Here is a 115,343-nt window from a genome sequence, read left to right on the forward strand (position 1 = left end):
GTATGGGTCCTTTTGAATTGCAGGATATGATCGGCGTGGATATTAATTTTGCCACAACGGAATCTTTACACCAGGGATTTTTCGGCGATGCCCGATTTCGCCCGCATTATTACCAGCAAAGAATGGTACAGTCGGGACAGCTGGGCAGAAAGTCGGGGGGAGGGTACTACGAGTATGACAGATAGGCAATACGTCGCTGTTGTAGGCACCAATTCACTTGCCGATGCGCTGAGAAAGCAGCTTAGTCCCGTGAACGGAGTGGAGGTCCTTGATCTTCAGGAGGCGAAGACGCGCTCCATTCCGCTCCATATCGTGATAGAAACATCGAACCTGGAGCTTGCGGAGAAAAAAGCCGGGCTTCAGAGCTTGGAAAAATACATTGCCGGCGATACGCTGATTTTGTCCTCGGTACTGGGGGCTACAGCGACTCAAGCGGCATCATGGCTGTCTCATCCTTCCCGGCTTGTAGGGTTTGCGGCGTTTGCCAACCTGGAACAAACGGAATTGATCGAGCTGTGCGCGGCGCTTCAGACGGATGCCGGGTACGCCAAACAAGCGGAAGCCTTCTTTACCGCCATCGGTAAAGAAACCGAGTGGGTGGAAGACGAAGTCGGATTAGTGTTCCCCCGCATATTGTCGATGATTGTGAACGAAGCCGCGTTTGCGTTGATGGAGAAAATCTCCTCGGCGGAAGAGATTGATACGGCGATGCGTAAAGGTACGAATTATCCGATGGGGCCGCTGGCTTGGGCGGATGAACTGGGATTGGATGACATTTATGCCGTGTTGTCCGGACTCCACCGCGATATGGGCGAAGACCGGTACCGGCCTGCTCCCCTGCTGCGTAAGCTCGTTCACGCCGGGTGGCTGGGGAAAAAGACAGGCAGAGGATTTTATGTCTATGCCAATCAAGATGCAAAGGAGTCGATCGTATGAGGGAGGCCGTCATTGTTGACGCTTTGCGTACCCCGATCGGTAAATATAACGGCTCGCTGCAACATGTGCGTCCGGATGACCTGGCCGCCATTGTGATTCGTGAATTGCTCAAGAGAAATCCGCTCGACCCCTCTTTGGTGGAGGATGTATTCTTCGGCTGTGCGAATCAGGCGGGGGAGGATAACCGCAACGTAGCCCGTATGGCCGTCCTGCTCTCGGGGATGCCGGAATCCGTGCCGGGCGTTACCGTCAACCGGTTGTGTGCTTCAGGATTGGAAGCGATTAACCAGGCGGCGGCTGCGATCCATTCGAACATCGGCGATATCTTTATCGCGGGAGGTACGGAAAGCATGTCCCGTGCGCCTTACGTCATGCTGAAGCCGAATTTGAGCGGCGAACGGGGCAACCAGACGATGTATGACACCACGCTGGGCTGGCGCATGGTGAATTCTAAACTGGCGGAACAATATCCTCCGGTCAGCCTGGGGGAGACAGCGGAAAATGTGGCCGAGCGTTATGGCATTTCCCGGGAAGAACAGGACGAATTCGCATTATCCAGCCAGCTTAAGGCGCAGGCGGCCATCCAAAGCGGCCGGTTTAAGAGCGAGATCGTTCCGGTCGAGGTGAAGCAGGGCAAACAAACCGTCATGTTCGATACGGATGAACATCCCAGAGGGGACACGACCCTGGAGAAGCTGGCTCAACTCAAACCTGCTTTTAAAGTAAATGGAAGCGTAACCGCGGGTAATTCTTCAGGCATCAACGACGGGGCAAGCGCTCTGCTGATCATGGAAAGGCAAACCGCGGAAGGCTTGGGCCTGACCCCAATCGCCAAAATTGTGACCTGGGCGGCATCCGGAGTCGATCCGGCCTACATGGGCATCGGCCCGATACCCGCCGTAACCAAAGCGCTGAAAAAAGCGAATTTGACGGTGAGCCAGCTGGATCTGATCGAAATCAATGAAGCGTTCGCATCCCAATCGGTCGCTTGTGTCAAAGAGCTTGGCCTCGACATGAGCAAAGTCAATGTGAACGGGGGAGCGATCGCTCTAGGGCATCCGCTCGGATGCAGCGGCGCCCGGATCGTGACTACCATGGTGCATGAAATGACCCGCACCGATTGCCGCTATGGCTTGGCTACCATGTGTATAGGGGTAGGACAAGGACTCGCCACGGTGATCGAAAAACTCTGAGGAGGATTACGATGTTGAAAGAATACTATCCGCTCTTTATTAACGGCAAGTGGGAAGACAGCAGCAATGGCGAGGTATTTGAAACGCATAATCCCGCGACGGGAGAAGTGCTGGCGAAAGTGGCGAAAGCGACCAAAGCCGATGTGGACAAAGCGGTGGCGGCGGCCCGGGAGGCATTCGAGAACGGCAAGTGGTCCAAATTTTCTGCGGCCAGACGCGCACGAGTGCTGAATAAGATCGCCGACCTTCTGCGCGGCAGATTTAATGAATTGGTTCAGCTTGAGGTGCTCAACAGCGGCAAGACGGTAGACGCCGCCAAAGGGCAGATTAACCAGGCGATCGAAGACTTTGAATTTTATGCCGCCGCCGCCATTACGCAGAGCGGTCAAGTGAACCAGGTACCTAACGGATTTTTTAACTATACGGTAAAAGAACCGGTCGGGGTATGCGGACAAATCATCCCGTGGAACTATCCGTTCATGATGGCGGCCTGGAAAGTGGCGCCTGCTCTGGCTGCAGGTTGTACGGTGGTGCTCAAGCCGGCCAGCTTCACTCCGATAACCGCGTACGTGCTGGCAGAGGTTTGCCATGAAGCGGGAGTTCCCGAGGGTGTCGTGAATGTCCTGACCGGCAGCGGCTCGGAAATCGGGCCTTACATGACCGAGCATCCAGGGATCGACAAGATCGCATTCACAGGTGAGACGGAGACCGGTAAAGATATTATGGCCCGCGCGTCCGTCACGTTGAAACGTGTGACGCTGGAATTGGGCGGCAAATCTCCGAACATCGTATTCGAAGATTGCGATATGGACGGCGCTGTGGACGGCTCGCTGTATGGGATTTTTTACAATACAGGTCAATCCTGTGAAGCCCGTTCCCGGTTGTTCGTTCATGAATCCATTTATGACAAGTTCATGGAGAAGTTCATTGAAAAGGCAAAGAAAATCCGCGTCGGTGACCCGTTTGCCGAAGGCGTGCATATGGGTGCGGTTATCTCCGCAAGCCATGAGAAGGTCATTGACGGCTATGTGAAGCTGGCTGTGGAAGAGGGAGCCGAAGTGCTTTATGGCGGTAAGCGCCCTGAAGGCCCCGAGTTTGACAAGGGACATTGGTATATGCCGACGATTATAGGCAATGTTCGAAATGACATGAGAGTCGCCCAGGAAGAAATCTTCGGTCCGGTCGTCGTCGTGATGAAGTTCAGTGATGAAAAAGATGTGATCAAGCAGGCGAATGATTCCATCTTCGGACTGGGGTCCGCGGTTTGGACCAAGGATCATGGAAGAGCCCATCGGGTTGCCGCCGCTATGCGTGCAGGCATTGTCATGGTCAACTCTCCGATCTCCGCATTCCCGGGCACTCCGTTCGGCGGGTACAAACAATCCGGCTTCGGCCGGGAGCTGTCGCTCGAAACGATGAATTTGTATACGGAAACCAAAAGCGTTGTCTCTTACGTAGGAAGCCGTCCGCTGAATCTATTCGGAATTCAATAATCCCAACCAACCTTTAGGAGGAATTCAAATGTCCAATTTGACGCTTAAAAAAGAAAACGGAATTGCAGAAATTCACCTTCATATCAATAAAACGAACTCTTACGGCCTGGAGTTCTACAAAGAGCTGAACGCCGCGATTGACGAAATCCGTTTCGATTCATCCATTAAAGTTGCGATTCTCATGAGCGATGTACCGAAGTTTTTCTCTGCGGGAGCGGATATTAACTTCTTGAAGGCGGCTGAACCCCGTTACAAAACCCAGTTCTGCTTATTCTGCAACGAGACACTGGATAAAATGGCGCGTTCTCCACAAATTTTCATTGCTTGCCTTGAAGGGCATACCGTTGGCGGCGGTCTGGAGATGGCGCTCGGCTGCGACCTTCGCTTTATGGGGGATCAAGCAGGTAAAATCGGTCTGCCGGAAATCTCGCTCGGGGTGCTCGCCGGAACCGGCGGAACGCAGCGCTTGGCGCGTCTGATCGGCTTCTCCCGCGCGCTGGACATGAATATCACAGGCAAAACGATCTCGCCGCAGGAGGCGCTTGACATCGGGCTGGTCAATGACGTATTCCCGCAGGAGCAAACGCGCGAAAAAGTGCTTGAGTATGCCGGAAAAATCGTCAACAGCGCATCCTACGCTGCAGCCAACATCAAGCTTTCCATCATGAATGGGAAGGAAATGCCGCTGAATGTGGCGATTCGTTACGAAGGCGAGCTGCAAAATCTGCTCTTCCGTTCCGACGATGCCAAAGAAGGCTTGAGCGCTTTTCTGGAAAAACGGGAAGCCAACTGGATTGGTGCATAGAACGAATTCAACTTGTATTGCGATATCGGCTGCCGTATGGCCGATATCGCCATTTTTTTAAAGGCAGGTGTTCCACTTTGATTCTGGCATTTAACGGGAAACAACCGAAGATCGCGGGCACTGCGTTTATTGCTCCTAATGCAACGATTATCGGCGATGTTACGATTGAAGACGGAGCGAGCATCTGGTTTGGCGCCGTGCTCCGGGGGGATTGCGGGCCGATCGTGGTAGGGGCGGGAACCAGTGTGCAGGATAATTGCGTCATCCATATGACCAATAGCGGTACCTTCATCGGGGAGGATGTTACCGTCGGACACGGCGCTATACTGCACAACTGCCGTATTGGCCGTAAATCCGTTATCGGGATGAATTCGGTCGTCCTGGATGATGCGGAGATCGGGGAAGAATCCGTTGTCGCGGCGGGCAGCATTGTGACCCCTAGAACCGTATTTCCGCCGCGTATTTTGATTACCGGCAATCCCGCCCGGAAGAAAAAAGACATTGAAGGCTCTTCTCTCTGGTGGGTCCAGGAAGCGTCGAAGGTGTACAAGGACTTGACGAAGCAATATCACAGCCAAGGAATCGGCATATGGAAAGAGGAGGATCAAGGATGAACCCAAAGCCAATCGTATGGGAGCAGCATGGACATATCGGCTGCATCAAGCTGAACAGGCCCGATGAATTAAACACATTTCATTATGAAGCGCTCGTCAGTCTGGGGGAGATCATTGAAGAAATCGAGCAAAATCCCCGGGATATACGTGCGGTTATCGTTTCGGGAGAGGGCCGCGCTTTCTGTGCCGGAGCCGATTTGAAGGAGCGCCGAACCTTAAATGAGCAGCAGGTTCGGCGAAATGTAAGAAAAATCCGCGACGTTTTTTCGGCGTTGGGGCGATTGCCGCAGCCGACCATTGCCGCCATCAACGGTTTTGCTTTCGGCGGCGGGTTTGAACTGGCGCTGGCCTGCGATTTTCGATTCGCTGTCAAAGGCGTGCTCATGGGACTGACCGAAGTGAGCCTGGGGATCATTCCCGGAGCGGGAGGAACGCAGCGTTTGCCCAGGCTGATCGGACCGTCCAAAGCGAAAGAACTCATCCTTACCGCCCGCAAAATCAGTTCCGAAGAGGCGCTGGATTTAGGTATTTTAAACGGTCTCGCCGAGGATCGGGAGCAGCTTCTGGAGATGTGCGAGCGGCTTGCAAACGAAATGCTGGCCAATGCTCCTCTTGCCGTTTATCAAGCTAAATATGCAATCGACCGGGGCTTGGGCGTTGACCTGCAGACCGGTCTGGATCTGGAATCCAAAGCGTACGAGGTCATCATCCCGACCAAAGACCGGATCGAGGCGCTGGAAGCGTTCCGCGAGAAGAGAAAGCCCAGGTTTACCGGTGAATAATTCAATATACAAGAAGCATTGAGGTGTGTCCATCATGTCCAGAGCCAGGGTTAGCGGAGTGGGATCTTATGTCCCGGAAAACATACTGACGAATAGTGAGCTGGAGAAGATCGTAGATACTTCAGACGATTGGATAGTGGAGCGTACCGGCATCTCCGAAAGAAGGATTGCATCGCCTGATCAGGCTACTTCGGATCTGGCCTTTTTTGCGGCGGCGGAGGCGATCGGGGATGCCGGGCTGCAGGCCTCCGACATCGACCTGATCATTGTGGCTACGGAAACTCCCGATCATCCTTTCCCGCCGGTCGCTTGTCAGCTTCAGCATCGGTTAGGGTGCCGCAGCATTGCAGCGTTCGATGTTCATCTCGCCTGTACCGGATTTATTGCCGCTTTGCATGTTGCGGAGAAGTTCATCAAATCCGGGTCATGCAGGCATGCTCTGGTGGTCGGCGCCGATACGTTATCCAGAATTACAGATTACACGGACCGCTCCACTTGTATTTTGTTCTCCGACGGCGCCGGAGCTTTTGTGCTGTCTGCCGGTGATGAAGCCTCCCCGGATGGCATTATTCATTCCGCGATTCATTCGAACGGAGAATATTTTGATGCGGCGATCGTACCGGGAGGGGGCAGCAGGCATCCTCAGCCGCACAGTGAGGAAACCAAATACAAGATTTTGATGAACGGCAACAGGATCTTCCGGCTTGCCGTAACACTCATGAGCCAAAGCATTAAAGAGACGCTGGAGCACAGCGGCTTGACTTTGGATCAGGTGGACTGGGTGATTCCTCATCAAGCCAATCAGAGGATTATTGACGCCGTCGGAAGAACCCTGGACGTTCCGCACGAGAAGATGATCAGCACGATCCGATATTACGGAAATAACTCGGCGGCTACGGTCCCGCTGGCTATGGATCATTCCGTCAAAACGGGCAAAATCAAACGCGGCGATATGGTGGCGATGGCCGCTTTCGGCGGAGGATTGGGCTGGGGATCCGCGTTATTGAAATACTAGAGGTGCGGCGGGCATTCGAACGTTATCATTCTTCATCACATGCCGGTGAAGAGATATACTGATTTAAGGATGTTCTATTTTTTGCAGGATACACGCGATAAGTTCGTCCATATCTTTGGCAACGCACAACGCATCATTTACTGCAAGAAGATGCCGGTGTTCGCATATCATGCACAGCTTCATGCAATTCGTTGCTTGCAAACTATAGTCGTGCTTATCTGCTTCCAGTAAAGCCTTGATTTGATCTGTATGCCGTCTCACTTCATTGCGGTAACAATAATATAATCGATTGCACAAGCGGATCACATCCTTGTTCAGGAAACAAAAGCCGCCTTCGGTGCGCTGAAAATCAGCGTAACAGAGATCTGACGGCGATGGCCTTGGCAAGGGTTCCCAACCCTTGTCATGTAGTCGTTTTTTTCATGGAACATAAGAGCCGTCCCTCGGTCATCCAGTTACTCCATCAGGTTGACTTATGGGACAGCCCCTTCTTCCTTTCTTTTTATGCGCCTTGAACTTGTCTGATTGGAAGCTTGTTCACTATATAGGCTCCGTCCTTCATGACCACATGGAGTTTGTCATGATCCTGGAGTATGGAGATATTATCGAGCGGGTTACCGTCTACGACCAGAATATCGGCAAGCTTACCCGCCTCAATCGTTCCGATTTTATCCTCCATCAGCATAACCTGGCCGCCGTATTTCGTGGCGGAGACAATGGCATCCATGGGCGTCATCCCGACCAGTTTGACAAAGTGTTCGAGATCCCGGGCATAGCCGCCGTGAGGGCACCATTTAAATCCATAGTCGCCGCCCGGCAATATTCGAACTCCGGCTTTGTAAAGGCGATTCATATTCGACAAGGCAATTTCCAATCCTTCCTTGTATCCGGTTGCATCTATAGCTTCCTGGCCGAAATATTGGGCCCCATGCTCTAATGTGGAGACAAGCCAGTTCAATGCGGGGACTACGAATAAACGGTTCTTATGTTCAACAAGCATTTCAAACGCTTCATCATCGATGAAATCGGCATGTCCGATAATGTCTACCCCGGCTTCTACACAAATCTTCACGGAATCGGATGAACGCGCATGAGTATATACCCGTTTTCCTCTGGCGTGCGCTTCTTCGACCGCTGCCCGTACTTCCTTCAACGTATAGAGCGTCATTTCACTCCGGGCGTGCGGAGTCAGACTCTCGCCGCTTACATTCAGCTTAACCAGATCGGCTCCTTCCTTGAGCAAGCTTCTTACGGTTCGCCGAACCGCATCCTCGCCATCGGCAAAAATAGAGAGACCGGAAACATGGACATGATTCGGATGCAGATCGACAAAGCTTCCGGTTGCGGAAATCTCGGCTCCATTGGCCAGCATCCGGGGCCCGACAATCAGCCCCTGATTAATGGCATCCCGAAGGGCAATGTCTACCCGTCCTCTCGCGGCAGCGCTTACACAAGAAGTAAAACCGCTTTTAATCATCGTTTGAGCGTTTAAATAACAACCAAGCATGGTTTCCTCAAGAGGTTTGAAATCGATATCTTGAATATAAAGGGAGTTTTGCCATGTGAAGTGGGTGTGGGCTTCTGTCATACCGGGCATGATGGTTTTGCCGTCCAGTTCAATCACGTCGACATCGGCCGGATCGTAATGGACGGGAAGAGAAAGATGAGTGCCTATCGAGGTGATTTGATGGCCTTCAATCAGGACATCCATTCCCGCCTGCGCATCTTTTCCCGTACCATCGATTAATAAACCGTTGCGGAGCAATACAGCTTTCATATTTGTAACCCCTTTCATGAAATGGAATAGCATGCGAATGAGATTTTATTCTTACAATCAGGGAAACCGGCATTAAAGTGTGGACAGGAAATTGAGAAGGCTTTTGTTGACGGCATCAGGCATTTCGATCGTAGCCCAATGTCCGCAATTCGGTATAATTTCCAGCTGCGCTCTGGGGAAACGCCGGCTCATGAGCTTTGACATCGAAAGAGGACTCACCTTATCCTCATCACCGACAATAAGCAGAACGGGGGCCTCGACTTTGGAGTGGTCGATCGCCTGCGCTTGGGCGAGCGCTCTGCAGGAAGCCGCATACGCTTCCGGATGATTGCGCAGCAGCAGATCCTTGGCCAATCCGATTAAAGCGCTGTTCGTATGCTTGGAATAGGAAGAGAAACCGCCTTCGATAATGGCATCGGCAACAGCGTCCATTCCATTGGTACGGACCACATCGGAGCGATCGTAAATTCCTTTCCTGGCCGCCTCCGAGGGCTCGGTAAAACCTCCTACGAGCGTCAGACTTTTGACCATGTGCGGATAGGAGACCGCAAAATGCTGAACAACAAGGGTTCCCAGCGAATGGCCTGCCAAATGTGCCGCCTCAATGTTTTCGCGCAGCAGCAATTCCTTTAGATCAGAAACCCACAGCTCGATCGAATACTCGCACTGTGAAAGACCGGTTCGCCCGGACCCGCGCAAATCGTAGGAAAGCGTTCTATAATACCTGGAGCAAACCGTTGTCTGGCTGTTCCAGATATGGAGACTGCCTCCCAGGCCGTGGACGAAGACAATGACGTCACCGTCGCCTTTACTTTCATAGTTCACTTTCAAATCATTGACCTGGCCTAACATCTCATACCTCCCCGAAATCGTATTTATCAAAATTGGTTATTCCAAAATAACAAATTGGTTTAACCAATATCTACCCCTATAGTAAACGACGCCTATCCTTCCGTCAATAAAAAAAAAAAACAAGCTCCATGACAGAGGCATGGCAGCTTGTTTAAGTGAAAAGCTATTGTTCCAGCATATTGCTTCTTACCGTTTTTAAATGCTCCAAAGCGACAATTTCCGCTCTGCGGGCATCACGTTCGCTTATCGCTTGATAAATTTCAAAATGCTGTGCACTGTATGTTTTCATTCGCTCCGGATTTAAGCTCTTTTCTTTCAATGTTCCCCATAGCTTTTCCGAACGAACGTTATTCACGATGTTCATAATGTAAAGGAGAAATGAATTTTTGGAGGAGACGGCGATCATATGATGAAATTGGCCGTCCAATTGTTCAAATTGGCGAATATCGGCATCTTCTATCGCTTGATTCAACTGATCCATATTTTGTTTTAATTGCTGTAGATCTTCTTGCGTGGCGCGAAGTGCAGCCAAATGTGCGAGATAGGGTTCGAAGGCCATTCGGACTTCAAACACCTCGGAAGGACTCGTCTGCTTCGAGATCTCGGCGAATAAGCCATCCATGCTTGAAAAATTGGCGTTTTTAACGAAGGTTCCTTGTCCGACATGGCTTTCAATGACACCGATGATTTCAAGTGCGCGCAGGGCTTCCCTGACTGTTGCCCGGCTGGTTTGGAATTTCTCTGCCAGCTCCCGTTCGGAAGGCAAGCGGTTTCCCACTTTTAGCGCGCCTTTTTCTATGTGATCTCTGATTTGATTTGCAATTTCAAGAAAAGCTTTATTTTCACCTACAGGAAAAAAGGCAAGTTCAAATTCCGCCATTACATGGTCTCCCCTCATGGTCTTACCAATGATGCTTTCAAATGAGTCCGGTTATTGAAATAATTATTAATTATATCTATAGTATGATCCTATCGTCAATTCGCTATAAGCAGCAAACGATTTGAATTTATATAAAAGACGCTTGACTAAAAGCGGGGGAATGCTCTAAGATATGAATACATTATTGGTTAGGCCAATTGTACGATTGGCCGCTCGACTATGATTAAAGACCAGGGAGGATTTAGCATGTACTTAACATCATTTACTCACGCCGGGCAATTAAAGTATGGCTTTCTAACGCAAAACGGACAATCCGTCGTGGATGCGCAAGAAGCGGAAAAGCGGCTTTTTGAGGAAACTTTATTGCCCGGAAGTTTAATTGAAGTGATTGAAACCGGGGAGGCCTATTCCCGTCTGAAAGAAATCAACCGTCTGCTCCAAGACGGCGGGGACCATGCCTTACCGCTCTCTGACATTGTGCTTGAAGCTCCTATTCCTGTCCCCAGACGAGATATCATTTGCCTTGGTCTAAATTATAGGGAGCATGCGCTTGAGTATACGGACGCTATGGATGAAGCGAAACATATTCCTCAGCATCCGATTGTTTTCAGTAAAGCGACGACAACCGTCATTGGACCGAACAAGCCAATCAAAAGCCATTCGGATGTGACGAAACAAATCGACTATGAAGCCGAGCTTGCGATTGTGATCGGAAAGGAGGGCACGAATATTTCGGAAGCCGACGCCTATGATTATATTTTCGGCTATACGATCATTAACGATGTTACGGCGCGTGACCTGCAAAAAAAACACAGTCAATGGTTTTTGGGAAAAAGTCTCGATACCTTCGGACCTATGGGACCTTATTTGGTGACCGCCGACGAAATTCCGGCTCCCGTCAAATTGGATATTCAATGCAGAGTCAACGGAGAAATAAGACAACATTCTAATACCGAATATCTCATTTTTGACATTCCTGCCATGATTAAAACGCTCTCCAGCGGAATAACGTTAAAACCGGGCGATATTATTGCCACGGGAACCCCGAAAGGCGTGGGCCTGGGCTTTCAGCCGCCAAAATTTTTGAATCCGGGCGATCGGGTAGAAGTGGAAATTGAAAAAATCGGGGTATTAAGCAATGTCATATCTTAAAGAAAGGTGAATGTCATGTTGGATACGATTCTGCTTGCCGAAATGACCAGCGGTTACTCGGATGAGGAACTGCAAGCCATCGCAAAGGGCTTTTGCCCGAAGTGCTCGCCGTATGATATCAGGTACCGTATTCTTGAGACCTGTTATAGCGAAAAGCAAGGCATGGATGTACATTGGGTGAAATGCAGTAACATTGTTCAATGTGATTGGGATGAAAGCATACCCGCAGCGCGAGTTGATAATGGATTGGAAGGCTTCTTTGAATTATAGCCCGGAAGCATTTGCCAATGCATCGTACAATGAATCCGTTGGAAAGCCCCTCTTACGGCATAGGCCAAGAAGAGGGGCTTTTTGCCGCCCCTATGTCCCCGCCGCGGGGCAAAAATGGTATAATGGTTTTTGGCATCAGCGTTTCCGGTTTGAGGCAGTGAAAAGGGGGGAATATATGACCGTATTGCGCCGTTTGATGAGCCGTTTTTTCCATAGGAGGAGTATGCAGTATCAGCTTTTCATCACTTATTTAGGCATCAATCTGCTTCCTCTTCTTATCGTGGGAGCGCTTTCTTATCAAATTGCTTCTTTGGCGATCGTTCAGGAAGCGAGACGGAATAACGATCTTTTATTAGAAGCGATAAACAGAAACATCAACTTCTATATAAGAGAAATAGAGGATAAATCCACGATATTTTCCTCTGTTTTATTACAAAATCATACATTAATGGATAAATATGATAATTCCCGTGATATTTTCAGTCCGGAGAATCTGCTCAAGATCAGAAGGTATGTTACCTCCACCGTGGCATCAGGCGATGAGTATGTCAGTATAAGAGTTTATTCGGACAATGGCCGGCTTATTGACAAGGCGCTCCATAAAAATACATACACACATGCCTATAGTTCACCGGCAGAGCTGGCATGGCAGCAAAGAATGAAGGAAAACACAAGCGATGAGCTTATTTTCGATTTGCATCAGCTGGATATTAACGGGATCTACAGCTTCACCGCGTCCAGGGCGATTATGGATCCTAATACGAACCGGAGGATCGGCTATATTAGCTATGATAAAACGTTATCCTCCTTCTCATCCATGTTCAAACAAATCGAATACCGAAGCGGAGGCGTAACGCAGGTCATCAAGAAGGATGGGACCCTTCTGTATCATTCGAACAATGCTTTAATCGGCAAAAAGGCGGACAGAAGCCTGTTGGAACGCTTTAATCGAATCAGCGCCGATACCTTTATTGAACAAATAAAGGGCCAGGATGTCGTCGTCACCTTTAACAGAGCGGCGGGCGGCAGCTTGTACGTGGTAGGTTCGGTCCCGCTTTCTGCGCTGACCGAGGCGATCAAGGATTTACGCAATATGACGATCATCGTCAGCTGTCTGTCCATGCTTCTGGTGCTGATCCTGTCTTATTTCCTTTCCATTTACATGATCAAACCGATCAAGAAGCTGAACAGTTTAATGTCCAGGGTGGAGCGGGGAAACTTTAATGTCCGTAGGGAAAACATGGTGAACGTCAGTAAAGAAATCAATCAATTAAACAACAGCTTTCATACCATGGTAGACACCATCAACCATTTGATTAAAATTCAATACGAAACGGAGCTTCATAAGAAGGACGCGGAGCTTAAGGCTTTACTGATGCAGATCAATCCCCATTTTCTCTACAATACGTTGGAGGTGATCAATGGGATTGCCGATTATGAAGGGGTAACGCAAATCTCTGAGATTACCCAATCGTTAAGTAAAATGCTGCGCTATAACATCGATTTGAATCGGGAGCATGTTCAACTTTCCGCCGAGTTGGAACATTGCCGGCATTTCTTTCTGATTTTGAAAAGCCGGTTTGAAGACCAATTGATCGTGGACTGGGATGTAGATCCGGAGGTAGGCTCCTACATGATCGTCAAAATGGTCCTGCAGCCGTTATTGGAAAACTCGATTAAGCACGGGGTGGAGAAGAAGCTGGGAAAAGGGTTTATCAAACTGTCCGCTAAAAAATACGAGAAACGGATCGAAATCGAAATAACGGATAATGGCGTCGGTTTTGATGCCGATAAATTGAAAGATTTTGAACAATATAAACGCCAGTCGTCCAACACTTATGCTGACTTTACTTCGGCAAGACATTTGGGACTCAAGAACGTATACACGAGACTGCGCATTGTTTTTGGGGATGAGGTTACCTTTCATATTAACAGCATACAAGGAGAAGGAACAACGATCACGATCAACATTCCGGCGGTGAAGCGCATCGATGACGGGGGGGAACTTGATGACGGGACAAAATAATCAGCATATCAACGTATTTATTGTAGAGGACGAAATTGCGGTCAGACGGAGTTTAATCGGTAAAATTCCATGGGGTTATTTGGGAATGAATCTGATGGGGCAGGCACAAAATGCTGAAGAAGCCTATGAGGCCATCCGGCTGGAGAGACCCGATATTATCCTGCTTGATATGCGGATGCCCGGTATGGGCGGTATGGCGTTTCTGGAAATATTGAAAAGACAGTTTCCGGCGATCGAAGTGATCGTATTAAGCGGATATTCCGATTTCGAGTATGTGAAGCAGGCATTAAGGTGCGGAGCAACCGATTATTTGTTAAAACCGATCATAAAAGAAGAGCTGGAGAAAGCGCTGATCCAGGCCATGGACAACATCAAGGCTGACAGGCAAAAAAAACAGGAGAGGATGCAGCAAAATCTGCTGCTCAATCAAAGCATCCCCTATTTCAAACGCAATTTGTTAAACACACTGGTACGGGGCGTTTATATGGATTGTTCGGAATTGCTTAAAAAACTGGCTTTATTGCATGTCAAGCTGCCATATCCTCATTACGTGCTTGCGATGATTAATATCATCGATTTCGAACAAATCAAGCGGTATTATCGAAGTGACGTTTCGCTTGTTTTTTTCGCTCTGGAGAACGTGATGACGGAAAGTACGGGATATGCTCAACGCTTTATCGGCTTTAAGAGCGAGCTGAGAGAAAACGAATATATTTGCCTGCTCGGATTCGAAGAAAAGGAAAACATTCGCCATCAAGTACAGGAAATATTCCGGAAGACCATCTTGAATATTGAAAAGTACAATAAATGGCATATTCATATTTCGGTCAGCCAAGCGTTCAGCGAAATCACGGAGGTTCATCAAATATATAACCAACTCTCGTACGTATGGCATGAACAACAGGACGGTAAGGCATCGCGCCTTCTCTTTTATGAGGATCTTCAACCGGAGGCAGCCGATGCGGAGTCAAGCCTATGGAGCTCTGAAGCGGCTTTGGAATGGGACGAACTCATGGCGAAAAGGGATTGGAAAGGATTGACCCGTGCGATTCATCATCTTTTTTTGCAATTGAAGTCCCGGTATAATGACGATCTTCGGATGTATAAGAAAGCGGCCGCACGGATTTACCGGATGATGGAGGAAAAAGTGCAGCGGATGCCGCTTCGTTCGCATGGCCAAGCTGCTCCGGATCATCCGGCCTTTAACGAATGGGTGTCTAAGTATACGAATATTGACGATCTGAAGTACGGTTTGATCGCCTTGCTGAATGATGCGGATAGTCCGAAAAATAAAAACGGTCAAACCAAAAAGCTGATTGAACAGGCAAAGGAATATATTGATCACTACTTTTATGAAGATTTGTCGCTCGATTTTATGGCCCAGAAATTTTATATGAACCGCACCTACTTTAGCGAACTGTTCAAACAGGAGACGGGTTGTTCGTTCAAAAAATATTTGATTCAAGTCAGGATCGACAAGGCTAAGGAGCTTCTGGCGGGACAGAAAATGAAAGCGGTGAATGTGGCTTTATTGGTCGGGTTTAAGGATCCCGTTTATTTTTCGACCGTATTCAAGAAGTCGACGGGACTTTCCTTTAAGGAATATGCAGACCAAATATAACAACCGAAAAAATTCAATGTTTTTTCCGAAGTTTCTACATGTCCATATCGCGGAATTGAACATATAATCAAAATATCCTTAAACAAGGAGCGAAGAGCGATGGATGAACATCAATACGTTCTGCAAATGAAAAATATTTGCAAGACATTCCCGGGGATCGTAGCGCTGGACCAAGTCTCTTTACATATAAAAAAAGGCGAAGTGCATGCTCTGATGGGGGAGAACGGGGCGGGCAAATCCACCTTGATGAAAATCCTGGCCGGCGTGGAGCAGCCCGATAGCGGAGATATTATCCTGAACGGCCGAAAAGTGTTTTTTAACCGGCCGTTGGATGCGATGAATCACGGAATCAGCATGATTCATCAGGAATTGAATTCCATTTTGGATATGACTATAGCGGAAAATATTTTTATCGGGAGAGAACCGTGCTATAAGCTGGGCATTGTCAATACCCAAGAGCTGAAGGCCAGAACGCGCGAGCTGTTCCAGTCCGTGGGTATGGATATCAATCCGGATAAGAAGCTGGTCGAGCTGAGTGTAGCGGAAATGCAAATGGTCGAAATTGTGAAAGCGATATCATATAATGCAAACATTATCATTATGGATGAGCCGACATCGGCGATTACAGACCGCGAGGTCGATAAGCTGTATGAGATCATCAGGAAGCTGACCGGCCAAGGCAAATCGATCATTTATATCTCCCATAAAATGAACGAGATTTATAAGGTTTGCGATGCGATTACCGTGTTAAGGGATGGCCGGTATATCGCGACCCGCCCGACGGAGGAATTAAACCAGCAGCAGTTGATCTCCCTGATGGTCGGCAGAGATTTGAAGGACATGTATGTCAAGCAGTCTTCGCGTATCGGCGAAACGTACCTGGAAGTGAAGGGCTTGACCCGCAAAGGGAAGTTTAGCAATATCCATCTTCATGTACGCCAGGGAGAAATCTTGGGCATCGCCGGATTAATGGGAGCGGGAAGAACGGAACTGGTGGAAACCATCTTTGGAGCTTATAAAGCCGACGCAGGCGAAATTTATGTCAAACAAAAGAAAGTCGATATGTCTAACCCCGGCAGTGCCATCTCCAACGGTATCTCGCTGGTAACGGAGGACCGGAAGCTTTTCGGGCTTAATCTCAAGTTTTCCGTCAAGGATAACACGACCTTGGCGAATCTGAAAAAGTTTACAAGGTTCAGGCAAATTATAAATTTCAAGGAAGAAAAGCAAACGGTTGATCACCAGATGAAATATTTAAATATTAAAGCCTCAAACCGCAATACCATGGTCAACACGTTAAGCGGAGGCAATCAACAGAAAGTAGTGCTGGCGAAATGGCTTTTGTGCAATCCGGACCTTCTGATTCTGGACGAACCGACAAGGGGAATTGATGTAGGATCGAAGGCGGAGATTTACAAAATCATCAGCCAACTGGCCAATGAGCAAAAAGCCATTATCATGATTTCGTCGGAAATGCCGGAATTGCTCGGGATGAGCGACCGCATTATCGTTCTTCACGAAGGAAAAATAACAGGAGAATTTCTGCGGGAGGAATTCGATCAGGAAAAGATCATGGCCTGTGCCGCAGGCTTTGAAAAAGAGCGAAGCATCGTTTGATTATCGTTAGGGGGAAGTCCGGTATGGTATTGAACAGGGAGTATATAGGCAGATTTCTGGCCAAATACGGTATTTATGCAGCCTTTTTATTGTTGGTTATCATCTTATCCATCACTTCATCGTCTTTTTTGACCGTGCAAAATATTTTCAATATTTTGAGGCAGGCATCCATTAGCGGAATTATAGCGGTGGGTATGACCTTCGTCATTATTCGAGGCGGGATCGATCTATCTGTAGGTTCGATTCTTGCCTTTTCGGCCGTGGTCGCCAGCAGCTTTGCACAAGGCGATGCCTATCCTCTCATTGTGCCTGTTGCCTTAGGTTTATTGGCCGGGCTGCTGCTTGGAGGGATTAACGGAATCATCATTTCACGTTGGAATGTCGCTCCTTTTATCGTTACCCTGGGGATGATGACGGCTGCAAGGGGACTGACCATGGTGTATACCGACGGCCGACCGATCATCAATCTTAATGACAGCTATAACCGGATGGGGGGAGGATATGTGGCCGGGATTCCGATTCCGGTACTCATCTTTATTCTTGTGATTCTGCTGGGCATTTTTATCCTGCATATTACCAAGTTCGGGCGCCATGTGTATGCGGCCGGGGGCAACGAGCATGCAGCCAGATTGTCCGGCGTCAATGTGAATTATGTTCAAGTTGCGGTATATGCGATCTCGGGTTTGGCTGCAGGGCTGGCCGGCATTCTTCTCTCCTCGAGGGTCATGACGGGTTCGCCTGTATTGGGAATAGGCTATGAATTGGATGCCATCGCCGCCGTCGTTATTGGAGGCACCAGTCTCGCCGGCGGAAGAGGAACAATCGTAGGGACAGTTATCGGTGTGCTGATTATCGGAATTATGAACAATGGGTTGGATCTGCTCAATGTGTCTTCCTATTACCAGCAGATTGTAAAGGGCGTTATTATTGTGCTGGCCGTACTTTTGGATAAGAAAAGCCATTAAGTGTATACGCGTCGCATGACGGTATAAATAAAACTTTACTGAATAATGGGGGTATATCGATGAACAAGATGAAAGCATTATTCCTTCCGATGGTTCTGCTGGCCGGTGTATTGTCTGCATGCGGAGGGGGCGGCGGATCCGCATCAGGCGGAGCGGGCTCCGATGGAAACAGCGGAGAAAAGAAATTGACGATAGGCGTTTCCTATCAAAACCTGCAAAACGAATTTGCCATCAACATTCAAAACGCAGTGAGGGATAAAGCCAATGAGAAGGGAGTAGAGCTTCTGGAAGCGGATGGTCAGGGGAAATCCGAGAATCAGATTGCCCAAATTGAAAATTTTATCAACAGACAAGTCGACGCCATCATTCTTAACCCTTATGACAAGAATGGCGCCGCCCCTGCCGTAGATCTTGCGGTAGCCGCCAAAATTCCGGTGATTGTCGTCAACTCCCAAGTATCCAATCTGGATAAAGCGACAGCCTTTTCGGGATCGGACGATGTGGTCGCAGGTAAGCTTCAAATGCAGTTTATCGCCGATCAATTAGGCGGTAAGGGAAATGTGGTGATTATTCATGGACCGAATGGCAACTCTGCAGAGATCAGCCGGACGGAAGGCAATAAAGAAGTGCTGACCCAATATCCGGATATTAAGGTTCTTGCGGAGCAGACAGCGAATTGGGACCGCGCACAAGCGTTAAATCTGATGGAAAACTGGCTGCAAACGCATAAAGACATCGATGCGGTTGTCGCACAAAATGACGAAATGGCTCTGGGCGCATACAAAGCGATCGAGGCGGCCAAGAAAGCAGACGATATTCTGGTGGTAGGGATCGATGCCATTCCGGATGCGCTCAAATCTGTCGAAGCGGGGCAACTGGCCGCTACGGTATTCCAGGATTCGCACGGTCAAGGCAGTAAGGCGGTAGAACTGGCGATCCAGGCGGCTAAAGGCGAATCCGTCGAACACATGAACTACATTCCTTTCCAATTGGTGACAAAAGAGAATTTAAGCGAATTCAAAAAATAAGGGGATAACCAGTGAGGGTGGAGCAGAATGCAGGGGAAAATGAAAGCGGCTGTATTGGTAAAGCCCGGAAAGATTGAAATCCAGGAATGGGATATCCCCATTCCGTCCAAAGACGAGGCGCTGGTTCGGATTAAAGCGGTTGGCCTGTGCGGGTCGGATGTCCATTACTATGAGCATGGAAAAATCGGTCCCTATGTGGTGGGAAAGCCAATGATCCTCGGACATGAAGCGGCCGGTGAAATCGTTTCGTTAGGCAGCGACGTCCGTCATCTAACGGTAGGCCAGAGGGTAACGATAGAGCCGGGGGTCACCTGCGGACGCTGTCATCATTGCAAATCGGGCCATTATAATTTATGTCCCAAGGTCGAATTTTTAGCTACACCTCCTTACGACGGCGCTTTTTGTGAATATATCGCGATCCGTGCCGACTTTCTGTATCCGGTACCCGATCACATGAGTTATGAAAGGGCCGCCCTCATCGAGCCTTTCTCCGTAGGCCTGCATGCTGTACGAAGAGGCCGTTTAAAGCCCGGAGAAACCGTTGTGATCATGGGTATGGGACCGATCGGCATTCTTGCTTTGGCAGCAGCCAAAGCCGCCGGCGCCAAACGGATTATAGGCGTGGACCTGGAGCCGTTTCGTTTGGAACGGGCGCTGCAGATGGGGGCGACGGATGTGGTTCATCTTCGGAAAGAGGATGCGACCGAGGCGATCAACCGGATCACGCATGAACAAAAAGCGGATCTGGCGATTGAAACGGCGGGGAACGGAAAAGCGGCACAAGCTGCGCTGCGCTCCGTCCGCCGTGGCGGCCGGGTCGTTCTGGTGGGTCTTCCGCAGGAAAGCGAAACGCCTCTGAGCATCCCTTATATTGTTGATAATGAAATCGATATTTACGGCGTTTTCCGTTACTGCAATACGTATCCGACCGGCGTAGCCTTACTGGCCGATGATGATATTGATCTGGGGCCGGTCATCACCGATTATATGACTCTGGAGCAAACGGCGGCGGCTTTTGAAAAAGCGATCAAAGAGAAAAACAGCACGTTAAAGATCATCATTTGCCCATAATTGTTTTATATCGAAAGGGGATGCCCGATGAAAGCCGTTTATTATAATAAAGCTATGGATTTTTCCGTTCGTGAAACAGCCGATCCTGTGGTGAAGGATCATCAGGTGCTGCTTAAAGTTCATTCCTGCGGTGTTTGCCGCACAGATATTCACCTCCATCATGGGGAATTTATGGCAGGCTTTCCCCTGATTCCCGGTCATGAGTTTGTGGGTGAAATTGCAGCGGTGGGCAAGGATGTGACCGGTTTTAAGCCCGGGGACAGGGTTTGTGCGGACAATACGGAGCTGTGCGGGCATTGTTATTACTGCAGGCGCAACCAGCCGCTTTACTGCGAGAACTTTTACTCGTTAGGCGTAAACGGCCCCGGAGGGTTTGCCGAGTATGTGGCGGTCAACCATGATAAAGTATTTCACTTAGGCGATTTGTCTTATGACCAGGGCGTTCTGGTCGAGCCGACGGCATGCGCCGTACACGGTTTGGATATGATGGATGTCAAACCGGGGGATGATATCCTCCTGTTCGGAACGGGACCGACGGGCATCATTTTGGCGCAGCTATTAAAGCATGCGGGAGCGGCAAATCTCGTTGTGGTGGCATCGGATGAACGAAAATTGGCCGTAGTCAAGGAACTGGGCGCTGATGAGACGGTTGTGATGAACCGCAGCGACTATGCGGCGCATGAAAGCAAGCTTTTTGAGAAATTTCCCAAGGGCTTTGATATGGTGATCGACGCTACAGGGGCAAAGGAAGTGATTCAGCAAATGCCCAAGTTCGCCAAAATGGGAGCCAAGATTGTCATTTACGGCGTAGCTTCTGTCAGCGATGAGATCACGATTAGTCCTTACGAGGTATTCAGGAAAGAACTGAAAATCATCGGATCCTTTGCGCAAACGCATTGCTTTGACCGTGCGATCGCCTTTATCCGTAACGGGATCGTGAAGACTGACGGATTGATTACTCACCGGTTCAAGCTTGAAGATTTCGGCAAGGCGATTGAGCAGGTCGAAACGGGAAGAGGCCATATCAAGGTTGTAGTCGATGTCCAATGATGGGATAGACGTTCATCGCATGTTGTTTTCCCGGTAAATCTGGAGAGCCACTGATCGGTAACTTTCAGTTGGCTCTCTTGTTGTTATCCGGCGATTCGAAGGCTACCTGCCGATTACCATTTTCTGCTGCCCAGCAATTTTTCGCCTAATGGTGTAAGTACAGCCCGGTCATATTTGATCCGCTCCCAATGGCGGGGATCTCCCGGGAAGGCATATCCTTCAGGCGTCAGTCTTTCGCTCCAGGAAGCGATTCTCGATTGAATCAACGCTTCATTATGCTCCTGTGCAGGGAACATGGAAATGTATTGGGCCAGACGCGGTTTGGTGGAGTGGTTTGGACGGATGCCATGCGGCTGCATGCTGTTGAATATCAGCAGATCACCGGCTTTGGTCACCACTTTGGTCGGGGTGTATCCGGTTGTATCCGGTTTATACGGATCCCGGTCCGCAGGCTGTGTTTTTACCCATTCATGAAAATCCCTGTACAGCTCGGGAATGCACTGGAAACCACCCATTTCAGCGTCCGTGTCGACAAGGGATAGAACCCCCTGCACATTTACGGGAATCGGGTTCAACGAAGTGTTGACGTCCCAGTGAATGAAGCTTTTGTAATCATGCCCCGGTTTTATCGGGAGATTGAGGTTGCAGCGGTCAATGCTTACCCATAATTTTTCCGTACCCCATATATCGACAAAGGCGTGGTATACTTTTTCATACATGCGGTTGTCCCACAAATACTGATGATTATAGAGCTCCACCATACCGGTATTCATCAGTTCTTTCATTTGCATTTCCCGCCGGGGAGCGGTGTACCAGGTAGAAGGATTCTTAGGGTCCTTTTCTTCAAACTCCCAAATCAGATCGACTAAACGATCGATATGCTCCTTCGGGACGGCTTCTGAAACAATCACGTAACCGTTTTCTTTCCAGAACTTCCAATCCTCTTCACTGAGCACTTTGAGAGGCTCGTTATTCACGCGTTGATTCAATGGAATGGTAATTTCAAGGATATTGTTCAGCACTTCTTCTTTTTTCATAGCGTTATCCTCCTTCATTTGGGCTGCATTGTGAAATGCTCTTGCAGTGTCAGGTTAATGTATGAAACGCATTTCATGTCAAGGGGAAAATTTTAAAAATGTTAAAATGAATCTGGGGGGAGGGAAGTGGCTGATGCCGAATATTAAACAAATTGCTAAAATCGCCGGGGTTTCCGTATCTACGGTTTCCCGTGTAATCAATCATCATGCGTATGTAAGCGAAGACAAACGCAGGGCTGTCATGGAAGCGATCGTGCAGTTAAACTATTCGCGCAATCTGAATGCCGTTCATCTCAGCAAAGGAAAAACGAATATTATAGGCGTCATGGTGCCGAGTATAAATCACGCGTATTTTTCCAGATTGATGGAGGGCATCTCGAGCGAAGCCCTCATGAAAGATTACCAGCTCATGGTTTGCCAAACCAATTATAACCCCGTCAGCGAAGGCAAAGTTCTGGACATGCTGAAAATGAAACAGATGGACGGCATTATCATAGGCTCGAAAACACTTGCGTGGGAACAAATCGAACCCTTTACCGAATACGGTCCCATTGTAGCGTGTGAGGATGCGGGCACGTCAGCGATCTCTTCTGTTTATCTGGATCATTACGATTGTTTCCGACAGGGAATGCGTTATTTAATAGAAAGAGGACACCGACAGATCGGATTCTGCTTGGGCAGGGCCGATAGCGCTAACAGCCTGAAGCGCCGGAGAGCATATGAGGATGCGTTGGCAGCGATTCACGAGGCCGTTCGGGAAGAATGGATGTTTTATCAATGCTTACGCATTGAAGACGGTTTGGCCGTAGTGCACCAATGGCTTCGGATGAGAGAACGGCCGACGGCACTTTTGGTGACAAGCGACCAAGTGGCGGCAGGGATTATTACGGAGGCCCGAAAGAATGGGATCAGAATACCGGAGGATCTTGCTGTCATAGGATTTGACAATCAGCCGATCGCCCAAGTGTTTGATCTGACGACGATAGATAATCAGCTGTTTGAAATGGGGAGTGCAGCATTTCAGATGGCTTATGATCACATCACGAAGAAAAGAACAAAGCCCGAAAACCGGGAGCTCGGGTATCTATTGATTGAGCGTTCTACCGTTTGAACTTGTCATCGCCACAACGAAATACGAACACACATTTGTATCCAATAAATACAAACGTGTGTTCGTAAATAAGCCATCGTGTAAAGAACGCCAACCAGATTGTCACCCATGAGGCAATAAAATGTCGATTCGGGTGCCTTTATTCAATTCACTATGAATATTTAATTTTCCGTTATGAGATTCGATGATTTTATAGCTGAGCATTAAACCCAGTCCTGTGCCTTGCTCCTTGGTAGTATAAAATGGCTCCCCGATTTTTTTCAACCGGTCTTCAGAAATGCCGATTCCCTGGTCGATGAATTTGATGTACACTTCGTTCTGCTCCTGAGTGATGCTGCATTCTATGGTGATGTCCCCGCCGCGGGGCATGGATTCAACGGCATTTTTCAAGATGTTGATAAATACCTGTTTGATTTGGTTTTCGTCGCAATTGATGGCTACCTGCTCATTCTCATAGAGCACGCGGATATTAACGTTATTGAGAATGGCTTGCGTATTCATTAAGGAAATGACGTGCTCGAGAATGGTGCTCAATTTTACTTTTTTGAATTCAATCGGATTCGGTTTGGCTAAATACATGAATTCGTTGACAATCTCATTGATGCGGTCCAGCTCGGAGATCATAATTTCATAATAATCTTTGTATGAATCGTTCTTTTCTTTTAACAGCTGGGAGAATCCTTTAATCGAGGTCAGCGGATTACGGATTTCATGGGCTACACCTGCCGCCATTTGACCTACGAGGGACAGCTTTTCGGATCTTCGCATGAATTCTTCCGTTTTCTTTCTCTCCGTGACATCCCGAAATACACTTTGAATCATGGATTCCCCCATGTATTTGTAAATATGGATGGCCGACGACTCTACTTCTACAATATTTCCGTCTAACCGGACTAACTTGAATTCGAAAAATCCGGTACTGTGATCGTTGTTCAGGACGGTATCCAGTCTTCTGCGCACTTGTTCCTGGTCATGCGGATGGAACAGTTCAATAAACGAATGTCCGATTAAATCCAACGGGTCCTTTGTGGCGAACAATTTGAGTCCCGCATCATTCACATAAATAATGGTATCATCCTTGTGAAGCATGATCGGCTCCGGAGAAAGCTTAAGCAGCCGCTGATACTGCCGCTCCGTTACCTTTCTGTCCGTAATATCCAGAATCGTCCCGATTAGTGCGGGCTTGCCCCGAAAAAGCGTTAACGTTGAATTTCCCTCCAACTCCACAATCGAGCCAGCCTTGCTTATCCCCCGAACTTTATAATCCCGATTCATGACATCCTTGGCGTCAGGCTCTTGACCATACGTTAATTTATTGATCATATAGTCCCGCTCTTCACGGACGAATAAGTCAACCAAATCCAGTGTCGCCATTTCACTCTGCGTATATCCGAAAATATTGGAGAACACCGGGTTGGCATATACGATTTTCCCGTCCTGGTACAAATACACACCGACTAAGGCGTTTTCCACCAGGCACCGGTAAAGCGCCTCGGCCTCCAGCAGTACGTTAGGCCGTTTTCCTCGCCTTCATATATGACATTTTCTTCACCCTGCCAGGCTCGTTCGTAAAATTGTTCTTTGAAAACTGCCGTCTCCGGCGGCAAAAATTCTTTCAGTTCCCTTCCGACGATTTTCTCGGGAGAAAGTCCCAACCGGTAAATGAGATCGCCGTCGCATAGCGTATGAATAAACCGACCATCGATTTTTTTGAATTTAAAGCTCATCCCTTGCTGATACCGTATTGTTTGTTTATGCTCTTGCTCAATCAAATCCAGCTTTTCCAAATAATCATGCGGGATGACTTCTCTCATGAAAAGAACCGCCGGATGATGATGTTCAGGAGGTAAAGCCTTCAACCGAACGATGACAGGGCTCCCGTCTTTCCGCTGTATCGATAAGTGATCAATCTCGACAATGTTGGCAGGAGGTACCTTCAAAACATCCAAATGGTTTTGAAAGGGCAGTGGACGTCCTATCAATTCATCTTCGTTCCATCCGAATAGCCTTGTGAAGGAAGGATTGGTTTTAAGTACGAATCCCTTATTATCCAATATACATAGAGCATCGAAAGAATGGATAAAAAGTGAATCCATAGGAAAAGAAGAATCTATCTTACGTATCGATTCCACAAAACACTACCTCCATATTTTCGATAATCAGCTTATTTACTGTAATTAGCAATATTTCGACATGTCCTATTTTTTTCCTCCCCGATATCGTGCATGGGGGCAAAAAATTATGTAAAGGCAATCCGCCGGTATGCACGGAAAGAGCGTCATATTGAAACGCAAATGCGAATAAACATGTGTAAAGCATGATCCTTGTCCGACCTTTACGCGATTTGGATACTAAAGCGAAAGGAAGAACCAGACCATGGAAGACATATCTCCAATTGTTTCCATCTTGGGGATCGGTACGGCCGTCCCCGCTTTCCGGATGGATCAGGCCGATGTATCACAAAGGTTGGCCGAAGCTTTAAGGGAGCAACCCCATTCCGCCCGCTGGGCCAAAAGAATATTCAGGCAGTGCGGAGTGGAAACGCGTTACACATGCGAGCCGAACCTGCTCGAACCCGCACCCGGGTGCCGTTATTTCTCCAGCGCTTCCATAGAAGGCGTCCCTACCACTGCCGAGCGTATGGCAACGTATAAGAAAGAGTCTGTTCCATTGGGCCTGGAGGCGGCAAGAAAAGCACTATCGGACAGCGGTATGACGGCGTCCGGCATCACCCATTTGATCACGGTCAGCTGTACCGGTCAATTTCTGCCGGGCATGGATGCCGTTTTGGTTCAACAGCTGGGGCTGGCGTCTACGGTTAACCGGCTTCCGCTGCAATTTCTGGGCTGTGCCGCCGGATTGAAGGCCATTAATCTATCGAGGCAGATCGTCTCGGGTACGCCGTCCGCCAAAGTGCTCATCGTCTGCGTAGAGCTGTGCACGCTTCATTTTCAGCCCTCCGGCGACAAGGAGGCTCTATTCGCCGCTTCTTTCTTCGGTGACGGAGCTTCCGCCTGCATTGTAGGCTGCGCCGGAGCCGGCCATAAAGGCATTTTTCAGCTGGGCGGCGATTATTCCGTACTCATGCCCGAATCCGCTGATGAGATGGTGTGGGAGGTGGGGAATTATGGCTTCCACCTTTACCTGTCCCCGAACATTCCCCGGCTGATCGGCAGATGGCTTCCCGCTGTGTCGGGACATCTGACCGCCGGGGAAAACAGGCCCGAGCTGTGGGCGATTCATCCTGGAGGGCGCGGGATTATCGATGCGGTCCAGGACGTGTACGGGCTTACGGATGAGCAGGTCGATTCCAGCCGTGCCGTACTTCGCCGTTATGGCAATTTGTCCTCCGCCACGATGCTTTTCGTGCTTGACGACATGAGGCGGCGGCTGCGGGATCGCCGCTCCGGGCCGGCAAGCGGGATGGCTGTCGCGTTCGGTCCCGGCCTTACGGCCGAAATGGCCCGAATCACTTATTTGCCGTCAGTTGTCGGGCAGGAACAGCTCATAGGTGATGCCCGTTGATGAAAAGGTTGAAACAGCGGGCCACCGAGCCGGAATTGATGGATGACTTTTCTCAAGGGGGACCTGAGCTTTGCGAAGCTTTGCGCCATTTGCGCAGGCTGAATCGAATCCTCGGCGCTTCGGCACCCACACTCTATGGAATCCGGAGGTTGTGGACGGAAGCGGACAAGCCGGAACGCTTGTCTATCCTGGATATCGGCTCGGGCTCGGGCGATATCAATCGGAAGGTTCTGCGATGGGCGGACACGAACCGGATCCAGCTGAAGATCACGTTAGTGGACATCACGGAAGAAGCTTGCGAAGAAGCAAGGATGTATTATCGCGGCGAACCCCGGGTTCAAGTGCTGCACGGCGATGTGTTCAAGCTCCCGGAAGCGTGCGCGGATCTGGTTACGGGAACGCAGTTTGTTCATCATTTTGCTTCGGACGAGCTGCCCGAGGTTGTCCGAAGCATGCTGAAGGCCTCCCGTATCGGAGTCGTCATCAACGATATTCACCGGCATTGGCTCCCTTGGGCGGCGGTGTGGATTACGGCCCGTCTTGTTTCGCGCAACCGGTATATTGTCAACGATGGTCCCTTGTCCGTGGCCAAAGGGTTCCGTCCGGCGGATTGGGACCATCTCGGCAAAGCGTTGGGCGCATCTGAATTATTTTATGCCTGGAGACCGCTGTTTCGGTATGCGGCTGTCATCCGTAAAGACAGGGTCCAGTTCAACTGACGGAGCTGAGGATGATGAAAACAATCCGCGATGTGGCGGTGCTTGGGGCCGGAATCGCCGGCAGCAGTCTGGCCAAGGCTATGGCTGACAGGGGCTGGGATACGGTACTGATCGACCGTCATTCCTTCCCGCGTCATAAAGTATGCGGAGAATTTCTTTCCCCGGAATCGCAAAGCACGTTGAAGGCTCTTGGTTTGGGCGAGCTGGTCGAATCGCTTCATCCAAGCATGATGACCCGGGTTCGCCTGATCCTGAGCCATGGGGCGGTCCTGGACATTCCGCTGCCTGACCGGGCGTTAGGGATAAGCCGGTATGCATTGGATCAGGCGCTTCATAGCGCCGCCATCCGTTCAGGCGTGGATGTGCAGACTGCAGCCGCAGTCACATCCGTGTCCCAAAGCGGCGGAGGGTATACGATTGAAATCAGCAGGGAAGGGGAAAAAACGGTCTGTGAAGCGCGTGCCGTGATTGCGGCGTGGGGAGCCAACCCCCGATCAGGACTTCCGGGTCATCCTTCGAACCGATCCGCAAAAAATACGTTTATGGGTGTGAAATCGCACTATCGGGGGATAGCCATGGACGCGGCGGTAGAGCTTTATTTTTTTCCCGGAGGATACTTGGGACTTGCCCCCGTCGAAGGAGGAATCGTTAATGCTGCGGCGCTCCTGAAGCGGGAAGCCTTTCGGGTCACGGGCAAATCGATACCGGAGATCATAGAGGCCGCTGGCCGGAAAAATCCGAAGCTTGATGCCAAGCTGGCGCAAGCCGTTCCGGTTCCCGGCACTCAGGCCGCCGTTGCCCCGGTCAAGCTCAACCGCCGGCCGGTCGCTTGGGATGTGATTCCCCGTGTGGGGGACGCTTCATTAATGGTGCCGCCGCTTTGCGGCGACGGCATGTCGATGGGCCTACGGTCGGCCCGATTGTGCGCCCCCCTTGCCGACGGATATCTCCGCGGGGAGATGTCCCTTTCCGAATGGGAACGCGAGTATACACTATCGGTCCGGCAGGAATTTACGGGTCCCCTCAGGTGGGGACGTCTGCTCCAATCGCTGCTCGGGTTCCCCGCAGTACCCCGCCTCCTGCTGGGGTTAGCGCATCTTGCGCCGGAATTGGCGTATGAGATGGTTCGGGCGACCCGGTTAAAAGAAACGGATGTATAGAAAGAAAGCATCCGATCCATACGCAGAGGAGCTTCGTTATGGGGTACCGTATGCTTGCCGTCCTGTCTCATCGTTATCCCAAAACGGTTATTCTGTTTTGGTTCTTGTTCGCGGTCTTTTTCGGAATGTACGCTGCCAAGCTGCCTTCTGTATTGAAGGATCACGGCTTGCTTCCGGACGGAGCCTATGTCAAGGTTCAACGTATGCTATCCGCTGATTTCCACATCCCTGAGGATCCCGTCATGCTTGTGTTTGAGAAACAGGATTCCTTATCCCCTGCGCGATTCCGCCAGTTCATTCAGCATACCCTGGACCGGCTGCAGGGAATCCGCGGGTTGACCGGCGTGATTTCCCCGCTGATGAACGAGGGGATGCTCAAGAATAATGCTGCCTACGCACTGCTTGTTTTTGAACAACAATCCTATGAAATGAAGCCGGTGCTTGAGGAAATTCATGCACGCCTGCCGGACCACAGCGGAGTCACGGTGAAAATGACGGGGAAACCGGTGGTCCAGGCGGACGTCAACGCGGCCAGTCAACATGATTTGAAAAAGGCGGAGCTGATCGGAATTCCTGCGGCGTTCCTGATTTTATGGTTTGCTTTTGGCGGAATCGTTTCCGCCATGATTCCCATTATCATAGGAATGTTTGCAGTTACCGGCACCATGGGGATCATGTATTGGCTGGGGACCCGTATCGAGCTCTCCAACTTTGTGCTGAACGTCATCCCTATGGCGGGTCTGGCGCTGAGCATCGATTTCGCGCTGATGCTGGTCAGCCGATACCGGGAGGAGCTGGAAAGAGCTTCTGCCGGGCAGGCGCTGGCCACAACCATGCAAACCGCCGGCAGAGCCGTTTTATTTTCGGCAGCCTGCGTTTTTCTGGGCTTGATGGGGATATGCTTTATCCGTCTCCCGATGTTTACTACCGTAGCTTTAGGAGCGATGGTGGTAGTGGCGGTTTCAGTCCTGTTAACCATCACTCTGCTTCCGGCGCTTCTAACTATACTGGGGCCTGTCATCCGATCGGAAAAAAAGGCAAAATCCATTTCCGTGGAAATAAAGTTTTGGAATTCTTTATCGCTTTTTGTCATGAAGAGGCCATTTCGGATGGCGTTTTTGGCTTCGCTTGTGTTAATCGGCTGTCTTCTGCCTTTAACCCAAATGAAATTAGCCATTCCCGATGCCTCCTCGCTGCCTCAAAGCTATGATTCGCGCACGGCCGCCGAGACTTATCAAACCCACTTCGCACTTCCGTCAGCCTCGCATGTTTACATTGCAGCCCAAGGGAGTACGCATACTCTGACCAAAAAAGACTGGTACAATACCTATGCGCTGATTCAAAGTTTGGAAAGCGATCCGGGCGTGCTGCGGGTGGATTCCGTGTTTTCCAGCCTGCGCATGCCGCCCGAACAGGCATACTCCCTGTTTCAAAGACCGATGATCAGAGAAAAATATGAGCCAGTGCTGAAGCGGTATGTGAAACAGCATCGAATGCTTATTCATGTGACCCTGCAGGGCGGTCCGTCGTCGAAGGAAGCGATGGATTGGGTCCGGCGTTGGGAGCAGAAAGGAATGTCAGGGGAAATCCGGTTCCTGTTGGGAGGAGAGGCAAAGTACCAGCAGGAGGTTTTTGATGAAATCTTTGACAATATCAAACACGTACTGCTGTTTATTTTCATTACTCAATTTGGTGTGCTGCTCTTCGCGTTCCGTTCGGTTCTCATTCCGCTCAAAACGATTCTGATGAATCTCCTAAGTCTGGGAGCATCGTTCGGCATCCTGGTATGGATATTTGAAGAAGGACGCCTGGGGATGGAGCCGTACAGCATTGCCATCATGATTCCCGTATTTATTTTCGGACTGGCTTTTGGCATCAGCATGGATTACGGGGTGTTTCTTCTGTCGCGCATATCGGAGGTGTACCGGCAAACGCAGGACAACGACCGCGCCATTCTGGCGGGACTAACCTCAACCGGCAGAATCATCACCTCGGCCGCCGCGATCATGATTGCGGTTACCGCACCCTTTGCATTCGGGGAGGTGGTCGGGGTCCAACAGCTGGGGATTGGCATTGCCGCCGCAATCTGGATTGATGCGACACTGATCAGGTTCATCCTGGTCCCCTCTTTTATGAAATGGCTTGGCAGGTGGAATTGGTGGGCGCCCCGGTGGCTGCAATAAGGCCGATAACATGCAAAAGACCGGATTTTAACGTTGCCATTTGACTGATGGAGCGCTGGAGAGCTCCGACAGACAAATGGCTTCTTTCTGTTTACTTGAACGAAGGCAGCGGGCCGATTGCTTCTATAGGGTATCCTATATCAGCCGTTGCGTTCCCAATCCACCATGAATAGAGTGTTATATTTGACGAAATTGTGTAAAAACATATAAAGATTGTGTAATAGATAAATTTATATTGTAAAAACATATAAAGATTGTGTAATAGATAAATTTATATTGTGTACTATACATTAATTGATGTACACTATATTAAAGCGAACCAAAGGAGGCAGTTACAGTATGGTCTTGGACTTTAAGGCTGTTCAACAGCAGCATGCTAACAACGCACATCACAACTTGTCCGTATCAAAATTAATTGAAACGGCATTGCAGAGAAAGGAAGGAGTACTGGCTTCCTCCGGAGCATTACGGGCATTGACGGGAAAGTATACCGGCCGCTCTCCTAAGGATAAATTTGTGGTGCAGGAACCGTCCGTAATGGACCATATTGCTTGGGGCGCCGTAAATCAGCCTATATCACAGCTTCAGTTTGAGAGGCTGTATCAAAAAGCGCAAAAATATATGGCGGAGCGGGAGCTGTTCATATTCGACGGATTTGCAGGAGCCGATTCAAAGTACAGGCTTCCCATTCGTGTCATCAATGAGTACGCTTGGCATAATTTATTTGTTCGTCAGCTGTTTGTCCGTCCGACGAAAGAAGAACTGCAGGCCCATCAGCCGGAGTTTACCGTGATCGCCCTTCCGGGATTGAAGGCCGACCCCGCCGTTGACGGTACCCGTTCCGAAACTTTCATCTGCGTTTCTTTTGAAAAGAAAGTCGTCCTGATCGGCGGCACCGAGTATGCCGGCGAGATGAAAAAATCCATTTTTACCGTACTGAATTATCTTCTTCCTTTCCAAGGCGTTCTTCCGATGCACTGCTCGGCTAACGTCGGAGAGAATGGGGACACCGCTCTATTCTTCGGGCTGTCGGGCACAGGGAAAACGACGCTTTCCGCCGACCCGAACCGCCGTTTAATCGGAGACGATGAGCACGGCTGGTCGGATCAGGGCGTGTTTAACTTTGAGGGCGGTTGTTATGCGAAATGCATAGGCCTCTCGGAAGAAAAGGAACCGCAAATTTGGCAGGCCATACGTTACGGTTCGGTGTTGGAAAATGTCGTTTTGGATGAAGACACCGGAATTGCCGATTACAGCGACAATCAGATTACGGAAAACACGCGCGCCGCTTACCCTGTCGATTATATTCCCGGCGCACTGATCCCGGGGGTTGCCGGACATCCGAACGTGATCATTTTCTTGACGGCCGATGCGTTTGGTGTGCTTCCTCCGATCTCCAAGCTGACGAAGGAACAAGCCATGTATCACTTCTTGTCGGGCTACACTTCGAAGCTGGCCGGTACGGAGAGAGGGGTAACGGAGCCGGAAGCGACGTTCTCCACCTGCTTTGGTGCCCCTTTTCTTCCTTTGCGTCCAAGCGTGTATGCGGAGATGCTGGGGAAGAAAATCGAGGAGCACAAAGCTAGAGTGTACCTGGTCAATACCGGTTGGTCCGGCGGGCCTTACGGCGTAGGGAAACGGATGAACCTTGCTTATACCCGTGCTATGGTGTCCGCCGCGATCAATGGCAGCATTGAACAAACGACATTTGTCGCCGATCCGGTCTTTGGCGTGCTTTGCCCCGAATCCGTTCCCGGCGTTCCAAGCGAAGTGCTGGTACCCAGAAACACATGGGAGGATAAAGCGGCGTATGAAGCGAAAGCGGCGGAATTGGCCGAGCGCTTCATCCAAAATTTCGAGAAATTTTCCGATATGAGCGAGGAGATTAAATCGGCAGGTCCTCGGAGAAAATAAACCTGTTACCCAAAACTGTGCTGCGTGAGCGGCACAGTTTTTTTTTTCGCAGCAGAAAATAAGTATTCAAATTATCACCATGACAAAATGAAAAAAAGAACGGCGGTAAGGTTGAAGTGCTTTTCACCCAGTAATAATATGTACTACGTGGAATCCCTGCTAGCTTGAGTACTGATTTCACCGGAAATTCATGCCTTAATTCAAAGACTACTTGCGCTTTGTCTTGTTTGGTGATTTTTCCTTGCTTTGAACTAAGGCATTCAACTTTTTTAAATAAGCATTCTCCATACGTAAACGCTCTAATTCTGCTTGCAAAGCCTCTGCTGAACCTTCTGCTGGTGCAGTTTTGTTTGTTGGTTTCTGACCATCTTTTTTCATTGTTGGACGCCCCTTTTTCTTTGATTCCAGGGCCGCCCAGCCTAGTGTGTCTAAGGTATTTTGCCAATTCCAAAGAATCGATTCGGAAGACAAGTTAAATCTCGCTGCCGTTTCAATAATGGACGTCCCGTGTTCGTTCATATAGTTAATTACGTCTAGTTTATATTGGGCAGTGTATTTTGTATAGGTTTTTATAAAGGCCCCTTCTCCATGATATTGATATTTTTTCACCCAATATTGTAGTTTACTAACATGTACACCGATTTCCTGTGCGATTGTTTGATAACCTGTATGTCCTTCTAAATATCGTTTGACCGCTTTTATTTTTTCTGCTGCTGTAAATTTAGCCAAAAGAAAAGCACCTCCAATTGTTAGATGTGTGTCTAACAATTGGAGGTGCAGTTCAAAAACCGACTCCTTTTTGGCTGCACGAATGATCATTTGACTATATATAGAATCAACGCAATATAACCGAGAACGATAGCGATAATATAATAAATGGACAGATTTTTAAAAATGCTGCCTGTTCTTTTGTCATAACCGGGATTTCCTTCTTTGTTTTTTTTGGACAGGCCGATCATGATCGTGGCTATCGTCCCAATTAACATAATCGTTAAGAAAATAATGTAATAAATGTAGAGAGGCATTGCATTCACCATCCAGCTCCTAGTCTTATACTTGGATCGTAACAAGAAAATGCTGTGTTGTAACCATCCAATCGGGAGCGTGTTATCCCGTCCATTGGGATCAGCAATGCTTCAATCCTTCTGCAAAGGCACGAATTCCCTTGTGTATGCTTTCCGGGTCAGGCCTTGAAAATGAAAAACGGACATAACCGGGCTTTGAGCCATAAACGCTTCCCGGGACAAAAATAACGCCGCGTTTAATCCCTTCTTCCAACAGCCTGAAATCATCCACTTTTTTGTGTATGCTGCACCACATATTCAATCCTCCTTGAGGCAAGGAGTAATCCACCTCGCCTTTCAAATATTCATCCATGGCTGAAGCAAGGAGATCCCGTTTACGAAGCAGTGCTTTTCTCAAGGAGGCCACATGATCTTCAAAATCGGTCTTCAAACCTAAAAATTGCGCTGCAATCCACTGCGGAATGACGCTTAAACCAAAATCCATTTGCTGTCGGGCATCCGCCAGGCGATGCACCACCGATTGCGGGGCCACCATCCACCCGATCCGCAAGCCGGATGCGGCAATTTTGGACAGCGATCCAATGTAGAGCACATTTCCGGCCGTATCGTACGCTTTTAAAGGCTTAGGCGCATTGCCGTCAAAGGCCGTCAGGCTGAAGGGATCGTCCTCGACGATGGGAATCCCCAAATCCGCGGCGGCGTCCAGCAGCTTCATCCGATGCGCCGGGTTTAGCACCGTTCCGGTAGGATTTTGATAATTCGGGTTTAAAAAAATCATGCGTACACGATGCCGGCGGTATAAAGACAAGAGATCATCGGGCTGGATCCCGTCGTCTTTGACCGGCAAACGGAGCAGCCGCAATCCTGCCGATTGAAACATAGGCAGGGAATAGCAATAGGAAGGATCTTCAATGGCCACCGCATCCCCGGCACTAAGCAAGCATTGAGTAATTAAAAATAAAGACTGCTGCGATCCGGAAGTAATGAGAATCGAAGACGAGGTTGAACCGATCCCGTGGTACGTTTGCAAAAAGGACGCCAGCGTTTCTCTTAATGGCAAATAGCCTTGAGGGTCGTCATAGCCCCAATGGTCAAGATAAGGTTTTTCCTGCCACAGTTTTTGAAAGGCCTGATTGGGAAACAAATCCGCCGAAAGCTCGCCGCTGGCAAAATCGATAATGTCCGGGTTTTTACGAATTTCTTCCCGAATACGCCGAATGAAAGGAATATTCGGTAAAAAAGCGCCGCTCTCTTCATATAAGCGCCAGTTTGCGGCATGCTTCGGGGTAAATCCCCATTTATCGCCGCTGACTCTGGTTCCGAAGCCGACGCGGCTTTCGATGAGTCCGGAGGCGCGAAGCTCCTCATAAGCTTGCACGATCGTGCTCCGATTGACTTGAAGCTGGCTCGCTAGCTTTCTTTCGGATGGCAAAACGCTGCCCGGAGGGTATTCGCCATAGTTTATTCTGCGTTCCATATATTCGGCAATTTGCTGATATAACGGTTTTTTGCTTGTGCGATCGGGCTTCCACATAGGGACACCGCCTAACTGTTGAATCGACTGATTCAGTCATATTATTTGGTATCTTAACATAAATCATGCTTCCAATTTGGTAATAATTTATGAATTCCTGATTGCGATTGGATGGGGATAAAGGAGGAGGATTGGCTGTTTACCATTTCTTCACGCACGTTATGATAGAAGTACGGACTTGAAGGAGTAAATACGATAAACGGAGGTCATTCCTATGGAACGTACGGTACGTGTAGCGGTGGTTCAGTCGGCTCCTGTTCTTTTTGACAAGGCCTCAGCGATGCAGAAAATAGCGGAGTGGACGAAGGAAGCGGCAAAGCAGCAGGCCCAATTGGTGGTTTTTCCGGAAACGTTCGTCTCAGGCTACCCTAGAGGATTTACGTTTGGGACCCGGGTGGGGAGCCGAACGGATTCGGGCAGAAAGGATTGGGCGAGATATTGGGAAAGTGCTGTAGAAATTCCGGGTGAAGACATGGATTTTCTTGGACAAATAGCATATGATGCCGGAGTCTACCTGATTGTCGGCGTCGTAGAACGCGAAGCCGAATTCGGCAGCTCGACCTTGTATAACTCCATGGTATATATAGGACCCGACGGACGGCTGCTCGGCAAACACCGCAAGCTGATGCCCACGGGTGCAGAGCGGCTGCTGTGGGGATCGGGAGACGGCAGCACGCTAACGGTGATTCAAACGCCATTCGGGAGAATCGGCGGATTGATCTGCTGGGAAAACTACATGCCTTTGGCGCGAACCGCGATGTATGCCAAAGGGATTGATCTGTTCATCACTCCGACGGCGGACGCACGCGATACCTGGCAGGCAACGATTCAGCATATCGCCTTGGAGGGCCGCTGCTTCGTGTTATCCTCTAATCAGTATGCCACAAAAAACACATACCCCGATGATTTAGCCTGCCTGGACGAGCTTTCCGGGCAGCCCGACGTGCTGTCCCGGGGCGGGAGCGCGATCGTAGGGCCGTTAGGCGAATATGTAATCAAGCCGTTATGGGACGAGGAAGGGCTGTTGGTCGCCGATTTGCCGTTAGACCAGATCGTCCAAAGCCGGTACGACTTTGATGTCATGGGACACTACAACCGGCCGGATATATTTCAGCTCACGGTGAATGAAAAAAAGCGGAGTATCGTTGAATTCCAACGTTAAATAAAGGGAATTCAAGGCGTGGCAAAAAGCTTGGTCCAAGCAGAGACTGCAAGACCAGGCTTTTGCTTTTCCCATGTTAATAGTTTCTGTATGAAGTGCCGTAGGAATAAGTACATCCGCATGCACTGCAGGGGCAAATAATCCAATGGCATGAACTGCAAATGAGATAGCGGACAGAATCAATGCTCGTCTTACAGCTCCAGCAGTGTGTGAATCGTTCCCGGGGCTTTGACCGCCCGAATACGGAGGACAGCAATGTACCCATCAACGAATGACTGCTCTCGCCGGAAAGATTGGGCTTGCTGGAAAGAATCCGGAGCATTCCTGCTTGATTGCCGGCAAGTGCGGCGCTTCTCGCGGTTTCCCCCCGCTGATTTTGCCGTTCGGTGTTGGCGCCGGCCAAAATGAGTTCATATACCATGTTGGAGTGGCCGGCTTTGACCGCATGCATCAGGGCGCTCGTACCCTCCCCATCGACCACATTGGGACCGATTCCCTTTCTGATGAACATCCTCACTATCGGCAAGGCGTTATTCCGGACACTATTCATAAATGCGTGATAAATCTCCTGGTTATCGACAAAAGACATTAATTTTTCCGCTGCGGGAACCATTTGACGTTCAACTGCAGCAGAGAAGGCATCCTGCCCATTTTTTAGTTTGATATGCGGGTCGGCCCCGTACTGCAAGAACAGTACGGCCAGATCGGATTGATTTTTTTGCAAGGAAGTCAGGAAAGCTTCGTTGATTTGTTTTTGCTCAGGCTTTTTTTGCAGCCATTTCTCCACCCATGTCATCATTCGGTTTTCCGTCGCTAATTGAAAGGCTGTTTGTCCCAAAACATTTTTGGTTTGCGCATCCGCTCCGTGATCCAGTAATAAGAGGGCTAATTTCTCATTCTTTCTAGCGACCGCTTCAAGCAAAGCCTTGTCCAATTCTTGAAGCTGTTTGCCATGAACAATAAAATATTCCGCAACGGAGTCCATCCCCGAGGATATAGCCTTTAGCAAAGGAGCCTGCCATGAACGGCTTCCTTGATCCGGATCGATATCAAGCTCAATCAATAGCTGTACCATTTCCGTTTGTTTAGTGCCGATGGCCGCGGCGAACAGCTGGCTTCCGTCGCTAACATCTGCCCCACGAGCCACCATTAACCTTACCGCATAAGTCAAACGGTTGATAATAGCCTGTTCTAGATGATGCTTGGAAGGGATGACACCCCGGTCCAGCAGCAGTTCAATGATGCTTTGATCCTTTAAAGATATGGCAAGATCCATCGTGTGTTGTTCTTTGTCTTTGGTTCTGCAGGTGTGAGGAGGAACCTGATGATCGAAAAGGCGACAAGCAAGATCCGGATGCTTACTGACGAAAGCGAGCCATAAAAGACGCTGTGCCATATACGGCTCGATTTCGTTCAAGGGCAGGGATTCAAAACATTGTCGGCAAAGCGCACTGTTCGGCTGAGACGGAAAAAAGCGGTCGAAAAGTTTCCTGTCCTTCTTTTGTATAGAAATGGAAATAAATGGGAAAAAGCTTTCATCATCGAGTTTAAGATCATATTTGCTGAATATCCTGATCAGCCGGATATCCTTCACAATCGATTTATTGAACCGTCCTGCCTCGGAGGAATGGACATTACCGTTAGTCAGCATATTAAGCCATAAGCGGATACTGCTTTCAGGATGCTTTTCTTTTGCTGTTTGGTAGGCATTACGATAAGATATGGACACCTTTCGAGAATACAGGGAGTAAAGCAATGCTGTCATAATCCGCTCGTCGTTGATTTCTGCAGCTTTCGTTACGGCATTGACACCAAAGATGTTGGCTTCTTCCGGTTTGGCTTCATGCTTGAGAAGCAGCTCGACGATGCCGTAATGATTTGGTCTTACAGCATGCAGCAGGGCGGTATAGCCGTTGTTGTCTTTTTTATGTACATGGGCTCCGGATTCCAACAAAAATGTCACCATATCCTGATGGCCGTCTATGCAAGATAGCATTAAAGCGGTATGTCCCTTATGATTTGCCGCATTTACCCCGGCGCCTCTTTCCACAAGAGTCCTTGCTATTGGCAATGCGTTGTTTCGGGAAGCAAACATTAAAGGGGTGGTGCCGTTTCCGTTGGCATGTGCCGCATTGGCTCCGTGGTTAAGCAATAGTAAGGCAATATTCATATGATTTCGTTCCACGGCCGTGATTAACGGGGTATTCCCTTGCTTGTTGGGTATATTCGGATCGGCGCGATGGCTAAGAAGCATTTGAACGAGCTCATGGTTTCCTTGGCTTGCCGCAAACATTAGAGCCGTATTTCCGTTAGGGTTCCGGAAATTGGGGTTGACGCCAAAGCTCAACAAATTTCTGACCCGCAGCTCATCATGTTTTTTTACTGCATCTATGAGTTCGATTTCCATGACATTCACCCCTTGTTCGGTTTACATATTCAATTTGGTTGAACGGTTAGCAGAAACATCACTTATGCCAGTTTATCAAGATCAGTCCTCATTTGCCAGAAGGTTTTTGGCGATATGTTTTCGTTTATAGAATTCATATTGAACAGACAAAACCGGTATGGATTTCTGGAAGATCTGCGGCCGGTATGGTTCAACTTGCCAAGGGGAATGGTAAAACAAAGAAGAAGTCCGTTGACAAATATACTATAGGGGGGTATACTAAAATCGGTAACAGGTAAACCTGACAAAACCAATATATATGAAAAAATGCAACATATACGAAAGCGGGTGTTTGGTATGGATTCCGCAAGTACCGGAACGAAGCAAACTTCTTTACTGATTACAGGAATGACCTGCGCCGCTTGCGCCAATCGCATTGAAAAAGGATTGAATAAACTGGATGGCGTTTCGAAAGCCACTGTTAATTTTGCGATGGAAACGGCTCATGTGGAGTTCAATCCGCTTGAAGTGTCTATCGAAGATATGCAGCAGAAGGTGGATAAGCTCGGCTACAAGGCTGTTCCGAAGCAGGAGGAGGGGGACGACGGCACGCGCCGTCAGCAGGAGCTCAAGCGGCAGAAGGTGACGCTGCTCATTTCCGCCATATTGTCCTTTCCGCTTCTATGGGCCATGGTCACTCACTTTTCGTTCACTTCATGGATCTGGATGCCTGAGGTTTTTATGAATCCATGGTTTCAATTGGCGCTTGCGACACCGGTCCAATTCATCATCGGTAAACCCTTTTATACCGGCGCTTATAAAGCGCTCCGCAACAAAAGTGCGAATATGGATGTTCTCATTGCTTTGGGTACCTCCGCGGCTTATTTTTACAGTTTGTATTTGACGGTTGATTGGGCGACAAACGCTCATGGCGGACAGCACGCGCCGGCCATGTATTATGAGACCAGCGCTGTACTTATCACATTGGTTATTCTCGGGAAATGGTTTGAAGCCCTGGCCAAAGGGCGGACATCCGAAGCGATCAAATCGCTTATGGGACTGCAGGCCAAGACCGCTTTGGTCGTCAGAAACGGCCAGGAAATGACTATTCCTGTAGAAGAAGTCGCCGTAGGCGACATCGTTCTGGTGAAGCCCGGAGAGAAAGTGCCGGTAGACGGTGAAGTCATCGAAGGGAGATCGTCCGTGGACGAGTCGATGCTTACCGGCGAAAGCATTCCTGTCGAAAAGAGACCAGGGGATCGCGTAATCGGAGCAACGATAAACAAGAATGGCATGCTTCAAATCAAAGCAACCCGGGTCGGCAAGGAGACGGCGCTTGCTCAAATCATTAAAGTGGTGGAGGAAGCGCAGGGCTCGAAGGCGCCGATTCAGCGGATTGCAGACGTGATTTCCGGAATTTTTGTTCCCGTTGTAGTCGGAATTGCCATTATCACTTTCGCCGTATGGTATATCTGGATGGAACCCGGCCATTTGGCCGGAGCTTTGGAAAAAGCCATTGCGGTACTGGTTATTGCCTGCCCATGTGCGCTTGGGCTTGCCACCCCTACCTCCATTATGGCCGGTTCCGGCCGTGCGGCGGAGCTGGGCATTTTGTTTAAGGGCGGAGAGCACCTGGAGTCCACGCACCGGATTGAAACCATCGTATTGGATAAAACGGGTACGGTGACCAAGGGCAAACCGGAACTCACGGATGTGATTCCATCCGGGATCGATGAAACGACGTTATTAAAGCTGGTTGGAGCCGCCGAGAAAAATTCCGAGCATCCGCTTGCCGAGGCTATCGTAACGGGAATTTCAGCGAAAGGCATTTCACTGGGGCAGACCGATGAATTCGAAGCCATTCCGGGTTTCGGGATTCGAGCCGTAGTCGAAGGTAAAGAAGTATTGGCCGGAACCCGCAAGCTGATGGCCAAATACGATGTTGCGATCGCAACTGCGGCGGATACGATGGAAAAGCTGGAGCAGGCAGGCAAAACGGCGATGCTCGTCGCAATCGACCGGCAGTATGCGGGTGTTGTCGCGGTGGCGGATACGATCAAGGATACGTCCAAAGAGGCGGTTGCCCGCTTAAAGCAAATGGGAATTCACGTCATCATGATTACCGGCGACAACGAACGTACGGCGAAAGCCATCGCCAAACAAGCAGGCATCGAGGATGTCATCGCGGAAGTGCTGCCCGAAGGAAAAGCACGGGAAGTGAAGAAGCTGCAGGAACAAGGCAGGAAGGTGGCGATGGTCGGAGACGGCATCAACGATGCCCCGGCGCTCGCGGTTGCGGACATCGGCATGGCCATCGGCACAGGAACGGACGTGGCGATGGAAGCGGCGGATGTTACCTTGATGCGCGGAGATTTGAACAGCATTGCCGACGCCATAGCGATAAGCAGAAAAACGATGGCCAACATCCGGCAAAATTTGTTCTGGGCCCTCGCTTATAACACGCTGGGGATCCCCGTTGCAGCCATCGGCCTGTTGGCACCATGGGTGGCTGGTGCGGCCATGGCCTTAAGTTCGGTATCCGTTGTTCTTAATGCGCTGCGCCTGCAAAGAGTCAACATCTCATCGGCGGAATAATTCCAAAGCCCGGCATCGCTTGATTTTCAAGGCGATGCCGGGCTTTGCTATGAAGCGCATCATGACTGGTATTGCACTGCCGATCGCTACAAAAATTACAAAAACCGGTTACAAAAGCTGAATTAATTTACGTTGAATACGAAAAAACAAAACGGGCGCCGGGTCCGCTATAATCAAAAATGTAATCGCTATCATTAAAGGAAGGGTGTTGGTCTTGTGTGCAAGCAAAGGAGGAAAGACGCGGATGATTTATTCATTAGGCGATGTTAAGCCGCAGCTGCATCCCACCGCATACACGGCACCGGGGGCTCAGTTAATAGGCGATATTACCATCGGGGAGGAGTCAAGCGTTTGGTTCAATTCGGTACTGCGCGGGGACAATGCGCCGATTGTGATCGGCGATCGAACCAATATCCAGGACGGCTGTACGCTTCACGTGGACCCCGGACTGCCGCTGCACATTGGAAACAAGGTATCGGTCGGACACAACGTAATTTTACACGGATGCACGATCCATGACGGAGCGTTGATCGGCATGGGGGCTATTGTTATGAATCATGCAGAAATCGGGGAGCAGGCTCTGATTGCCGCCGGTACCTTGATTACAGAAAAGAAAAAAATCCCCCCTGGAGTGTTGGTCATGGGGTCTCCCGCTAAAGTCGTCCGGGAACTGAATGAGGAGGATTTGCGAATGCTTCAGTTCGTATCCGATCATTATGTCGGACAGAGCCGAAGATATATGGCAGAGAACATGATCAGCCAATAGGTAAACGCTTACAATTAAATTAATCGTTATAAACATACAGCTTGGTAGGACGCCCTTTGCTGGAATATTTCAATTCGAGCATAATCTCATCTATTTCACACAGATATTCCAGATACTTTCTTGTTGTTATTCGCGACAGCATCAATTGATCGGCAATGTCCTGAGCGGATAACGGCTGCCCGGAATTTGCGAGCGTGTCCCGGATCATTTGCAGCGTAATCGGATCAATGCCTTTAGGTACTTCCGTTTCTTCACCGCCCGACCGCTTAGGATTGGATTTTGCGTATAACGAATCGAGCAGCTGTTGATTCAGGTTCGTATGCTGACGGAAGAGCAGATGTCTTTTTTTCAAGGTTTCCAATGCGGAACGGAAGCGGTCAAAATCGAACGGCTTAATAATATAGTCCACAATCCCGAGCCGCATGGATTCTTCAATAATTTGGGGGTGATCAGCGGCCGTGATCAAAATGACATCGACTTCAATGGATTGGCGGCGAATTTCACGCAGTAGCTCCAAGCCGTTCATGGAAGGCATGTAGATATCAAGAAGAATCACATCCGGAGCAAGCTCTACAATCCGCTCCATTGCTTCTTGACCGTTTCTGGCGCTGCCGACACATTCCACCAAATCGATTTTGTTGAGGTACTTTTGATTGATGCTCGATACCATAGGATCATCTTCAATAATCAACACTTTAAGTAACAAGGTGAGCCCTCCTGTATTTTGCTATTTCAATCAACGTTTGGGGATGCTTATCCAAAAGACGGTTCCAAGATCCGGTGAGGAAGTGACATTCAGCTCTCCGTGCAGTACGTGATCGATATGGTTCTTAACCAGATACAGGCCGTAGCCTCTGTCGGCATTTTTGGTTGAATAGTTCTTCTTGAAAATAAACGGGATCCGGCTTTCCGGAATTCCATGGCCGTTGTCTTCCACCATGATGACCCATTGGTCCTGCTGATCAAGCAAGGTGACCTCGATTTGTCCATCGGCAATGCCTTTGACAGCATCAAACGCATTGTCAATTAAATTGCCGAGAATCAGGATCATGCTGTTGGAAATCTCCTCAGGCAATGGCGGCAGATGGCTTCCGGGATCGATTTTTAACGAGATGTTCCGCTCCTCGGCTTGCTGGATCTTTCCCAGAAGGAGAGCGGAGGTTTTGGGATCCAATATTTTTCGTCCCAAAAATTGAAGCAGCTTTTGTTGGCTGTTGGTGGTTTGCAATATGAACGACTTCGCTTCTTCATATTCCCGCAGCTCCAACAAACCGTGAAGGGTGTGAAGCCGGTTCATAAATTCGTGAGTCTTGGCACGCAGGCCCTCCATGTATTGCTTCACGCCGGTCAGTTCTTCCGCCAGGCTTCGCATTTCGGAGGTATCTCTGAACGTAGAAACGGCGCCGACGACCTCATTGTTTACGATAATGGGAGCGCGGTTGACGATCACGGTGACGCCGTTGACGGTATGTTCCGTATTGTATTCTTTTTCTTTCGTATCCATGACTTCGCTTAATCTGGATGAAGGTATGATCTCCGTTACATGCTTGCCGAGCGCATCGCTGTCAAACGACAGGATCTTGCGGGCCGTTTCATTGATCAAGGTGACTTTCCGGTTTTTATCAACGGCAATGACCCCTTCATGCAAACAGTCCAAGAGGGCTTCGCGTTCCTTCACAATGTTAGCGATTTCATCGGGCTCCAGACCATACATCGTTTTCTTGATGCTCCTGGCCAGCAGGATGGAGAGAAGAATTCCGAGTGCCAAAGCGATGCACAGAAAATAAATGACGGAAATAAAGTACGAATTCACGATTTTGTATATGTTGTTGTTGAACATGCCTACGGCGATGACGCCGATGACTTTGCCGTCTTTTTTGACGGGTACGAATGCCCGGATCGACGGCCCGGAAATACCGACGGCCTTGGAAATATATTCTTCGCCGGCAAGGGCGGGTCCTTCATCGCCTCCTGTAAATCTTTGGCCGATCAACTCCTCATTGTTATGCGTATAGCGTATGCCGTTGGAATCGAGGATCGTAATAAAACCCACTTTGGTTTTCTCTCTTATTTCCCGTGTCCGCGGTTGAAGGTATGAGTGAGGATCGCCAAGCTCTATCGCTTCTCTGATGTCCGGCAATTCGGCTATCAGTTTGGCGGCATCGAGCGCGCTATCCCCGACGGCGTCTTCTACAAATTGAACAATGATCAAATTAAAAAGATAGCCGATACTTACCAGAATCGTCAGTACCACTGTGAGCACTAATCCGATGATGCGAAGCTGCAACGGGAGTTTACGCTTGATGAACGGCAAAACATCTCTCCCCTTTTAGAAGATGATTTCAATATTATATTCGAAATTTTCATAATAATATACTATTTTTATAGGTTAGGAGTGTTGCAATATGCTTCCTTTAGAAGGAATTCGCGTTCTGGATGTATCGCAAATTATGGCAGGACCTCACTGCACGATGATATTGGGCGATTTGGGAGCCGAAATCATTAAGGTGGAGAAAAAGGCCGGAGGAGACGATTCCCGGCAGCTGGGGCCCTTCATCAACGGGGAATCGACAAGCTTTTTCCAAATTAACCGCAACAAAAAAAGCATAGCGCTCGATTTGAAAAGCGAAGAAGGAAAACAAATCTTTTATAAATTAGCCAAAACGTCGGATATTATTGTGGAAAATTACCGTCCGGGCGTTACCAAGTCGTTAAAAATCGATTATGACACGATAAAAGAAATCAATCCGGGCATTGTGTACTGTTCGATTTCCGGTTACGGCCAAACGGGTCCTTACGCTCACAAGGGCGGATTTGACCTGGTGCTTCAAGGCATGACGGGGCTGATGAGCATGACCGGCGAACCGGGCAAAAAACCCATGAAATCGGGGATTGCCGTTTATGATATCGGTGCGGGCATCACGGCAGCCTATTCCATCCTGGCCGCTTATATTTATAAGCAAAAGACAGGCCAGGGGCAGCATGTGGATGTTTCCCTGGCGGAGATCGGATTGCCTTGGTTTACCTGGGAGGCCGCCGCTTATTTTGCCACCGGCAAAATTCCCGGACCGTCGGGCTGGAGGCATCGTTCGGTCGCTCCGTATCAGTCGGTACAAACCAAAAACGGCTATATCATGGTCGGCTGCGCAAACCAGAGAACGTGGGAAAAGCTGTGCACCGATGTGATCGACAAACCGGAATGGATCACCGATCCGCGGTTTAAGACCAATACGGACCGCATCAACAATGTTGAAGAATTGGAAGCGCTGATTGAGGAAGTGATGGCTTCCCATGATTCGGCTTACTGGCTTGATAAATGCGAGAAAGCAGGCGTTCCATCGGGGCCGATCAATAATTTTGCCGAAGCGATGCAGGACCCTCATTATCTGGCCCGGGACATGATCCAGGAAGTGGAGCATCCGGTGATCGGCAAAATGAAAATGATCGGGATTCCGACGAAATTTTCGCTTACTCCCGGCCAAATCCGAATGCCGGCTCCAACGTTGGGCCAACATACGGACGAAATTTTACAATCGATCGGTGTGGAAGAGGAACAAATCCAGTCGATGCGGCAAAATGGCGTTATTTTGTAATGATTCATTTTATAAGTAGAGGGAGGATGCATATGTCAACGCAATACGTTTATATGGAGAAAAACAAGGATGTAGCTACGGTCTATTTTAATCGCCCCGAGAAACGAAACGGGCTTAATTACGAGATGTGGGTTGCGATTGCCGAATTGATGGATGAATGTGAACAGGATAAAGCGGTTAAAGTGGTTGTGTTTCGCGGAGTGGATGAGACGGCTTTCTCGGCCGGGGCCGATATCAGCGAATTCAAGACGCTGCGGTACACTGCGGAAGGAGCGGACAAATATAACCGGGCGACATTGATTGCCGAGGAGAAAATCATGCGCCTCAGCAAACCCACTATTGCGATGATCCAGGGCTTTTGCGTAGGCGGCGGCTGCGAAATCGCCGTGGCCTGCGACTTTCGATTCTCCGATCCAAACGGCAAATTCGGCATTACTCCGGCCAAGCTCGGTTTAGTATACAACTTGCCGGGAACCAAAAATGTGGTGGATCTGGTCGGGCCGGCCAAAGCCAAGGATATTTTGTACACAGGCCGATTGCTGGAGGCGGAAGAGGCGTTCCGTATCGGTTTGATTGACCGTATCTACCCCGCGGAGGAAATTGTGGAGAAAACGTATGAATATGCGGCATTGATCTGCAAAAATGCGCAGTTTGCGGTTAGAGGTTCGAAGTATATTATCGGCAAGGTGCTGGAAGGGGAAACGGAGGATACTCCGGAGATCGCCAAGCTCGTATTGGATTCCTTTGAAACGGAGGATTACCGTGAAGGCGTCGCCGCATTCCTGGAAAAAAGGCGTCCGGCGTTCAAATATTCGTGATGGCCTAGCCTTCGTCGTATAACCCGTGATTAGCGTTAAGAGTAAGTTGAATAGGTTTACAAAAACAAAACAAGGGGAGTTGTAATGCTATGAAGAAGCCTATCAGTGTTTTATTGTCGTCGGTGATTGCCCTTTCTTTAGTCTCTGCTTGTTCGAGTCAGCAAACCGCTGCTCCGGCTGCTCCTGGCACAGGTGGCGGTGCCAATACGGAAAACCAACAAGGAAGTGCAGCTCCGGCCGGATTTGTTCCCACCAAAGATATTGAATTCGTAGTGCCCTACAGCCCTGGTGGAGGAAGCGATATTAATGCCCGGACTTTGGCACAGGTGATGAAAAATGAAAAGCTGGTAGACAAAAATATCATGATTGTCAACAAACCCGGCGGTACCGGGGCTATTGGGAATGCCTATACATTCAGCAAGAAAGGGGACGCTCATACGATTATGACCTGGGTATCCGGCCAACAGGCCGCCACCGTGGTCAACAATGCGCAAGTCACTTTGAAGGATTTGACGCCTATCGCTACACTGGCGGTAGATTCCTTTCTGGTTCTTGTCAAAGCGAGCAGCCCGTACAAGACCTTTGACGATTTAGTCCAAGCGGCCAAAGCCAATCCGGAAAAGATCACGATAGGCGGAGCCGGAGCAACCCAAGAGGATTATCTGATTTACCATATGATCAATAAGCATGCGGGAGCGAAATTGAAATATGTGACGTTCAACAGCGGCGGCGAGGCCATGACGGCCTTAATGGGAGGCCATATCGATGTGGTTTCCAGCAATCCGAATGAAGTCATTGCCCAGATTGAGGCCGGAGAGCTCAGGGCTCTGGCTACAACATCGGAGGAACGGCTGTCCAGCCCATTGGATAACATCCCGAGCTTCAAAGATGTAGGTTACCCCGAGATTCAACTGACACAATTCCGGGCCGTCGCAGGTCCTCCGGATATGCCTAAGGAAGCCGTGAAGTATTGGGAGGAAGTCTTCAAGAAGGTAAGCGAATCCAAGGATTGGCAGGAAAACTATATCAAAAAAAATCACTTGAAGAGCGAATATAAAAACGCGGAAGAAAGCAAAGCGTATTTTGAAGAAGCTTTGAATTTGTATCTTGAAATTCATAAAGAGGCAGGAACGATTAAGTAACGTACAGGCAGGCAAAAGGCTTTACCCAAAGCCTTTTGCCTTCCTAAAGATCATGGCTTAGAACAGTGTAGTGGAGGTGCTGGACCGGGATGGGAAGAATCGTATCTGCGGCGATTGCTTTATTTGGCGTTTTTTGGGCTTATCAAGGCTGGTTTCATCATGAGATTTGGGTCGATAAAGGACCTGGCGGCGGATTTTTGCCGTTTGTCATAGGATTATTAACGGCCGTGTTAAGTTTATTTGAGGTTTTCAAAAATGAACCGTCGTCTTCCAAAATAGAGAAAAAACATGTCGTACCGGTGATCGCCACTTTGGTGATGATCGCAGCTTTTGAAGTGTTCGGCATGATCCTGACCTTCGGCTTGTTCGTTATAGCCTGGCTGGCATTTCTGGAGAAATATCCGATGCTCAAGGCTGCGACGATTGGAATCGGCACAACGGCCGTCGTTTATTTTGTATTCAAGCATTTTCTCCACGTCCCCTTCCCGACGGGCTATTTGGGAATTTAAATGAAAGGATGATCGTATGGGGATCTTACAATCGCTTCTGGATGGGTTCGTTGTTGCTTTATCGATCCAAAATATATTAGCCGCAGTCGCCGGCGCGGTTCTGGGCATCCTCGTTGGCGGCCTTCCGGGTCTGGGTTCCGTTACCGGTGTTGCCCTGCTTCTGCCGATCACGTTCACGATGGACCCGACAACGGGGATCATCATGCTGGCGGGAATTTATTACGGGTGTATGTACGGCGGTTCCTACACGGCTATTCTGGTCAATATTCCGGGAGAATCCTCGTCGATTACCACAGCGCTTGACGGTTACCCGCTGGCTAGAAAAGGGCTGGCCGGCAAAGCGTTGTTTACGTCGAACATGTCTTCGTTTATAGGCGGGACGATCGGCATTATTTTCCTGACCTTTATGGGTCCGGTATTGGCCAAAATCGGCTTATCCTTCGGCCCGCCCGAAATTGCATGCGTGATTCTATTGGCTTTATGCTCGATCAGTCTGCTGTTTGGGGAAAATCAAAGAAAAGGGCTGATCGCGGCTTTTATCGGGATACTGCTGGCGACGATCGGCGTAGACCCGACCCTGGGACAATCGCGTTTTACCTTCGGATCGGTCAATCTGTTGAACGGTATTTCATTTGTCGCCCTGATTATCGGGATGTTTGGTTTTTGCCAAATTATTGAGCTCATGCTGCAAAAAATACACGCGGAGTACAATGCCAAAATTACGATTCGAGAAAGCATACTGGACAAGAGTGAAGTGAAAAGAATTTTGGCCCCTTCCATCCGGACAGGTATTCTCGGGAGCTTTATCGGGATTTTGCCGGGAGCGGGAGCGACGACAGGCTCTATGTTCTCTTATATTCTGGAGAAGAAGGTAGGCAAAAATAAGGAGCAAATGGGCAAGGGAGCCCTCGAAGGCGTTGCGGCTGCAGAATCGGGCAACAATGCGACGGCGGTCGGCGCGTTCGCCCCCCTGCTTTCCTTGGGAATTCCCAGCTCCGGCACTACGGCTGTATTGTTAGGCGGATTGATTATGTGGGGGTTAAAGCCGGGGCCGCTGCTGTTTACAACCAATCCCGATTTTGTCTGGGGTTTGATTTCGTCCATGTACATCGGAAACCTGATCAGTCTGGCGGCCTCTCTCGCTATTATCCCGCTGTTGATTTATTTTATCCGTATACCGAATGCCATTATGATTCCGCTGATCATTATCTTCTGTGTATTGGGGGCATATACGGATCAAAACAACATGTTCGATGTTTGGGTGATGCTGATTGCCGGAGTAGTGGCTTTTATTTTAAGCATCAACCGTTATCCGATCGCACCGCTGTTGATGGCCTTTGTTCTTACGCCTATGTTTGAAACGGCCGTTCGCCAATCCTTCGATATCAGCAACGGCGACCCGGCCATCTTTGTCAGAGGTCCGATTAATATCACCATCCTGACCTTGATTGTGCTGTTTATCATCGCGCCCCTTATCGTAAACTATTGGATCAGAAACAGAAAGTCGGTGCAAAACCATAAAACGGTCGGTAAGTAACAGCCCGGTTTCCTATGAGTTGAATGTCTAATACAGTACACCCGTCATCGGAGGTTCCGGATCGGGTGTTTTTTTCTCTGATTTGGTATCCCGCTGCCCTATTGGTTAAATTCCCATAGAAATTGTATGAATTAAGTATTGACGGTATTTTTCAAGAGGAGTATAATTAATATACATGATGAAAAGGTTTTCATAAAATTTTCATTATACCCATTTTGCTTGGCGAGGTAACGAGGCATGAGATCAAACATTAAAGATGTAGCCAAGTTGGCGGACGTTTCGATCAGTACGGTTTCCAGAGTATTGAACTCGCCGAATCTGGTAGCCGAAGAGACCAGGGACAAAGTGTTCAAGGCGATAGCGGAGCTCAACTATACGCCGAATGCATTGGCCAGAGGCCTGATTCATAAGCGGACGCAAACCTTGGGCGTGCTTATTCCCGACATCTCCAATTTATTTTACGCGGAGATACTGCGGGGGATGGAGGATATGGCGCACCGGCTGGACTATAATCTCATTTTGTGCAATACGGATAACAACAAACCCCGTCTGCTGGCAAGTTTAAAAGTGCTGAAGGAAAAACAAATCGATGGTCTGATTTTTACAAGTGAACCCATCTATCCGGACTACAACGAGCTGTTCCAGCAGCTTCAGATCCCTGTCGTTTTGGCGGCCACACACAGCCTGGAATTTGAAATTCCATCGGTAAAAGTGAACGATGAACAGGCGGGATTTGAGGCGACCGAATATTTGATCCGCAACGGGCATCGCCGAATAGGAATGATTGCAGGATCCATGATGGATCCGGTTACCGCTGTTCCCAGACTGCAGGGGTTCATGCGGGCATTGCGCACCTACAATATCGAGGCCGATTATGAGACCTGCGTACAAAACGGCAACTACCGCTTTGAGGACGGTTATGAAGCCATGGGCAGGCTGCTGCCAAAAATCTCCGGATCTCACGGCTGTCTTTGCGTCGAGCGATGAACGGGCATTGGGGGCTATTTCTTATTGCCACGAGCACGGCATTAAGGTTCCCGACGATCTGTCCGTGATTGGTTTTGATAATACGCGGCTTGCGGTGATGTGTTTTCCCAAATTAACCACGATCGCACAGCCTCTCTACCAAATTGGCCAATTGGCCGTGGAGAAGCTGGATAACTTGGTTCAAGGCAAACAGGTTGGCGAATTAAGAACCTATATTGCTCATGAACTGGTGGAGCGGCAATCTGTGGCAAAAATTTAAATGGAGGATAGCCGCAGGACTGAAAAGCTTTTCATTCATGAATAGCGTAATTTTAATGTTATTAATGCAATTATTAAGAGAAATGACTTCTCTTATGGATGAAAAGCTTTTCATTAAAATCATTTGGCTATGGGGGGATGCAAGGGAGTTTATCGGAATGGGTCGTGCTTCTGAGGGTTTACTGAACATGAAACAATGAAAGAATGTATGGTACAGAGGAGGAAAAAATGAAGTTGTGGAAAAAATCCTCAGTATTCGGATTGGTTATGACGAGTATGATTACTCTGAGCGCTTGCGGAGGCGCACAGGATAACGGTTCAAGCAGCAATCCATCCGGCAGTGACAACCAGTCATCGGCTGCAAATGAGGGAAATAAGGCAGAGAAGGTGAAGATTGTTTTTGCCCAGGGGAACGATCAGACCCCCGCTACAAAAAAATTGATCGATGCTTTTCATGCCAAGCATCCGAACATTGAAGTGGAGCTGCGCGATTTTCCTAACAATTCAACGCAGATGCACGATCAATACGTTACCATTTTAGGCGGACAATCTTCTGAAATCGACGTGATGAACCTCGATGTCGTCTGGCCTGCCGAATTCGCCCAAGCCGGCTTTTTGCTTCCGCTCGACCGTTTTATCCAGGAGGATAAGATTGATCTGAGCAACTATTTGCAGGGCGGCATAGACGCCGGTTATTTTGCCGGTCAGCAATGGGCGCTTCCGCGTTATAACAATGCCGGCTTGTTATACTACCGTAAAGATCTTGTGAAATCGCCGCCGAAAACCTGGGATGAGCTTATTCAGCAAGCCAATGAGCTGAAGGGTCAAGGCGGGACGAAATACGGGTATGTTTATCAGGCCAAGCAATACGAGGGTCTTGTCGTTAACTTCACCGAGCTGGCTGCTGCTTATGGCGGACAAGTATATGACGACAAAGGGAACGTTGCCATCAACAGCGCAAATACCATTAAAGGACTGAACAAGCTGATCGAAATCTCGAAATCGGGATTTGTGCCGACTGATATCAAAACCTTCACCGAGCTTGAAACACGTAACGCTTTTATAGAAGGCGCGGCTGTGTTTGCACGCCATTGGCCGGCTTTGTATGCCCAGGCGATCGATCCGAAAGTGTCTAAAATTGCCGATAAGGTAGGCATCGCTCCGCTTCCGGCCGGAGATGTGAAGTCTGCGGCGGCGCTGGGCGGATGGTTTGCCGCGATCAATAAATATTCGAAACATCCGCGTGAAGCGTGGGAGTTCTTGAAATTCATGGTGGGCCCGGAAGGCCAAAAAATTATTGCGATCGACAGTACGCAGACACCGACCTATTTGCCGCTCTTTGATGATCCGGATGTGCAAAAAGCAAGCCCGCTGTTTGCCAACCGCGAGTTTGTAGAGGGACTTAGCGCTGCTGTTCCGAGACCTATTACGCCGCTGTATGCCAAAATTTCCGATATCATCCAAGTCGAAGTATCCAAGGCCATCGCCGGCGAACAAACTGCCGAACAAGCTGTACAAAACATGGAACAGAAAATCAAAGCGGCGAAATAAACGCACATCATATCAACCTGAATACGGTCGGGAGCCGTCTCCATATGGCTCCCGACTGTTCAAAAGCTTAATGGAAGTGGGTGTTCCATGAACCCGGGAAACAAGAACAAAGCCCGCCGGTATTGGTTTTCGGAGAAACATGCGGGGTACTATTTGGTGCTGCCGGCGTTCATCATGATTTTCCTGATTGCAGTCTGGCCCGTAGCCCGTTCGTTTTGGATCAGCCTGTACGACGTCCGCCTGAACGATCCCGCCAAATCGGCCATGCACAACAGCTATTCCATTGATATGGAACGGTACGTGGGTACGATTAACGTTTTGTTCAATGTACTGGACAATGAAGCGCGCAGCGCCGCCGGCACCGCGAAAGAGGATATCCGCCGGATTGCCGCCGATGTTAAGCAGTTGGCTGGAAAGTTGAACGAGGAGAGCATTGTCAAGGAACGTTATGATCAGGTGGATCAGCTGCTGTATGATTTCAAGCCGGTGCCTGATGCTTTGAAATATGCTGAAATCGATAATCAAACCGCGGTCGATGTCCGCTCGGGACTGACCCGAATCGAAGAGCGTCTTCACCAATTAAAGTCTCAAGATGCGTTAAAAAGACCGGATGATTCCATCGGTTTGGTCAAGGCGTTTCAGTCTTCATTTGTAGAGCCGAACTTTATCGGGCTGGAGCATTATCGTTACTTTCTGACGGACCGGCGAATGTGGGATTCGCTTGCCAATACGACGCTGTTTAGCGTGTTTTCCGTCTCCATCGAACTGGTGCTTGGACTGATGATCGCCCTCCTGATCAACCAGCCCTTCAAGGGCCGCGGGCTTGCCAGGGCCGCTATACTGATTCCCTGGGCAACGCCGACGGCCATTTCGGGAATGATCTGGTCCTACATGTATGACGGCCAAAGCGGCATTTTTGCGAAATGGCTGACGGATCTCGGCATCATTTCCGACATGGGGATGCTGATGTCCACGAAAGCCGGGGCGTTATTCGCCGTCATTTTTGCCGATGTGTGGAAAACGACTCCGTTTATCGCGCTGCTGCTCTTCGCCGGACTTCAGACCATACCCGATTCCTTGTATGAAGCGGCTCAGGTAGACGGCGCCACCAAATGGCAGCGGTTTTTCCGGATCACGCTGCCCATGTTAAAATCGACGATTCTGGTAGCGCTCCTGTTCAGGACGCTGGACGCCTTCCGGGTATTTGACCTGATTTATGTATTAACCGGCGGCGGACCGGCGAACTCTACGGAGTCCATCTCTATTTATGCATATAAAACGATGTTTGCCCAGCTTAATTTTGGAGCGGGATCGGCTTTGTCGGTCATTGTGTTCCTATGCATTGCGATCATTTGCATGATCTACGTTAAAATTCTCGGTTCGGATATCATCGCCAAGCGCGGGGGATAGGGGGAAGCACATGCGCAAAAAAGCGGGTTTCGGATTTCACATATTGTTGTTCATGTTTATATTTGCGGTGTTGTTTCCATTTCTATGGACCTTCCTCGCATCTATAAAATCTCCGTCAGAGCTGTTCGGTGAATCTGCTTTTCGGATCATTCCCCAGCAACCGACGTTGGATAACTATATTTACGCGTTTACGGCGCATCCGCTTGCGCGTTACATTGTGAACAGCCTGACGGTCGCTCTGCTGACGACGGTATACAGTTTGTTCGTTGCGTCCTTCGCCGCATATGCCATCGCACGGCTGCACTTTTACGGGAAAACGTTATTTCTGGGGCTGCTGCTTGCCGTTTCGATGTTTCCTCAGATTGCTACGATTTCGCCTATTTTTCTATTTATGCAGTCAACGGGACTCCGCAATACGTATTTAGGGCTGGTTATCCCTCATACGACATTTGCTCTTCCGCTTGCGATATGGTATATGACCACTTTTTTCAAGAAGATTCCTGTGGAATTGGAAGAGGCTGCAAAGATTGCCGGCGCAACGCTCATGCAAACCTTTCGCAAAGTCATCCTGCCGCTTGCTGTGCCGGGGATGTTCACGACGGCCATTATCGTATTTATCGATTCCTGGCATGAGTTTCTCTTTTCGCTTACGATCAACACGAAGCAAAGCATGATGACGGTACCCGTCGGTATCGCGATGTTTCAAGGGGAATATACGTTTCCTTGGGGAGAAATTACTGCGGCTACCGTCAGTGTGACAGTGCCGATTGTTATTCTTGTCCTTATTTTTCAAAAGCGGATCGTTTCCGGTCTGACATCCGGTGCGGTCAAAGAATGAGCCTGCAATTCGCGGCTTAGGTGATGATGAATGCCAGAAGGAGTATGATCAATGAATAAACCAAACATTCTTCTCATGATATCGCATGATACGGGAAGATATTTAGGCTGTTACGGACGACCTGTAGAAACGCCGAATCTCGACGGTTTGGCCGCTCAAGGCGTTCTTTTCGATAACTATTTTTGTCCGGCGCCCCAATGCAGTCCCAGCAGGGGAAGCGTCATTACCGGACGTTACCCGCATAATCACGGCATGATTGGGCTTGCCCATCTTGGATTTTCCATTCGTGACGGCGTGGCTACGCTGCCGATGGAACTCCGCAAGGAAGGGTATCAAACGGCTTTGATCGGGTTAAGCCATGAGACGATCGGGGAGCCCGGCGGGACGAACTTTTCTTCGGGCAAGGCACTCGGTTATGAGGAAGTCATTTCCGTCCCGGGCGACAGAGCTCCTGCGGTTGGTGAACGAACCGCCGCCTTTTTAAGAGAAAAGGCGAAGGAGGGCGGGAAGCCGTTTTTTGCCTCTGTCGGTTTTTTTGAAACGCACCGGGATTTCGATGAATATGAGCATGCCGCGGACCCTAGGGAAAAGGCCGTTCCCCCGGCTTATCTTCCGGATACGCCGGATGTGCGCGATGATTTCGCCCTGCTTCACGGTTCGGCCAAGACGCTTGATCTTGGCGTCGGACGTATTCTGAATGCCTTGAAAGAAACGGGGCTGGACGAGAACACGGTCGTCATCTACACGACGGATCACGGCATAGCGTTTCCCCGGGCCAAAGGCACCCTGTTCGACAGCGGATTGGAGACCGCACTGATTGTATCGTGGCCGAAGCAATGGGCAGGGGGCAGGACAGAGCGGCAGCTGCTTTGCAATATCGATTTAATGCCGACCCTGCTGGAATTGGCCGGAGCTCCGCTGCCCGCCGACCTTGACGGACGAAGCTTCCTGCCGCTGCTCGAAGGGAAAGAGGATTCCGTACGGGACCATTTTTTCTGCGAGCTGACGTGGCATGATTTGTACCACCCTATGCGCGGAATCCGCACGGAACGGTACAAATATATCCGCAACTTTGAGCCGGGGCCGTCCGTTTACTTGCCGCTGGATATTCACCGCAGCCTGTCCGGGCGTGCGGTAAGGGACGAATATTACGTGCCCAATGTCCCCGAGGAACTGTATGATCTGTCCCAGGATCCGCTTGAAACCAACAACTTGGCCGGAGATCCGGCATTCAGGGATATACTGCTTGAGCTGCGTGAACGCGTAGAGCGCAGAATGCGGGAAACGAATGATCCGCTGTTAAAAGGCAAGGTACCGGGCGTACCGGCTCCCGAATGGGATTCGGAATACCGGAACGGTACGGCTTATGCCGCTAAGGGAAGTAACGCCTCCAGGTAAGTAACCGGGGCGAATAACCCCCTTTTTTCCTGAAGCGCCGCATGATTGAAAAGACCGTTATTCACCGGAATACGGTCTTTTTTCATTGTCCGCTGCAGAGGTCATTATGATACAATGAGTTAAAAAATGCAGGAGAGCAAACATGGAACAATATCAAACCTTAATCGGAGTCGTACTGGAGAAGCTGGATCAAACGTATAAGGATTTAAAGTTTAACTATCAGGGGCTTGACAGTATTTTGGGCGATCAATCGCCCGAGGAGATCGCCAATACGCCCGAGCTGATCACGATAACCGATTTGCGGGATGCGTATGGCGAATTCATTCAATGCATAGAGAGGCGTTTCCCGGGAATAAAAAGCTAAAAATCCAGATTTTGTATTGACACTGAAAATATCTTGTATTAGAATCTTTGTAAGCGCATACATGTAATGGATTACATTCGGTGCGGCAACGGATAAAGAAGGGGGTGTCGGAATGCGAAAGGTGACGATGGATGATGTAGCCAAACGATGCAAGTTATCCGTCGCGACCGTATCACGCGTCTATACCAATCCGGAGAAAGTCTCCCCGAAAAATCGCGAGAAGGTATATCGGGCTATTGAGGAGCTGAATTACCAACCGAATATGTTGGCCCGCAATCTTAGAAAGCTGCAAACCAACAGTATTTTGGTTGTGATCCCCAACATTATGAACACCTTTTTTTCTTACATCTTAAAATCCATACAGAATGCGGCATTTGAGAACGGTTATCAGGTTCTGTTAGGAGATACCGACAAATCGCCGGAGATGGAAGAAAAATATTTGCACCTGCTGCAGCAAAAAATGGTTGATGGCGTGATTTTTTTGTATCCTCGCATGCATCCCTCAGCAATACAGCGTGTAATAGACAAGCACCCTGTTGTGATTGTAGGGCACCAAGAGACACCCGCAGACATTCCTTTTGTAATCAATAACAACCGCTTAAGCTCACAAACGGCAACCGAACATCTCATCCGGTTAGGCCACCGCAGAATCGCCTATTTTTCCGGCCCCCTTGGACTTTCCTTGAGCAAGGAGCGGCAGGAAGGCTTTTTCTCCGCGATGGTAGCCCATGGATTGGCTGTCGATGAATCCCTGGTTTGTGAAGGAGACTTTTATTTTCAATCCGGTTATGATCTGGCCTTGCAGATGCTGGCCTCCCCCAACCCTCCTACGGCATTGGTAGCGGCAAGTGATGAAATGGCCATTGGGGCTATGAAAGCAGCCAGAAAACTGGGGATATCCATCCCGGATGAATTTGCGGTGGTCGGATTTGACGACATCAAAATGGCATTGATCTGTGAACCGCCGTTGACTACAATGGCACAGCCTAAAGAGGACTTGGGCAGAATTTCGGTTGAAATGCTGATCCGCATGATGAAGGGTGAGCCTTTAAGCAGCAAACATGTGATTTTGAATGACGAGTTAGTCATCCGCGAATCCTGCGGATTTCATTTAAACCGTTTGTAATCGATTACAATACAACAAGGTTCGTGTCCGCTTTCAGGACATGAACAAACGATTGATTTGTAATCGATTACAAATCAATCCCGATGCAAACACAAAACCATACGGCTTGAAGGGGGTGATGAAGCGATCCCATTAACGTGCTCCATTTTTCGGTATTGTTTTATCCTTCATAACCATGTTCAGGAGGGTTTGGAATGAAAAAAACAATGGTCATGTTAAGTGCCATCTCCCTTATTTTGGCGGCTTGCAGCAGTTCCACAACACCAACGAGCCAACAAGGAATCACATCCGGAACGTCATCCGGCACCCCGGCGGCAGGAGGAAATAGCGGAGGCAAGAAAACGCTGGAGTTTTGGTATATCGATCCCGGCGAGAAAGAAAAAGTATATTTGGAAGCGGTAGAACGTTTCAAAGCGAAGCATCCGGACGTCGAAGTCAAAACGCTGCAAACGCCAAATGACACCTATAAACAAAAATTTGCTGTAGCGATGACCGGAGGCAATCCGCCCGATGTGTTCCATTCGTGGGGCGGCGGATGGCTGAAAGAGTTTGTCGGTCAGAACAATGTTTTGGAAATTACGGGTCAGTTCGATTCGAGCCTTTATAACCAACAGGCTTTAGCCAATGCGACCTTCGACAATAAAGTATACGGGCTGCCATTGGGGCTTTCCCTGTCCGTGTTCTGGTACAATAAAGAGATATTTGCCAAACATCAGATCAAACCCCCTGCTACTTGGGAGGAGTTCTTGAATGTCGTCGATACGCTTAAGCAAAACAAAGTCATCCCGATCGCATTGGCCAACCAGCCCAAATGGCCGGGGGCTTACTACTTGATGTATTTGGCTGACCGCGCGGAAGGCCCGGAGCTGTTCAACCATGCGTTCGCACGTCAGGGCCGCGGCTTTGACGATCCGGGCTATGTGAAGGCAGGGCAGTACATTCAAGAGCTTTCCAAACGCGAAGCGTTTAACAAAGGCTTCAACGGCATTGCCTACGATGCGGGTCAAGGACGCCAGCTGATGTACACGGGGCAAGCGGCCATGATGCTGATGTCCAATGCGTTCGTAAATAACATGCGGGCGGAAGCGCCGAGCTTTGAGGCCAAATTGGATTTCTTCCCGTTCCCGACGCTGCCGGGAGGCAAAGGCGATCCGGGCAACCTTCAAGCCACCACGGCTCCGGTATGGTCCGTATCCAAGAAGTCGGCCAACCCGGATTTGGCTATCGAATTGATTAAGGAATTGACCAGCCTGGAAACCGCACAAGCTTATTCGGATCGTACGGCTTCTCCTGTTGCGATCAATGGAGTAACTTACAAAGACGTATACGCTAAACGGCTGGCCGAAATGTCGGCGAATGCCAAAGCGATGTTTTGGCCTTATGACCAAACGCTGCCGGCGGAATTGGCCGAGCTGCATAAGGATACGACGCAGGCCTTGTTCGGATTGTCGATTACTCCGGAGGAAGCGGCGAAACGAATGGAAGAAAAAGCGAAGCAAATCTTGAAGTAAAGCAGGACGGGGGATTCTCCCCCCTATCTTCTCAACCTGTGCAGGAAGGATGTGGGGAACTTGCAAAAAACAGAATATTCTTACCCTGCAGCGACTTCGCTGAGCCCGGGCCGAAAAAAACAATTCGATAAAAGGTTGACCATTTGCTTGTTTCTTGCGCCGGCACTGATCGTTTACTGCATTTACATCCTGTATCCGATATTCGGGACGGCTCAATACAGCTTTTATCAATGGAAGGGCGGAGCGGATAAAACCTTTATCGGGTTGCAAAATTATACCGTTCTTTTTTCGGATCCAGTTTTTTGGAAAGCGTTTCTGAATAACGTCAAAATCATTTTCACCTCGGTTTTTCTTCAAATTCCATTGGGGTTGATCATGGCGTTGATTTTGTTTGCTCCCATACGGGGCAAGCGGTTGTTTCAGACGATTTACTTCATGCCTTTTTTGATGTCGACGGTAGCCATTGGTATGCTGTGGATCTTCATGTTTGATCCCTTGAATGGCGTGGTCAACCGTTTGATCAGTCTGTTCGGCTTCGAATATGTCGCTTGGCTCAGCGAAGAGAAGACGGCGATGAGCGCTATCTTATTGGTCATTGTTTGGCAGTACGCGCCCTTTTACATGATTTTGTTTAAAGCGGCGATCGTCGGGATTTCGGAGGATCTGTACGAGGCGGCAAGCATAGACGGAGCGAGCGGGTTTGAACGATTTTGGCATATTACGCTTCCGCTTCTTATGCCGACGATCGTGACTTCATCGACTTTGGCCATTGTCGGTTCGTTAAAAGCGTTCGACATCTTCTATATTATGACGGGTGGAGGACCGAACGGCAGTACGGAGCTGCTGGGTACCTACATGTACAAACAGGCGTTTATTCATTTTGATATGGGCTATGGCAGTGCGGTGGCCTTTATGATGTTCCTGCTGGCATTCATAGCAGCGGGCGTCATCCAAGTTATGGAAGCCGGCCGCAAGAAGAAGGGGGCGATGCCATGACGGCGACGATCAGGCTTGTTCCCCAGTACATCCTTGCCGTTGCGCTGCTGGTCTTTACGGGATACCCGTTCCTATATATGGTTGCGACCTCCTTCAAAACGCAGGAACAATTTTTTATGGATCCGTTCTCGTTGTTCACGTCGATTCAATTCTCCAACTATATCCTGGCGTTTGAAAAAGGACTTGTGGCGTATTTCTTCAACAGCGTCATCGTTACATCGATATCGGTTGCGCTTACCGTATTCATCGCAGCCTTGGCGAGCTATCCGCTGAGCAGATTGAAATTCCGCTTGAATAAGCCGGTATTCCTGCTGCTGGTGTCGGGTATGATGCTGCCTATTCATTCTACGCTGATTCCGATTTTTATTCTGACCCGCAATGCCGGTTTAAGTGACTCTCTTCCGGCTTTAATCGGTCCGTATGTCGCGTTTAGCTTACCGATCTCGATATTTATATTGACCCAGTTCATGTCGGAGCTTCCCCGCGAGGTGGAAGAAGCCGCAGAAATCGACGGCTGCGGTCATATGCGAATGTTTTGGAACGTTATTCTGCCGATGCTTACGCCTGCGGTGGCTACGATTGTGATCTACAATTTTATTCATATCTGGACGGAGTTTATTTTCGCTCTGGTCTTGATTTCGAGCCCGGAGAACATGACGCTGCCGCTCGGAATGCAGAAATTTTACGGAGAATTAACGGTGAATGTCCCCGCATTAATGGCCGCTCTGACTTTGGCTAGCTTACCGATCCTTACGGTTTATTTTATGGCCCAGGAAAAAATCGTTACGGGACTGACCGGCGGAGCGGTGAAATAATGGGATAACAATTCGGAGAGGGAGAGATTCCATTGAAACGAATGGGGATTGGCTTGCAAATGTATACGGTGCGTGACGAAACGGCCAAAGATTTCCGCAGTACGCTGCGTAAAGTCGCTGAGCTGGGGTACGAAGGGGTGGAGTTTGCCGGTTACGGCGACGTGCCCGCCGAAGAGATGAAGAGCTTGCTCCAAGAGTTGAATTTAAAAGCGATCGGCAGCCATGTGAGGTATCATCTTCTCCAGGACAATCTGGAGAACGAGATCGCCTATTTGAAGACCATTGGAGCTGAATATATCGTGTGCCCTAATATTCCTCAGGATGATCGAAGAGATTGGGAGCGGCATTTTTCCTTTTTTGAACAGGTTGCCCGGAAAGCGCAAAAGCATGGTCTGCAGTTCGCTTATCATAACCATGCCTTCGAATTTGAAGAGAAAGTAGGGGAGCAATTTGTCTTCGACGCGCTGTACGATGCGCTGCCTCCTGTTTTGGCCCAGGTGGAAATGGATCTTGGGTGGGTGCAATATGTCGGTCAGGATCCGTTGGCGTATACCGCCAAATATTCGGGACGCCTTCCGCTGCTGCATTTGAAGGATTTCCGCTATGCCGAAGACGGCGGCATCGATACGCTGGAGCTTGGAAGAGGGATTATCCATCTGCCCGAGGTGCTTCAAGCCGCCTCGGATGCCGATGTCGAGTGGCTTATTGTGGAGCAGGACCGGTGTCAAAATCCGCCGCTTGAAAGTGTAGAGATCAGTATGCAATGGCTGCGTGAGAATTATTTGTCCCGTTTATAAAAAGGATATAAGGATATGAGGAGGCTGAAATCATGAAAAAAATAAGAGTGGCCGTGATCGGCTGCGGCGCGATCGCGCAAAGAAGACATATCCCGGAGTATGCGGTGAATCCGAACGTGGAGCTGGTTGCTTTTTGCGACCCGATTCCCGATCGCGCGCAAATGTGCGCGGAGCCCTATTCTGCTCAAGCGTTCACCGATTATGAAGACATGCTGCGCGAGGTCAAGCCGGATGCGGTCAGTGTGTGTACGCCTAACATTCTGCATGCTCCGGCGACCATCGCCGCAGCCAACGCAGGGGCTCACGTCCTGGTAGAAAAACCGATAGCGGCAACCGAAGAGGAAGCGCAAGCGATGATCGAGGCGGCCAGGAGGAACGGGGTTTACTTGATGGTCGGACACAATCAAAGGCTGATGCCTCCGCATAGGAAAGCGAAGGAGATTCTGCAATCGGGCAAGCTCGGCAAAGTGCTGACTTTCCGGACCTCGTTCGGTCATCCCGGTCCGGAGAGGTGGAGTGTAGACGGACGGGACAGCTGGTTTTTCCGCAAGGATGAGGCGATCATGGGAGCAATGGGCGACCTTGGGGTGCATAAATCCGATCTGATCAGGTACTTTCTGGAAGACGAAGTGGCTGAAGTGGCTGCCATCATCGATACGCTGCACAAAGAAGATACGGCCGTCGATGATAACGCCGCCTGCGTGCTGCGGATGAAAAGCGGTGCGATCGGGACCTTGGCGGCCAGCTGGACGTACTACAAAGGCGAAGACAACAGCACCGTATTTTGGTGCGAGAACGGCGTCATGAAGGTGGGTACGCATCCGGAGGATCAGGTGATTGTCGAGCTGCGCGACGGTACTGTAGAACGGTACAAAGTCGGAGCCATCGCTACGAATGAGAAACAGACCGCAAGCGGCGTGATCGACGCCTTCGTAGATTGCCTTGTAACGGGCAAAGCACCGGATATCTCCGGGGAAGAAGGGCTGAAATCATTGAAGGTGATATTAGGCGCATTCAAATCTTATGCGACCGGCCAAATCGTCAAATTGTCATAGACAAGACACTGTGCGGCATCGTGGCAAACATTGGATAATCTGCTAATCCGCTAATCTGCGGCTGCAAAGCAATAGGAAGCCTGAGGCGAGAGAACGCCCTGGGCTTTTTTCCATTCCGTGGACCTTAATGTGGAGGATATACCGGAAATCTGTTTCGGCCAGGCTGTTTTTTTGACACATCTATTATATATAATTGAAAAACAGGATATTACAGTTTGCATGGAGGTGTTTCGGGAATGAGTGAAGAGCCGCAGGAGCTGCTCACCAAGCATGAGCAGATTATCCGATATATCGCCGAGCTTAACGTCGGGACGCGCATATCCGTACGTAAAATCGCCAAAGCGCTGGAGGTCAGCGAAGGAACCGCGTATCGCGCCATCAAGGAAGCGGAGAATCAGGGGCTTGTCAGTACGAAGGAGCGCACAGGAACCGTAAGGGTAGATCGCAAGCAGCGGCAAAATATCGACAAGCTGACCTTTGCGGAGGTGGTGAGCATGGTGGACGGCGAAGTGCTGGGCGGGGCTGGAGGATTGGAGAAAACGCTCCACAAGTTTGTCATCGGCGCCATGCAGCAGGATGCGATGATGCGGTACATCGAGCCCGGAAGCCTGCTGCTCGTAGGCAACCGCAACAAGGCTCATATGGGCGCGCTGGAGCAGGGCGCAGGGGTGCTCATTACCGGCGGATTCGATACCGCTCCGGAGGTGAAGCGGTTGGCGGATGAACTCGAATTGCCGCTGATCAGCAGCAGCTATGATACGTTCACCGTGGCGACAATGATCAACCGGGCCATCTACGACCGGCTGATCAAGAAGCAAATCATGCTGGTGGAGGATATCATCCGCACCGATGCCCCCGTCAGTAGCTTGCGCAGCTATAACACGGTTGCCGACATGGAAAAGCTGATGGAGGAGACGGGGTATAACCGGTTTCCGGTGGTGGATGAATGGAACCGGCCGATCGGGATTGTCACGACGAAGGATGTGGTCGGAGCGGAACCGGACCAGACGGTGGACCGGCTTATGACGCGCCATCCCATCACAATCCATCCGCAGGCTTCCGTCGCTTCCGCCGCGCATATCATGGTATGGGAAGGCATCGAGCTCTTGCCGGTGATCGATACGAACCGCAAAATGATAGGGGTCATCAGCCGTCAGGAGGTGCTGAAGGCCATGCAGTACATCCAGATGCAGCCGCAAAACGGAGAAACCTTCGAGGATTTGATATGGTCGGGATTCGAGGACCGGAGAGACGACGAGGGCAAACTGTATTTCCGCGGGACGATCACGGCGCAGATGACGAATCATCTCGGCACGGTCTCCGAGGGTGTGCTGACCACCATCATGACACAGGTCGCTTACCGGACCGCCAAGGAGCATAAGAAGGGCGATCTCATTCTGGATAATTTCTCCGGTTATTTTCTGAAGCCGGTTCAAATCGACAGCGTCATTGAAATTTTTCCTACGGTCATTGAAGTCAGCCGGCGCTTTTGCAAGATTGATATTGAGATTTTCCACAGCGGCGCCCGCGTGGCCAAAGCCATGCTGACCGCCCGCGTTATTGAACAGTCTTAGGCGGTCGGTAAAACGGCAAAGGGACAGTTTGAAACGATCGCTCGCGGCGGGCGGAAGTCGATTGGGCCACGGCATTTTTGGCTCCATCATATCGGGCTGCCGATAATGGTCGCCGGATTTCGGCTCGAAATCGCACAGCTTGCCTTGCATAACTGAACTTAAAAAGAACCTGATGGTCATCTGCCGTCAGGTTCTTTGGATTATTCCGCATACACCGCGGTCCCGCTGACCGCTACCATTAACATGCCTTCCCGAATCACCTCGTAATCAATGTCAACGCCGACCACGGCATTGGCGCCTATACGTACGGCTTGGGATTTCATTTCCTCAATCGCAATATCGCGCGCTTCCTTCAGCTTGCTTTCGTAAGCTCCGGACCGGCCGCCGACAATATCGGTGATGGAAGCGAACAAGTCGCGTACGATATTGGCCCCCATAATGGCTTCGCCGTTGACTAAACCAAGATAACGGATAATCGTTTGACCTTCTAAGGTATTTGTGGTGGTCACAATCATGGAATCTACTCCTTCCCTAAAATAAACTGCATATATGGTATACGCCAATGACTGGAAAAGGATTCAGTAGAATCCGCCGAAGCCTATCCAAGCTGCTTCAGCTGGTCTAAAATATTCGTAATAATAGTTATTTTTATTATAACGAACCCCAAATCGCTGCGTAAACCGGGCCGGTCTGCATTGGTGAAGGCGAAAACCGGGGAGACCGGGCGCATTCTTTCATGGAGCATTCTTGTTGATTCGGGCAATTTACGGTACTTATATATAGCAGCTTCATCCCGGAAAATGAAGGTGCCTCGGGGGAGGCTCTGAAAGCGGTCATTCCCAATTCGTATCATCAGATTATATACATTCGATGTTTCAATCATGGCTGCATTGGCCATAGTTTTAATTAGGGAGTGAGCGAATTGAGTTATTCACATTTAACTCTGCATACGGATAAATATCAAATCAATATGATGTATGCCCATTGGGTGCAGGGGTCATTGAATAAAAAGGCCGTGTTTGAGGCTTACTTTAGAAAACTGCCGTTTGGCAACGGGTATGCCGTTTTTGCGGGCTTGGAGAGAATTGTAGATTATATCCGGCAGTTAACCTTCAGCGATGAGGATATTCATTATCTGAGGCAGCAGGAGGAGCGATATAAGGAAGGATTTTTGGACGAGCTGAAAAACTTCAGGTTTACCGGTAACATCCACGCCGTGCCGGAAGGGACGTTGGTTTTTCCGAATGAACCGTTAATTCGCGTTGAGGCCCGTATATTTGAAGCGCAGTTGATTGAAACCGCATTGCTGAACTTTATGAATTACCAAACGCTCATTGCAACCAAAGCGTCGCGGATCAAGCAGGTGGCTGCCAATGAGACCTTGCTTGAGTTTGGAACAAGAAGAGCGCAGGAGGCCGATGCGGCGGTGTGGGGGGCCAGAGCGGCCTATATTGCAGGCTTTGATGCGACTTCTAACTTGCGGGCCGGCATGCTGTTCGGCATTCCTACCAAGGGCACCCATGCCCATGCCTGGATCCAGGATCATGATACGGAAGAAGAAGCCTTCCAAAAATTCGCTGAAGCGCTTCCCGATCAGGTTTCTTTACTTGTGGACACTTATGATTCGGTAAAAAGCGGGATTCCTAATGCGATAAAAACGGCAAAACTGTTAGAGCAGCAGGGGAAAAGAATGAACTCCATCCGGATAGACAGCGGGGATCTGGCCTACATATCCAAGCAAGCCAGAGAAATGCTCGACCGTGCGGGACTTCCTTATGTAAAAATCATCGCCTCCAACGACATTGATGAAAATATTATCATTAACCTGAAGGCCCAACAAGCGAAAATAGACGTGTGGGGAGTGGGGACACAGTTAATTACCGCGGCGGACCAGCCGTCCTTGGGCGGTGTCTATAAACTCGTGGCAAGAGAAAAGAAAGGTGCATACGAGCCGGTAATCAAGATTTCAGGCAATCCGGAAAAAGTATCCAATCCGGGCATCAAAGAAATCTACCGCATTATCAATAAAGAGACGGGAAAAGCGGAAGCGGATTACATTGCTCAAAGTGACGAGACCGACGTGCGGCAGGGCAAGCCTCTGAAATTGTTTGATCCCCTGCACCCGTATAAAAATAAAATCGTCGCTAATTATGAGGGAGTCCCCCTTTTAAAACCTATTTATATCGATGGCGAGCTGGTTTATTCACTGCCGAAGCTGGAAGACATCCGTCGGTTTCACCAAGAACAGCTCCAGCTTTTTTGGCCGGAATATCTCCGCATATTGAATCCCGAATTGTACAGGGTCAATCTTAGCCCCGCGTCGTGGGCCCTAAAGATGAAGCTCATTCAAAAATACAACGGGTAGTATGGATGGATATGGGATTGTCTCAGCCTGCTGTGATGTCGGCGGCGTACCGTTCTGTTTTCTGCTATAATGATTGGACGGATAGTTAAGCTTACCAAAAAGGGGCGGTGGGGACATGGACAAATTCCTTAACGAACAATGCGATGATCCCTGCACGGGCACCGGTATGATTGCCGAATTGAAAAGAGATTTGATACCGGAACCGACTGCATCGGCGCTTGCCGATATATTCAAGGTGCTGGGGGACCCGACCCGGGTGAAAATTATATATACGCTGCTGGAAAAAGAGCTTTGTGTGCACGACCTGACACAAGTGCTGGATATGGGGCAGTCGGCGGTTTCCCATCAGCTGCGTTATCTGCGCAATCTGCGCATCGTGAAGCGGCGCAAAGCCGGCAAAACGGTATTCTACTCGCTGGATGACGAGCATATCGAACAAATTTTCGTTCAGATGCTTCAGCATGTGAAGCACGGATAATGCCCATGCGTTCCAGGGTCGATAAAACACCCCTGTGATCGACAGGCCGGCAGCGGCTGTCCTTCACAGGGGTGTTTCATCATAGCATGATTTACCTCTTGCGCCGCATTCGCTCTTCGCGCTCCCACTTTCGCAAATGCGGATACGGGTCGAACGACCAATCGGTCAATCCATTGTCGCGGTAAAGCCCGTAATGCAGATGCGGTGGGAATTTGCCGGATGTTCCGGGCTTCCCGTAGCCGGAGCTGCCGACCCAGCCGACCACTTGGCCCGGTTTTACGACGTCGCCCAGCTTCACTTCTTTTTTGTTGAATCCGGACAAGTGGGCAAAGTAGTGATACACATTGTTCAAGTCACGGATGCCGATCCGCCAGCCTCCGTATGGGTTCCAGCCCATCACCTCGATAATGCCGTATGTTGCGCTGCGTACCGGTACTCCGTAGCCTGCGAACAGGTCCGTTCCTTCATGAATCCGGAATCCTCCCCAGCCGCGGCTGGCGCCCCACGTGCTCCGATAGGAGTAATTGGAGCCAAGCGGCATCACAAAGCAGTGCTCATGCAGGTCCAAGGTGTCGAATGTACCGTAAATCCGGGCGAATTGCTGAATTCGCTCCACGCTGCGGTTATTTTGATAGTATTCCCAGAGTCCAATGCGCAGATCCTCTTCGGCGGTTCCTTTGTTGAGCAGATAAGAAGCCATCGAATAAAGCCGGTCAAGATCGTCCATCCGATCCGCCAAGCCGTCGCCTGAACCGTCGCGGCCCATGCCGCCAAACAGCTTAATGCTTTGCTCGTTCATATCCTCATGGTCCGGATTGAACATTCCGCCCCATTGCAGATCTGTAAAATAGATGGCCACCAGACTGTCCTTGAGAGGCCTTTTCTTGGACAAATTAATCGAGCGTTCATATTGATCGATGGCAGCCAAGTAATTCCAGGGAATGCCTGTTAACGCGCTCACCTTATCGAATAAATCTTTTCGTTCTGCAAATACCTCTTTCATCCCGGCTGCCTCTTTGCCGCTTTTGGGGGCAGACTTTGAGGATACGGCAGGGGCGGCTGCGGACGCTTGTTTCTCCACAGGCCAGAGCGCGGCGCTCGTCAAGGTCGTGCACACCAGCACGGCGGTTAGAGCCCGAGCATACCATGCGACCATAGGAAAGTTACCTCCTTCTAATGACATTCTCGATCCAGATATGCTGCAACAATCCCTTTACAATGTTGATAGCATTACCTTTTGTGTATCGATAGGTTACGCTAAATAACGGCTTTTTATCCCATGCCAAGTTTGATATGATGCTTCTGGAGGGATGCTGTATGGCGTTTGAACACCGTGAGGAGCATCTGGATGAACGGATGCTGATTTTGCAGGCGAATATCGATGATATGAACCCTGAATACTGCTCATACATTACGGATTTGCTGTTTGAACAGGGGGCGAACGATGTCTATTGGATTCCGATCATTATGAAAAAGGGCCGTCCCGGCGTCATGCTCAATGTGCTTACGGACGAATCGCAAGCGGAAAAGATGGAAACCGTCATTTTTCGCGAAACGACGACGCTGGGGCTTCGTTACATGAGAGCATCCGTCCATCGTCTGGGGAGGACGTTTCATGCGGTAGATACCCCATGGGGCATAATTCACGTTAAGGCAGGATTTCATCAGGGAGAGCTCGTGCAATTCGCACCGGAATTCAAAGAGTGTGAGCACGCGGCGAGGACGTACGGCATACCGCTGAAAACGGTGTACGACGAGGTGCGCAGAAGGTTTATGGAAAGAACGGGGGAAGAGGGAAAAGCATAAAAAAGCCCCCGTTACAAATGCCGCGCGTAACAGAGGCGGGAGCAGCAAGAAAAGCTTCGGCTTGCAGCCTGTTTAATGAAGGTTTTAGATGAGGCTTTTCTTGAAAATATCGGGATCGTGAACCTCTTTAGCCGTGGTTGCACGCGGATTCGTGCCGCGGCTCCTGGCACAGGCCTTCTTCATGGTTCTGGTGCCCATGGTGATGCGTGTGTTCATGATGTTGATGGCCATGTCCATGGCGATCGTGACTATGGGTATGGTGATCGTGGTTATGCCCATGATCATGATGGTGATGGTGATGATGGTCCTCATCGTGATGGCTGTGATGATGGGCATGTTCATGGTGAATTTCTTCGTGATGAATGCGCCATTTGTTCGCATACGGGTCGGCGTCTCCTACGATAGCCCGCAGAACATTGGGCTGTTCCGGCAGATCCCGTGTGCCCGCGCCATAGCCGATGGCTTCCACGATCATGGGAGGCAGACTCTTGGCGAATTCGTCCACCAGGCCGGATACAATCCCTGCTCCGGTCGGAGTCGTCATTTCCAGCGCAATCGAGGTATGGGCAATAGGCAGTCCTCTCATCATTTCAAGCGTCGCCGGAGCAGGTACCGGATAAATGCCGTGGTCGCAGTGCACCGTGCCTGAACCCAGCGGAACGGCGGAGGAAACGATTTTCTCAATATTCAACGAATCGATAGCCAATGCCACCCCGATGACGTCAACGATGGAATCGATCGCGCCGACTTCATGAAAGTGTACTTTTTCAATGGGGATATTATGGATCTTGGCTTCGGCTATGCCGATTTTTTCAAAGATGGACAGACTCAGCTTGACCACGCGTTCGTTGAAGCCTGACCGATGGATCAGCTCCACAATCTCCGAATAATGGCGATGATGCTTCGGAGGGGTGTTCGGATCCGGCAGAACATCCAGCTTCAGCGCGGAGATCCCCCGTTTATTTACACGCTTCCATTCCAGCGTGAAGGGCTCGATCTTGATTTTGCGGAGTTCCTCTTCTATGTAATGGCGATCGGCCCCCGCATCCACCAGCGCCCCGAGCGTCATGTCCCCGCTAATACCGGAGAAGCAGTCCAAATACAAAAGTTTCATTCTTTATCCCTCTTTACCCGGTTGTAATGGATTAATGAAGCGTTATAACCGCCGCCGAAACCGTTATCGATATTGACGACGGAGATGCCTGGCGCACAAGCGTTCAGCATGGACAGCAGCGCGGCCATGCCCTGAAAGCTTGCGCCGTAGCCGATGCTTGTCGGGACCGCAATGATCGGAACCGCAACGAGACCGCCGACCACGCTGGCAAGAGCGCCTTCCATGCCGGCGACGACCACAACGGCGCTGGCGCCGCGGATCAGCGGCAGCCGGCGGAACAACCGGTGGATGCCGGCCACGCCGACATCGTAAACACGCTCAACGCGGCAGCCCATGCATTCGGCGGTGACGGCGGCTTCTTCGGCGACAGGCACGTCCGATGTACCCGCGCACACGACGGCGATGTATCCGTCTTCCTCATTTGTCCGGGCATCTCTAGACCGCCAGGAAATCGCCCGGGCATCGGCGTGATAGGCCGCGGCGGGTATGCGTTCCAGAACATATGCGGCCTTCTCCCCGCTGACCCGCGTCGCAAGCACGCGGTCCGTATGTGCCATGAGCCGTTCGAAGATCGCGGTAATCTGCTCCGCGGATTTTCCCTCGCCAAAAATAACTTCGGGAAAGCCGGTTCTTGCCTCTCTCTTAAGGTCAAGCTGCGCATACCCGAGGGAATCGTCCACAGGAAGGGCTTCAGTCCAGATTCCCCGACCTTCCCCCGCTTCCTCCAATAGACGTTTAGCATCGGCAATATCGAGATCTCCCGATGCTACAAGCTTCAAAATCTGATCTGTATTCATCATGTCGGAAAAGACTATCCTCCCAAATTCAACCCTTTTCCTAGTGTACCATATTTCCTGCGGAATGTAATTCGAAGCGCAGTTGATCCGACCGTACGATTATTTTTCCTTCTGCGTTAAATTCCGGTTTGTGGTATACTTTCCTTGAAGATATTTATTTTCTGAAGAAAGCGGGGAAGCTCTATGGCGACTCGACAAATAGAACGTAAACCCGATTGGCTGAAGATCAAGCTGGCTACCGGTGACAATTACAAGGAATTAAAAATATGATGCGCGGGAAAACTTTGCATACGGTGTGCGAAGAGGCGAAGTGTCCGAACATTCACGAATGCTGGGCGAACCGGACCGCTACCTTCATGATTCTTGGAGACATATGCACACGAGCCTGCCGGTTCTGTGCGGTAACGTCGGGTTTGCCGACGGAACTCGACCTTCAGGAGCCCGAGCGTGTGGCCGAAGCCGCCGAACAGATGGGGCTCAGCCATGTGGTGGTCACATCCGTGGCACGGGACGATTTGAAGGACGGGGGGGCATCGATTTTTGCCGCTACGATCCGCGCATTGCGAGAACGCTTGCCGCTCGCCAGTGTGGAAGTGCTGATCCCCGATTTTCAAGGAAACGAAGAAGCGCTCCGCACGGTGCTCGAAGCCGGACCGAATATACTGAACCATAATGTGGAAACGGTGGAACGTCTTTCCGACAGGGTGCGGGCCAAGGCCAAATACCGCCGTTCGATCGAGCTTCTGGAGCGCTCGAAGCGAATCGCTCCAAACATTCCAACCAAATCGAGCATCATGCTGGGTGTAGGTGAAGAATGGGACGAGATTTTGCAAACGATGGATGATTTGCGGGCGGTGGACTGCAACATTATGACGATTGGCCAATATCTGCAGCCCAGCGTGAATCATTTGCCGGTCATGCAATATTATACGCCCGAGCAGTTCGCCGAGCTGAAGGAAGAAGGGATGAAGCGCGGCTTTAGCCATGTGGAATCCGGTCCGCTCGTACGCAGTTCATATCATGCGCACGATCAAGTGAAATCGGCGCAGCGGTCGTAAGAGCTTGACGCGGCAGTCGTAAGATCGTGAGGAGGCATAGAACGTGATTCATATATCGGGCAAAACATATGAAGTGATTGTCGATCACAAGAATGGCTGGCGTTTTGAGGCGTTCCGGGACCGGTACAGCGAAGTGCTGGAACGTTACGATTATATTGTCGGGGATTGGGGCTATAATCAGCTTCGTCTCCGCGGTTTTTTTAAGGATAATCATCCGAAGGGCAGCAAAGATACGATTATCTCGACACTGCCCGACTATTTGAATGAGTACTGCAACTTCGGCTGCGCTTATTTTATTCTCGAAAAAGTCGGAAACAAGCAGCCTCAAGGCCATCCCGGCGAATCGGTTCCGGAAAGCGGAATTTGGCAGGACGGAGAGCCGGAGAAATCCAAAGAATCCGAGACGGATGAGCATAAGCAGCGGGATCAGGAACAGCGGCCGGCCGGACAAGCCCTGTCACAAATGAAATCCCCGTCCGAGGTTCAGCCGTGGGATGCAAGCCGCCGGAATAACCAGCCTCCGAATGGCAAAGGACAGCATCCGCGGAGCTCCAAGTCCGGAACGTCTTCGCGGCACTTCGAAGGCAAGCAAGGAGGAGCCCCCCGCGGGCAATCCCAAGCAAACCAGGCCCAGCCTGCACAACAGCAAGCGGATTTCGGCTCAAAGCCGGTGCATAAGCAGGGGAAAGGGCCCAAGTCCAATCAACAGCAATAAGCCAAAACAGAATCTTCCCGCGTGGAAGCATAAGCAAAGTCCCGCCCTCCGTATAGGGGAGAGCGGGACTTCTTTATTTCGGATTGGAGACCGGGACCCCGCCGTGGGTGTATTCCTCCAGCGTGATGCCCTGCTTGGCGATTTCTTTGGCGGCATTCTTCCCGACATACCGCAGGTGCCATGGCTCATACTGATAGCCGGTAATCGGTTCCTTGCCTTTCGGATAACGAATAATGAAGCCGTATTCCGGTGCATGCTCGGCCAGCCATTTGGCTTCCTTCGTATCCCCAAAGCAGTCCTGCGCCGGGCATTTGCCGCTGCTTCCGGTGACGTCGATCGCAAGTCCGGTTTCGTGCTCGCTGTGTCCCGGCTTGGCGCTGTACTTATTCGCGGCCGCTTCTCCATCGCGCTTGACGTAGTTGTTATAAAGCGTTTTTTGTGTCGCATGGGAGCGGTAGCCCGAAACCCCGGCCAGCGGGAGGTCGTCCTTCTTGGCAGCATCGAATAAGTCCTCAAGCGCCGAGGCGGCTTCTTTCCGGAGCATGCGTTTCTCCGATTTTTCTTTAAAGATGAAAGGCACGTTCGGTTCGACCAGATCTTTCGGATTATAATTTTCCGGCAGTTTGTTCGTTTTATTGACAAGAACAGCGACGTCTTCCGGATTCGCAATGACCCGGATCGAAGAATCATCCCCCTTACCTGACGGCGGGAGGTTTGCCGGCGGTTTCGTCGGTTCCTTCGCAGCGCCCCCGGTTTCCGAAGATCCTCCTTGTTTTACTGTATCATCCGGTTGGGAAGGTACCGCGGCGGGGGGATCGCCAGGGTTTTGGGCAGCGGGAGCACCGCCGGTTTCTCCTTGTCCGACTTCGACTGAAGAAGGGTTTCCGCAGCCGGAAGCGGTAAAAGCGATGCAAGTCAGCAGCAGAGCGGCAGCGGCGGTTAGACGTAAATTCAATAGAAACAAATCCTTTCTCACATTGGCATATCTGAGTTGGCATGCGTCCAGTTCTATATGGTTTGACGATAAGAAACCGGGAAAAGTTGCATTTTTTGCAGGACAGACCGTCCCACGGATGATCAACGACCGTAATCTGCATGCTAAATGACGGGTGCTTTTTGATTCATCATTGTTCATTGTATCGCTCTTATCCGTCAAATGCCATCCTAAAAATTTGCAGTACGCTTGTCAGTATCGTAAAGTGGTAATGGAGGATATGATTGAGCTGTGGCGGCAGCCTGAGCGGGAGTTTCGGTATGCCGCGCCGTTAAACGATCGCAGCAAAGGAGAGGGAATGTCCATGAATGAAGCCATTCATAAACTGATGAATCACCGGTCCATACGCAAATTTAAACAGGAGCCTGTCACCAAGGAACAGCTGGTGACGATTATCCGTGCGGCCCAGATGGCCTCCACATCCAGCAATATGCAGGCGTATAGTGTGATTCAAATCAATGACCGGGATAAAAGAAGCCGGCTGGCCGCACTTGCGGGGAATCAAGCCTATGTCGAGGAATGCCCCGTATTTTTGGTTTGGTGCGCAGACTTGTACCGGCTCAAAACCGCCTGCGGGTTTGCCGAGGGAGAAGGGTATATCGGTACCACGGAAAATCTGGTTGTCGCCATAACAGACACAGCCCTGGCTGCCCAGAACGCCGTCGTGGCCGCGGAATCCATGGGGCTCGGAGCCGTCTATATTGGAGGAATCCGCAACCAGATCAAGGAGGTATCCGCTTTGCTGAAGCTGCCGGAATATGTGATTCCGGTGTACGGCATGTGTCTCGGCTACCCGGACCAATCCCCTTCGATCAGGCCGAGGCTGCCTTATGAGGCGGTTTTGCATGAGGATGTATACTCGGCGGAGAATTATGAAAATCTGATTCAAGCCTACGATGAGACAATGAAGCAATATATGCTGGATCGAACAAACGGCGCCAAAGATACGAATTGGACGCAGGCCATGGAGGTCAAACTGGGTACGCCGTCCCGATTGCATATGAAGGAATTCATCAGCTCGCAGCGGTTTTGGGATCACGACCGGGAAACTCCCGATTCCAAAGCGTAATGCGGCTCTGGCTTGTTCTCCAACCCCCGCTTACTTTCTTACTGCAAATCCGTTATAATAATAGATCAGCAAGCTTGAAAGGAGCTACAGCCCTATGGCAGGAAGAAAAGAGGACGAGCTGGAGCTGACGCTGCTCGGCAGCCAGCAAACCCGATACCCGATGACTTATGCGCCCGAGATGCTCGAATCGTTCGATAACAAGCATCCGTACCGCGACTATTTTGTAAAATTCAATTGTCCCGAATTCACGAGCCTTTGTCCGATTACAGGACAGCCGGATTTCGCGACCATCTATATCAGTTATATTCCGGACCGCAAGATGGTAGAGAGCAAATCGCTCAAGCTGTACCTGTTCAGCTTCCGCAATCACGGCGATTTTCATGAGGACTGCGTGAACATCATCATGAACGACCTGATCAAGCTGATGGATCCCAAGTATATCGAAGTTTGGGGCAAGTTCACTCCGCGCGGCGGAATCTCCATCGATCCGTACTGCAATTACGGCCGGCCGGGAACGAAGTATGAGCAAATGGCGGAGCACCGCTTGCTGAATCATGACCTGTATCCGGAAAAGGTAGACAACCGTTGACCGGTAAGAGACTCCGGGTTTACATGGCTTTGGAGACTCCCGGCAATAAAATGAACCGTGAGCCCGTTGGAAGCGGGTATCACGGTTTTTGTTTGCTGTCATATTTCCGTGTGCTGCGATGTTCCGCTTAAGGTCGGCTTCATTATCAAAAATTCTTTATCCCGCAAGGGTTTTAAGGCACTTTTGTTGAATTTATCTGCAGAAAAACATTGGAATACGGCAAAACTCCATTAAGTAAACAAAAGAGGGATGACGGATGATTCATCAACATAATAGACTGCCGCTTTATATACAATTAAAAGAATGGATTATTACCCAGATTGAAACGAAAAAATTTAAAAGCGGCGAGAAAATTCCGACGGAGCATCGGCTTTCGGAAATGCATGAAATTAGCCGCCCGACCGTCAGACAAGCGCTTGCCGAACTGGTACAAGAGGGTTATTTGGAAAAAAGGAGGGGGTTGGGAACCTACGTTGCCCGCCCGATGTTTACGGGAAAAGCGTCCATATTGCGCACATTCGGCGAGGATATGGAAATGATCGGACTAAACCATAGCGCAAAGATGATTTCCAAAAAGCAATATAACGCCTCCGTTCCATTGGCAAATGAATTGAATATAGAGCCGGACAGTCCGGTATTTGAAATCGTTCGTTTAAGATTGGCAAATGGAACACCTCTGGCCATTCGAACCTCCATTATCCCCAAAGCGTTTGATCCCGAATTAATGAATAAGGACCTGGAGAATTATGGGTTGTATGAAATGCTGGCTAAATCGAATCACTTCCCCAGCCACTCCAAGCAAAAATTCCAAGCCGTTGCGGCTACGAAAGAAGAAGCGGAACTTCTGCTCGTCAAAGCTGGAACGCCGTTGATGCTGTGGAAAGGGGTGGTATACACAACAAATAATCAGCCGATAGAAAAAGTGAAGATTGTCTACCTTGGCTCACATTTTAGCTTTGAAATCGATCAAATACGGCTTGAATCGAATGTTCATTTTACGAATATACCGGCGAATAACGAATAAGATACATTTCTCGGATTCTCATGTTAATAAATATAACATAAATATACGATCATAAGTTTAACTTAATAATTTATGTCATTATTTATTACAAATATGTTTACAAAAAATGCAATTGATATTATAATTAGGGCATATATAAACGGTGTTTCAAGTATAATGTATCAATATATGTAATAAAAATTAACAAAAACATGCTGAACCATCCATTATTTTTTTAGTGATAGTTGTAAAGACAACTTAACAACTTGGAGGGGAAGATCAATGGTCCTGAATTTTGTTGAGAGCCGGAATGAGAATGTAAAAACGAAAAGCGCCATTGCATTACAAGGAGTCAAGAAATGGTTTTATGATCAAGAGGGAAATATGGTTCAGGTAATCAAAGATATCACGCTTGAGATTAAGGATAAGGAATTTATCAGCATTGTTGGACCGAGCGGCTGCGGGAAAAGTACGATGTTTAACATCATTGCCGGTTTGCTCGAACCTTCGGAAGGCCAGGTCAGTGTTCACGGACATGATGTTTCATCATCCACGGGGCATGTCGGCTATATGATGCAAAAAGATTTGTTGTTTCCTTGGCGAACAGTAATCGAAAACGTAAGTCTTGGACTTGAAGTGAAAGGAAGATCCAGAAAGGAACGGGAAGAGCTAGCTTTGGAATATTTGGCCAAATACGGTTTAGCCGATTTTGCACACGCCTACCCTGCCACACTCTCTGGCGGTATGAAACAAAGAGTGGCATTAATCCGGACGCTCGTCATCAACCCCGACATTATTTTGTTGGATGAACCCTTTTCCGCATTAGATTATCAGACGCGGCTTGTGCTTGAGGAAGAAATCTTAACGATTCTGAGGGATTATGATAAAACCGTTGTTTTAATTACTCATGATATTGGTGAAGCCATCGCGATGTCTGACCGGGTAGCCGTTATGAGCCAACGCCCCACCTTTGTAAAAAAGTATATGATGTAGGACTTGCCCAGGAGTACGGTTCGGCCATGAAGGCAAGGACAGATCCGCGTTATAATTCGTATTTTGACCAAATATGGGCTGATTTGGATATTCAAATAGGGAGGGAATCTTGATGGCCACACTGGAAACGGGAGTAAAAAAGGAAAGCATTTCAACAGTGTATGTAAAACCAAAAGAAAAAAGAAAACACGCAGCCCTTTTCTGATTCTCAATTTTTATCGCATACTCATTATACTGGCCATCGTGGGATTATGGGAGCTTGCCGTTCGGTTCCAATTCGTCAATGCTTTCTTAATGGGTTCTCCGCAAGGCATATGGAGCGAAGCCATTCGACTCATCCAATCGGGGCAGCTGTTCACGGATACGATAGCCACTTTGTACGGGACGATTACGGGTTTTATTATCGGGAGCTTATTAGGTTCTGGCGTAGGGCTTCTACTATGGTATTCCGAGAGGGCTGCCAAAGTTATTGATCCGTTTGTTGTAGCTTTGAATGGCCTGCCCAAAATCGCGCTTGCCCCCATGATTATCATTTGGTTCGGCTCGGGCATCTTTTCAAAAATGGCATTGGCGACCATTGCCACCTTCATTGTTGCGCTTCTATCGGCGTACCAAGGTACCCATCAAATCGATTCCAGTCTCATTCATTTAATGAAATCGCTGGGCGCCACGAAGGGGCAAATATTCCGGAAAGTGGTCATTCCATCGACACTGCCATGGATAATTTCCGCATTTCGTTTGAATATCGGCTTTGCTTTGATTTCTGTTATCGGGGGTGAATTTATTTCATCGGATAAGGGGCTGGGCAGAATGATTTTTGTTGCCGGGAACCTCTTCAATTTGAATGTGGTATGGGTTGGGGTTTTGACGCTGATGCTTGTAGCGATCCTGCTGTATGCCATCGTGACGAAGCTGCAATCCAAATTGCTTCCATGGGAACAAGCTGAATTAGAAAAGACAAAATAACTTTCAACTGTGCGGGAGGAACCATACCATGAAAAAACCGTTTTTAATTCTTATCCTTTCGATTCTTGTGGCCGCTCTTGGAGCCTGTTCATCCGGAAATTCGGCTTCTCCTGCACCATCGACGAATGCGGCGGAAGCACCGGATCCGGCGAAATCCGATGCCAACAAGGAAATGGATACAGTGCTTGTGACAGAAGCGTTTCACACGCTCCTTTACTTGCCGCTGTACGTTGCGAACAAAGAGGGATTATTTGAAAATAATCATATCAAAATTTCGAATATCCGTTCTGCCGGTACAGGACCGACCGCCCTGGCCTCTGTTTTAGCCGGTGAAGCCCAATTTTCCGTACATGGACCGGAGCATGTCGGGTTTGCAAAGGAAAAGGGCGGTCATGCCAAGGCGGTAAGTGCCGTTGCCAATAGTGCTCCTGTATGGATTCTTGCCAATAAAAATGTAGCGTTTAACTCTCCTGAAGACTTACGGGGAAAGCGGATTGTCGTCGGTTTGGCGCCCGGAACCTCCAATACATTGCTGAAACGGCTGTTACGCGATCATGGTCTTGATTTTACAAAGGATGTAACGGTGACGGAAGTGCAAAATGGCTCTGAGCTAGGGCCTGTCCTGGCAGGGCAGGCGGATATCGCTGTTGCTTATCAGCCGCAGGTTGAACAAGGTTTATCTCAAGGACTTCAATTAATTTATAACTTTACGGAAGAATATCCCGAGTATGCCTTCTCCACATTTAATACGTCCATTCAGTTAATGGAAAAAAATCCCGACTTGGTCAAACGCTTTGTGAAGTCAATGGATGAGTCGCTGAAATTCATTCACCAAAACCCCGAAATTGCAAAAAAAGTGGCGCGGGCAGAATTTCCCGAATTAGATGGCGAAGTAGTAGACAATGCTGTACAGCGTATGATCGACAGCAATGTGTATCCGCCGAACGCCAACATCACGGAAGAGGCCTTTAAAGTTGCTATCGATATGCAGAAATTTGTGGGCAACATCAAGACGGATATGAAGTATGAAGATATTGTGGATGCCAGTTTTATCCCGAATGAATAGACAGGAGAATGAAACCCTATGACTTTTCAAGTGGCAGGATTGCAGATTGGACCGTACCGGGACGGTGATGCGTACAATCATCGAATGGAGCGGTTGTCCGCTCTATTCGACCAGACCTTGCAGGAAGACAGGAAACCCGATCTGATTGTATTTCCTGAACTTATGACCGTTCCTTATTTTTGTACAACAGGCAGTGAAACGTTCTTTGAGCTGGCGGAGCCGGCGGATGGTCCAACCTTCTCCTATTTTTCCAAAAAAGCAAAAGAAAATAATGTTCATATTATCGCTACCATTTTTGAAAAAGCACAAGAGAAGGATGGAACGCGTTATTTTAACACGGCCATCGTCATTTCAAATTATGGCGAATTGCAAGGATATTATCGGAAAACGCATATTCCGAAGCTAACCCTTCCCACCTTCACGACGGACGAAACCTATTATTTTAATAGGGGCACTCATTTCCCGGTGTTTGATGTGAATGGCTATAAAGTGGGAATATTAATTTGTTTCGACCGTTCATTTCCGGAAGCCGCCAGGGCGCTTGCTTTACAGGGGGCAGATTTGATTGTAATACCCACCGCGGCTTCCGGAGACGACAGAAAGAAAGCATGGCTTGCCGAATGTCAGTCCAGAGCCAGAGAAAACGGGGTTTTTGTACTAGGCATTAATCGCGCAGGAGAGGAGCGCGCTGCAAATGTCGGCCGTTCCGGATTGAAGTTCTTTGGCTTGACTTGTGCATTTGACCCCATGGGTAATTCTTTAAGCGATGGTCTTGACGAAAATCCTTGGCAAATCATGTCTGTAACGTTGGATCCTAATCTTATACGCGAGACCAGAGAGCGGTTGAACCTGTTAAACCATCTTCAAGTCGATGTATATCATGCTTATTCAAAGGAAGTCCAAAAAGTCAGAAGCTTTCCAATCGAAAGAGAAATTACCCCTCTTTTTGGGCCCAAAGGAGTTGTAGGCATTGATTAAGACACAGCTGCAGCATTTAACGATTGCCAGTACGAATCAAATGTTAAAAAAAAGGGAAATTTCACCCACTGAATTGATTTCTCTGTTTTTCAAACACATTGAAAAATGGGAACCGCATGTAAAGGCGTGGGTTACCTTTCAGCAGGAAACCGCTATGGAACAGGCAAAAGCTTTAGAAATGAAAATGAAGACAATAGAAGAACTTCCCCCGCTATTTGCCATTCCTTATGGGGCGAAGGATATTATTTATACCAAAGGAATCCGGACGGAAGCCGGCTCCAACGTACTTAAAGGGTTTGTTCCTGAGACTGATGCAACAGTCGTTCATCGGTTGCAAAAGGCAGATGCCGTATTGCTTGGGAAAACAACGACAACGGAATTCGCCAACTGGGGAGGAGCCCCTGAAACCCGAAATCCATGGAATGTAAATCATACCCCGGGTGGATCAAGCTCCGGTTCAGCGGCCGCATTGGCGGCAAATATGGCATTGATGACGTTAGGTACGCAAACTGCGGGATCGTTATCTCGTCCCGCGGCTTACAACGGGCTTACCGTCCTGAAGGCGACGTACGGACGAATAAGCAAAGCGGGTGTGATTCCCGCAAGCTGGAGCCTTGACCATGTTGGCGCTTTGACGAAGACGGTGGAAGATGCAGTTCACGTCTACAATGTGCTGTCAGGCCCTGACCCAGACGATACGGCCACTTGGACTTTGCCTAAGCAAGCATTGAAAGTGCAAACCAATAAGGATTATACGGTCGGAATTGTCGTCGATTCCTATTTTCAGGATGCGGATTCTGAAATGGCGGCGGCGATTGAGAATGCGGTTTATTTGCTGCAATCATTGGGAATCAAAACCGTTCCCGTCCGCCTGCCCAAAAGCTTGGAGGCGGGCAATGCAGCCCACCATATCGTTATGAAATGTGAAACAGCAAGTTATCATGCCGATCAGTATGCTAAAGACCCATCCCGTTTTCATGCCTATTTGCAGCAATTTATTCGTGAAGGATTACAAATTAAAGCAATTGATTACTTAAAGGCCCAACGTATCCGTTCTGTATTTCGCCAGGAGTTATGCGATGTATTCAAAGATGTCGATCTATTGGTCACTCCTGCGACACCGTCGCCGGCTCCCGAAGGAATTAAAGAAACGGGTTCGCCCGCTTATAATTTGCCATTCACCAATGCAGGTGTGCCGACCTTAACGCTGCCGGTTGGATTTTTAAAGGATAAAAACCTCCCTCTAGGCATGCAGCTCATCGCTGCTCCAATGCAGGAACAGAAACTGATTGATGTAGGCCATTTGTTTCAGCTGGAATCGGATTGGCACAAACAATCGCCTGATCTTGTTAATAAAGTCATATGATGATCATTGTGACCATGTTTGTTTTAGGAGTTGTGCTGGGATTTATTGGAGCGGGGGGATCCGGGTTTATTATTGCGGTGCTGGTAACCTTCTTTGACATCCCTATCTACCATGCTCTGGGAACAGCGGCTGCCGTGATGTTTTTAAGTGTTTTGACAGGGAGCTGGAGTCATTTTCGGGAAGGGAATTTGATCCTGAAACAAGGTCTTTTTATTGGCTTTTTCGGATCCGTCGGCTCTTATGTGGGTACTCGCATAACCAAAATCATTGACCCGGAAATATTAATGTATTTCACGGTAACCGCATTGGTTTTATCGGGGTTAATGATATGGTTAAAAACAAGGTTGAATTTGGAGCCTTCTGCCGCGGAAGAGGTACAATTATATCCATTAAGATCGTCCATCATCGGTTTGGGAAACGGAATGATTTCGGGAACGTTTGGCATAGGGGCAGCTCCTTTTATTCAACTTTCCCTCCTGAAATGGCTTGGCTATCCAATGTTTGCGGCTGCCGGCACAACCATGCTGGTGTTAATACCCATTTCATTAGCGGCCTCTCTGGGATTTATGCAAAATGGATTCTTCGATTCATCATTATTTTTGAAGGTCGCTCTAGGTACGATAGTGGGTTCATATATCGGTGCAAAGCTGACCAAAAGACTTCCGCGAATTATCCTGCGATACGGCATGGTGGTTACGCCGGTCGTAAGTGCGATGCTTTTATTAATTCATCAATTGGATTAAAAAGAGGATGCCCCTCAGCAGATTTATCTGCTTATGGGACAACCTCTTTTTGCTTAAGATTGATTCATGTATTTTATTTAGGCAGGTGGGTGACCCGCTCGATCCGAAGCATGATTTGTTTGTCGAGCAGCTCCGGCTTGATCTTCGGATTGCCCGCATTGATTCTTGGAATTTCCAGCGGATGGCTGGCACGGGTCGCCATTTCGTTGACGATCGTAAAGGCATAGCGGATTCCGGCTTCGCTAATCCATTGTTGAGCGGTCTTGGAGAAAATTCCGAACGGATACGCATAGGCGTTTACTGTACGGCTGCCGCCATACAGCTCGTTCAGCTTCTGAACGCAAGCCTGGCTGTCGCTCTGTATTCGCTCATTGTATTGTTCCTCCGTCTCACCGTCGAGTCTGCCGGTCAGTGCGGCAAGGTTGTCCTTTTTAAAATGGAGGTTGTCAGAATGGCATTGAAAATCGAACATGTCCTTGCGATAACTCAGCATTTCCCGAATCTGCTCTCTGGAAAGCGTTGGAATCATGGGAGCCGTCGGATCGTCCAAATCCGCAGTAATAATGAAATTTACGGCCGGGATATCCAGCTCTTTCAGGACGGGATAGGCATAGTCGTAGAAGCTTCGGTACCCGTCGTCGAATGTGACAAGCACTGCCTTATCAGGAACCGGAGCGCCCTCGTAAAATTTCTCAAACTCGCTTAATGAGATGAAGCGGTACCCCTTGGATTGAAGAAAGCTTAGCTGGTCGCGAAAAAGCGTGCTGGACACGGTGCTTGAGCTTTGGTCCGTATCGTGCACATGGTGGTACATCAGAACGGTGACTTGGTCGCTGTAGCTTTCCGTCAGCTTGGGGCCCCACGTGTCGAATGCGCTGATCAAGACAGCCGCGAGCAGCAGCGCGGCGAATATATTTTTGGTCATGAAGAATCTCCTTCAGAGGGTTGGAAGAAAATAAAGCCTATAGTAAGTTATAGCGATTCTTCGACCGAATATCAAGCGCTCGGACTCATGTTTTTATACTTATTTTAACGTTCTCACTCGGCAAACCGGTCGGCCACTGAACTGGCGCCGAAGGATAACGGCTTGATTCGTGCTTCGTACCCCACGGAGGTGACCCAGCCGCAAATTTCCTGGATCAACACTTTGGTCTCTCCTTTTTGACCGATGTCGATATGGATCTCGAGAGGCCATGCGAGCAGAAGCTCGCCCATGCCGTTCTTATTCAGATGCTCCACCAGCTCCAGGCTAAGCTCAGTTTCCCGATAAATCCGCGAGCGCAGGTCGTGAAGCGGCCGGCTGTTCAGCTTGCGGTAGAAGAAACGGGCACCCTTGCCGATCCGATGAATGATCAGTGCGGTAACCAGGGTCGTCGAACGCTTCGTGGTGTGCGAATCGGTACCGATGACAAGCTTGTATTTTGCATCCGGGTCTTCCTTAACGTAAACTTGAAGCTGCGATACCATTTCATCAATGGAAACGGTACCCCATGTCGGGCTGACGAATAACATAACTCCCAACTCCTTAAGGCATATACGAAGCTTTTATTATTTATTTTACTCTAAAAAGCGGAGAAATAGTTTGTCTTCAGCCAAATTGTGTTTTTGTCGGTGTAAAAAATTTTTTTAAAATTCTGAAAAATATATGTAAAATAACAATATTTCAGCATATAATATTAATGTAAGCGATTGCAGTCCCAAAGGAGGCTGGAAGCCATGGAGGGGAGATTGCCTGTCGGTTTGCTTATCGGAGTCATGCTCAGTATTCCGCTGTGGCTATCTATGATCGGATGGATAAGACTAATAGGGTCGCTTTAGTTTTTTTGTCAAAGCTTCGCTTTATTTAACGGATATACCGCAAGGAATAATACCAGAGATTTTCATTTGTTGGATTGTTTGCATGAGACTATCGGTCTTAGGTCAGGGGTTTACGTTTACCTTCACCATTCAAACGTACTGCAGTGAAGACAAAATGGCCGTTCGGCTTTTAAGCCGGGCGGTATTTTTTTGCTTCATCGAGGCTTCATAACGAAATGCCAGGTGCTCTTACAGTTTGTCTCCAAAACCGTACATAAGCTATACTTAAGTAAGTGGATTTTCAGTCAATCAAGAGGGAGAGAGACAGCTGGATGGATACCATTACACATACACTGTTCGGTTTAACGCTTTATGGCGCTGTAGATAAATCCCGCATGACCCGCAGGGAGAAGCAGGCGCTCCTGTTCACGACCGTAACGGGCTCGCAAATTCCCGATATTGATGTGATCTCCGCTTGGTGGGATACGGCGGGGCGCTATCAGATGTGGCATAGGGGATTGACCCACTCGGTCTTTCTGGTGCCGGTTTTTGCGGCCCTGCTTGCGGGAATGGCCCGGCTTGTGTGGAAGGTCAAGGGCTGGAGCTGGTTTGTCGTCGGCATGATTGCCGTGTTCATCCACAACATAACCCTATGTATAAAGACGAAATTAGTTAAACGAAAACAAACAATAAAAAACAGTCCTCGATGCTATATTTATATAGTATCGAGGACTGTTTTTTATTTTGTTTATATTTCTAAGAGGAATATACGAATAAACGTAGAACTTATAATTTATTATACATAATGATTAAGTCACTTAAACGAAATGGATTCATAATGCTTAATTAAAGGGTGAGGGTGTAGCCCAAGCGAAAGCGCGGGAGACTTGGTCTTAGACGGAGGATTACTGGTGGATAATGTAGTTCCCTTTTCTATTCACAGAGATTGGACGGAAAAGATTAAAAGCATTAGGTTCGGTAAACGCAAGCTAACGATTATAGATGAACGTGGAAATGTAAAAAATTATATGTTTATTACTGTGGAAAACACCAAAAATAAGAAGTTTAAAGTAAGTGGATATACTCGATATTTTTACTTTGAAGGGTTAGGTAAAACAAGGATTGAGACATTGGATTATCACGCCAAAGTTATCGTATCTTTTCTGAACTATGTGTTTTTTGAAAAGTATAAGGTTTACCGTATTCGAAAAATAACGGACTTAGATATAAAGCATGGGAATGAGTATCTTAGGGATTTAAAGGATGGAAGAATTGGGAACGACCAAAAGACTCGGCAAACGGTTGAAAAAGTAGAGCGGGTGCTTAATAAATTTTATCGGTTTTTATTGAAGGAATGTAAGGACATGGAATTTGTGCAAAAAGAGGATGTTCATGTGAAGGTATCCTATTCCAAGCAGTATGGCAATGTGAAACAGAAATTCAAACGAGAACAGGATATATATACACCCTGTTTCAAGTTGATTATTCTAGCATAACTGCATCACCACCGGAACGAATAAAGTCAATTTCCAGCTTTGTTTTCTCAGAGCTTCTTACTCTTTGTGACATTCATTATCCACAGCTCAAATTAGCGTTATGTTTACAGGCATTTGCGGGTTTAAGACGAGGAGAAGTATGTAATGTTTCACAAGACAAAATTCAATACAGTATGTACGGACTGGATATCGGTTGGTTTAGTATTAACCTGAAGGAAGTCACTCAATTGCGTACAGATGGCATAATTACAGGTGGAATCAAGAAACGAAGAATACAACCAGTACATCCTGTCTTCCTATCCATGTTTCAGGAAATTTACAACCAGCATTTGAAGTTAATTGAACATGTAAAAAATCCGTTTGGAGCTTTATTTCTTAACCGCTATGGTGAAGCGATGACATCTCAAGATTATGAAAATAAATTTACAAGGTTAGTTAAATTATTGATTGAGAGATTACTAAATAACGGCGACTTCTTGTCACTTAGTGAAGCAAATTTATTGATGAGCGGCAGAATGAATACGCATGTGCTGAGGCATTTTTTCACACAGTTTATATCAGAGTTAGAGCAAACGCGAAGTCCAGTCGAGATTGCTTATTGGAGAGGAGATAGCTCGTTAGAAACGGCAATTATATATCTATCCCACCATCCGTTAATTGACGATAAAATTTCTTTTATTCAAAAGAAGGTTTATGAAGATCTTAGTAGATAAGGGTAATTGTTAGTTATAACGTAAAATAAGTTCGGAAGGAAGAAGTGTATGAAGAAAGCTGATTCTGGAATTTCGGACGATTTTATAATACAGCTAGAAAAGGAGATTATTTGTCTCGAAAAAGAGCTTAATGATGTTCCGGATAATGCCTATTTGAAAGGCAAAATGGATGGGCTAAGGAGAGCGCTTCTTATATATCGTATGCTATTAAGATCAAAGTACAATTCCCATCCAGTTAGTATTGAGATAGACTAGCTCTAAGCTAGTCCTCCATAATGAGAGAAAACAAAGTCAAAATCGGAAATAAAGATAATACCACGGAGTAGAATGTATTATCGCGGGTCAATTGAAGTTTACCTGTCAATTGATTGTTTGTCCGGGTTAAAAAATAGATTTTGAAAGGTAAATAACTTTATGAAGATCTATGGATTATATGGTAAAAGCGGGACGGGCAAAAGTCACAAGGTTCAGGTTTTAGCGAACAAGCTAGGAGTAAATTCGATTATTGATGATGGCATTCTAATTGTTGGACAAACTCATGTGGCAGGAGTCTCTGCAAAATGCGAAAGGATCTCTGTTGATTCAATACAATCAACGGACGAAATTAGCTTAGCAGCAAGCAGGCGACAGGAAGGGCTACATGCTATTTCTATCAAACCTAGTAATGTGCCCAAGACGTATAGTGGCTGGTATGAATAGGAAATTGTTTCATTTGAAAATATAACTTTTGAAATTATCATAATCAGCCCTTACAGTAAAAATTTGTAACCATTTAATTTAGAGTAGTGGATTTGGTTGTATTCTCACTAGAGCTAAAGTTTAAAACTTATTGAACTCTAAGAAGAGGTAATAGGTGAAGGTATGTATGAAAATTATTACTCCATCGATGAAGTATGCGCCAAATTAAAGATTACTTTCAAAACTGTTGAGGCAGCTGTCGAAAAACAAATTTTACATCCTATATTAATTCCGTTTGGTTCGAAAACGAGAAAATTATTCCCGTATGAAGAAATTGACGCTATATCAAATCTTTTGGAACAAACCTACGGGATAAAAGAATTATTCAAACTGGCTCAGCAAGATGACAGGTTTTCGGATATCACCCTTAATACTCTGAGAAACTTCATTGATAGATACCCTATTCCCAAATTTGTGAATCCTATTGATTCATGGGATATAAGAAGAATTCTCAGATCTGATCTTAGGGGTTTATTTGATTACATTGATCAAAAATACAGAAGAAGAAAGTATGACTCGATTAAACAATGGATTAAACCCGGTGCAGAGATAAAATTTATTAGTGATGTAAATGGTTATTTGAATTTTGATTTTTTACGAGATTGTTATATAAACAAATATCATGCTAAAGGCTTCTCCAGCTTTCAGGATGTTGCGCGGCATACAATATACGTTGCTGAATATCAAAATGTGGATTGGTTTACTAATGAAAAATTCGATGATATTTACATAAAGTGTTCTGATGAAAACAAATTTTTGGAATTCTATGAACTCTGGGATAGAGTGAATAACCCGGAAGAATATTATACCAACAAAGAAGTTGCGCAAATGTTTGGCAGAAGGGTTGATACCATTGCCAAATTTGTTAATGCAATCAGAGTTGGTAAGTTATTATATTTAGAGAAATCCAAAGTGGACTACATATATAAGCTGGAAAAAGAGACGATTACGCTAAATGAGCTAGTTGAACAATTAAATTTGAAAACAGATCATGGAGACTGGTCGGATAAAAAAATCATCAGAGTCTTAGAAAAATTGGGAGTTGAGTATATTCCTCCAGGAAAACATCCCTTTGGACATGCGAATATCATTTTCCAGAAAGATGTACCAAAGATAAAAAAACATTTTGAAAATGAATTAACTCTTAAAACAAGCAGCCCATACAAAAAATATAAATTCCTTATCCAAAATATTAAACATAGTCATGTCCCCAGAACGATTGAGGCTTACGAAGATTTCGTGGTCGAAAGATTTAATGCAGTAACTAACGGAATTGTGTTGGTAAATGCTTTAGTATCCATTTACACAGAAACCTTTGGAACTCTAAAAAAAGAAATATTTGATTATGATAATAATGAATTGATGAACCTCTTGGACACGGTGGATACGAATACTGCTAAAGATGAAATGTCACGCTTTCTTAATTTTTGTAACCGTACTTTAAGTACGCGATATACAAATCAGTTCAAAATTCATAAAGGTACCAATGAAGAGGAAGTCCAGCCTTACTCGATTGAACAGTGGCTAGATTTTGGATTTCTTGTTTTTAATATACATCATGAGCATTACCCTATTTATCTGGAAAAAGCGCTAAACGTAAGAGGCTACGCTATGACCTGGCTCTATTGCTCGTTGCATTATGTTGTCGGTTGGAGGCACAGTGATCTTCTTGCATTGCCGTCCTTATCATTAGAAACTGTGCTGAGCATGAATGAATATGAGCTAATACAGAGCATTAGAGAAGGGAAATTCTCAAAAGAAATGGCTCAATTAATCATTAATGAAATGATGAGGATTGTTAAGGCCTTCCAAAGAAAACCTCAAAAAACAAAGAGAAAAAGTAATCAGCCATTGAAGGTGGTAGTTGAAGACAGCTATGTGCCAGTCATAGGAATGCTCATAGCTTTATGTGAGGCTCATCGGAGAATTGAAAAAAAGAAGACTTTGCTTACGGAAAGAGCCGGACGGAAAAACTCACATATAAATTTTTTTAGTGAACCATATCGTGAAATTTTCGGTGAAGGTCATTTTATGAACAGCAGAGCAGTGAAAACCTACCTAAATATTGTGCAAACCACAAGTCAAGATCAGGGATGGGGAATGGGTTACTATCTTGCCTCAATTATTCGAAGCCATAAACCCGATAAAAGAGGTATTGCGAGTACAACCCAAGTCTACTTGGAACATATCAATAAAAGCAATGATGTTGATCGGATAACCTTCGCTCTTTGCGAACGAGGGACATTTGGTTTTCTTCCGTATCTCATGTTGAAATTAATCGGCGGGGAACTATTTGTAAAAAAAGATATGCTGGAACAAAATGAGCAAATTTCAGAATTGTTGCCGATCAAACCGTATATGCTTGAGTGGTTGGTTAAAGGTGTTGTTGATAATCAATCAAGAGTAGCTGCTGTGATTAAAGAACTATTGGTGACTCCAAAAGAAGCAATGATGGAAATGCTAAGGAAAATATCATTAGGTGAAGCACCCTCTAAAATGGAACATTCACAATGCTTATTAAAGTCTGTTGATAGGTCGAAATGCATTTATCCAACTAGGACGGATTGTGTTGGATGCGAATATTTGATTCCCGAGATGTACTTTCTTTTACAGTTTAGGGATCTAATATCTCAAGTTCTAACAAACATTGAAACAGCCGTGTTTGAGTTCGATAGACAGAGATTTTCATATGCATTGCTGAATGCATATTTACCCATTCTTCAGGAGGCGGTGAATCTCTTTGGTCGAGAAAGGGTATCTGCTTTTATAAACTTAGTTGAAATTAAAATAAAATTTTAAAATTAGGGACTAATAATCGATTGCAATTTCAGAGGTGAAGTCATGCTAATAATCGAGAAAAAGCTTGACGGAGCAAATATTTCAAGTGTTCAAGTTAAAGAATTCACAGAAATTGATTTTAACGAAGTCTATTTACTCTTTAATGAGTATAAGTCAAAAATATCATACTTAATGAACATTTCGATGATTTAGTCTGGGAAGTGAGCAACGAGAAGAGAATTAGAAAAATGGATTTTGGGCTTAATGAAATTGTATTCTCCCAGGAATCAAAGAATCGGGATATTGGTCTATATATTGATTTAGTGAATTCTCTGAAGACGTTTGTTCTATACAAGCTCGGTTCTTCAGCAATGGAAACCATATATTTAATTCAAATAGCGATTAAAAATATATTAGAGAAAACGCACTACATCAATTTAACACAACTTCAATCACTCATGAATAGCGAGAATCAACCTTACGTTAGATATTACTATAATGTATTAGAATTCCTGGATTTTTATAATCTAAACGTAGATGAAACATGTATCGAAATCATAAATTATCATTATGAGTCTTATTGCATATCAGCTGAAGAAAATAGGTTTGACCGCCAAAGAAAGCTGGAGGATTTCCAAAGTATTTTTCGCTTGGGTGAAGCAATAGACTGGTATTGGGATATATGCGACCAGGATGAAAAAGAAAAGTATTATCCATTAAAAATTTGGTGGGAAATAACTACAAAAATTCCTTTACGAACTACTGAATTCTGTCTAACGCCTTATGATTGTACAAGGAAAGATGATGATAAGTATTTTCTGACTTTAAAAAGAACCTTATTGAAGGGAAACGTGCCTGCGGTATCTCATAAAATTAAAGATGACTATGAAGATCACGAGATAAGAATTGACGAGGAGCTTTATCTTTTAATACAAAATTATAAGGCAATTGTAGACCATTATGATTCAATGGAAAATTTCTATGACCGTGATTATCAGATTATTGGAAAAAGGCAGTTTCTGTTATCTCATCGATCTTATTTTAAATGTCTGGAAGATAAAAAATCTACTTTCAAGAATACAAAAATATTAGAGCAATTTAATGAATATCATCTCAGAAAGATTATTCAGCAGTTTTATGTTAATGTGCTACAAAATAAATTTAATTATCAGGTGATACCGAAAAATAACGGTAACGAGTTGCAGCCTTATCAAATAGAACTCATCAGTCCGATGGACACAAGGCATTACGCGTTTATTAATTTAGTATTGAATGATATTGAACCGATTATGATAAAGGAGATTGCCCGGCATGGATCCGTTGATAGCAGTTACCATTACTACAACCATGTGGGCAGCTTTGTGAAATGTTTTACCTACAGCATGGCCAAAAGAATGGCGTTAAAAAATCGTGAGAAAATGGGGATTTCTATAATACATATGAATTCCTTTAATCACGAATATGCTTATCGTACAGCCATTGAAAAACAAGAAGTGAGGTATCGTGAAGTAACAGGCGGCAGATGTATTAATCCTTCTGAAGGATTTGAGGAGTGTTTGAAAAATAATAACGACTGTGCAATATGTAGATTCTTCCGGCGTTCATCTACTACTAACAATCAAGGCATTTTGCAACGTATTAACAGTAATGAAGAAAAATTAGCGACTGAAATCGACGCGTTACAAGAATTAGTCAAGCAATTCAAAAGATCGAAAAATTTTTCGGAAGATTATGGTGTAATCATTAACAAGATTAAAAGTCTCGCGAATCAAAATGCGCTATTATTAAGTAAATATGTCATGTAAGGAAGTTGAATGATGGCTCGAACATCCATTTTTGATACAAATGAACTAAAAGAGATCCTTCATAAATTTTTTAAAGATAATAAACATAAAGTAATGCGGCTGACTTTCAGTAACCTGGCTGCATATGCAAGCCAAGACTTAGGGATCTCTAACATTAGGTATTACCACTTTGCCCGAAATGAAGAGATTAATAAGATGGTAGAGGAGTATAATCAAACATTAAAAAGCAGCGATATTATGTATACCGCTAATAATAACTTATTTACCACCTTAAATATCAAAGAGTTTGTAAAAAACAATTTAGGCAACGCGCAGCAGCTGACATTTTATTTGACCCAGCTTCAAGAAAATCAAAAGAAATTATATGACCAAACTATCGACGCGGAATTCCAAATCAAGAAGCTTCAGGATCAAGTTCGCAAGCTTACAGAACAAAAAGAAAAATATAGGAATAAAAATAAAGAATTGTCCAAGCTTTTCGATCAATTGAAAGAAAAAACGGACGTATATATTGAGGCATTAAATCTCAAGGATGAAAAGCAGCTGCTTAAAGCGTTGCATAGTACGAAGCTAGTTTATGTCATTAATGAGAATGATGAGGAAATGAGCACAATTCAAACAGATAACATCCAGCAATTAGATGAGACTAACGGTAAAGACTTGGAAAAATTAATGGAGCAATATGGAGATATTTTCTCCTAATTGAGAACTAATCCGAAGGGTTTGCCTCTGGTGTACAAAATGATCCTTTCTTTTGATTAAAAGAGAATACGTGTTTTTACTTAAATGTTAAAGAATGAGACAGTGGTGATTGGAAAATTACCCGCGGCGTCTTTGTTCAAGCTGGTTTCCCTCACGTGTAGAGTAGCTTTTTTGATGATGACACGGGATTATGGCCCCCTTTCATTTGAAAGCTTAGGCCGATCCTGATAAACCTAGGAAAAGAAGCTATTGTTAAATAGGCGATGGAGTTTAACTATACAACGCAGGAACGGCTAATGACTCTTACCAGAAGTTTATTTAACGTAAGCGTCAAATAACTCGGTGGATAGAAAAAAGAGCAAAACTCGAGTGAACAGAGCTTTGCTCTATTGGCAGGCTTCTTGGACTTCTGGGCTCCAGGGAAGGTAATCTTCAAGAAACTCCGGATGCTGTCCAAACTGAACCCCCGGCAATTGGCTGAAGATGAATTGAAGATATTTAAACGGATTAAGACCATTTGCCTTAGCACTTTCGATGAGCTGTAAACGGCGGCACTCGCCGAAGCTCCTTTCGGACTTCCGCTAAAGAGCCAGTTTTTCCTTCCAATTGTAAAGGGTCGAATACTGTTTTCGGCAAGGTTGTTGGATATGGAGCAGTTGCCATCCTGAAGATAATTCATAAACTCTCCCTTATGATTTAGGGCATAGGTCAAGGCTTCACCTAGTTTGGATTTGGGCAGCACCTTACCTTTGGTGGAATCGATCCATACCCAAAAAGCCTCCAAAACGGGTCTTTCTCGTTCCAGACGCTCAGATTTACGTTGTTCGCTCGAAAGGTCTTCAAGCTTTTTCGGTTTAAACCCGTAACTTTAGAGTCTTACACCCTTATTCACACGATTGCGTAATTTCTCATTGATTTACGTCGTTGTCGCTCGTTGTCGCCCTTGACATGGAGCCTCCAGCGGGCATGATTTTTCGCGATAGGGCGATGCGGATAACACATGCATCGCGAGGCTAACAAGCCTATCATGCCCGCCCCTCCATGTAAAGGGCTTTATCCATCATACCTTAATCACAAGCGGTTTTACGGCTTGCTGATGCATAGCTTGATGAAATTCCTGCGGGGATAGATCATACAAACTTCCATGGATCCGCCGCTGATTATAAAACAAGAGATAGTCAGATACGATACGGTATGCATCCTGATAACTCTCAAATTCATGCCTGGAGAGACACTCTTGTTCTAAAATGGCATGAAATGCTTCGATATGCGCATTTTTATTCGGCGTTTTCGGAGGAATACGTTCATGTTCTACACAATACTCCAGGCATGCTTCTTCAAAAGCATGGCTGATAAATTGCGGGCCGTTATCGGTACGAACCACGGGCAGCTGATCTTTCTCAAAGAGCCGCCGTTTCCATAACGCTCTCTGCAGGATTTGCGCAGCATGCTTCCCTTCACAAGAGAGGCCCATGTGGTAGTCGATAATCGATCGGTCGTAGACGTCAATCAGGCTGAGCAAGAAAAAGAAACGCTGCTCTGCTGCAATATAGCCGTATTTCACGTCCATCTCCCAAAGCTGATTCGAAGCGCAAATCTCACGGTTGTTCGCCAGCTTTCGGGGATATTGGATTCGCTTCCGGCGTTGTGGCTGCAGGATGCCCAGTTCCTGACACAGCCGGTATACTTTTTTCTTGTTAATGATCAGCCCATACTGTCGTTTCAGGCATACGGTTAATTTACGGTAACCGTAAGTCGCTTCTTCCCCGGCAATAAGCTCCATCAGCCATTCCTTGATCTGCTCATCGCTGACGGGACGCCGCTTATGATCCAAGGAAAAGCCGGGAATCGGCCGTCCGCCGTTATACACTCGCTCTTGCTTGAAGTGTTTCTTCCGGTAATAGTACGTCGCTTCACTGACGCCGACGATTCGCAGCACCACTGCAGCTTTATAACCCCGCGCAATCCATTTGTCGGCGATCTCTATTTTGTCCGATAGGCGGGGTTCACCTTTTTTACGAGATCACGAAGAATCGCAATCTCCAAATCCTTCTCGCCCAACAGCTTTTTCAATTTGTCGTTTTCCTGCTCTAACGCTTGAAACTCTTTGGATGATGGAGTGTAGGCTGCAACTTTTTTGGATTCTGGTGATGCGTTTTTCCAGTTTGCATGCTTCGATTGACGAATCCAACGAGCGAGCATTTTCCCGTCTATTCCATGTCGTCTTGCAACTTGGCTGGCATTGCCTGCTTCTAAGGCTTCTTGGATGAGCTGTTGTTTAAATTCAATGCTGTAACTCTTGCGCTGCATCTTTGATCCCTCCACTTTTGTTAATTCATATTGTAGTGGATAAGGAGAAAAGACTCAAAGGTAAATATGGGGCTTTAGAGTTTTTTCAATCTCGAAAAGTTTGTTACAGAATGTAATGCCTTGGCTTGGAAGGGTGGCTTCCGGGCTCTGTATATCTTTCGGAAGGGAATCTACGAATTTCCTTCGAAGATGTGTCCAACAGAGGCATCTTGTGACACCCGGAATCTTTGTGTACCCGGAGTATGCATCCGAGTGAAGGTACCCATTGAATCCCTTTAGGAATTTCTGAGGGTATTTGCCACTTCGGCCAGGTTGGTACTCGAAGATTCGAATGGGGTGTTTGCCATGCTGGCCGCTGCTGTATACCCACATATAGGAATCGGTGGTATTCTTCCGCCCTTCTTCATTCATGACTTGAACGACGGTTTCATCCGCATGTATATACTTATCCTGCAGGAGTTTTTGATGCATTAGCCCCACCAATGGAGCTAGCCAGTCGCGGGACGCAGCTTGAATCCAGTTGGCCATGGTCGCACGGCTAAGGTTTACGCCCAGTGTCCGCCACTCCTTTTCCTGACGGTACAGGGGAAGGGCGTTGACGAATTTCTGATGCATGACCCATGCCACTGTGGAAGGAGAAGCCATGGAGTGCTGGATCACCGGATAAGGCAGGGGTGACTTTTCCATGTAGGGTTTCCCGTTCTTACGACAGGTACGGCACTCAAAGATTTCACGGTAATAATCGATGGCTCTGACTTTGGCAGGAATGAACTCGATTTCAGTTCGGACGAACTCTTCGCCAACCGATACAAGTGCGGTGCTGCATGCTTCGCAAAAGCAGTCTTGTTTATCAAGGGTGCAAAGGCGTTTGTCGTTAGGAATATCCTTCAAGAGTTCCATCCGCTGACCTTGAAATTTCTTTCGCCGGTACCCTTGTATCTCCTTAAGGTCAGGCTCTGGCGCCGTCGGATCCGCTTCGATTTCTGCTTCATCAAAAAGAGACATCTGCCCCAAAGAAAGGGACGATGTCTTCTCAGTACTTCTGCCGAAGAGTTTGCGCGTTAGATATTCAACTGTATCGTGAAGCCGTTTGTTCTCCAGTTCCAGTTCGCCTATGCGTTTTTCGAGTACTTTTACCTGCTCCGCAGCGCTCATGAATACAGTTCCTTTACCGTTTTCTACTGTATCCATTATAGCATAAAAATGCCGAAAAACCCAGTAATAATGCGCATTTTCGGGATTTTTTACTGTTAAAGACAGGCCGTAATATGGAGTTTTTTTACGGCCTTAGGTTGATCTATGGACAGGCCTTCCAGAAGCCAACGAAATTCCTGGTAGGTGATGGAGCGAACGGCTTCGGCATTCATCGGCCATTGAAAACTTCCGTTTTCCAGTCGCTTGTAAAGGAGGACAAATCCATCTCCTTCCCAACAGAGGGCTTTCATTCGATTGCGTTGCCGGCCACAAAAGAGAAACAGACTGTTCTGGAAAGGGTTCAATTGAAAGTTCTGCTGGACGATGGCGGCAAGTCCATCAATTGACTTCCGCATGTCGGTATACCCACAGGCGACATAGATTTTCTCCGCTTTTGAGATATCACCGAACATGTTGCAATGCCCTCAAGGTGTTTTCGATCAAGGTTGCTGATGCATTGTTGCGAATCTCCAGTGTTACAGCGCCAAAACGTATTACGATATCTGACAATACTTCTTGATCACCGAAATCAGTACCAACTGTAGAGACTGGAATGTTTACGGGTACGATTGGATTGGCAATGGGGTTGTTTTGAGAATAAAGTGACGGGAGGGCTTCGCATGCGGCAGCGCGCACGCGCCTCAACCAATAATAATAAGTTTTAGGATTAATGTCATGATCAGCACACCACGCAGAGATCGTTTGTCCACTACTGCGACATTCTCGGACAATCTCAGTCCATTTGTTTAATCGATACTGGTTAGTAACTTCCCTGGTATTCAACTCTAAACCTCCCACTATAAAGTAATTTTTTCTCCTGTTTTCCCGCCCATTCTTAGTTTTTCAACTTTGACGCCTTGAGGATGTTGATAGACATTGGTGAACAATTGAATAGATTACATTTTTTTCTGTAAGGGCCGGTGGCGGGAATAGAGCTTGAACTCGATTTTATCCAAACTATGGATATATTGGTATGATCGCACAGTGGATCTCCACATTCACCCTTGGGGTTTACCCTCCCATGTCACGCTGGGTCTATGCCCTTACATTCCTTCGTTCTACCTCTCAAGGGGTGGAGGCCGATTCTTGCTCCCTTACTGGGTCGTTGCCCTTATGGTGTATTGTTCTTCGGCTTCTCCGGTGCTTCCGTTGTCAAAGTTGTACACATATGAATACGTGAGAATTCAGGATGACATTGATTAATTTTAAGCTGCACTCCGTTGTAGCTGGGCTTGTCGAACGGGTCCTAATACATCGATTGCATCATACTCTTTTTGCTTTGTCCCCAAGGTGTATAAGATTCGAATGAGTTTTCCACATAGGGCGATGATCGACTGTTTTTTCTTCAGCGGATTCTGACTCCGCGTGGTGTAGTGCTTGTGTAGAGCCTTGAACACTTCGTTCTTGGCCACCATCGGCATCATACAACGGAACAAAAGCGCTCGGAGGCGAGATCGCCCTCGCTTGGTGATGCCGGTCTTCCCTTTACGTTTACCAGAGCTGTTCTCTTTCAGGTTGAGACCCGCCAGGCGGATGATCTGCTGGCCATGGTCGTACTTGTTCAGGTCTCCTACCTCAGCCAGAAATCCAGCTACGGTGACTTCTCCAACCCCTGGGATACTTAGCATGTGTGCAGCTCCCGGAATTTTCTCCAGGATTTCCATCACCTTCTGCATCGTGGACTCCAGTTGCTTGATAAACAGATCGAACTGCTCTAATAGGGCGGATAATTCCAACCTTGCTGCCATGGTTCCTTCCGTTAATCCAATGGAGGACGTTGCAGCAGCGTAGAGTTGCTCTGCTCGCTTGATGCCTACGCCTCGCTTTACTTCCGTCTTCCAGTGTGTGAGAATGCCTCTGGCGCCTGTAGAGACAACCTCCTCTGGCGTTGGAAACCGTCGCATGGTCATAAGCGAGGTCTTGCCGTCCCATTCCTTAAATACGCTGGAATACTCTGGGAAGAAGCGATCGAACCAGTTCCCGATTCGTGCCTTCACTTGCTTGAGATTGATGGATACCTTCTCTCGAAAATTCATCAGAATACGCAAATCCGCATATTCCTTCGTCGGAAGACTGGGCTCAGAGTACTTGCCATTTCGGATTAAATCCGCAATGACTTTAGCATCCTTGTAGTCGCTTTTGGTCGGTGAATTGTCTTCCAGCTCTTTAGTTTTGTTTACATGATGCGGATTCACCACTACAACTTTGATGCCTTGCCCTTCTAAGAATGCAGCCAACGGGAACCAGTAGTGTCCAGTAGGCTCAACGCCAAATACAATTTCCGTTTTGGCATTAGCTTGCTGAAGTTCCTTCATCCACAAGGCTAGTTTCATTAGCCCTTCTTGATCGTTGTAAAAAGTGCATTCCTTGCCTAGTTCAAGGCCACGGAAGTCCACAGCACGAGCTACATGAATCTTCTTGGCAATGTCCGCACCGATGACAAGCGTTCTTTCGGAAATTCTTGTAATTCGTTGATTTTGCTTCTGTTTCAGCTTATACTTCATGGTAGAGCGTCCTCCTTTTAATTAGGGCAGTGAATGTGTCCCATTCCAAGACCCAGCATACAGGAGACGCTTTTTTCATTCAAACCTCAATTTACTTCATTACAGGAATGGCTCCCTTTGGAGTTTTTCGAACGAAGTCGAAAAACTCTACAAACTCCAATTAAGGGAATTGTCTCAAAGACTGAGGGAGGTTTCTATACACTAACTTATTAGACGCTTACACTCAAAACGTGTACCTTCCCTCCAAGATGTTTCATCTGTAACCTCTCCGCCGAAAAGGTATATGCTTTTTGCAGTTGGCGAAAACTTATCTAACCGATTGATATTATCCACTTTTGTTCCCATAGTTCTAAGATTAGGTTAGTTTATTTTTCTAATTTTAAACCCAATTGAAACGTACCGAATACCAACATACCTAGAACCCCGCTTTCCAATGCTTTCAGCCATTCAAAGGCCATCATGAATCCAACAGAAAAACCGAAAAAGAGGACAGTCAAAATAATTTGTATGGAATTTTCATGATTGATCAACATCTGGTGCAATATATTAAATTGTTGGTTCATAATCCAAAAACTCCTCTACCAAGTGTGGAAGTCGTATTAAATGCTCCTTTTGTTTACATTCTAGCTGAAAGTAACCTAAATGATTTAATTCTTTAATCAATTTCTTACAGGGTCCCAATTCCTTCTCCATCAAAGAAATGATTATGGGATAATCAATGGAGAACATATGCTCATTTTGCTGATCCGCCATCCAGTATATTCCGAGAAGCATAAGGAATTGCTCCCAATTAAGTCTTTGGGCAAAAACTTCGAGAACTAACCTTCCAGGAAATAAAAAGGTGCCATATTTCAGGAAAGCAGGTGCCTTTTCCTCAATAAGTTTGCTATTTAAGTCAAACTGCTGCCACTTCAGCATTTGCTGTAAATAAATCATTGAACAGAGCTTTCGAGATTCTTTCGGTAAAGGATGCACTATGAAATAAGAGGGTATGAATATTACACTGGGAATTCGAAGCATGTGATTATATTCTGCAACCATGTTAATTCTCTTCTAAGAAGTGCACGTTGTCGTACCCAGTTTTTAAAAAATGAAACATTACATCTAGTGGCTTGTCATCTGCTGCAATACGAAAGCTTGTTTGAAAACGTTCATCCGATTTAATCAGATCATAGTAATATGCTGTCATCTTATAAACGGAATCTTCTTTTGGAAACAAGGAGATTTTATTCAAATGTAGAGGATGCCGTTCCTTTAATTCAACTATAACATCTTCCTCATAGACAGCACGCAATAATTGATGATCTTGATTATTGATAATAAGAAATAGGTAGGTTACTTCTTTATCGCGTAGTTTTACGTATTGTTTATCAGTCAGCATGTAGAGCCCTTCGTAATTAAACCAAAACATTTCACCCTGTGTATCTTCCAAGACAACTTTGGCAATCCTGATAATCTTAGAATGGATCAATTAACACACCTCATTTATTTGTAATGTAAAGTTTGGGAAATATAGTTAATTGAGAGTTATTAATACAGTAATAATAACCCATAAACATTATAAATGTAAATAAAATATATATATGGGGATTAAAATGTTGCAAACTCTCTTCTATCTTTGTTTATGAGGTGTTTATTAAATGACAAAAGCTTATAACAAAGATGATAATGATTTATTATTTGCTGTTGGTCAACAAATACGTTATATTCGAAAAATGAATAACTTAACTCAAGAACAATTAGCTGAAAAAGCTGGTATAAAAACGTCTTACATAACAGGGATAGAAAACGGGAAAAGGAACACTTCCCTAGCCACTTTGAATCGGCTTACAAATGCTTTGGAGATTCATCCAACACAACTGTTTCAGTACCAGAATATTGAGCCTGTTAGTGGAGATAAGTTTCAGACAATTAAACAAATACAATCATACCTAGCCAGTAGGAGTGAGGAGGAAATCAATTGGGTACTAAAAATAACTAAAGAAACAATGGAAACATTTGATCGTATTAGAGAAAGCAGTATAAAATAAGTTACGCATTCAGAATATTTTTTGCGTATCGCTTTCTGTGCATGTCTAGCGGTTTGTTCATTTCAAACGGTTGTGCAAAGTGTTGCGATTTCTACATTCAGTGAATAGTCATGCGAAATGGTAAACCATAATATACACTTTTATTGGAACGACACTCAAAGTAGTAAGCAAGAGACAAGGGTTAACATATTGTCCCTTGCTGCTGGTCCATATCTGCCAAGACGCAGCCAAACAATCCTAATCCAAAGCCCCTCTAGTCTCTTACCAACGGCCTCATAATGACCTTGGATACAAATTGTAACCGTCAAATCCCTTTGAACACTTTTCGATAAATCAGATTGAACACTTTTTAGCTGAAGATAGTTTACCGATGATTAAGCCGATAACTAACCCCTTGCAACTGAATGATCTCACTTTTATGTAGTATGCGATCCAGAATAGCTGTCGTAATTGCCGGGTCGCCGAGAAGGTCTCCCCAGTCTTCGGGTCCTTTGTTCGAGGTCAGAATGATGGGTGTTTAATTATATAGTTTGTTGATTGGAAGAACAGGTTGGCTTCGTGCCGATCCATCGCCAAAAACATGAGTTCGTCTATGATTACAAGATCTGAGCGGTAGATATGTCTCATTTTGTACTGGGAGGCTCTTGAGATCGCCTCTGTCTTCAGCAGATGGATCAGACCGTCCATTGTGATAAAACTAACCTTATGTCCTTTCTTTAGGGCTTCAACGCCCAGCCCGATCGCAAGATGGGTTTGCGATACCTCGTAAACTCGTATCGCCATGGCAATTTAGCCTATCATGCCCGCCCCTCCATGTAAAGCCTTCCTGTGCTACTGTGGTTTTGGTAAAACCCATTTACACAAATAATTTACACTCCCTATATGCACAAGTTAGCTTTTAAATCGATTACACGAGTTAATCTATATTCGCGTCAGTTTTACTCATACACACAAAACGATCACATTTTTCTTATATAATTTTATTTAGATCAAAACACTCGAAGATCATGAGGTCCTATGTACAGTTTTTTTAGCGAAATCAGTTCTTGGTTAAGTGCTCCTTTTGCCCATACTGCCCGTACTTCTAATATTGCCTTCTTGGCAGCATTATTTTTCGGATTTGCCGGCTCCGTTGCGCCTTGTCAATTGACCGCAAACCTAGGCAGTATTACTTATTTCGGCAATAAATACATGCAAGAAAAGTTGGCCGGTCTCGAATTTCTTCTTTATTTGCTAGGGAAGATCATGGTTTTTTCCCTTTTTGGGATGATGTTTTGGCTATTTGGCAATAGCATCTCCATTGATTCGATTCCCGTTTTTGTTTATGCCCGCAAGTTGGTCGGCCCTTTGCTAATTTTTATGGGGTTGTTTTTTCTGGGAATCATAAAGTTGCGCGGCGGTTTCGGGTTTAAAATTTCTGACGCTGTGAAAAATATGGGCGAACGAGCTGGAAGGAAAAGCGGTGCGTTTTTGCTTGGGGTGGCATTTTCACTAGGATTCTGTCCGACGATGGTTCTGCTGTTTTTCGGCATGGTGATGCCGCTGGCTGTGCAGTCGACTTATGGTATTTATTTTTCGCGATTGTGATCGGGTTTGGTTTGGATCGGACGATCTTAAAAAAAGCCAGACAATGGGGACGTATTGTTTATAAAGTATCCGGGGCATTTTTAATTCTACTGGGTATCAGTGATACGATTACGTATTGGGGGCTCTAATCAAGATTTGATAAGACCTTCATATTTTCAACATATTTTGAAGTAAATTAGGGATCGAGGGAATGCCAATGCCAAAAATACATGCGCTAGTCGTTGATGATGAATGGAATATGCGAAACCTTTTACGCATTTACCTAACCAAGAGTGGTTTTCAAGTTTCAGAAGCCAGTAACGGCCATGAAGCACTTGCGTTAATTGAACAACAACCATTCGATTTAATTTTGCTGGACATCATGATGTCCGGTATGGACGGGTGGGAAGTGTGCAAACGAATTCGTAAAACGAGCCAAACCCCTATTTTAATGCTGACGGCCCGTACTGAAACGAAAGACAAGGTACAGGGACTTAATATGGGGGCCGACGATTATTTGGTGAAGCCGTTTGAACCGGAAGAATTGATCGCGCGCGCATTTGCCTTGCTGCGGCGTAGCAGTATGGCCGATGCCACCGAAATTCGTCCTGCAGCCATCGTTTATCAGGACTTGCAAATCGATCCCGATGCTAGACAAGTGATGGTCAAGGATCAGATGATTGAGCTTACCCCCAAAGAATTTGACCTGCTGCGTTTTCTGGCACAGAATCCGAACCGGGCGTTCACGCGGGAAATCTGTTTAGACCAGGTTTGGGGCAGCGATTATTTCGGGGATACGCGCACCGTGGATACTCACGTGAAAAATATACGGGAAAAGTTACGCGCTACAGGACTGTCTTATGTGCCGATTCAAACCGTATGGGGCGTGGGGTATAAATTCCATCCGGTCGAGGATTCCAAATGAATGTGAACCGGATCGTCATCAAACTGGGCTCCACGATGATTTTGCTGTTTCTGGTCGTCCTCCTTCCATTGGGCTATGTGATTAATCAAATTTTTTCAGGTTTTTATTACAATCAGGTGCAGCAGCATATCGAGCGATTGGCTGCGCGGTATGCGAATGAGGTCGCCACCAGTCGGAGCACCATGACCGTTAATATGATCGAAATGATGTCGTCATTTTCGGATGTGAAAATGATGGTCGTCGATGCGGAAGGAAAAGTTATGGCAAATTCCGGCGTTGCTTGGAAACCGCAGAGCTCACCCATTCCGGAAGAAGAAATGCAGGAATTGATAAGAGGAAGGGCACTTGAAATGGAAATGGTCGACCCTGGATCAGGCGAACGTTTCCTTGCCTCCGGCCAACCGATCATTGTTGGACAACACTTTTACGGCGCAGTCTATGTGCTGTCCTCTGTTAATGGAATTGATCAATCCCTGCAAAAAGTAAGGCAATCACTGATTCTATCAGGTATAGGGGCTTTTTTCCTCGCGCTCGGCTTTACCTTCGTCCTTTCCCGTAAACTTTCGGACCCGTTGGTTCGCATGGAGACGGCGACGCGTCGGATTGCCCAAGGGGACCTGAACACCCGGGTTCAGATCCCTTCGAACGATGAAATCGGCTCTTTGGCCAAAGCCATCAATGATTTGGCGGTTGATCTGCAGCGGTACCGTGATACGCGAAGGGAATTTTTTGCGAATATTTCCCACGAACTTCGGACCCCCATGACGTATTTGGAAGGCTATGCAAAGGTGTTACGAGACGGGTTGTACGAGACGGAGGAAGAGAAACAGAAATATTTGGACATTATCCATCAAGAGTCGATTCGGTTAACGCATATGATTCATGATTTATTTGAATTATCGAAGATGGAGGAAGGCAAGATCATCCTTCACATGGAATGGATCGATTTGACCGAAGTCATGGATCATGTCATTCAAAAAGTGAAGCCAAAAGCAAAAAGTAAGGGACTGGATATTCGCGTGGAACAACCGGATCGGCTACCGCTGGTGTACGCCGATGGCCTACGAATGGGGCAGGTGTTTATGAATTTGCTAGACAATGCGATCCGTTATACGGAAACGGGCACGATTCAGGTGCAGCTCAGGCAAGAGCCTAGCCATGTGGTTACGATCGTGGAAGACAGCGGGATCGGCATTCCCCCAGAGGAATTGCCTTCTATTTTTGAGCGCTTTTATCGGGTGGAAAAATCGCGTTCCCGAGAACATGGAGGTACCGGGTTAGGACTTGCTATCGTCAAGCAGCTGGTGGACATGCAGGGCGGAACGATTCAAGTATCCAGCGTGTTAGGAAAAGGCACTCGTTTCGAAATTACACTTCCGATTGGAGGGGATAGCCAGTGAAATGGATCGAGTGGGTCATTGCCATATCCCTTGTGGTGATCGGTGTATCTTGTTTAACAATGTCGGCGACGTCCATGATGAATCCTGCTACAGTGAATCCGTATCTATACAACTTATTGCGTATATGTATGTGGATCGGCATTCCGGCTCTAATCGCGGGATTATTGTATCTCATATTCAAGAGAAAAAAAGGGGATCCGAAATGAAAAAAGTAATGAGCAAAATTTATCCGCTCATGTTCGCGGCAATGACTGTCTTTCCGGCTCAAATTTTTGCACATGGAACGGAAGAGGAACATCAAAGGGAAAGCCTGCTTGGGAATTATGTTTTCTTTGGCATCGTAATTTTATTCCTCATCCTTCTACTCAGCTTTATTCTTATCAGCAAAAAGGTGAAGCAGCTAAACAATGCAAAAAATGAAGCAGACCGGGCAAAACGGAAGCAGCTCGCCAAAGCGGCTAAGGTATTCAAATGGACGGCGATTGGCGCATTCGTGGCTGTACTCATCAGCGGGTTCGCCGTTCTAAGCGGAGGGTCCAAAACCACTGCAGAAACAGAAGCCCAGCAGTTGAAAGAGGTCACGATGGAGCATGCGCATGGGATGAGCTACTCTCCTGACGGGAACAAGCTTTTCTTTGCCGTTCATGACGGTCTTCGTGTTTACGAAAAGGATCAATGGCTACTTCCAGCCGGTGAAAAGCATGATTACATGGGTTTTTCCATGGTGGATGACGGGTTCTACAGCAGTGGGCATCCAGCACCAGGTTCGAACAAAAAAAATCCTTTCGGCATTGTTAAAAGCACAGATGAAGGAAAGAGTTTTGAAGCGCTTGCCCTTTATGGCGACATTGACTTTCATGGCATGAGTGTCGGCTACAAATCTCACACCATCTATGTTTTCAATCCTGAACCGAATGCCAAAATGAAAACGACCGGGCTCCACTATTCAACCGATGAAGCAAAAAGCTGGACGAAAACGGCAATGAAGGGCATGGAAGGACAGCCCGTGGCGCTTGCGGTACACCCGACCAATGAGGCGGTGGTGGCCGTGGGCACGGAAAAAGGTGTATTTGTGTCGAGAGATTACGGACAGCATTTTGAACAAATCGGACCTACCGGGCAAATTACTGCTTTGTTCTTTAATGCACAGGGCAGCTTGTTTGTAGGTGGGATAGACAATAAATCGGCAACATTAATCCGTATGGACATCGATGCGAAACAAACCGGGAATATCAATATCCCAGCTATAACCGAAGATGCCATCGCCTTCATCGCACAAAATCCGGTGAATGAACAAGAGCTCGCCGTCATGACGTTCAATAAAGATGGATATACCTCATCAGACGGTGGCAAGCGTTGGACGAAAATTGTCGATCAGGGAAAGGGCACATCCACACAAAAATGAGGAAAGGGAGTGGTGCACATGATGGCGGATGATGGGACCGGGTTGGAGCCTCTTTATGATGGTGTTCTGGATTCTGATCATTGGGATGGTCATTTATGCCGTATTGCTGCTGGTGTCTAAAACGTTTCAGAAAAAAGAAGATCCGGCACTGAACATTTTGAAAGAACGGTTTGCCCGGGGAGAAATGGACCAAGACGAATTTGAACGGAAAAAGGCGGCATTAACCGGCAAATAAAACTTCATTGCCCCCTCATAGAATCATCACGTTTTCAACACATCTATGAATTAGACTATCCTTGTAAGAACAAAATATGGAGGAGGAGAATTAGCATGAAGAACAAAAAAACGTTGTTGATGGTTTCGTTTGCTCTTGCAGCGGTTTTGGTTGTGGGGCAAGGGGTGTTTGCCGCAAATGACAATAACATCGCCAACGGCAATATGAGCAACATGATGAACGAAAACAGCATGTCGGGCATGACGCAGATGATGGGGAACGAAAACATGCGGAAGATGATGAGTGCCATGAACTCCCCCGAAGGACAGGAAATGATAAGCGCATGCAGCACGTTTATGGATTCTTACGATGATAAGAAGAGAGATTGAACACAAAGTGCACATTGAGGGCAGAATAAGCGTCGAGGAATATGCGGTAACAAAAGCCGCGTTACTGCAAGAATGAAAATATATAACGCCAGTAGATCCCGGCATTTCCGGATACTGGCGTTTCAGTTATATTGGGATTATCTGAAAAGCGAGGGAGGAAGATCGATGAATTGGTTACAGTTGCTTGCTTTTTTAGCATGCCCTTTGATGATGCTCTTTTGTATGAAGGGCATGTTCGGTGGAAATAAAATAAGAAAACGGGTGCGGTAAACACCTCTGTTTCTCAACAAGAGTCTCAGCAACTGCAAATTAAGATGGCGGATCTCATGGAACAAAACCATAAACAGATGAAGGAAATTGAGGATTTGAAGGCCAAGCAGTCAAACAACGTGGTCCAGCTCGCCGATGAAAGATTGTCAAAATGGGAAATATCCTAATCATTTTTTAGGATGCTTAATAACAGCGATGGGGTCTAGCCTCGTCGCTTTTTGTTGCAGGGGCTACGGGATTTCGATTCAATTGGTGGAACTTCATCATTTCAACACAGATTCCCCACGTTTTGAACAAAACCTTTTTTTATAGTCATTGTTATTGATCATCAAGCGGTGGTCGCAAGGTTATGGAGACAGCAATCAACATTAGGGAGGGGATAGTCAGGGGGAATGCTACTTCATATGTTTCGATTCACAGAAATCGTACCACGTATATGTAAAACTAATCATTCAAAACAGAAGGGGTAACTTTTATGCAAATGAGTCATTTTATGCAACTACTTGGTGCAAATCATCCTTGGAATCTCATTATTTTTATGGCCATTCCGATGCTCATGATTGAAACGATCGCTGTTACCGAGTTTCACCTTATTTTTAATCGTAAAACTAGCGGTACTGTAAAGTTAATTAATAAGTTTTGCAGTATCTTCTTCGGATTTTATTTCACTGGCATTTCAATTTATCTCATGTTCAATGCAGTCATTCCGGTTACCCTTACCGGCGGTTGGCTAGGTTGGGTGGATGCAGCTGCGGTCATTATCAATGTGACAGGAATGTTGTTCACGCTTCCGCTGGCCTTGTTGGAATTAGGATTGATTTATAAGAAGAAATCAGCGGATCAAAAGCTGAAAGTTCATTTTATGCTGGTCAGCGGTTTCCTTATTATCGGCCATGTCGCTATGGTTCTAGGAATGGTTGATCCTGGTGTCATGAATCCGATGCCGATGAACGATAACATGGATATGAAAATGGACATGGAAATGTAAGCTACAGGTTCAATCATCAATGTTACGCTAAAAGTAAATGTGAAATTTCAACAAAGGAGAAACTGTTCATATGACGAATTATATGTCACTGATCATGGCAAACCAGCCATGGAATCTCATTATCTTTCTCGCCATTCCCATCCTGATGATTGAAGCCATTACCATTATGGAATTTTTTATTGTTTTTAAGCGTCAAACCAGCGGTACCTTAGTGCGGATCAATAAACTTTCTTCTATCTTTATTGGTTTCTATTTTACGGGCATTTCGATTTATCTCTTGAATACGTTAGTCATTCCACTTAGCCAAACAGGTGGATGGTTGACGTGGGTGGATGTCGTCGCGGTAGGGTTTTATATCATTACTCCGGTATTCCTTCTCCCTCTTGCACTTATGGAACTAGGACTCATTTTTAAACAGAAAACAGAGGAAAAACGGATAAAAATTCGTTTTGGGCTTATTAGCGCGGCTATCGTTGTCTTCTGTCTGATCGCAATGCCTTTCGGAGCGCTTAAGCCAAGTATGTTCAGTAACTCAACGGGGAGCGATAAGATGAACACGCAGATGGATATGAAAATGGATATGAAGATGGATCAACAGATGGACATGAACATGGATATGCAAAAATAAATCAATTCACTCGAGAAATTGATGGCTGTAATTGAAACGACCGCTATAAGCGTCCCGATTCGGGGCGCTTTCAGCATGTATTGGGCCGGACCCCATCTATTATTGTTCAGTACTACTGTTCAGCTTTACTGAATTTTCAAGGGTTGCCACGTCTCCGTATTTACTCCGTTCGCTGTTTGTAAGGCTGCTCACTTCAAATGGACGCAAAGGAGTCTTATTTTCCACACAGTTTCATCACATCTTTGCGCTAAAATCGGGAATGATCTTTGAGCTCTTTTGGAACATTGCAGGTGGGCTTCATATAAATAGAGGGGTGTCAAACATGATTCTAAACTCGATGCCATGGCAATGGAAATGGCTAGTAATCGTATCCGTTGTCGTTTTTTGTTTTGCTTATTTCTTTCCTGCAACGACGCAAGCACATTCCACTTTGGAGAAAACATTTCCTGCGGCTGGCGCCATCGTAGATAAGTCTCCTGCAAAGGTAGAACTTTGGTTTGAAGATCCCGTCATCGTCCACTCCGAATCCATCCAAGTGGTTGATGAAAAGGGAAATGAACTGCAACGGGGGAAACCATTTACCGATACTGAAGATCCGCGGCATATTATCTTATTTGTCCAGGAGAATCTTCCAGCGGGCGCTTATACGGTACAATACAATCTGATTGCTTTGGATGGTTTCGTCATTAGCGATCAGTTCAAATTTTTGGTCACAGAGTCAGAGGCGACCACCCAAACCGAAGATGAGTTTCGTTTAGTTAAATCGAACCCGATGGACGGGGAAATAGCTACTGTCGCGCCTGCACAAATGGATCTTTGGTTTTCGCACCCGGCCAAGGTCAGTGCGTTTGGGATTTTTGGTAAGGATACGAATGTTGTCACCAAGGAACCGTGCGCGGATTCCGCAGACCCCCGGCATATCATTATTCCTTTGGAGACGTCACCGTCTCCGGGTACATATCAAGTGACCTGGTATGCAGCTCCGCTCAATCCCGATGGCACAACGAACCAACGTGAATTCTTGGGGGTATTTTATTTTTCCGTAGGTGAAGTGACTTCCCTCGTGTCGAACCAGGACATCACGTTACCTCCAACCTTCAAAAATCCATTAGGTGTTAAGCATGCAGCGCATGAACTCACATTTCTTGGATTATTGACACTCGTTGGCGGCACTTGGTTTCAGGTGATCATTGCAGGAAAAATGGGGAATTACAGGCCATGGACAAAGGTTTCTTGGTTGTTATACGGCTCCAGTGTGTTGGGGCTGCTCTTACTGATTATCGTAAGGCGCTTGGAACTTGGCAAAATACCGCTGTCCGAGTTTATGTCGTTACAGTTTGTCTGGATTCCTATTGTGCAAATCATCCTCTTGTCGATCAGCACCTTCCTGCTGCGCAATAAACTACAGCTTGTAGGCTTGGTGGCTGCGGTTTTACTCTGGCCATTTTCAACCGGCCATTCCACCTACCCGCGTTATGGGGGATACTTCGCTGTGGGTATGGATATGGTCCACTTGCTTGCCATCTCGGTCTGGATGGGTGGATTATTGGCCCTTTTAGTGATGATTCCAAAAGATAATTCATTTTCCTGGCTGCAGCAGGCCGGCAGCAAATATGCCAAATGGGCGTTTTGGGCTATTATTTTACTCATTTTGACGGGCATTGGCATGACGCTTCAATACGTCCCATCTTTTACGGTGAGCAGCCTGATGGTTAGCGATTGGGGCAAAGCCATATTAATCAAGGTCCTACTGGTGTTAGCCATTGTCGCACTCGCGTATTGGCAGCGCCGCGGGTTGCAACGAATGTCCGAAAAAGCAATGAAGGCTTTGGTGCGCAGGGGAGTAATCGAACTCCTATATGCAATGCTTATTATTTTCGCAGCTACCGTACTCATTGAATCCTCGCCAAGCGCGGCAAGTCAGGGAATTTTCCCAAGCAGTAGCGTACAGCAAGATTTGAAAGTGAGTGTCGATATCTCTCCGCTCAGCCTGGCAACGAATGATATTTTTCTGCGTTTTGATGACAAACCTGCTTTAAAGCAAGTGAAAGTGAAATTATTTATGCCTCCGGATTGGACAAAGGAAAATACGGCGTTTGATCTCGGCGACGGCATGTATAAATTGACTGGAAACTATCTGCACGCTGCAGGCACGATTGATATGGAAGTGGAAGCCTGGAAAGCGGATGGCAGCAAGGTCGTTTTTCCCTTCCGCGTTGTCGTACCCGGCGAAATGCGGATGTATGAATAGTGGATCGATCATATGACCACATAAAAGATTTTCAGTAACATTAGGGCCATACTATGTTAGTTTGGAGTTGTTATTTGTGATCAAACGTCTCCTTTTCGCTTATTCATGCCCATTCTCCGATTGAAAAAAGGACTCCTGAAACGGATGCCCTTTTGGAACACGCGCCCAGCCAAAGCGATCTATACTTTGAAAGAAGTTCCGATTCATCATTAAGAAGTGCCTAACCGACACGCTACCAAAAGCTCTTGCACCCGTTTAATAGGGTATGACGCAGCTGCTCTATTACTCGAGTTCATGTTGTATAAATTGCAGTATTCTGAGGTCATTGTGCGCGATCTTTTCGGATTTAATTTTGTATGGACGCGATCATACAGATTGTATTGGTTGCCATTGGTTACGTTCTTATAACTAACACCATTTTGAGTGAATAAAAGTTCTTGACCCTGTACTATGGTACAGGGTTTATACTTTATTACGGGGTGAGAAAAGATGAAATATCGTACAGGAGACATTTCCAAACTATGCAACGTCAATAAGGAAACACTGCGTTATTATGAACGAAAAGGATTGATTCCCGAACCTGTAAGAAGTGATGTAGGTTATCGACTGTATCCCGAAAACACGAGGGACAGATTAATGTTCATTAAGCGAATGCAGGAGCTTGGTTTCACACTCTCCGAAATTGATAAATTGCTTGGCATTGTGGATAAAGAAGATGTTAGATGCGCAGACATGTATGACTTTGTTGTCGAAAAACTGCAGGACGTTCAGCAAAAAATTAAAGACCTTCAACGAATCGAAACGATGTTATCTAATTTAAAAAAGCGTTGTCCTGATGAAAAAGCGATTCATGAATGCCCCATCATCGAAACATTAATTCGTTAGATTATTCCTTTGCTTGCTGGTACAACATTTGGGACTTATAGCGCGTTCATCAAACAACCGCTGGGATAATTTTCGGAAGCCTCTTTTCCTTTTCTTTGTTCATGATGTTTAAACGAATAGGGAAACAAGAGAAAACCGGGAAAACTAGCGCAGCGATAGATTGTTGCAGTATTCCAAAGCAAAAATGAGGTGTATTGATGAAGGAAAAAATGTCGAGTTTGGCCACTGTTTTTAGCGCTTTTGTGATGTCGGGTTGTTGCCTGGGTCCCTTAATTTTAATCCCCCTTGGATTAACAGGGTTTGCAGGAACACTCGCGATTTTCGCTACAAAGTTCCAATCGGTGCTTATGATTATTACTGTCGTTCTTCTAGCGATCTCTTTTTATTATGTTTATGGACGGCAATGCAAAAAGAAAAGTACGATTATCACGTTATGGATTTCGACTGTTTTGGTGTTGGGCATGTTTACTTATACCCTTTTGGCTAAGGGATACGTTTAAGGAAGGTGAATCTTATGAAAATAAGTAAAATCGCCTTGTTCACTGGATTGATGTTATCTTTTGCGCTTATCGTTTCAGCTTGCGGAACACCAAACGAAAGCAAAAGCGCTGTTACAGTCGCAAACGCAGAAAATATTGAAAAGGCGTCGTTTGAAGTCACAGGGTTAACCTGTGCGAGTTGTGATTTTGTTGTAGAAAGTGCCATAAAGAGTGTAGATGGTGTCCAGAATGTACAAATTAAAAGTAAGATCGGTTCTGGAACGGCGCAAGTTGAATTTGATAAAAGCAAAACGGATCTAAAAACAATTCAAAAAACGGTGATTGATTTAGGATATGGTATTCAATAAGTTGTGAAAAACTATCGTTAAGGTAGGTGTTTGTTTATCATGAAAAAATATCGAATCCAAGTGAAAGGCATGACCTGTACGGGCTGCGAAGAACACGTTGCAACAGCACTTGAAGGTATTGGGGCCAGAAATATTAAGGCCAGTTTTCGGCGGGGAGAAGCCACACTTGAATTACCAGACGACGTAAATATTGAAACCGCAAAGCAAGCCATCAACGAAGCGAAATATCAATCGGGAGATGCGGAAGTCATGGAGTCTTATGACAAACCGGTTCTCGACGGTAAGGGTGATTATGATTTATTGATTATTGGATCAGGTGGAGCCGCTTTTTCGGCCGCAATTAAGGCGGTCGAACATGGCGCAAAAGTCGCTATCATTGAACGTAGTACCGTAGGCGGAACTTGTGTAAATATTGGCTGCGTTCCATCCAAGACACTGCTTCGTGCCGGTGAAATCCATCATCTCGCTAAAAGCAACCCTTTCTTGGGGCTAACCACATCGGCTGGGTCAGTTGATTTGGCACAATTGGTTGAGCAAAAAGATGAACTTGTTGGCGAACTTCGCCAGCACAAGTATGTCGATTTAATTGAAGAATATGGATTTGAACTCATTCGCGGCGAAGCCAAATTTATTGATGAAAAAACGATAGAGGTTAATGATCAAAAGTTTAGGGCTAAACGATTTTTAATCGCCACAGGCGCTTCCCCTTCCATTCCGGACATTCCAGGTTTACAAGAAGTGGATTATCTGACTAGCACGTCCTTGTTGGAGCTGAAGCAATTACCCAAAACCCTTGCTGTTATTGGTTCGGGGTATATCGCCATGGAATTAGGTCAGCTGTTTCACCAATTAGGCTCACAAGTCACGTTACTGCAAAGAAGTCCACGGCTCTTGAAAGAGTATGACCCGGAAATATCCGACGCAGTGACCAAAGCATTAACAGAACAAGGCATTCAGGTTATTACCGGTGTAACCTATGAACGCGTTGAAGCCATTGGCGACCTGAAACAGGTTTATCTTTTGGTAAATGGCGAATACAAAGTAGTGAAGGCCGAGAAACTTCTTATCGCTACAGGACGAAAACCGAATACGGAAGCACTCCATCTTAGTGTGGCTGGAGTAAAAACAGGTTCACGGGGAGAAATCATTGTTGATGAATACTTAAGGACCGCAAACCCCAACATTTATGCGGCTGGTGATGTCACCATGGGTCCACAATTTGTATATGTTGCTGCTTATGAGGGGGGGATCGCGGCAGATAATGCTATCAGGGGATTAGAACGTAAGGTCAACCTTGAATCCGTTCCAGGCGTTACATTTACTTCCCCGTCGATTGCTTCTGTTGGATTAACGGAAGCACAGGCAAAGGCAAAGGGTTATGAAGTGAAGACGTCCGTTCTACCTTTGGATGCCGTTCCGAGAGCGCTTGTGAATCGACAAACAACCGGTGTCTTTAAGTTAGTCGCTGATTCAAAGTCGTTGAAAGTATTAGGTGCCCATATTGTCTCTGAAAACGCTGGGGAAGTCATTTACGCCGCGACATTAGCAGTAAAATTCGGTCTAACCGTTGAGGATTTACGTGAAAGCTTTGCGCCGTACTTAACGATTGCAGAAGGATTAAAACTGGCAGCTCTGACGTTCGATAAAGACGTTTCTAAATTGTCTTGTTGTGCTGGGTAAATCTCCCCCCGTTTGTTTTATTCGGGTCTGTAAAATAAAACGTGGAACCTTTGAAAACGAGAAAAAAATGGGCCGGTTTCGATTGTAACGGCCATAGGTAACGCCGCGAGAAACGGCGTGCTGATTAAAGGCGGGATTCACCTAGAGGAAACGGGCCATCTATCGGTCATTGCTTTTGATAAAACCGGGACGTTAACGAAGGGTATTCCGGCGGTGACCATATCGTTACAATGACAGGCCGCAGCATAAGCTTGAAGCGATTAAGCAACTAAAAGAAACCGGCAAAGTCGCGATGCTTGGTGATGGTGTGAATGACGCTCCGGCTTTAGCTAGTGCAACGGTTGGCATTGCCATGGGGGGAGCCGGTACCGACACCGCATTAGAAACGGCCGATATTGCGCTCATGGCCGATGATCTAACGAAGTTGCCCTTTACGATCCGATTAAGCCGGAATACGCTGAACATCATTAAACAAAACATTGCTTTTGCGCTGATCATTAAGCTGATCGCCTTGCTGCTGATTGTTCCGGGTTGGCTAACGTTATGGCTTGCCATCTTTGCGGATATGGGAGCAACGCTGATCGTAACGTTAAATAGCTTGCGGCTACTACGAACCAAGAGAGAGTGAAAACACCTGTCACGTTCAAACAACAAAGGCCCCTGCATCTGCAGGAGCTTTTTTTGTCGTTTCCTAAAGGCGTTATTTTCGATTTACAAACTGTTTACAATATAATTCATTGATTATATAAGCGAATTCGTATATATTTATTGGTGTGAAATACAATAGTATGGATACACCGCTTGAGGGGAGGTATGACATGGAACAAATCAATGAAGTGGCAGAGAACTTGAAACTGCTCGGAGATAAAACTCGACTCACGATGATGGCCTTATTGAAAGAACGCGCCCTTTGCGTATGTGATATCGTGGAGCTGCTGGAAACATCACAGCCCAACGCCAGCCAGCATTTGCGTAAATTAAAAGCCGCGGGGCTTGTGAACGAAACACGTAAAGGCCAATGGATTTATTATTCGTTAAATATTGAAGATAAGCCCTATATTCAGGCGATTATGGGCTACCTTCCATCGTTAAAAGAAAAAATCGATCAAATCAAAAATGATTGCGATTAGTGCGGAGGATTACATGGCTATTACTGCATTTCTTATTTTTTTAGTGACCCTAACG

The 115,343-nt window shown here is 47.3% G+C and carries 107 protein-coding genes and 8 pseudogenes (2 of these 115 running past the window's edge); 84 read left to right on the top strand and 31 right to left on the bottom strand.

Annotated elements, in window-relative coordinates; genetic code table 11:
- The 8 genes from EXW96_RS17830 to EXW96_RS17865 all read left to right on the top strand — a co-directional run.
- On the top strand, window positions 1-185 hold the 3' portion of the coding sequence (locus tag EXW96_RS17830; RefSeq protein ID WP_062409562.1) for a 3-hydroxyacyl-CoA dehydrogenase NAD-binding domain-containing protein. 673 nt of this gene lie to the left of the window's left edge; 185 of the gene's 858 nt are visible here — the last part of the coding sequence; the start codon falls outside the window, past its left edge; the stop codon is at window positions 183-185.
- Entirely contained in the window at window positions 175-936 is a 762-nt protein-coding gene (locus EXW96_RS17835) for a 3-hydroxyacyl-CoA dehydrogenase family protein (protein ID WP_062409561.1), read from the top strand. The genes EXW96_RS17830 and EXW96_RS17835 overlap by 11 nt, the downstream gene beginning before the upstream one ends.
- Window positions 933-2,129 carry a thiolase family protein gene (locus EXW96_RS17840; protein WP_062409560.1) on the top strand — a complete coding sequence of 399 codons (1,197 nt, stop codon included), beginning with the start codon at window positions 933-935 and terminating at the stop codon, window positions 2,127-2,129. Before EXW96_RS17835 ends, EXW96_RS17840 begins: the two co-directional genes overlap by 4 nt.
- An 11-nt stretch (window positions 2,130-2,140) precedes the next feature.
- Entirely contained in the window at window positions 2,141-3,622 is a 1,482-nt protein-coding gene (locus EXW96_RS17845; protein WP_062409559.1) for an aldehyde dehydrogenase family protein, read from the top strand.
- 28 nt (window positions 3,623-3,650) lie between these two features.
- On the top strand, window positions 3,651-4,427 hold the full coding sequence (locus EXW96_RS17850) for an enoyl-CoA hydratase/isomerase family protein (protein ID WP_074729494.1): 777 nt from the start codon (window positions 3,651-3,653) through the stop codon (window positions 4,425-4,427).
- 77 nt (window positions 4,428-4,504) lie between these two features.
- The gene (locus tag EXW96_RS17855) at window positions 4,505-5,041 is read left to right on the top strand and encodes a gamma carbonic anhydrase family protein (protein WP_062409557.1); all 537 of its coding nucleotides are present in this window, start codon (window positions 4,505-4,507) and stop codon (window positions 5,039-5,041) included.
- Window positions 5,038-5,823, top strand: coding sequence for an enoyl-CoA hydratase-related protein (locus tag EXW96_RS17860; RefSeq protein ID WP_062409556.1), 786 nt, complete (start codon window positions 5,038-5,040; stop codon window positions 5,821-5,823). Before EXW96_RS17855 ends, EXW96_RS17860 begins: the two co-directional genes overlap by 4 nt.
- A gap of 34 nt (window positions 5,824-5,857) precedes the next feature.
- Window positions 5,858-6,838: a beta-ketoacyl-ACP synthase III gene (locus EXW96_RS17865; RefSeq protein ID WP_054817431.1), complete on the top strand. Its 981-nt coding sequence runs from the start codon at window positions 5,858-5,860 to the stop codon at window positions 6,836-6,838.
- A gap of 502 nt (window positions 6,839-7,340) precedes the next feature.
- On the opposite strand, the gene EXW96_RS17875 is transcribed toward EXW96_RS17865, so the two are convergent.
- From EXW96_RS17875 to EXW96_RS17885, 3 genes are all read right to left on the bottom strand, one after another.
- Window positions 7,341-8,615, bottom strand: coding sequence for a metal-dependent hydrolase family protein (locus EXW96_RS17875; RefSeq protein WP_062409554.1), 1,275 nt, complete (start codon window positions 8,613-8,615; stop codon window positions 7,341-7,343).
- Window positions 8,616-8,687: 72 nt separating this feature from the next.
- Window positions 8,688-9,467: an alpha/beta fold hydrolase gene (locus tag EXW96_RS17880; RefSeq protein ID WP_062409553.1), complete on the bottom strand. Its 780-nt coding sequence runs from the start codon at window positions 9,465-9,467 to the stop codon at window positions 8,688-8,690.
- Window positions 9,468-9,630: 163 nt separating this feature from the next.
- Complete coding sequence (locus EXW96_RS17885; RefSeq protein WP_054817433.1) at window positions 9,631-10,347, bottom strand: FadR/GntR family transcriptional regulator; 717 nt, start codon at window positions 10,345-10,347, stop codon at window positions 9,631-9,633.
- A 246-nt stretch (window positions 10,348-10,593) separates the two neighbouring features.
- Here EXW96_RS17885 and EXW96_RS17890 point away from each other — a divergent pair, with 246 nt between their 5' ends.
- From EXW96_RS17890 to EXW96_RS17930, 9 genes are all read left to right on the top strand, one after another.
- Window positions 10,594-11,499 (top strand): fumarylacetoacetate hydrolase family protein, encoded by a 906-nt coding sequence (locus tag EXW96_RS17890; RefSeq protein WP_174351089.1) that lies wholly within the window; start codon window positions 10,594-10,596, stop codon window positions 11,497-11,499.
- Between the two features lie 15 nt (window positions 11,500-11,514).
- Window positions 11,515-11,769, top strand: a complete 255-nt coding sequence (locus EXW96_RS17895; protein ID WP_174351090.1) for a hypothetical protein — start codon at window positions 11,515-11,517, stop codon at window positions 11,767-11,769.
- Window positions 11,770-11,992: 223 nt separating this feature from the next.
- Window positions 11,993-13,795, top strand: coding sequence for a sensor histidine kinase (locus tag EXW96_RS17900; protein ID WP_174351091.1), 1,803 nt, complete (start codon window positions 11,993-11,995; stop codon window positions 13,793-13,795).
- Window positions 13,779-15,416: a response regulator transcription factor gene (locus tag EXW96_RS17905; protein WP_174351092.1), complete on the top strand. Its 1,638-nt coding sequence runs from the start codon at window positions 13,779-13,781 to the stop codon at window positions 15,414-15,416. Before EXW96_RS17900 ends, EXW96_RS17905 begins: the two co-directional genes overlap by 17 nt.
- 99 nt (window positions 15,417-15,515) lie before the next feature.
- Window positions 15,516-17,033, top strand: coding sequence for a sugar ABC transporter ATP-binding protein (locus EXW96_RS17910; protein ID WP_074729497.1), 1,518 nt, complete (start codon window positions 15,516-15,518; stop codon window positions 17,031-17,033).
- Between the two features lie 23 nt (window positions 17,034-17,056).
- Window positions 17,057-17,998: an ABC transporter permease gene (locus EXW96_RS17915; protein ID WP_137670826.1), complete on the top strand. Its 942-nt coding sequence runs from the start codon at window positions 17,057-17,059 to the stop codon at window positions 17,996-17,998.
- A gap of 59 nt (window positions 17,999-18,057) precedes the next feature.
- Window positions 18,058-19,026, top strand: a complete 969-nt coding sequence (locus tag EXW96_RS17920; RefSeq protein WP_054817438.1) for a sugar ABC transporter substrate-binding protein — start codon at window positions 18,058-18,060, stop codon at window positions 19,024-19,026.
- Window positions 19,027-19,053: 27 nt separating this feature from the next.
- A complete protein-coding gene (locus EXW96_RS17925; RefSeq protein WP_174351093.1) occupies window positions 19,054-20,097 on the top strand; it encodes an NAD(P)-dependent alcohol dehydrogenase in 1,044 nt (347 codons plus the stop codon).
- A 27-nt stretch (window positions 20,098-20,124) separates the two neighbouring features.
- Window positions 20,125-21,147: a zinc-dependent alcohol dehydrogenase family protein gene (locus EXW96_RS17930; RefSeq protein WP_054817439.1), complete on the top strand. Its 1,023-nt coding sequence runs from the start codon at window positions 20,125-20,127 to the stop codon at window positions 21,145-21,147.
- A 113-nt stretch (window positions 21,148-21,260) separates the two neighbouring features.
- Here EXW96_RS17930 and EXW96_RS17935 read toward each other — a convergent pair whose 3' ends face one another.
- On the bottom strand, window positions 21,261-22,184 hold the full coding sequence (locus EXW96_RS17935) for a phytanoyl-CoA dioxygenase family protein (protein WP_174351094.1): 924 nt from the start codon (window positions 22,182-22,184) through the stop codon (window positions 21,261-21,263).
- Between the two features lie 133 nt (window positions 22,185-22,317).
- On the opposite strand from EXW96_RS17935, the gene EXW96_RS17940 reads away from it, so the two are divergent.
- Window positions 22,318-23,295, top strand: a complete 978-nt coding sequence (locus EXW96_RS17940) for a LacI family DNA-binding transcriptional regulator (protein WP_174351095.1) — start codon at window positions 22,318-22,320, stop codon at window positions 23,293-23,295.
- Between the two features lie 102 nt (window positions 23,296-23,397).
- On the opposite strand, the gene EXW96_RS17945 is transcribed toward EXW96_RS17940, so the two are convergent.
- From EXW96_RS17945 to EXW96_RS28615, 3 genes and pseudogenes are all read right to left on the bottom strand, one after another.
- Window positions 23,398-24,768, bottom strand: a complete 1,371-nt coding sequence (locus tag EXW96_RS17945) for a PAS domain-containing sensor histidine kinase (RefSeq protein WP_174351096.1) — start codon at window positions 24,766-24,768, stop codon at window positions 23,398-23,400.
- A complete protein-coding gene (locus tag EXW96_RS27695) occupies window positions 24,753-25,109 on the bottom strand; it encodes a PAS domain-containing protein (RefSeq protein WP_254611452.1) in 357 nt (118 codons plus the stop codon). The genes EXW96_RS17945 and EXW96_RS27695 overlap by 16 nt, the downstream gene beginning before the upstream one ends.
- A 42-nt stretch (window positions 25,110-25,151) precedes the next feature.
- Window positions 25,152-25,391: pseudogene (locus tag EXW96_RS28615) on the bottom strand (PAS domain S-box protein); the annotation flags it as partial.
- A 280-nt stretch (window positions 25,392-25,671) separates the two neighbouring features.
- Between EXW96_RS28615 and EXW96_RS17955 the strand changes: the two are divergent.
- The 5 genes from EXW96_RS17955 (at window position 25,672) to pckA (ending at window position 32,796) form a co-directional block, all read left to right on the top strand.
- A complete protein-coding gene (locus tag EXW96_RS17955) occupies window positions 25,672-26,820 on the top strand; it encodes a type III polyketide synthase (protein WP_174351098.1) in 1,149 nt (382 codons plus the stop codon).
- Window positions 26,820-27,539, top strand: coding sequence for a methyltransferase domain-containing protein (locus tag EXW96_RS17960; protein ID WP_174351099.1), 720 nt, complete (start codon window positions 26,820-26,822; stop codon window positions 27,537-27,539). The genes EXW96_RS17955 and EXW96_RS17960 overlap by 1 nt, the downstream gene beginning before the upstream one ends.
- Before the next feature lie 11 nt (window positions 27,540-27,550).
- Window positions 27,551-28,699, top strand: a complete 1,149-nt coding sequence (locus tag EXW96_RS17965; RefSeq protein ID WP_254611453.1) for an NAD(P)/FAD-dependent oxidoreductase — start codon at window positions 27,551-27,553, stop codon at window positions 28,697-28,699.
- 38 nt (window positions 28,700-28,737) lie between these two features.
- On the top strand, window positions 28,738-30,882 hold the full coding sequence (locus tag EXW96_RS17970) for an MMPL family transporter (RefSeq protein ID WP_174351100.1): 2,145 nt from the start codon (window positions 28,738-28,740) through the stop codon (window positions 30,880-30,882).
- A gap of 339 nt (window positions 30,883-31,221) precedes the next feature.
- Window positions 31,222-32,796, top strand: a complete 1,575-nt coding sequence (gene pckA / locus EXW96_RS17975; protein ID WP_062409540.1) for a phosphoenolpyruvate carboxykinase (ATP) — start codon at window positions 31,222-31,224, stop codon at window positions 32,794-32,796.
- A 121-nt stretch (window positions 32,797-32,917) separates the two neighbouring features.
- On the opposite strand, the pseudogene EXW96_RS17980 reads toward pckA, so the two are convergent.
- The 3 genes and pseudogenes from EXW96_RS17980 to pdxR all read right to left on the bottom strand — a co-directional run.
- A pseudogene (locus EXW96_RS17980) lies at window positions 32,918-33,525 on the bottom strand (transposase); the annotation flags it as partial.
- Window positions 33,526-33,611: 86 nt separating this feature from the next.
- The gene (locus EXW96_RS17985) at window positions 33,612-33,821 is read right to left on the bottom strand and encodes a hypothetical protein (RefSeq protein ID WP_054817467.1); all 210 of its coding nucleotides are present in this window, start codon (window positions 33,819-33,821) and stop codon (window positions 33,612-33,614) included.
- A 100-nt stretch (window positions 33,822-33,921) separates the two neighbouring features.
- On the bottom strand, window positions 33,922-35,355 hold the full coding sequence (gene pdxR, locus EXW96_RS17990) for a MocR-like pyridoxine biosynthesis transcription factor PdxR (protein ID WP_174351101.1): 1,434 nt from the start codon (window positions 35,353-35,355) through the stop codon (window positions 33,922-33,924).
- Window positions 35,356-35,569: 214 nt separating this feature from the next.
- Between pdxR and EXW96_RS17995 the strand changes: the two genes are divergently transcribed.
- Complete coding sequence (locus EXW96_RS17995; protein WP_062409537.1) at window positions 35,570-36,517, top strand: carbon-nitrogen hydrolase family protein; 948 nt, start codon at window positions 35,570-35,572, stop codon at window positions 36,515-36,517.
- 76 nt (window positions 36,518-36,593) lie between these two features.
- Here EXW96_RS17995 and EXW96_RS18000 read toward each other — a convergent pair whose 3' ends face one another.
- Window positions 36,594-38,924, bottom strand: a complete 2,331-nt coding sequence (locus EXW96_RS18000) for an ankyrin repeat domain-containing protein (RefSeq protein WP_174351102.1) — start codon at window positions 38,922-38,924, stop codon at window positions 36,594-36,596.
- A 336-nt stretch (window positions 38,925-39,260) separates the two neighbouring features.
- Here EXW96_RS18000 and EXW96_RS18005 point away from each other — a divergent pair, with 336 nt between their 5' ends.
- Both EXW96_RS18005 and EXW96_RS18010 read left to right on the top strand, forming a co-directional pair.
- Window positions 39,261-41,498 (top strand): heavy metal translocating P-type ATPase, encoded by a 2,238-nt coding sequence (locus EXW96_RS18005; protein ID WP_174351103.1) that lies wholly within the window; start codon window positions 39,261-39,263, stop codon window positions 41,496-41,498.
- Between the two features lie 244 nt (window positions 41,499-41,742).
- A complete protein-coding gene (locus tag EXW96_RS18010; protein WP_074730077.1) occupies window positions 41,743-42,264 on the top strand; it encodes a gamma carbonic anhydrase family protein in 522 nt (173 codons plus the stop codon).
- 19 nt (window positions 42,265-42,283) lie between these two features.
- Here EXW96_RS18010 and EXW96_RS18015 read toward each other — a convergent pair whose 3' ends face one another.
- Together EXW96_RS18015 and EXW96_RS18020 are read right to left on the bottom strand one after the other, a co-directional pair.
- Complete coding sequence (locus EXW96_RS18015; RefSeq protein ID WP_062409534.1) at window positions 42,284-42,970, bottom strand: response regulator; 687 nt, start codon at window positions 42,968-42,970, stop codon at window positions 42,284-42,286.
- A 30-nt stretch (window positions 42,971-43,000) separates the two neighbouring features.
- Entirely contained in the window at window positions 43,001-44,578 is a 1,578-nt protein-coding gene (locus EXW96_RS18020; protein ID WP_174351104.1) for an ATP-binding protein, read from the bottom strand.
- A gap of 91 nt (window positions 44,579-44,669) precedes the next feature.
- Between EXW96_RS18020 and EXW96_RS18025 the strand changes: the two genes are divergently transcribed.
- From EXW96_RS18025 to EXW96_RS18110, 19 genes are all read left to right on the top strand, one after another.
- Complete coding sequence (locus EXW96_RS18025; protein WP_074730078.1) at window positions 44,670-45,857, top strand: CaiB/BaiF CoA transferase family protein; 1,188 nt, start codon at window positions 44,670-44,672, stop codon at window positions 45,855-45,857.
- Window positions 45,858-45,889: 32 nt separating this feature from the next.
- On the top strand, window positions 45,890-46,675 hold the full coding sequence (locus tag EXW96_RS18030; protein ID WP_074730079.1) for an enoyl-CoA hydratase-related protein: 786 nt from the start codon (window positions 45,890-45,892) through the stop codon (window positions 46,673-46,675).
- Between the two features lie 89 nt (window positions 46,676-46,764).
- Window positions 46,765-47,817, top strand: a complete 1,053-nt coding sequence (locus EXW96_RS18035; RefSeq protein WP_062409531.1) for a tripartite tricarboxylate transporter substrate binding protein — start codon at window positions 46,765-46,767, stop codon at window positions 47,815-47,817.
- A gap of 89 nt (window positions 47,818-47,906) precedes the next feature.
- Entirely contained in the window at window positions 47,907-48,326 is a 420-nt protein-coding gene (locus EXW96_RS18040) for a tripartite tricarboxylate transporter TctB family protein (RefSeq protein WP_062409530.1), read from the top strand.
- Between the two features lie 16 nt (window positions 48,327-48,342).
- On the top strand, window positions 48,343-49,863 hold the full coding sequence (locus tag EXW96_RS18045; RefSeq protein WP_174351105.1) for a tripartite tricarboxylate transporter permease: 1,521 nt from the start codon (window positions 48,343-48,345) through the stop codon (window positions 49,861-49,863).
- A gap of 237 nt (window positions 49,864-50,100) precedes the next feature.
- Window positions 50,101-50,850, top strand: coding sequence for a LacI family DNA-binding transcriptional regulator (locus EXW96_RS18050; RefSeq protein WP_254611454.1), 750 nt, complete (start codon window positions 50,101-50,103; stop codon window positions 50,848-50,850).
- A 7-nt stretch (window positions 50,851-50,857) separates the two neighbouring features.
- Window positions 50,858-51,109, top strand: a complete 252-nt coding sequence (locus tag EXW96_RS27700; RefSeq protein ID WP_254611455.1) for a substrate-binding domain-containing protein — start codon at window positions 50,858-50,860, stop codon at window positions 51,107-51,109.
- A 227-nt stretch (window positions 51,110-51,336) separates the two neighbouring features.
- Window positions 51,337-52,659 carry an ABC transporter substrate-binding protein gene (locus EXW96_RS18055; protein WP_174351106.1) on the top strand — a complete coding sequence of 441 codons (1,323 nt, stop codon included), beginning with the start codon at window positions 51,337-51,339 and terminating at the stop codon, window positions 52,657-52,659.
- Window positions 52,660-52,746: 87 nt separating this feature from the next.
- Window positions 52,747-54,069, top strand: coding sequence for a carbohydrate ABC transporter permease (locus EXW96_RS18060; protein ID WP_174351107.1), 1,323 nt, complete (start codon window positions 52,747-52,749; stop codon window positions 54,067-54,069).
- A gap of 10 nt (window positions 54,070-54,079) precedes the next feature.
- Window positions 54,080-54,907 carry a carbohydrate ABC transporter permease gene (locus EXW96_RS18065; RefSeq protein WP_174351108.1) on the top strand — a complete coding sequence of 276 codons (828 nt, stop codon included), beginning with the start codon at window positions 54,080-54,082 and terminating at the stop codon, window positions 54,905-54,907.
- A gap of 51 nt (window positions 54,908-54,958) precedes the next feature.
- Window positions 54,959-56,305, top strand: a complete 1,347-nt coding sequence (locus EXW96_RS18070) for a sulfatase family protein (protein WP_174351109.1) — start codon at window positions 54,959-54,961, stop codon at window positions 56,303-56,305.
- A gap of 142 nt (window positions 56,306-56,447) precedes the next feature.
- Window positions 56,448-56,669, top strand: coding sequence for a hypothetical protein (locus EXW96_RS18075; protein WP_062409523.1), 222 nt, complete (start codon window positions 56,448-56,450; stop codon window positions 56,667-56,669).
- Window positions 56,670-56,781: 112 nt separating this feature from the next.
- Window positions 56,782-57,795 carry a LacI family DNA-binding transcriptional regulator gene (locus EXW96_RS18080; protein WP_174351110.1) on the top strand — a complete coding sequence of 338 codons (1,014 nt, stop codon included), beginning with the start codon at window positions 56,782-56,784 and terminating at the stop codon, window positions 57,793-57,795.
- A 194-nt stretch (window positions 57,796-57,989) separates the two neighbouring features.
- The gene (locus EXW96_RS18085) at window positions 57,990-59,306 is read left to right on the top strand and encodes an extracellular solute-binding protein (RefSeq protein ID WP_174351111.1); all 1,317 of its coding nucleotides are present in this window, start codon (window positions 57,990-57,992) and stop codon (window positions 59,304-59,306) included.
- Window positions 59,307-59,366: 60 nt separating this feature from the next.
- Window positions 59,367-60,302 carry a carbohydrate ABC transporter permease gene (locus EXW96_RS18090; protein WP_254611456.1) on the top strand — a complete coding sequence of 312 codons (936 nt, stop codon included), beginning with the start codon at window positions 59,367-59,369 and terminating at the stop codon, window positions 60,300-60,302.
- Window positions 60,299-61,117: a carbohydrate ABC transporter permease gene (locus tag EXW96_RS18095; protein WP_074729410.1), complete on the top strand. Its 819-nt coding sequence runs from the start codon at window positions 60,299-60,301 to the stop codon at window positions 61,115-61,117. The genes EXW96_RS18090 and EXW96_RS18095 overlap by 4 nt, the downstream gene beginning before the upstream one ends.
- Before the next feature lie 32 nt (window positions 61,118-61,149).
- A complete protein-coding gene (locus EXW96_RS18100) occupies window positions 61,150-61,914 on the top strand; it encodes a sugar phosphate isomerase/epimerase family protein (RefSeq protein ID WP_174351112.1) in 765 nt (254 codons plus the stop codon).
- A 32-nt stretch (window positions 61,915-61,946) separates the two neighbouring features.
- Window positions 61,947-62,969 (top strand): Gfo/Idh/MocA family protein, encoded by a 1,023-nt coding sequence (locus tag EXW96_RS18105; protein WP_074729406.1) that lies wholly within the window; start codon window positions 61,947-61,949, stop codon window positions 62,967-62,969.
- Between the two features lie 236 nt (window positions 62,970-63,205).
- Window positions 63,206-64,543: a DRTGG domain-containing protein gene (locus tag EXW96_RS18110; RefSeq protein ID WP_062409517.1), complete on the top strand. Its 1,338-nt coding sequence runs from the start codon at window positions 63,206-63,208 to the stop codon at window positions 64,541-64,543.
- Window positions 64,544-64,743: 200 nt separating this feature from the next.
- Here EXW96_RS18110 and EXW96_RS18115 read toward each other — a convergent pair whose 3' ends face one another.
- Window positions 64,744-65,058, bottom strand: a complete 315-nt coding sequence (locus EXW96_RS18115; protein ID WP_054817456.1) for a YbjQ family protein — start codon at window positions 65,056-65,058, stop codon at window positions 64,744-64,746.
- Between the two features lie 407 nt (window positions 65,059-65,465).
- Here EXW96_RS18115 and EXW96_RS18120 point away from each other — a divergent pair, with 407 nt between their 5' ends.
- Both EXW96_RS18120 and EXW96_RS18125 read left to right on the top strand, forming a co-directional pair.
- Window positions 65,466-66,908: a nicotinate phosphoribosyltransferase gene (locus EXW96_RS18120; RefSeq protein WP_174351113.1), complete on the top strand. Its 1,443-nt coding sequence runs from the start codon at window positions 65,466-65,468 to the stop codon at window positions 66,906-66,908.
- Between the two features lie 115 nt (window positions 66,909-67,023).
- On the top strand, window positions 67,024-67,386 hold the full coding sequence (locus EXW96_RS18125) for an ArsR/SmtB family transcription factor (protein WP_054817459.1): 363 nt from the start codon (window positions 67,024-67,026) through the stop codon (window positions 67,384-67,386).
- Between the two features lie 91 nt (window positions 67,387-67,477).
- On the opposite strand, the gene EXW96_RS18130 is transcribed toward EXW96_RS18125, so the two are convergent.
- Window positions 67,478-68,542 (bottom strand): M23 family metallopeptidase, encoded by a 1,065-nt coding sequence (locus tag EXW96_RS18130; RefSeq protein WP_074729379.1) that lies wholly within the window; start codon window positions 68,540-68,542, stop codon window positions 67,478-67,480.
- A gap of 161 nt (window positions 68,543-68,703) precedes the next feature.
- Here EXW96_RS18130 and larC2 point away from each other — a divergent pair, with 161 nt between their 5' ends.
- A complete protein-coding gene (gene larC2 / locus EXW96_RS18135) occupies window positions 68,704-69,192 on the top strand; it encodes a nickel pincer cofactor biosynthesis protein LarC2 (protein WP_174351114.1) in 489 nt (162 codons plus the stop codon).
- A gap of 127 nt (window positions 69,193-69,319) precedes the next feature.
- On the opposite strand, the gene larC is transcribed toward larC2, so the two are convergent.
- The gene (gene larC, locus EXW96_RS18140; protein ID WP_083351338.1) at window positions 69,320-70,306 is read right to left on the bottom strand and encodes a nickel pincer cofactor biosynthesis protein LarC; all 987 of its coding nucleotides are present in this window, start codon (window positions 70,304-70,306) and stop codon (window positions 69,320-69,322) included.
- A complete protein-coding gene (gene larB, locus EXW96_RS18145) occupies window positions 70,303-71,106 on the bottom strand; it encodes a nickel pincer cofactor biosynthesis protein LarB (protein ID WP_062409514.1) in 804 nt (267 codons plus the stop codon). Before larB ends, larC begins: the two co-directional genes overlap by 4 nt.
- 180 nt (window positions 71,107-71,286) lie before the next feature.
- On the opposite strand from larB, the pseudogene lipA reads away from it, so the two are divergent.
- Window positions 71,287-72,161 (top strand): annotated as a pseudogene (lipA, locus tag EXW96_RS18150) (lipoyl synthase).
- Window positions 72,162-72,204: 43 nt separating this feature from the next.
- On the top strand, window positions 72,205-72,876 hold the full coding sequence (locus EXW96_RS27705) for a YutD family protein (protein WP_309225144.1): 672 nt from the start codon (window positions 72,205-72,207) through the stop codon (window positions 72,874-72,876).
- A 73-nt stretch (window positions 72,877-72,949) separates the two neighbouring features.
- Here EXW96_RS27705 and EXW96_RS18160 read toward each other — a convergent pair whose 3' ends face one another.
- Entirely contained in the window at window positions 72,950-73,831 is an 882-nt protein-coding gene (locus EXW96_RS18160) for a M15 family metallopeptidase (protein ID WP_254611457.1), read from the bottom strand.
- A 259-nt stretch (window positions 73,832-74,090) separates the two neighbouring features.
- Between EXW96_RS18160 and nfsA the strand changes: the two genes are divergently transcribed.
- From nfsA to EXW96_RS18205, 9 genes are all read left to right on the top strand, one after another.
- The gene (gene nfsA, locus EXW96_RS18165; RefSeq protein WP_375256462.1) at window positions 74,091-74,939 is read left to right on the top strand and encodes an oxygen-insensitive NADPH nitroreductase; all 849 of its coding nucleotides are present in this window, start codon (window positions 74,091-74,093) and stop codon (window positions 74,937-74,939) included.
- Window positions 74,940-75,033: 94 nt separating this feature from the next.
- Entirely contained in the window at window positions 75,034-75,528 is a 495-nt protein-coding gene (gene queF / locus EXW96_RS18170) for a preQ(1) synthase (protein WP_054819240.1), read from the top strand.
- Window positions 75,529-75,784: 256 nt separating this feature from the next.
- Window positions 75,785-76,552, top strand: a complete 768-nt coding sequence (locus EXW96_RS18175; protein WP_062409512.1) for a GntR family transcriptional regulator — start codon at window positions 75,785-75,787, stop codon at window positions 76,550-76,552.
- 261 nt (window positions 76,553-76,813) lie between these two features.
- Window positions 76,814-77,524, top strand: a complete 711-nt coding sequence (locus EXW96_RS18180) for an ABC transporter ATP-binding protein (RefSeq protein ID WP_254611458.1) — start codon at window positions 76,814-76,816, stop codon at window positions 77,522-77,524.
- Between the two features lie 243 nt (window positions 77,525-77,767).
- Window positions 77,768-78,490 carry an ABC transporter permease gene (locus EXW96_RS18185; RefSeq protein ID WP_309225146.1) on the top strand — a complete coding sequence of 241 codons (723 nt, stop codon included), beginning with the start codon at window positions 77,768-77,770 and terminating at the stop codon, window positions 78,488-78,490.
- A gap of 172 nt (window positions 78,491-78,662) precedes the next feature.
- Entirely contained in the window at window positions 78,663-79,556 is an 894-nt protein-coding gene (locus tag EXW96_RS18190; RefSeq protein ID WP_254611473.1) for an ABC transporter substrate-binding protein, read from the top strand.
- Window positions 79,557-79,574: 18 nt separating this feature from the next.
- Window positions 79,575-80,534 carry a carbon-nitrogen hydrolase family protein gene (locus EXW96_RS18195; protein WP_174351117.1) on the top strand — a complete coding sequence of 320 codons (960 nt, stop codon included), beginning with the start codon at window positions 79,575-79,577 and terminating at the stop codon, window positions 80,532-80,534.
- The gene (locus EXW96_RS18200; protein WP_217437415.1) at window positions 80,527-81,900 is read left to right on the top strand and encodes an amidase; all 1,374 of its coding nucleotides are present in this window, start codon (window positions 80,527-80,529) and stop codon (window positions 81,898-81,900) included. The genes EXW96_RS18195 and EXW96_RS18200 overlap by 8 nt, the downstream gene beginning before the upstream one ends.
- A gap of 14 nt (window positions 81,901-81,914) precedes the next feature.
- Entirely contained in the window at window positions 81,915-82,643 is a 729-nt protein-coding gene (locus tag EXW96_RS18205) for a sulfite exporter TauE/SafE family protein (protein ID WP_302621133.1), read from the top strand.
- Window positions 82,644-82,716: 73 nt separating this feature from the next.
- On the opposite strand, the gene EXW96_RS18210 is transcribed toward EXW96_RS18205, so the two are convergent.
- Window positions 82,717-83,568 (bottom strand): polysaccharide deacetylase family protein, encoded by an 852-nt coding sequence (locus EXW96_RS18210; RefSeq protein ID WP_174351119.1) that lies wholly within the window; start codon window positions 83,566-83,568, stop codon window positions 82,717-82,719.
- 113 nt (window positions 83,569-83,681) lie between these two features.
- Window positions 83,682-84,155: a ribonuclease H-like YkuK family protein gene (locus EXW96_RS18215; protein WP_054819231.1), complete on the bottom strand. Its 474-nt coding sequence runs from the start codon at window positions 84,153-84,155 to the stop codon at window positions 83,682-83,684.
- A 617-nt stretch (window positions 84,156-84,772) separates the two neighbouring features.
- On the opposite strand from EXW96_RS18215, the pseudogene EXW96_RS18220 reads away from it, so the two are divergent.
- From EXW96_RS18220 to EXW96_RS18250, 6 genes and pseudogenes are all read left to right on the top strand, one after another.
- Window positions 84,773-85,084, top strand: a pseudogene (locus EXW96_RS18220) (metal-dependent hydrolase); the annotation flags it as partial.
- A gap of 267 nt (window positions 85,085-85,351) precedes the next feature.
- A complete protein-coding gene (locus tag EXW96_RS18225; protein WP_174351120.1) occupies window positions 85,352-85,936 on the top strand; it encodes a hypothetical protein in 585 nt (194 codons plus the stop codon).
- 227 nt (window positions 85,937-86,163) lie between these two features.
- Window positions 86,164-86,649 (top strand): hypothetical protein, encoded by a 486-nt coding sequence (locus EXW96_RS18230; protein ID WP_174351121.1) that lies wholly within the window; start codon window positions 86,164-86,166, stop codon window positions 86,647-86,649.
- 861 nt (window positions 86,650-87,510) lie between these two features.
- The gene (locus EXW96_RS18240) at window positions 87,511-90,186 is read left to right on the top strand and encodes a hypothetical protein (RefSeq protein ID WP_174351122.1); all 2,676 of its coding nucleotides are present in this window, start codon (window positions 87,511-87,513) and stop codon (window positions 90,184-90,186) included.
- A gap of 227 nt (window positions 90,187-90,413) precedes the next feature.
- Window positions 90,414-91,970: a hypothetical protein gene (locus tag EXW96_RS18245; protein WP_174351123.1), complete on the top strand. Its 1,557-nt coding sequence runs from the start codon at window positions 90,414-90,416 to the stop codon at window positions 91,968-91,970.
- Between the two features lie 9 nt (window positions 91,971-91,979).
- Window positions 91,980-92,672, top strand: coding sequence for a hypothetical protein (locus EXW96_RS18250; RefSeq protein ID WP_141335238.1), 693 nt, complete (start codon window positions 91,980-91,982; stop codon window positions 92,670-92,672).
- Window positions 92,673-93,058: 386 nt separating this feature from the next.
- Here EXW96_RS18250 and EXW96_RS18255 read toward each other — a convergent pair.
- The 10 genes and pseudogenes from EXW96_RS18255 to EXW96_RS18300 all read right to left on the bottom strand — a co-directional run.
- Window positions 93,059-93,522: pseudogene (locus EXW96_RS18255) on the bottom strand (IS66 family transposase); the annotation flags it as partial.
- Window positions 93,523-93,732: 210 nt separating this feature from the next.
- A complete protein-coding gene (locus tag EXW96_RS18260) occupies window positions 93,733-94,659 on the bottom strand; it encodes an IS3 family transposase (RefSeq protein WP_141336822.1) in 927 nt (308 codons plus the stop codon).
- Entirely contained in the window at window positions 94,656-94,982 is a 327-nt protein-coding gene (locus tag EXW96_RS18265) for a transposase (RefSeq protein WP_141336823.1), read from the bottom strand. The genes EXW96_RS18260 and EXW96_RS18265 overlap by 4 nt, the downstream gene beginning before the upstream one ends.
- A 72-nt stretch (window positions 94,983-95,054) precedes the next feature.
- A pseudogene (gene tnpC, locus EXW96_RS18270) lies at window positions 95,055-96,137 on the bottom strand (IS66 family transposase); the annotation flags it as partial.
- 95 nt (window positions 96,138-96,232) lie between these two features.
- Entirely contained in the window at window positions 96,233-96,589 is a 357-nt protein-coding gene (gene tnpB, locus EXW96_RS18275) for an IS66 family insertion sequence element accessory protein TnpB (protein WP_127610823.1), read from the bottom strand.
- Window positions 96,579-96,959, bottom strand: coding sequence for an IS66 family insertion sequence element accessory protein TnpA (tnpA, locus tag EXW96_RS18280; protein WP_155615813.1), 381 nt, complete (start codon window positions 96,957-96,959; stop codon window positions 96,579-96,581). Before tnpA ends, tnpB begins: the two co-directional genes overlap by 11 nt.
- 422 nt (window positions 96,960-97,381) lie before the next feature.
- Window positions 97,382-98,680 (bottom strand): IS110 family RNA-guided transposase, encoded by a 1,299-nt coding sequence (locus EXW96_RS18285; protein ID WP_375256441.1) that lies wholly within the window; start codon window positions 98,678-98,680, stop codon window positions 97,382-97,384.
- A 365-nt stretch (window positions 98,681-99,045) separates the two neighbouring features.
- Entirely contained in the window at window positions 99,046-99,243 is a 198-nt protein-coding gene (locus EXW96_RS18290; protein ID WP_141336107.1) for a hypothetical protein, read from the bottom strand.
- Window positions 99,227-99,616 (bottom strand): hypothetical protein, encoded by a 390-nt coding sequence (locus EXW96_RS18295; RefSeq protein ID WP_174351124.1) that lies wholly within the window; start codon window positions 99,614-99,616, stop codon window positions 99,227-99,229. The genes EXW96_RS18290 and EXW96_RS18295 overlap by 17 nt, the downstream gene beginning before the upstream one ends.
- A gap of 106 nt (window positions 99,617-99,722) precedes the next feature.
- Window positions 99,723-100,151 carry a hypothetical protein gene (locus tag EXW96_RS18300; protein ID WP_141336105.1) on the bottom strand — a complete coding sequence of 143 codons (429 nt, stop codon included), beginning with the start codon at window positions 100,149-100,151 and terminating at the stop codon, window positions 99,723-99,725.
- Window positions 100,152-100,320: 169 nt separating this feature from the next.
- Here EXW96_RS18300 and EXW96_RS18305 point away from each other — a divergent pair, with 169 nt between their 5' ends.
- Window positions 100,321-100,710 carry a helix-turn-helix domain-containing protein gene (locus tag EXW96_RS18305; protein WP_141336104.1) on the top strand — a complete coding sequence of 130 codons (390 nt, stop codon included), beginning with the start codon at window positions 100,321-100,323 and terminating at the stop codon, window positions 100,708-100,710.
- A gap of 364 nt (window positions 100,711-101,074) precedes the next feature.
- Here EXW96_RS18305 and EXW96_RS28790 read toward each other — a convergent pair.
- A pseudogene (locus EXW96_RS28790) lies at window positions 101,075-101,472 on the bottom strand (ATP-binding protein); the annotation flags it as partial.
- A gap of 255 nt (window positions 101,473-101,727) precedes the next feature.
- Between EXW96_RS28790 and EXW96_RS18315 the strand changes: the two are divergent.
- From EXW96_RS18315 to EXW96_RS18400, 18 genes and pseudogenes are all read left to right on the top strand, one after another.
- On the top strand, window positions 101,728-102,297 hold the full coding sequence (locus EXW96_RS18315; protein ID WP_196427004.1) for an urease accessory protein UreH domain-containing protein: 570 nt from the start codon (window positions 101,728-101,730) through the stop codon (window positions 102,295-102,297).
- Window positions 102,298-102,493: 196 nt separating this feature from the next.
- On the top strand, window positions 102,494-103,201 hold the full coding sequence (locus tag EXW96_RS18320; RefSeq protein WP_174351125.1) for a response regulator transcription factor: 708 nt from the start codon (window positions 102,494-102,496) through the stop codon (window positions 103,199-103,201).
- The gene (locus EXW96_RS18325; protein WP_141336102.1) at window positions 103,198-104,601 is read left to right on the top strand and encodes a sensor histidine kinase; all 1,404 of its coding nucleotides are present in this window, start codon (window positions 103,198-103,200) and stop codon (window positions 104,599-104,601) included. Before EXW96_RS18320 ends, EXW96_RS18325 begins: the two co-directional genes overlap by 4 nt.
- Window positions 104,598-104,807, top strand: a complete 210-nt coding sequence (locus EXW96_RS18330) for an LPXTG cell wall anchor domain-containing protein (RefSeq protein ID WP_141336101.1) — start codon at window positions 104,598-104,600, stop codon at window positions 104,805-104,807. The genes EXW96_RS18325 and EXW96_RS18330 overlap by 4 nt, the downstream gene beginning before the upstream one ends.
- On the top strand, window positions 104,804-106,006 hold the full coding sequence (locus EXW96_RS18335) for a F510_1955 family glycosylhydrolase (protein WP_141336100.1): 1,203 nt from the start codon (window positions 104,804-104,806) through the stop codon (window positions 106,004-106,006). Before EXW96_RS18330 ends, EXW96_RS18335 begins: the two co-directional genes overlap by 4 nt.
- A gap of 55 nt (window positions 106,007-106,061) precedes the next feature.
- Window positions 106,062-106,241, top strand: a complete 180-nt coding sequence (locus tag EXW96_RS18340; protein ID WP_230876382.1) for an SHOCT domain-containing protein — start codon at window positions 106,062-106,064, stop codon at window positions 106,239-106,241.
- A 95-nt stretch (window positions 106,242-106,336) separates the two neighbouring features.
- Window positions 106,337-106,609, top strand: a complete 273-nt coding sequence (locus tag EXW96_RS18345; RefSeq protein WP_141336098.1) for a hypothetical protein — start codon at window positions 106,337-106,339, stop codon at window positions 106,607-106,609.
- 165 nt (window positions 106,610-106,774) lie between these two features.
- The gene (locus EXW96_RS18350; protein ID WP_174351126.1) at window positions 106,775-106,879 is read left to right on the top strand and encodes a DUF2933 domain-containing protein; all 105 of its coding nucleotides are present in this window, start codon (window positions 106,775-106,777) and stop codon (window positions 106,877-106,879) included.
- 475 nt (window positions 106,880-107,354) lie between these two features.
- Window positions 107,355-107,867, top strand: coding sequence for a DUF6803 family protein (locus tag EXW96_RS18355; RefSeq protein ID WP_141336096.1), 513 nt, complete (start codon window positions 107,355-107,357; stop codon window positions 107,865-107,867).
- Between the two features lie 70 nt (window positions 107,868-107,937).
- A complete protein-coding gene (locus EXW96_RS18360) occupies window positions 107,938-108,495 on the top strand; it encodes a DUF6803 family protein (RefSeq protein WP_196427005.1) in 558 nt (185 codons plus the stop codon).
- Window positions 108,496-108,817: 322 nt separating this feature from the next.
- Window positions 108,818-110,746: a copper resistance CopC/CopD family protein gene (locus EXW96_RS18365; protein WP_174351127.1), complete on the top strand. Its 1,929-nt coding sequence runs from the start codon at window positions 108,818-108,820 to the stop codon at window positions 110,744-110,746.
- Between the two features lie 489 nt (window positions 110,747-111,235).
- Complete coding sequence (merR, locus tag EXW96_RS18370; protein ID WP_141336094.1) at window positions 111,236-111,631, top strand: mercury resistance transcriptional regulator MerR; 396 nt, start codon at window positions 111,236-111,238, stop codon at window positions 111,629-111,631.
- 197 nt (window positions 111,632-111,828) lie between these two features.
- Window positions 111,829-112,131 (top strand): mercuric transport protein MerT, encoded by a 303-nt coding sequence (merT, locus tag EXW96_RS18375; RefSeq protein ID WP_155615816.1) that lies wholly within the window; start codon window positions 111,829-111,831, stop codon window positions 112,129-112,131.
- Between the two features lie 14 nt (window positions 112,132-112,145).
- Window positions 112,146-112,478 (top strand): heavy-metal-associated domain-containing protein, encoded by a 333-nt coding sequence (locus EXW96_RS18380; RefSeq protein WP_155615817.1) that lies wholly within the window; start codon window positions 112,146-112,148, stop codon window positions 112,476-112,478.
- Window positions 112,479-112,517: 39 nt separating this feature from the next.
- On the top strand, window positions 112,518-114,158 hold the full coding sequence (merA, locus tag EXW96_RS18385) for a mercury(II) reductase (protein WP_155615818.1): 1,641 nt from the start codon (window positions 112,518-112,520) through the stop codon (window positions 114,156-114,158).
- 238 nt (window positions 114,159-114,396) lie between these two features.
- Window positions 114,397-114,786, top strand: a pseudogene (locus EXW96_RS18390) (HAD-IC family P-type ATPase); the annotation flags it as partial.
- A 190-nt stretch (window positions 114,787-114,976) separates the two neighbouring features.
- Complete coding sequence (locus tag EXW96_RS18395; RefSeq protein WP_141336092.1) at window positions 114,977-115,288, top strand: ArsR/SmtB family transcription factor; 312 nt, start codon at window positions 114,977-114,979, stop codon at window positions 115,286-115,288.
- A gap of 13 nt (window positions 115,289-115,301) precedes the next feature.
- On the top strand, window positions 115,302-115,343 hold the start of the coding sequence (locus EXW96_RS18400; RefSeq protein WP_141336091.1) for an arsenic transporter. It continues 1,371 nt past the right edge of the window; the window shows 42 of its 1,413 coding nt (coding positions 1-42); the start codon lies at window positions 115,302-115,304; its stop codon lies beyond the right edge, outside the window.

Origin of the sequence: Paenibacillus sp. JMULE4 (assembly GCF_013337105.1) — a bacterium.
GTDB classification, from domain to species: Bacteria; Bacillota; Bacilli; order Paenibacillales; family NBRC-103111; genus Paenibacillus_G; species Paenibacillus_G naphthalenovorans.

Bases quoted from the DNA above. Each gene is read 5' to 3' on its own strand.
- EXW96_RS17845 (WP_062409559.1), top strand. From the start codon at position 2,141: ATGTTGAAAGAATACTATCCGCTCTTTATTAACGGCAAGTGGGAAGAC.
- EXW96_RS17835 (WP_062409561.1), top strand. From the start codon at position 175: ATGACAGATAGGCAATACGTCGCTGTTGTAGGCACCAATTCACTTGCC.
- EXW96_RS17925 (WP_174351093.1), top strand. From the start codon at position 19,054: ATGCAGGGGAAAATGAAAGCGGCTGTATTGGTAAAGCCCGGAAAGATT.
- larB (WP_062409514.1), bottom strand. From the start codon at position 71,106: ATGATGAATACAGATCAGATTTTGAAGCTTGTAGCATCGGGAGATCTC.
- EXW96_RS17885 (WP_054817433.1), bottom strand. From the start codon at position 10,347: ATGGCGGAATTTGAACTTGCCTTTTTTCCTGTAGGTGAAAATAAAGCT.
- EXW96_RS18195 (WP_174351117.1), top strand. From the start codon at position 79,575: ATGACTTTTCAAGTGGCAGGATTGCAGATTGGACCGTACCGGGACGGT.
- EXW96_RS18035 (WP_062409531.1), top strand. From the start codon at position 46,765: ATGAAGAAGCCTATCAGTGTTTTATTGTCGTCGGTGATTGCCCTTTCT.
- EXW96_RS18050 (WP_254611454.1), top strand. From the start codon at position 50,101: ATGAGATCAAACATTAAAGATGTAGCCAAGTTGGCGGACGTTTCGATC.
- EXW96_RS18125 (WP_054817459.1), top strand. From the start codon at position 67,024: ATGGACAAATTCCTTAACGAACAATGCGATGATCCCTGCACGGGCACC.
- nfsA (WP_375256462.1), top strand. From the start codon at position 74,091: ATGATTGAGCTGTGGCGGCAGCCTGAGCGGGAGTTTCGGTATGCCGCG.
- EXW96_RS17930 (WP_054817439.1), top strand. From the start codon at position 20,125: ATGAAAGCCGTTTATTATAATAAAGCTATGGATTTTTCCGTTCGTGAA.
- EXW96_RS17995 (WP_062409537.1), top strand. From the start codon at position 35,570: ATGGAACGTACGGTACGTGTAGCGGTGGTTCAGTCGGCTCCTGTTCTT.
- EXW96_RS17915 (WP_137670826.1), top strand. From the start codon at position 17,057: ATGGTATTGAACAGGGAGTATATAGGCAGATTTCTGGCCAAATACGGT.
- EXW96_RS18190 (WP_254611473.1), top strand. From the start codon at position 78,663: ATGGATACAGTGCTTGTGACAGAAGCGTTTCACACGCTCCTTTACTTG.
- merR (WP_141336094.1), top strand. From the start codon at position 111,236: ATGAAATATCGTACAGGAGACATTTCCAAACTATGCAACGTCAATAAG.
- EXW96_RS17920 (WP_054817438.1), top strand. From the start codon at position 18,058: ATGAACAAGATGAAAGCATTATTCCTTCCGATGGTTCTGCTGGCCGGT.
- EXW96_RS17970 (WP_174351100.1), top strand. From the start codon at position 28,738: ATGGGGTACCGTATGCTTGCCGTCCTGTCTCATCGTTATCCCAAAACG.
- EXW96_RS18075 (WP_062409523.1), top strand. From the start codon at position 56,448: ATGGAACAATATCAAACCTTAATCGGAGTCGTACTGGAGAAGCTGGAT.
- merA (WP_155615818.1), top strand. From the start codon at position 112,518: ATGAAAAAATATCGAATCCAAGTGAAAGGCATGACCTGTACGGGCTGC.
- EXW96_RS17865 (WP_054817431.1), top strand. From the start codon at position 5,858: ATGTCCAGAGCCAGGGTTAGCGGAGTGGGATCTTATGTCCCGGAAAAC.
- EXW96_RS17965 (WP_254611453.1), top strand. From the start codon at position 27,551: ATGATGAAAACAATCCGCGATGTGGCGGTGCTTGGGGCCGGAATCGCC.
- EXW96_RS17955 (WP_174351098.1), top strand. From the start codon at position 25,672: ATGGAAGACATATCTCCAATTGTTTCCATCTTGGGGATCGGTACGGCC.
- EXW96_RS18250 (WP_141335238.1), top strand. From the start codon at position 91,980: ATGATGGCTCGAACATCCATTTTTGATACAAATGAACTAAAAGAGATC.
- EXW96_RS17910 (WP_074729497.1), top strand. From the start codon at position 15,516: ATGGATGAACATCAATACGTTCTGCAAATGAAAAATATTTGCAAGACA.
- EXW96_RS18095 (WP_074729410.1), top strand. From the start codon at position 60,299: ATGACGGCGACGATCAGGCTTGTTCCCCAGTACATCCTTGCCGTTGCG.
- EXW96_RS18080 (WP_174351110.1), top strand. From the start codon at position 56,782: ATGCGAAAGGTGACGATGGATGATGTAGCCAAACGATGCAAGTTATCC.
- EXW96_RS18065 (WP_174351108.1), top strand. From the start codon at position 54,080: ATGCGCAAAAAAGCGGGTTTCGGATTTCACATATTGTTGTTCATGTTT.
- EXW96_RS18055 (WP_174351106.1), top strand. From the start codon at position 51,337: ATGAAGTTGTGGAAAAAATCCTCAGTATTCGGATTGGTTATGACGAGT.
- EXW96_RS18175 (WP_062409512.1), top strand. From the start codon at position 75,785: ATGATTCATCAACATAATAGACTGCCGCTTTATATACAATTAAAAGAA.
- EXW96_RS17875 (WP_062409554.1), bottom strand. From the start codon at position 8,615: ATGAAAGCTGTATTGCTCCGCAACGGTTTATTAATCGATGGTACGGGA.
- EXW96_RS18215 (WP_054819231.1), bottom strand. From the start codon at position 84,155: ATGTTATTCGTCAGCCCGACATGGGGTACCGTTTCCATTGATGAAATG.
- EXW96_RS17890 (WP_174351089.1), top strand. From the start codon at position 10,594: ATGTACTTAACATCATTTACTCACGCCGGGCAATTAAAGTATGGCTTT.
- EXW96_RS18265 (WP_141336823.1), bottom strand. From the start codon at position 94,982: ATGCAGCGCAAGAGTTACAGCATTGAATTTAAACAACAGCTCATCCAA.
- EXW96_RS18290 (WP_141336107.1), bottom strand. From the start codon at position 99,243: ATGAACCAACAATTTAATATATTGCACCAGATGTTGATCAATCATGAA.
- EXW96_RS18060 (WP_174351107.1), top strand. From the start codon at position 52,747: ATGAACCCGGGAAACAAGAACAAAGCCCGCCGGTATTGGTTTTCGGAG.
- EXW96_RS18295 (WP_174351124.1), bottom strand. From the start codon at position 99,616: ATGATTTATTTACAGCAAATGCTGAAGTGGCAGCAGTTTGACTTAAAT.
- EXW96_RS17860 (WP_062409556.1), top strand. From the start codon at position 5,038: ATGAACCCAAAGCCAATCGTATGGGAGCAGCATGGACATATCGGCTGC.
- pckA (WP_062409540.1), top strand. From the start codon at position 31,222: ATGGTCTTGGACTTTAAGGCTGTTCAACAGCAGCATGCTAACAACGCA.
- EXW96_RS27695 (WP_254611452.1), bottom strand. From the start codon at position 25,109: ATGAGAGAAGTCATCCCGCATGATTATTTGGAAAAGCTGGATTTGATT.
- EXW96_RS17935 (WP_174351094.1), bottom strand. From the start codon at position 22,184: ATGAAAAAAGAAGAAGTGCTGAACAATATCCTTGAAATTACCATTCCA.
- EXW96_RS18360 (WP_196427005.1), top strand. From the start codon at position 107,938: ATGACGAATTATATGTCACTGATCATGGCAAACCAGCCATGGAATCTC.
- EXW96_RS18045 (WP_174351105.1), top strand. From the start codon at position 48,343: ATGGGGATCTTACAATCGCTTCTGGATGGGTTCGTTGTTGCTTTATCG.
- merT (WP_155615816.1), top strand. From the start codon at position 111,829: ATGAAGGAAAAAATGTCGAGTTTGGCCACTGTTTTTAGCGCTTTTGTG.
- EXW96_RS18205 (WP_302621133.1), top strand. From the start codon at position 81,915: ATGTTTGTTTTAGGAGTTGTGCTGGGATTTATTGGAGCGGGGGGATCC.
- EXW96_RS18210 (WP_174351119.1), bottom strand. From the start codon at position 83,568: ATGACCAAAAATATATTCGCCGCGCTGCTGCTCGCGGCTGTCTTGATC.
- EXW96_RS17840 (WP_062409560.1), top strand. From the start codon at position 933: ATGAGGGAGGCCGTCATTGTTGACGCTTTGCGTACCCCGATCGGTAAA.
- EXW96_RS18110 (WP_062409517.1), top strand. From the start codon at position 63,206: ATGAGTGAAGAGCCGCAGGAGCTGCTCACCAAGCATGAGCAGATTATC.
- EXW96_RS17985 (WP_054817467.1), bottom strand. From the start codon at position 33,821: ATGCCTCTCTACATTTATTACATTATTTTCTTAACGATTATGTTAATT.
- EXW96_RS18245 (WP_174351123.1), top strand. From the start codon at position 90,414: ATGGATTTTGGGCTTAATGAAATTGTATTCTCCCAGGAATCAAAGAAT.
- EXW96_RS17895 (WP_174351090.1), top strand. From the start codon at position 11,515: ATGTTGGATACGATTCTGCTTGCCGAAATGACCAGCGGTTACTCGGAT.
- EXW96_RS17900 (WP_174351091.1), top strand. From the start codon at position 11,993: ATGCAGTATCAGCTTTTCATCACTTATTTAGGCATCAATCTGCTTCCT.
- larC (WP_083351338.1), bottom strand. From the start codon at position 70,306: ATGAAACTTTTGTATTTGGACTGCTTCTCCGGTATTAGCGGGGACATG.
- EXW96_RS18325 (WP_141336102.1), top strand. From the start codon at position 103,198: ATGAATGTGAACCGGATCGTCATCAAACTGGGCTCCACGATGATTTTG.
- EXW96_RS18240 (WP_174351122.1), top strand. From the start codon at position 87,511: ATGTATGAAAATTATTACTCCATCGATGAAGTATGCGCCAAATTAAAG.
- EXW96_RS18285 (WP_375256441.1), bottom strand. From the start codon at position 98,680: ATGAAGTATAAGCTGAAACAGAAGCAAAATCAACGAATTACAAGAATT.
- EXW96_RS18320 (WP_174351125.1), top strand. From the start codon at position 102,494: ATGCCAAAAATACATGCGCTAGTCGTTGATGATGAATGGAATATGCGA.
- EXW96_RS17940 (WP_174351095.1), top strand. From the start codon at position 22,318: ATGCCGAATATTAAACAAATTGCTAAAATCGCCGGGGTTTCCGTATCT.
- EXW96_RS18130 (WP_074729379.1), bottom strand. From the start codon at position 68,542: ATGGTCGCATGGTATGCTCGGGCTCTAACCGCCGTGCTGGTGTGCACG.
- EXW96_RS18030 (WP_074730079.1), top strand. From the start codon at position 45,890: ATGTCAACGCAATACGTTTATATGGAGAAAAACAAGGATGTAGCTACG.
- EXW96_RS18085 (WP_174351111.1), top strand. From the start codon at position 57,990: ATGAAAAAAACAATGGTCATGTTAAGTGCCATCTCCCTTATTTTGGCG.
- EXW96_RS18345 (WP_141336098.1), top strand. From the start codon at position 106,337: ATGAAGAACAAAAAAACGTTGTTGATGGTTTCGTTTGCTCTTGCAGCG.
- EXW96_RS18335 (WP_141336100.1), top strand. From the start codon at position 104,804: ATGAAAAAAGTAATGAGCAAAATTTATCCGCTCATGTTCGCGGCAATG.
- EXW96_RS17880 (WP_062409553.1), bottom strand. From the start codon at position 9,467: ATGTTAGGCCAGGTCAATGATTTGAAAGTGAACTATGAAAGTAAAGGC.
- EXW96_RS18000 (WP_174351102.1), bottom strand. From the start codon at position 38,924: ATGGAAATCGAACTCATAGATGCAGTAAAAAAACATGATGAGCTGCGG.
- pdxR (WP_174351101.1), bottom strand. From the start codon at position 35,355: ATGTGGAAGCCCGATCGCACAAGCAAAAAACCGTTATATCAGCAAATT.
- EXW96_RS18040 (WP_062409530.1), top strand. From the start codon at position 47,907: ATGGGAAGAATCGTATCTGCGGCGATTGCTTTATTTGGCGTTTTTTGG.
- EXW96_RS18005 (WP_174351103.1), top strand. From the start codon at position 39,261: ATGGATTCCGCAAGTACCGGAACGAAGCAAACTTCTTTACTGATTACA.
- queF (WP_054819240.1), top strand. From the start codon at position 75,034: ATGGCAGGAAGAAAAGAGGACGAGCTGGAGCTGACGCTGCTCGGCAGC.
- EXW96_RS18070 (WP_174351109.1), top strand. From the start codon at position 54,959: ATGAATAAACCAAACATTCTTCTCATGATATCGCATGATACGGGAAGA.
- EXW96_RS18010 (WP_074730077.1), top strand. From the start codon at position 41,743: ATGATTTATTCATTAGGCGATGTTAAGCCGCAGCTGCATCCCACCGCA.
- EXW96_RS17960 (WP_174351099.1), top strand. From the start codon at position 26,820: ATGAAAAGGTTGAAACAGCGGGCCACCGAGCCGGAATTGATGGATGAC.
- EXW96_RS18350 (WP_174351126.1), top strand. From the start codon at position 106,775: ATGAATTGGTTACAGTTGCTTGCTTTTTTAGCATGCCCTTTGATGATG.
- larC2 (WP_174351114.1), top strand. From the start codon at position 68,704: ATGGCGTTTGAACACCGTGAGGAGCATCTGGATGAACGGATGCTGATT.
- EXW96_RS18105 (WP_074729406.1), top strand. From the start codon at position 61,947: ATGAAAAAAATAAGAGTGGCCGTGATCGGCTGCGGCGCGATCGCGCAA.
- EXW96_RS18315 (WP_196427004.1), top strand. From the start codon at position 101,728: ATGTACAGTTTTTTTAGCGAAATCAGTTCTTGGTTAAGTGCTCCTTTT.
- EXW96_RS18115 (WP_054817456.1), bottom strand. From the start codon at position 65,058: ATGATTGTGACCACCACAAATACCTTAGAAGGTCAAACGATTATCCGT.
- tnpB (WP_127610823.1), bottom strand. From the start codon at position 96,589: ATGTTCGGTGATATCTCAAAAGCGGAGAAAATCTATGTCGCCTGTGGG.
- EXW96_RS17905 (WP_174351092.1), top strand. From the start codon at position 13,779: ATGACGGGACAAAATAATCAGCATATCAACGTATTTATTGTAGAGGAC.
- EXW96_RS18355 (WP_141336096.1), top strand. From the start codon at position 107,355: ATGCAAATGAGTCATTTTATGCAACTACTTGGTGCAAATCATCCTTGG.
- EXW96_RS18380 (WP_155615817.1), top strand. From the start codon at position 112,146: ATGAAAATAAGTAAAATCGCCTTGTTCACTGGATTGATGTTATCTTTT.
- EXW96_RS18365 (WP_174351127.1), top strand. From the start codon at position 108,818: ATGATTCTAAACTCGATGCCATGGCAATGGAAATGGCTAGTAATCGTA.
- EXW96_RS18305 (WP_141336104.1), top strand. From the start codon at position 100,321: ATGACAAAAGCTTATAACAAAGATGATAATGATTTATTATTTGCTGTT.
- EXW96_RS18180 (WP_254611458.1), top strand. From the start codon at position 76,814: ATGGTCCTGAATTTTGTTGAGAGCCGGAATGAGAATGTAAAAACGAAA.
- EXW96_RS17850 (WP_074729494.1), top strand. From the start codon at position 3,651: ATGTCCAATTTGACGCTTAAAAAAGAAAACGGAATTGCAGAAATTCAC.
- EXW96_RS18395 (WP_141336092.1), top strand. From the start codon at position 114,977: ATGGAACAAATCAATGAAGTGGCAGAGAACTTGAAACTGCTCGGAGAT.
- EXW96_RS18025 (WP_074730078.1), top strand. From the start codon at position 44,670: ATGCTTCCTTTAGAAGGAATTCGCGTTCTGGATGTATCGCAAATTATG.
- EXW96_RS18340 (WP_230876382.1), top strand. From the start codon at position 106,062: ATGATGGTGTTCTGGATTCTGATCATTGGGATGGTCATTTATGCCGTA.